The organism is Pseudomonas sp. F9001 (assembly GCF_013385435.1).
Taxonomy (GTDB): Bacteria; Pseudomonadota; Gammaproteobacteria; order Pseudomonadales; family Pseudomonadaceae; genus Aquipseudomonas.
Window position 1 is genome coordinate 1 of record NZ_JACAPX010000006.1, and the last position, 102,855, is coordinate 102,855.

A 102,855-nucleotide genomic window follows, 5' to 3' on the forward strand; every position below is an offset into this window, starting at 1 on the left:
AGTTGATCATGCGCTTTTCGTCAACGGCGACGCGGGCGGCGGAGCCTTCGAGTTCGGCGAGGCCTTCGGCGACGTCGAGTTTGTCGAGGGCGGCCTTGGCGCGCACGATGGCGGCGGAGTCATTGGCGGTGACGGCGCGGGCTTCGATGGCGGCAGCAGCGCCGGCACCGTCGAGGCGGTCCATGTTGGCTTCGGTGGCGTGGCCGGCGTTGGCGCCTTTGGCAACTACTTCGCCGTCTTCTTCTTTGTCGAACTCGTCCCAGCTCAGCATGACGTGTCGTCTCCTGCGTGAGGGCTCTAAGGTGCCCGTGTGAAACCGGATGGTGGGGTGTTCACACGGCCCAAAGGCCGCGGTGGATCTTAAGGAATCGTTTGTTGCAGCTAACGCACGCATTAAACGGAATCAGGGTTACGGGTGTTCTGCTTGAGGCTTGAGGGGCGGAGCAATGCTTACTGGCTCCAGCGGGGGCCTCAGGTCTGGCTCTTCGTCCCAGTGTAAAGGGATATTGCAGGCCCGATTTACCCGCGCATTATAGGGAAAAATTCGACTTTGTGTTGCGGCGGATGGTCTCGGTGAGCGGCCAAAATGGTGGTGTTTGCAGCCAAGGTCCGGGTTTACAAGGCTTTGCCTGGCTTGGATTTTTTTGACGGGCGGTCGGCGTTTGTTTCAGCGCGCCGAACTGGGGCAGATTCGGTCTGGAAGTTCTTGCGCCGTTTGGCGCAAGAACGGGTCGCGGGGGGTTACTGGGCTGCGGCTTTGATGCTGGCAAACATCTGCTTGCCAGCCTTGGCGGGGTCCGCGTCTTTATTGCTCATGAAGTTGCTGACCACATCAAACACCGCCCCTTGCACCGCCTGGGACGTGGACATGTTGAAGGCCATGCTCGGCTCCAGCGTGCCGGCGTTCTCGGCTTCGGCGAAGTCCTTGGCGGAAGCCTGGGCACAGCTGTCGAACTGGCTCATGTCCAGGCCCTTGATCACCGGGATGGAGCCTTTGTTCTGGTTGAACACGCTCTGGAATTGCGGCTCCAGGGCGATCTTGGCCAGGTCGTCGCGAGCCGCGTTGTTGCCCGGCGTATCATTTTTACTGGACGGTTTGAACATGGCCAGTGAGTCGATGGTGTAGCTATAAATGCCTTGTGAGCCGGGGAAGGGCACGCATTCATAATCGGCCCCGGCTTTTTTACCCGCCGCGGTCCACTCACTCTTGGCCCAGTCCCCCATGATTTGCATGCCGGCCTGGCCATTGATGACTTTGGCGGTTTCCATGTTCCAGTCCTGGCCTGCGCCGTTGGGGTCCATGTAGGTCTTCAGCTTGCGCAGCGCGACGAAGACTTCGGTCATTTTGGGGCCGGTGAAGGTGGCTTCGTCGTTGTCGATAAAGGCTTTCTGGAAGCCATCGGCGCCCAGGATGCTGAGCACCAGGCCTTCAAATACGGTGGTGTCCTGCCAGGGTTGGCCGCCGTGGGCGATGGCGATGAAGCCGGCGGCCTTGAGTTTGTCGCCGGCGGCGTAGAGTTCTTCCAGGGTGGCCGGGGCTTTGGACACGCCGGCTTTCTTGAGCACCTCGGGGTTGATCCATAACCAGTTGATGCGGTGGATGTTGAGCGGTACGGCGACGTAGTGGTCGTCGAACTTCATCAGTTGCGCAATGCTTTCGGGCAGCAGGCTGTCCCAGTGATTGGCCTTGGCGACGTTGTCGACGCTGGTCAGCAGGCCCAGCTTGCCCCACTCCTGAATGTCCGGAGCTTTGATCTGCGCGGCAGAGGGCGGGTTGCCGGAGACGGCGCGGCTCTTGAGGACGGTCATGGCAGCAGCGCCACCGCCGCCGGCCACGGCACTGTTTTGCCAGATGAAGCCGTCTTTCTCGATCAGTTGTTGCAGCACCTGTACAGACTTGGCTTCCCCGCCCGAGGTCCAGTAGTGGACGACTTCAACAGTGCCTTTGCTGTCGGCTGCGTGAGCGGCGAACGTGCAAAGGCTGGCGAGGGAGATGGCAACGGCAAGGCGATGGGGGATTTTCATGTGGGATAACCCTTTTTGTTGTTTTGGGGAGCGGTGCTTATTCCAGCCCCAGCCCTTTGCGGCCGAGGGTGTTCAGTTGCGGCGTCATGAAGCGGTCTTTCCACTCTTTCTCGTAGTCCTCCCGGGCGAAATCATCCGGTGAGGCCCCTTGCTCGAACGCCCTGAGCACATCCTTGGCGTACCGCAGGTTTTTCGGGCACATGGGCGCGGCGGGCACGTACATCACGTTGCCCCAGCCCTGTTGATTTTCGACGGGGGCGACGCTGTGGATCACGTCGCAGTGCCACCACACCGAATCGCCGGCCTGCACGTCCGGAATCGGGGTCATGCCCTGGACCAGCAGCGGGTGCCATTTCTCTGAAACTGGCAGCACCTTGCCCGGCGCAACGCCGCACAATTCATCTTCGGGGACGTCGTCCAGCAACGGGCGCAGCAGCATGTAGGCCATGGCCTTGGGGATCGGCAAGGTATGCAGCACGCCCTGGTCGGCCTGCATGTCGCACAGTGCGGTCCAGCCCTGGAAGGTGCGGAAGGCCGAACATTTCACTGTGTCCTTGTAGGCGTATTCATCGACTTCGGTACGATGGGCGGCGTCCCAGGGGTCGTAGGACTTGAAGTCGTTGCGGTAGATCTTGTCGAACACCTTGAGGTAGGCCGGGTGCAGCCAGCGTTCCAGGGCGCCCGAGTCGGTGTGCGGGCCAAGCCCTTTGGAGGTGGTGCCGGGTGGGCGGCGGCGGACGCGGTCGGGGTACAGCGCATTGATGTCTGGGTCGAACCATTGCCGGCCTTGGGAATTGTAGGTCCACAGGCGATTCAGGAACGACTGCGCGGCGCCCATGCGCTCGTGTTGGCGCAGTTGCATCTGGGCGTCGGACCAATAGATCGGGAATATCTCCGGGCGCGAGGCTTCGAGGTTGCCGAAGAAGTTGTCAGCCGGGCCGCGATACACCTCGTCGAACTGGTTGTGGTCGAGGTAGTCCAGCAGACTCTTGTCCCACCCAAGCACTTGTTCCCTGGGGAAGTGGTTGCGGATCACCAGGCAGCCCCGGCGCTTGATGAGTGCCCGTTGTGCTTCGGTGACCTGGCCGTTGGCGATGGTCTCAAAGTCGAGTTCGGGCCAGGCGGACTGCTGGGCCTTGATCGAGGCGATTTCAGCCCTGATGAACTCGCTGACCTCGGCAAACAGCCCAGGCACATCGCCGATCTGCGCGCGCAGGGCCTTTTTCATGGCGACGATGCTGCGCTTGTAGTCGTCCGGCAGCTCGGCACATTCGAAGGCGTAGTAGTTGCTCATGGGGTGACCTGTTTTGTTGTTGTGCATACAGGTATGGAATCACCCCGGCCCGCCGGGGCGGCAGCCTGATTTGGCGCGTTGAGCAGTACGATTGTGGCGTTTGTTGTAAGGCGTATAGAAGAATCGGCTTATTGGAAGTGATGCCCGTGTTGAAGCCGAAACTGTGACGGCGTCATGCCCTTGTGCGCCTTGAACTGCCGATTGAACAGCGCCTGGGAGGCGTAGCCGACCTGTTCGGAAATCGCGCTGACCGCCAGGTTGCCCTGCATCAATAAAGCGCAGGCATGTCCGATGCGTAGCCGGACGATGTAGTCCAGCGCCGTGCAGCGTGTGTGTTTGCGGAACATGCGATGGAAGGCTGAAACGCTGACGCAGGCCATTTGCGCCAGCTCGGGAATGCCGACAGGTTGCGCATAGTGGCCGTGCAGGTAGTCCAGGACGCGGCGGATGCGCGCGTCTTCAACGATGTGAGGGGCGGCGTTTTCCGTCGCGATGCGCTGCGCGGCGATATCCCGGGACAATGTGTTGAGCACGGTGAGCAACGAGATCAGTCGCTGGGAAGCGTCTTGCTCGACCATGGCTTCGATCACCGGGCGCAGCGCCCGGGACGTAGCATCACTGAAACTCAACGCCTGTCGCGCAGCAGCCAATAGCGCGCGCGTCGACCCCATCTCCGGAAACAGTTGCACCAGCGAGTCCGCCCAGGCCTCGGAAAACCAGATGACCAGGGCAATGTGCGGTTTGGCGGGGTCGATCAGCTCGGCGGAAGACCAGCTATGGGGCACGTTCGGGCCCACCAGCACCAGGTCGCCGTCATCGTACAGCGCCACATCGTTGCTGATATAGCGGTGCCCGCGGCTGTTGAGGGTCAGGGTCAGTTCGTATTCGGGATGGTGATGCCATTCAAACGGAATCGCTTCCGGTAGACGCCTGTTCAGCAGGGTCCAAGAGGTGTTCGCCTCGGTGGGGATTTTTTCGAAACTGGCTCGCATGAATGCATCCTGCCTTGCAGGTGAGGTGGCGGCGCCACAATCGTAGCATTCGATTCAAGCGGTAGGGGATAAGCCGGCTCTTTGCCGCAAGAACGATTTCTTGCGGCGAATAAGATCAGGTTCAGTTCAAACTAACGAAGTTATTATCCGTTAGAGCAACCGTTACCCATGACCTGATATTGAAGAATATGACGCTGACCTTGTGAGTCTTCATATTCCATCTTTACCGGTACTACTTGGCATACATCCGGGACTTCACTCATGGACACTACTTTGGCGACGTCCAGATGGGTGCTGTAAGTGTAATCCTCAACAATCGGGGTGCTCTGGCTGGCTACGTCAGTCGGGGCTTCGTCGGCCAGGGCGGCGGTGGCGCACAAGCTGCTAAGGGCCATAACTAATAACGCTTTCATTTGACTATTTACCTTTTGGCGGTCGAAAGGGGTCACGGGGCCCTTGTGAGGCCACGTGTGTAACTTGATTGGGAAGTTCGGATTAACGTTGCCTTCGTGGGGGCTGTTACGTTGTTAATCACAGTGCCTTGATGGCGAGGTTGATTTTAGGCGTCCGAGTTATATTCATATACCCGTGCTTTTGATAAACACTATTGGTGGTTTTTGTAACAATCGCGAAATGAAGGTTTTTTCAGAAACCTGCAAAACGCCACGGGCCGCGGGCCAGAGCGCTGCCAGGGGATAGGTGGGCAATTTGTAGGGGCTTGTTACTACCATCGTCGAATGGTTCTATAGGTCCGGCCCGGCTACAACAGGGCCATACAACAACAACTATGTCACCGAGGTAAGAAAGATGAGTGCGGCTTCTCTGTACCCCGTTCGCCCCGAAGTAGCAGCCAATACGCTGACCGATGAGGCGACCTACAAGGCCATGTACCAGCAGTCGGTGGTCAATCCCGACGGTTTCTGGCGCGAGCAAGCCAAGCGCCTTGACTGGATCAAGCCTTTCACCACGGTGAAGCAGACCTCCTTCGACGATCACCATGTCGACATCAAATGGTTTGCCGACGGCACCCTCAACGTTTCCTACAACTGCCTGGATCGCCACCTCGCCGAGCGTGGCGACCAGCCAGCAATCATCTGGGAGGGCGACGACCCTGCCGAAAGCCGCACCATCACCTACCGCGAGCTGCATGAAGAAGTCTGCAAGTTCGCCAACGCCCTGCGCGGCCAGGATGTGCACCGCGGCGACGTGGTGACTATCTATATGCCGATGATTCCCGAAGCCGCGGTCGCCATGCTGGCCTGTGCCCGGATCGGTGCGATTCACTCGGTGGTGTTTGGCGGGTTCTCGCCAGAGGCCCTGGCCGGTCGGATCATCGACTGCAAATCCAAGGTGGTGATCACCGCCGACGAAGGCATTCGTGCCGGCAAGAAAATTTCCCTGAAGGCCAACGTCGACGACGCTCTGACCAACCCGGAAACCAGCAGCATCCAGAAAGTCATCGTGTGCAAGCGCACCGGCGGCAACATCAAGTGGAACCAGCATCGCGACATCTGGTACGAAGACCTGATGAAAGTGGCGGGCACTGTGTGTGCGCCGAAAGAGATGGGCGCCGAAGAAGCGCTGTTCATCCTTTACACCTCCGGCTCCACCGGCAAGCCGAAGGGCGTGCAGCACACCACCGGCGGCTACCTGTTGTACGCAGCCCTGACCCACGAGCGCGTGTTCGACTACCGCCCGGGCGAAATCTACTGGTGCACCGCCGACGTCGGCTGGGTCACCGGCCACACCTATATCGTCTATGGCCCACTGGCCAACGGCGCGACCACGCTGATGTTCGAAGGCGTGCCGAACTATCCGGACATCACCCGGGTGGCGAAGATCGTCGACAAGCACAAAGTGAACATCCTCTACACCGCACCGACCGCGATCCGCGCCATGATGGCTTCCGGCACCGCCGCCTGCGAAGGCGCCGATGGCAGCAGCTTGCGCCTGCTGGGTTCGGTGGGTGAGCCAATTAACCCGGAAGCGTGGGACTGGTACTACAAGAACGTCGGCCAATCCCGTTGCCCGATCGTCGATACCTGGTGGCAGACCGAGACCGGCGGCAACATGATGAGCCCGCTGCCGGGCGCCCATGCACTCAAGCCGGGTTCGGCGGCACGTCCGTTCTTTGGCGTGGTACCGGCGCTGGTGGATAACCTCGGCAACCTGATTGAAGGCGTAGCCGAGGGTAACCTGGTGATCCTGGATTCGTGGCCGGGCCAGGCACGTACGCTGTATGGCGACCATGACCGGTTTGTGGACACCTACTTCAAGACCTTCCGTGGCATGTACTTCACCGGTGACGGTGCGCGCCGTGACGAGGATGGCTACTACTGGATCACCGGGCGGGTGGATGACGTGCTGAACGTGTCCGGCCACCGCATGGGCACCGCCGAGATTGAGAGCGCCATGGTTGCGCACCCGAAAGTCGCGGAAGCGGCGGTGGTGGGGGTGCCTCATGACATCAAGGGCCAGGGCATCTATGTGTATGTCACGCTGAAAAACGGCGAAGAGCCGAATGAAGCGTTGCGCCTGGAGTTGAAAAACTGGGTGCGTAAAGAGATCGGGCCGATTGCTTCACCGGATGTGATCCAGTGGGCACCGGGCTTGCCGAAGACCCGTTCGGGGAAAATCATGCGCCGGATCCTGCGCAAGATTGCCACCGCTGAATACGACGGGTTGGGCGATATCTCCACCCTGGCGGATCCGAGTGTGGTGGCGCATTTGATCGAGACGCACAAGACCATGAACGTCGCGTAAGGCGGGTTTGTGGGACGAAGCCCCATTCGGCGTAGGCCGGGTGGGGCTTTTTTGTGCGATCGGACAGGCGACCTATAACCCCTGTGGGAGCGGGCTTGCTCGCGAAGGCGGCGTGTCAGCCAGCACATCACCCACTGACACACCGCCTTCGCGAGCAAGCCCGCTCCCACATTTTGATTGCATTCCAAAATTGGTCATTACAGTGGGGCGACTTACACGAGGCCAATAAATATCGGTGTTGCTCGTAGGAAGTTTCTGAATGTTACCGAACCCAGCAAATGTGTAACCTCATGCCCAAACATGAGGCAAAGTGCTACGCCGTTGCCCCGAAAACCCGCGTCTTAGACGCCCTGAAAAATTAGATCCAACGCTACACTTGCCGTGCTAGAAGGGTTTGCGAATAATAGGCCCGCAACTTGCAGCGTTAACAGGTTTAATATCTTTTGCCTCTGCATAAAATCAAGAGGCTGTCAATGTGCTGGAACCGCTTTCTCGGTGCTTCTGTAAATTGTTGTCGCATTGAGGAAATATCGGCTTCCGGCCTGTCGTTAGAATGCCGATCACTCGCTCGTCGTCGCCGATGCTGAACTGGCGCAGGACGCAGCACCGCTATTCGGTTTCACTCATTCGCATCGTGGGCCCTGGCTCATACTGCTGTTTTGCCCTATACCGATGGAGTCCCAAGATGAAGAAACTCGTGCTGTTGGGCGCCCTGGCGCTGTCCGTGCTGTCCATGCAGGCTTTCGCCGAAGGCAAGCCACTGAAGATTGGTATTGAAGCGGCTTACCCTCCGTTTGCCTCCAAGGCACCGGACGGCAGCATCGTCGGTTTTGACTACGACATCGGCAACGCCCTGTGTGAGCAGATGCAGGTCAAGTGCACCTGGGTCGAGCAGGAATTCGACGGCCTGATCCCGGCGCTGAAAGTGCGCAAGATCGACGCCATCCTGTCCTCGATGTCCATCACTGACGATCGCAAGAAGTCCGTGGACTTCACCAACCGCTACTACCTGACCCCAGCTCGCCTGGTATTGAAGGAAGGCACTGCCGTCAGCGACAGCCTGGATGAATTGAAAGGCAAGAAAATCGGCGTGCAGCGCGGTTCGATCCACGACCGTTTCGCCAAGGAAGTGCTGGCTCCCAAAGGCGCCACCATTGTTCCTTACAGCTCGCAGAACGAAATCTACCTGGACGTAGAAGCCGGTCGCCTTGATGGCACCGTGGCCGACGCCACCCTGTTGCAGGAAGGCTTCCTCGACACGCCAGCCGGTAAAGGCTACGCGTTCACCGGCCCGGCCTTCACCGACGCCAAGTACTTCGGCGACGGTATCGGCATCGCGGTACGTAAAGGCGACAAGGAAAACCTGGACCGCATCAACGCTGCAATCGCTGCGATCCGTGCCAACGGCAAGTACAAGGCAATCCAGGACAAGTACTTCAACTTCGACATTTACGGCCCAGAAGCCAAGTAAACCGTCGCAGCTGTCTGTCCAGAATGGCGCAAGCACCAGGATCTCTGAAGTTTGCGCCATTTTTTCATCCCCCTTTTCGAGGACCTGAATCATGTTGAAAGGCTACGGGGCTGTCATCCTCGATGGCGCTTGGTTGACGCTTCAGCTCGCCTTGTCGTCCATGGCCCTGGCCATTGTTCTGGGTCTGATCGGGGTCGCGTTGCGCCTCTCGCCGGTGCGCTGGTTGGCCTGGCTGGGCGACCTGTACTCCACGGTGATCCGCGGGATCCCCGACCTGGTGCTGATCCTGCTGATTTTCTACGGTGGTCAGGACCTGCTTAATCGTGTTGCGCCGTTGCTCGGCTACAACGACTACATTGACTTGAACCCCTTGGCCGCCGGTATCGGCACCCTGGGTTTCATCTTTGGCGCCTACCTTTCGGAAACCTTCCGTGGCGCCTTCATGGCCATTCCCAAGGGCCAGGCCGAAGCCGGCCTGGCGTATGGCATGAGCCCGTTCCAGGTGTTTTTCCGGGTGATGGTGCCGCAGATGATTCGGCTGGCGATCCCCGGGTTTACCAACAACTGGCTGGTACTGACCAAGGCCACCGCATTGATTTCGGTGGTGGGCCTGCAAGACATGATGTTCAAGGCCAAGCAGGCGGCAGACGCCACCCGCGAACCTTTTACCTTCTTCCTCGCAGTGGCGGCGATGTACCTGGTGATCACCAGCGTGTCGTTGCTGGCCCTGCGTCATCTTGAGAAGCGCTACTCGGTAGGCGTAAAGGCGGCTGATCTATGATCTTCGACTACAACGTCATCTGGGAGGCCATGCCGCTGTACCTCGGCGGCTTGCTGACCACCCTGAAACTGCTGGCCATTTCGCTGTTCTTCGGTTTGCTCGCGGCCTTGCCCCTGGGCCTGATGCGCGTGTCCAAGCAGCCGATCGTCAACGGTGTTGCCTGGCTCTACACCTATGTGATTCGCGGCACGCCGATGCTGGTGCAGCTGTTCTTGATCTACTACGGCCTGGCCCAGTTCGAAGCGGTGCGCGAAAGCTTCATGTGGCCACTGCTGTCCAGCGCGACCTTCTGCGCGTGCCTGGCGTTTGCCGTGAACACCAGCGCCTATACCGCCGAGATCATCGCCGGCAGCCTCAAGGCCACGCCCCACGGCGAGATCGAGGCAGCCAAGGCCATGGGCATGTCGCGCTACAAGCTGTACCGCCGGATCCTGCTGCCATCGGCCCTGCGCCGGGCGCTGCCGCAATACAGCAACGAAGTGATCATGATGCTCCAGACCACCAGCCTTGCGTCCATCGTCACCCTGATCGACATTACCGGTGCCGCACGCACGGTGAACGCCCAGTACTACTTGCCGTTCGAAGCCTATATCACGGCGGGTGCGTTCTACCTGTGCCTGACCTTCATCCTGGTGCGCCTGTTCAAGTTGGCCGAAGGCCGCTGGCTGAGCTACCTGGCTCCACGGAAGCATTGATATGGAACGTATCGATCACCTGTTGCCCTGGGGTCACCTGGGCTGCGAACGCCAGCTGACGGTGTTTCGTTTCGGCAGCGGCGAGCGCAAGGCTTATATCCAGGCCAGCCTGCACGCGGATGAATTGCCCGGCATGCGCGCCGCCTGGGAGCTGAAAAAGCGCCTGACGGAACTGGAACAGCAAGGCGCCCTCAACGGCGTGATCGAGCTGGTTCCCGTCGCCAATCCGATGGGCCTGGGGCAACTGCTGCAAGGCAGTCACCAGGGCCGTTTCGAGATCGGCAGCGGCAAGAATTTCAACCGCGACTTCGTTGAGTTGAGCGAGCCGGTTACCGAGTTGCTCAACGGCAAGCTGGGGGATGATCCTCACGCCAATGTGCGCTTGATCCGCCAGGCCATGAGCGATGCGCTCAATGCGTTGCCGGCGCCGAGCAGCCAGTTGCAAGGCATGCAGCGAGTGTTGCTGAGCCATGCCTGCACCGCCGACGTGGTCCTCGACCTGCATTGCGACGCCGAAGCCGCGTTGCACATGTACGCGCTGCCGCAACACTGGCCGCAGTGGCGTTCGCTGTCGGCGCACCTGAATGTGAAGGTCGGCCTGCTGGCGGAAGATTCCGGCGGCAGTTCGTTTGACGAAGCCTGCTCGCTACCGTGGCTGCGCCTGGCCCGGGCGTTCCCCGAGGCGCAGATTCCCCTGGCGTGCCTGGCGACGACTCTGGAGCTGGGTGGCCAGGCCGATACTGGCCGTGACGAAGCGATTTTCCACGCTGAAGGCATCCTGGCGTTCCTCGCCGAGCAAGGCCTGATCCGTGGTGAATGGCCCGCGCCGCAGCACGAGCCCTGCGAAGGCCTGCCCTTCGAAGGCACCGAGTTGTTGTTCGCGCCCCACGCCGGCGTGATCAGCTACCTGCGTAAAGCCGGTGACGTAGTCGAAGCCGGCGACCCGATATTTGAAGTGATCGATCCCTTGTCCGACCGCGTGAGCATTGTTTGCGCGGGCACGCCTGGGGTGCTGTTTGCCGTTGAACGGCTACGTTATGCCCAAGCGGGTTTCTGGCTGGCCAAGGTGGCGGGGCGCGAAGCGCTGCGGCACGGGCGCTTGCTCAACGACTGACCAACTGTTTTTGTGAGAACCGACCGCATGTACAAACTTGAAGTCCAAGACCTGCATAAACGCTATGGCAGTCATGAAGTGCTCAAAGGTGTGTCCCTGGCCGCCGCGGCCGGTGATGTGATCAGCATCATCGGGTCCAGTGGCTCGGGCAAAAGTACCTTTTTGCGCTGCATCAACCTGCTGGAGCAGCCCCACGCCGGCAAGATTCTGCTCAATAACGAAGAGCTGAAACTGGTGGCCAACAAAGACGGCGCCATGAAGGCTGCAGACCCGAAACAGCTGCAACGCATGCGTTCGCGACTGTCGATGGTGTTCCAGCATTTCAACCTGTGGTCCCACATGACCGCGCTGGAAAACGTCATGGAAGCACCGGTGCACGTCTTGGGCATGTCGAAAAAAGACGCCCGGGAAAAGGCCGAGCACTACCTGGCTAAAGTCGGTGTGGGCCATCGTAAGGATGCGTTCCCTGGCCACATGTCCGGCGGCGAGCAGCAGCGCGTGGCGATTGCCCGTGCGCTGGCGATGGAGCCTGAGGTGATGCTGTTCGACGAACCCACTTCGGCGCTGGACCCGGAGCTGGTGGGCGAAGTGCTCAAGGTGATGCAGGACCTGGCCCAGGAAGGCCGGACCATGGTGGTGGTGACCCACGAAATGGGCTTTGCCCGTGAAGTCTCCAACCAACTGGTGTTCTTGCACAAAGGCATCGTCGAAGAGCGTGGCAACCCGCGCGAAGTGCTGGTCAACCCACAGTCCGAGCGTTTGCAGCAGTTTCTTTCCGGCAGCTTGAAGTAAACAGAACTGCTTTTATGCACTGAATTAGTGCAAGCTTCACAATCCTGAGGTTGCCCAATCCCCTGTGGGAGCGGGCTTGCTCGCGAATGCGGTGTATCAGTTGATACATCCGGTGACTGATCCACCGCATTCGCGAGCAAGCCCGCTCCCACATTTGGATCTTCACCCGCTTTAGAGATTTGTGTTGGTTTACGGGCTAGCATTGGCCTTTGTCTTCATTACTGTTACTCGCTTCGGATAGCACTCCATGACTGCCCATCGAATTGGTTTCCTGATTTGGCCCAGCACTAAAGCACTGACGCTTGCGCTGGCTGAGGAGGCCTTGCGCGTTGCTCAGCGGGTGCATCCGGACGTGGTGTACGAACTCTCGTTTTTGCAGGCCGAACCGCCAATCGACGGCGCCTGGCAACTGCCGGGTGAGCCCTGGGCTGGCAAGCTGGAAGGTTTCCAAAAGCTGTTCCTGCTGGCCGATGAGCCACCGACCGTCATCGCCTCCCAGCTCAGCACCGCCCTCAAGCAACTGGTGCGTGCCGGGTGTGTGATCGGCGGCCTGTCGGCCGGTGTGTATCCGCTGGCCCAGCTCGGTCTGCTCGACGGTTACCGCGCCGCTGTGCACTGGCGCTGGCAGGACGATTTCGCCGAGCGTTTCCCCAAGGTCATCGCCACCAGCCATCTGTTCGACTGGGACCGTGACCGCCTGACCGCCTGCGGTGGCATGTCGGTACTCGACCTGCTGCTGGCAGTGCTGGCCCGTGACCACGGCGCCGAACTGGCCGGGGCAGTCTCGGAAGAACTGGTGGTAGAGCGCATCCGTGAGGGCGGCGAGCGCCAGCGCATCCCACTGCAAAACCGCCTGGGTTCCAGCCATCCAAAGCTGACCCAGGCGGTTTTGCTGATGGAGGCCAACATCGAAGAGCCGCTGACCACCGACGAAATCGCCCAGCATGTGTGCGTGTCCCGACGACAGCTCGAGCGGATCTTCAAGCAATACCTCAATCGTGTCCCCAGCCAGTACTACCTGGAACTGCGCCTGAACAAGGCCCGCCAGATGCTCATGCAAACCAGCAAGTCGATCATCCAGATCGGCCTGTCCTGCGGCTTCTCCTCGGGGCCGCACTTCTCCAGCGCCTACCGCAACTTCTTCGGCGCCACCCCTCGTGAAGACCGCAACCAGCGCCGCAGCAGCAGCCCGTTCGAATTGTCGTCGGTGCCGTCCGAGCGCGGCTAGGCATCAGTGCTCGGCCGGCATCTCCAGGCATGACGCTGTTCCTGTGCGCGGATGAGATCAACAGCAGACCAAAACGGCCATCGGCGACGGCATTGGATAGTTGTGCCTCACCGACCGCCCAAAACCGGCCCGGGCGGTTTAAACTGCGCCATTGCGATGCTATTTGTCGCATTGGCGTAAACCCGCGAAAATCGCGGGTTGGCGCTATAAGAAGTTGTCGCTTGGCGGCAAGGCCGCGCTGAAAACTGTCCTTACAATCCCTGCATCGCCCGCCAGTTTCAGGCAGGCGTTCCTCTTCAGGAGACTCCGATGTCCGTTGAGCAAGCCCCGGTGCAACGTGCCGATTTCGACCAGGTCATGGTTCCCAACTACGCACCTGCCGCTTTCATCCCCGTGCGTGGCGCAGGTTCCCGCGTATGGGACCAGGCGGGCCGAGAGCTGATCGACTTTGCCGGCGGCATCGCGGTCAACGTATTGGGCCACGCCCACCCGGCGCTGGTCGGTGCACTGACCGAACAGGCCAACAAGCTGTGGCACGTGTCCAACGTCTTCACCAATGAGCCGGCCCTGCGCCTGGCCCATAAGCTGATCGACGCCACGTTTGCCGAGCGTGTGTTCTTCTGCAACTCCGGCGCCGAAGCCAACGAGGCCGCCTTCAAGTTGGCCCGTCGTGTCGCGTTCGACCGCTTCGGCACCGAGAAATACGAAATCATCGCCGCGCTGAACAGCTTCCACGGCCGTACCCTGTTCACCGTGAACGTGGGTGGCCAGTCGAAGTACTCCGACGGCTTCGGTCCGAAGATCGTCGGCATCACCCACGTGCCTTACAACGATCTGGAGGCGCTGAAAGCCGCCGTCTCGGACAAGACCTGCGCCGTGGTGCTGGAGCCGATCCAGGGCGAAGGCGGCGTGCTGCCGGCAGAACTGTCGTACCTGCAAGGTGCCCGCGACCTGTGCGACGCGAACAACGCGCTGCTGGTGTTCGACGAAGTGCAAACCGGCATGGGCCGCAGCGGCGAGTTGTTCGCCTACCAGCATTACGGCGTCGTGCCGGACATCCTCACCAGCGCCAAGAGCCTGGGCGGCGGTTTCCCGATCGCGGCCATGCTGACTCGCGAAGACCTGGCCAAGCACCTGGTGGTCGGCACCCACGGCACCACCTACGGCGGCAACCCGCTGGCGTGCGCGGTGGCGGAAGCGGTGATCGACGTGATCAACACGCCAGAAGTGCTGGCCGGCGTTAACGCCAAGCACGACCTGTTCGTCTCCCGTCTTGAGAAAATCGGCCAGCAATACGGCATCTTCACCGAAGTGCGTGGCCTGGGCCTGCTGCTCGGTTGTGTGCTGAGCGATGCCTGGAAAGGCAAGGCCAAGGACATCTTCAACGCCGCCGAGCGCGAAGGCTTGATGATCCTGCAAGCCGGCCCGGATGTGGTGCGCTTCGCCCCGAGCCTGGTGGTGGAAGATGCCGATATCCAGGAAGGTCTGGACCGCTTCGAACGTGCGGTGAAAAAACTGACGCAAGCCTGATGGACCGTTGGGTGCCCGGCGAGTCGGGCGCCCAACACAAATTTTGTATGCCGGACTCTTTAGTTGAAGCTGTGAAGATCAAATGTGGGAGCGGGCTTGCTCGCGAATGCAGTGGCTCAGTCACCTGAAATGTTGAATGACACACCGCTTTCGCGAGCAAGCCCGCTCCCACACTTGACCTCACTGATTTCAAGATCGTGTCCGGCATTTTTTCCTGTGAGTTTTCGAGTTAAGGAGTGACACCATGCTGGTGATGCGCCCCGCGCAAATGGCTGATCTGGGCGAGGTACAGCGTCTGGCTGCGGACAGCCCGATTGGTGTCACCTCCTTGCCGGATGATGTCGAACGCCTGAGCGACAAGATCGCTGCGAGCGAAGCGTCCTTCGCCGCCGAGGTCAGCTTCAACGGTGAAGAAAGCTATTTCTTCGTCCTGGAAGACACCGACGCCGGCAAGCTGGTGGGCTGTTCGGCCATCGTTGCCTCGGCCGGCTACTCGGAACCGTTCTACAGCTTCCGTAACGAGACCTTCGTGCACGCTTCCCGCGAGCTGAAGATCCACAACAAGATCCACGTGCTCTCGCAGTGCCATGACCTCACCGGCAACAGCCTGCTGACCAGCTTCTACGTGGTGCCGGAGCTGGTGGGTTCGCCGTGGTCGGAGCTCAACTCCCGTGGCCGCCTGCTGTTCGTGGCCGGCCACCCGGAGCGCTTCGCCGATTCGGTGGTGACCGAGATTGTGGGCTACAGCGACGAGAACGGTGATTCGCCGTTCTGGGACGCCATCGGCCGCAACTTCTTCGACCTCAACTACGCCGCTGCCGAGCGTCTGTGCGGGTTGAAGAGCCGGACCTTCCTGGCCGAACTGATGCCGCACTACCCGATCTACGTGCCGCTGTTGCCGGACGCCGCCCAGGAAGCCATGGGCCAGGTGCACCCACGGGCGCAGATCACCTTCGACATCCTGATGCGCGAAGGCTTCGAGACTGACCATTACATCGACATCTTCGACGGCGGCCCAACCTTGCATGCGCGCGTCTCGGGCATTCGCTCGATCGCCCAGAGCCGTGTGGTGCCGGTGAAGATCGGTGAGATGGTCAAGGGTGTCGGCCGCCAGTACCTGGTGAGCAACGGCCAGTTGCAGGATTACCGCGCGGTGATGCTGGAGCTGGACTACGCGCCGGGCAAGCCAGTGACCCTGGACCTGGAAACCGCCGAAGCCCTGGGCGTCGGCGAGGGTGCCAGCGTTCGACTGGTAGCGGTTTAAGAATGAGTTTCGCGGGTGGCTTGCAAGGCGGCCCGTTTGAGGAGATAGCATGATCGTTCGTCCCGTACGCAGCAGCGATTTACCGGCCCTGATTGATCTGGCGCGCAGCACCGGCACCGGCCTCACCACCTTGCCGGCCAACGAAGAGCGCCTGACCCATCGGGTCGGCTGGGCTGAAAAGACCTTTCGCGGCGAAGCCGGGCGCGGTGATGCGGACTACCTGTTCGTGCTGGAAAACGACGAAGGCCGCGTGGTGGGGATTTCCGCCATCGCCGGTGCCGTCGGCCTGCGCGAGCCCTGGTACAACTTCCGGGTCGGCCTGACGGTCAGCGCCTCCCAGGAGCTGAACATCTACCGTGAAATCCCGACGCTGTTTCTGGCCAACGACCTGACCGGCAACTCCGAGCTGTGCTCGTTGTTCCTGCACGCCGATTACCGCAATGGCCTTAACGGCCGCATGCTGGCCAAGGCGCGCATGCTGTTTATCGCGGAATTCCCGCAGCTGTTTGGCAACAAGATCATCGCCGAGATGCGCGGCATGTCCGACGAAGCCGGGCGCTCGCCGTTCTGGGAAAGCCTGGGCCGGCACTTCTTCAAGATGGAATTCAGCCAGGCCGACTACCTCACCGGCGTGGGCAACAAGGCGTTTATCGCCGAGCTGATGCCGAAGTTTCCGCTGTACACCTGCTTCCTGTCTGAAGACGCGCGCAACGTGATCGGCAAGGTCCACACCGACACCGAGCCGGCCCTGAGCATGCTCAAGAGCGAAGGTTTCAGCTACCAGGGCTACGTCGACATCTTCGACGCGGGCCCGGCGGTGGAGTGTGAAACCACCAAGATCCGCGCCGTGCGCGACAGCGAGGCGCTGGTGCTGGCGATTGGTACGCCGGGCGACGACGCCACGCCGTTCCTGATCCATAACCGCAAACGTGAAGATTGCCGCATCACCGCCGCGCCGGCGCGGTTGGCTGCGGGCACCCTGGTGGTCGATCAACAGACCGCCAAGCGCCTGCAACTGATCGCCGGTGATCAAGTGCGTGCCGTACCGTTGTCCGCTGCCCGGGAGTCGAAATAATGAATTCGCTATACATCGCAGGTGAATGGCTGGCTGGCCAGGGTGAAGTGTTTGAGTCGCTGAACCCGGTGACCCAGCAGGTGGTGTGGTCGGGTAATGGCGCCACCGCCGAGCAGGTCGAGTCCGCCGTCCAGGCTGCACGCCAGGCGTTTCCGGCCTGGGCCAAGCGTTCGTTGGAAGAGCGCCTGAGCGTGCTGGAAGCCTTCGCCGCCAACCTGAAGAGTCGTGCTGACGAACTCGCCCGCTGCATCGGTGAGGAAACCGGCAAGCCTTTGTGGGAATCGGCGACTGAAGTCACCAGCATGGTCAACAAGGTCGCGATCTCGGTGCAAAGCTACCGCGAGCGTACCGGCGAGAAGAGCGGCCCATTGGGCGACGCCACTGCCGTGTTGCGCCACAAGCCCCACGGGGTGGTGGCGGTGTTTGGCCCCTACAACTTCCCGGGTCACTTGCCTAACGGGCATATCGTGCCGGCCTTGCTGGCGGGTAACACCGTGCTGTTCAAGCCGAGCGAGCTGACCCCGAAAGTTGCCGAGCTGACCGTGCAATGCTGGATCGACGCCGGCCTGCCGGCGGGCGTGTTGAACCTGCTGCAAGGCGCACGGGAAACCGGGATCGCCCTGGCGGCGAATCCGGGCATCGACGGTCTGTTCTTCACCGGCTCCAGCCGCACCGGCAACCATCTGCACCAGCAATTCGCCGGGCGCCCGGACAAGATCCTCGCGCTGGAAATGGGCGGCAACAACCCGCTGGTGGTGGACGAAGTGGCCGATGTGGATGCGGCCGTGTACACCATTATCCAGTCGGCGTTTATCTCCGCTGGCCAGCGTTGCACCTGTGCCCGTCGCCTGCTGGTGCCGGAAGGCGCCTGGGGCGATGCGTTGCTCGCACGCCTGGTGGCGGTGAGCTCGACCATCGAAGTCGGCGCATTTGACCAAACGCCGGCGCCGTTCATGGGCTCGGTGATTTCCCTCGGTGCTGCCAAGGCGTTGATGGATGCCCAGGAATTGCTGTTGGCCAATGGCGCCGTGGCGCTGTTGGAAATGACTCAACCCCAGGCCCAGGCTGCGTTGCTGACGCCGGGGATTATCGATGTGACCGAGGTTACGGAACGTGCTGACGAAGAGCTGTTCGGCCCACTGCTGCAAGTGATCCGCTACGCTGATTTCGAGGCGGCGATTGCCGAGGCCAACAACACTCAATACGGCTTGGCGGCCGGGTTGCTGTCGGATTCCGAGGCGCGTTACCAGCAGTTCTGGCTGGAAAGCCGCGCCGGGATCGTCAACTGGAACAAACAGCTGACGGGTGCTGCGAGCAGCGCGCCATTTGGCGGGGTAGGGGCTTCGGGCAACCATCGCGCCAGCGCCTATTACGCGGCGGACTATTGCGCGTACCCGGTGGCCTCCCTTGAGACCCCGAGCCTGGTGCTACCGGCGACGTTAACCCCGGGTGTGACGCTGATCTAAATGTGGGAGCGGGCTTGCTCGCGAAGGCGGTGTGTCATTCAACATTTCAGGCGACTGAACCACCGCTTTCGCGAGCAAGCCCGCTCCCACACTTGATTTGTGGTGTGTTCAAGTAATTTGATGCCTATAAAAATACAGATGTTCGTGGAGCCTCGCCGATGAAATCCTGTGAAGTCAATTTTGACGGTCTAGTGGGGCCGACCCATAACTACGGCGGCTTGTCCTACGGCAACGTCGCGTCCCAAAGCAACAGCCAGCAGTCCTCCAACCCGAAGGAAGCTGCGCTGCAAGGCCTGGCGAAGATGAAGGCCCTGATGGAAATGGGCTTTGTGCAAGGTGTGCTGGCGCCCCAGGAACGTCCGGATGTGGCCGCCTTGCGCAACCTCGGTTTTGCCGGCACCGACGCTCAAGTCATCCAGCAGGCCGCCAAGCAAGCCATGCCGCTGCTGGTTGCCAGTTGCTCGGCGTCGAGCATGTGGGTGGCCAACGCCGCCACCGTCAGCCCGAGCGCCGACACCTTTGACGGCCGCGTGCATTTCACCGCCGCCAACCTCAACTGCAAATACCACCGCAGCATCGAACACCCGACCACCAGCCGCGTGCTGGGGGCGATGTTTGCCGATAGCAAACACTTCGCCCACCACGCCGCGCTGCCGGCGGTGGCGCAGTTCGGTGACGAAGGCGCGGCCAACCACACGCGTTTCTGCCGGGACTATGGTGAGGCGGGCGTAGAGTTTTTCGTGTTCGGCCGCAGCGCGTTCGACACCCGCTACCCGGCGCCGCAGAAGTACCCGGCGCGCCAGACCCTCGAAGCCTCCCAGGCGGTCGCGCGCCTGCATGGCCTGCGGGACGACGGCGTGGTCTACGCCCAGCAGAACCCGGCGGTGATCGATGCCGGTGTGTTCCACAACGATGTGATCGCGGTGGGCAATGGCGAGGTGCTGTTCTATCACGAGGATGCGTTCCTCAATACCGATCAGATGCTCGGCGAATTGCAGGGCAAGCTCGGCAAGCTCGGCGGCAATTTCCAGTCGATCTGCGTGCCACGGGCCCAGGTGGGGGTTGAAGACGCGGTGCGTTCCTACCTGTTCAACAGCCAGCTGCTGACCCGCGCCGACGGTTCGATGCTGCTGATCGTGCCGGAAGAATGCCGCGCCAACGAGCGTGTCTGGCAGTACCTGCAAGGCCTGACGTCCTCCGGCGGGCTGATCCGCGAAGTCAAAGTCTTCGACCTCAAGCAAAGCATGCAGAACGGCGGTGGCCCGGCGTGCCTGCGCTTGCGTGTAGCCTTGAATGAAACCGAACTGGCGGCGGTCAACCCAGGGGTTATCATGACGGCGCCGTTGTACGACACGCTGACCCAATGGGTCGACAAGCACTACCGCGACAGCCTGCGGGAAGCCGACCTGGCTGACCCGCAATTGCTGCTTGAGTGCCGGACGGCACTGGATGAACTGACGCAAATCCTTAAACTGGGCTCGGTTTATCCTTTCCAGATCAATTAACGCCGCACGGCTGAGAACTATTTATGACCACCGACACCCTGAAACTGATCCTTGAAGACACCGACGGCACCCAGCTGGAAACCTCCTGCACCCGCGTCGCCGTGGTGTGGCAGGGCAAGGAGATCTGGATCCAGCACGACGGCCGTGGCCAACTGCTGATCGGCGTGGACGTGGAAGAAGGCGACGCGGAATACGCCAACCTGCTGATGCGCCCATTGGCCACCAACCTGATGAGCCTGCAACTGGAAATGGAACCGGCCGACGTTGAAGGTGATGACGACGATCACGTCCACGGTCCTGGCTGCAACCACTAAGGAAGCTGCGTATGCTCGCCCTCGGCAAACTGCTTGAACTGACCCTCGCCGGTCGCGAACCGGCGCAAAAAATTCAACTGACTGTCGACGGCGTGCAACTGCGCTGGCTCAGTGAGGGCGCGCTGGAAGTGCGGCCTCCTGAGGCGCGGGACAACGGCAGCGACGTACTGCTGTCGTCCGGCATCCATGGCAACGAAACCGCGCCGATCGAATTGGCCGACCGCTTGCTGCAGGGCATCGCCCGTGGGGAGATCAAGCCCCGTACCCGTATTCTGTTCCTGTTCGGCAACCCCGAGGCCATGCGCCGCGGCGAGCGTTACCTCGAACTGGACGTCAACCGGCTGTTCAATGGCCGTCACGAACAAAACATCGGCCCCGAAGCCATGCGCGCCGCCGAGCTTGAGCAGTTGGCCCGCACCTTCTTCAGCGTGCCTGGGCGTAGCCGTTTGCACTACGACCTGCACACCGCCATCCGTGGCTCGAAGATCGAGCAGTTCGCACTGTACCCGTGGAAGGACGGTCGCCAGCATTCACGTCGTGAACTGGCGCGCCTGCGAGCCGCCGGCCTGGAGGCGGTGCTGTTGCAGAACAAGACGTCGATCACCTTCACGGCGTTTACCTACGAGCAGCTGGAGGCCGAGTCCTTCACCCTGGAGTTGGGCAAGGCCCGGCCGTTCGGGCAGAACCAGGGCGTGGACGTATCGCGCCTGGAAACCCGCCTCACGCAGATCATCGAAGGCAACGAGCCGGCCACCGAGAGCCTGGATGGCCTGCAGCTGTTCAGCGTCTCCCGGGAAGTGATCAAGCACAGCGATACCTTCGTCCTGCATTTGCCGGCGGACGTGGAAAACTTTTCGGAGTTGGAGAAGGGTTATCTGCTGGCCGAGGACATTGCCAAGACCCGTTGGGTGATCGAGGAGGAGGGCGCACGCATCATCTTCCCGAACCCGAAGGTCAAGAATGGCTTGCGAGCAGGGATATTGATTGTGCCGACCACGGATGCCGGCCTGGCCTGAATCCCGAGACTTACTCGGTCAAATGTGGGAGCGGGCTTGCTCGCGAAGGCGGTGTATCAGTCAGACATGTATTGACTGACACTCCGCTTTCGCGAGCAAGCCCGCTCCCACATTTGCTTTGCAGTGTTGCTTAAACCGCGAGAGCCCGTGGCTCATTGCGACGCAGTGCGCGAACCTTGTGCAGGGTGTCGGCGCAGGTGCGTGCCGCTTCCTGGCCCTTGTGCACGAAGTGCTCATAGAAGAACGTATGGTGCTCGCTGCCCGCGTGGAAGTGGTGCGGGGTCAGGGATACCGAGAACACCGGCACTTCGGTTTCCAGCTGGACCTGCATCAGGCCGCTGACCACGGACTGGGCCACGAACTCGTGACGGTAGATCCCGCCGTCCACCACCAGGGCGGCCGCGACGATACCGGCATAACGGCCGGACTTGGCCAGCAGCTTGGCGTGCAGGGGCATTTCAAAGGCGCCGCCGACTTCGAAGAAATCGATGTCCGATTCCTGGTAGCCCTGGGCGATCATTTCGGCGAGGAAACCTTTACGGGATTGGTCGACAATATCCTTGTGCCAGCAGGCCTGGATAAACGCGACGCGCTCGCCGTGATGGTTTTTGCTTTTGCTGTCGATTGCGGTGGGTTGCATGTTCTGACTCCTGTTTAAGAAAAAAACAGGGCGTTATGAATCGAATGGGATTTAAGGGTACGCACAGCGGGCTCATGTGAACATGACGTCAGCGCGGCCCTTAGGTGCCAATCCCGTTCTCTCTTCATCCGGACTATGACCGTCGGCCCCGGGATCACACCGGGTCTGCTGACCTTGTCGCCGTCCTGCCGAGGCAGTTCGAGGCACCAAGCGCTCGCGGGCTATGCACATTGCGTGCAATTACCGCCGGTGGGGAATTACACCCCGCCCTGAGAACGTTGCCGCCAGAACCCTGGCGGCGGAGAGTTTTTATCATGGTTTTTCAGAAACTGCACGGTTGGTTTATCGATAACCTATATCGGTTTGTTTGGTTGGTATTCGATTGTGCAAGCACGGGGCTTGATATTCCGCGGGTTTGCCCGCAGTAATCGTCAACACAAGAAACGCTCCAATCCGCTAGAGGCTAGTTTGATGAACGTGATTGACCTGCGCAGCGACACAGTGACCCAACCGACCCCTGGCATGCTCGAGGCGATGGCCACTGCCGCCAGCGGCGACGACGTCTACGGCGAGGACCCGAGCGTCAATCGCCTGGAAGCCGAACTGGCCAAGCGCCTGGGTTTTGCCGCCGCGTTGTTCGTGCCCACCGGCACCATGAGCAACCTGCTGGCGTTGATGGCGCACTGTGAGCGTGGCGAGGAATACATTGTCGGTCAGCAGGCCCACACCTACAAATACGAAGGCGGCGGCGCGGCGGTTCTCGGCTCGATCCAGCCACAACCCCTGGAAGTGCAGGCCGACGGTTCCCTGAACCTGGAGCACGTGCTGGCCGCGATCAAGCCGGACGACTTCCACTTCGCCCGTACCCGCTTGTTGGCGCTGGAAAACACCATGCAGGGCAAGGTCCTGCCGCTGGAATACCTGGCGGCCGCGCGAGCCTTTACCCGGGAACACGGCCTGGCCTTGCACCTGGACGGCGCGCGGCTCTACAACGCGGCGGTCAAGCTGGGTGTGGATGCGCGGGAAATTGCCCAGCACTTCGATTCGGTGTCGGTGTGCCTGTCCAAGGGCCTGGGCGCGCCGATCGGCTCGGTGCTGTGCGGCTCCACCGCGTTGATCGCCAAGGCCCGTCGTTTGCGCAAGATGGTCGGTGGCGGCATGCGCCAGGCCGGTTCGCTGGCGGCGGCGGGGCTGTACGCCCTGGATCACCAGGTGCAGCGCCTGGCCGACGACCACGCCAATGCCCAATGGCTGGGGGATGAACTGCGCAAGGCGGGTTATACGGTGGAGCCGGTGCAGACCAATATGGTCTACGTCGACATCGGTGATCGAGCCCAGGCCTTGAAGGCGTTTGCTGCCGAGCGCGGGATCAAGTTGAGCGCGGCGCCTCGCCTGCGCATGGTCACGCACCTGGACGTCAGCCGGGCGCAGATCGAGCAAGTGCTCGCGACATTTGTCGAGTTTTCCCGGAAATGACAGTGCAGACCGTCTAATTGACTGTTTCTATCACATAAACACGCTGTACCACGGGCAAAGGGCCGATATAATGCGGCCCTTTGCCGTCGCTCCGTCTGATGACGTTTAGCACTGGCCTTTGGCCGCAGCCTCCGTGGAAGAACCTAATGAAAAGCGCAGAAATCCGTGAAGCCTTCCTTCGCTTCTTCGAAGAGCAAGGTCACACCCGTGTCGCCTCCAGCTCCTTGATCCCAGGCAATGACCCAACCCTGCTGTTCACCAACGCGGGGATGAACCAGTTCAAGGACTGCTTCCTGGGCCAGGAAAAGCGCGCCTACACCCGCGCCACCAGCAGCCAGAAGTGCGTACGCGCCGGCGGCAAGAACAGCGACCTGGAAAACGTGGGCTACACCGCCCGCCACCACACATTCTTCGAGATGCTGGGTAACTTCAGCTTCGGCGACTATTTCAAGAAAGACGCGATCACCTTTGCCTGGACCTTCCTGACCGGCGTGCTGAAGCTGCCGAAGGAAAAACTCTGGGTGACCGTCTACGCCACCGATGACGAAGCCTACGACATCTGGACCCAGCAAATCGGGGTGCCAGTCGAGCGCATGATTCGCATCGGCGACAACAAGGGCGCGCCTTACGCGTCCGACAACTTCTGGACCATGGGCGATACCGGCCCGTGCGGCCCGTGCACCGAGATTTTCTACGATCACGGCGCCGACATCTGGGGCGGCCCACCGGGCTCGCCGGAAGAAGACGGCGACCGCTACATCGAGATCTGGAACAACGTGTTCATGCAGTTCAACCGCACCGCCGATGGCGTGTTGCATCCGTTGCCAGCGCCGTCGGTGGACACCGGCATGGGCCTGGAGCGGATCAGTGCGGTGATGCAGCACGTTCACTCCAACTACGAGATCGACCTGTTCACCAACCTGCTGAGCGCTTCGGCCGTGGCCATTGGCTGTGCCAACGACAACCAGTCGTCGCTCAAGGTGGTGTCGGATCATATCCGTTCCTGCGGCTTCCTGATCGCCGATGGCGTGCTGCCGTCGAACGAAGGCCGTGGCTATGTGCTGCGCCGCATCATCCGTCGGGCCTGCCGTCACGGTAACAAGCTGGGCGCCACCGGTAGCTTCTTCTACAAGATCGTTGCCGCGCTGGTGGCCGAGATGGGCGATGCCTTCCCGGAACTCAAGCAGCAGCAAGCCAACATCGAGCGCGTGCTCAAGGCTGAAGAAGAGCAGTTCTCCAAGACCCTGGAGCACGGCCTGAAGATCCTCGAGCAGGACCTGGTCGAGCTCAAGGGCACCGTGGTGCCGGGCGACGTCGTGTTCAAGCTGTACGACACCTACGGTTTCCCGATGGACCTGACCGCCGACATCGCCCGCGAACGCGAGCTGACCATCGACGAGGCCGGGTTTGAGCGTGAGATGGAAGCCCAGCGCGTCCGTGCCCGTTCCGCCAGCTCCTTTGGCCTGGACTACAACACCCTGGTAAAGGTTGATGTGGCGACTTCGTTCATTGGTTACGAAGCCACCGTTGGCTCGGCCAAGATCGTGGCTATCTATAAGGACGGCAAGTCGGTCGACGTGCTGAACGAAGGTGACGAGGGTGTTGTGGTCCTCGACCAGACCCCGTTCTACGCTGAATCCGGTGGCCAGGTTGGCGACTGTGGTTTCCTGAGCTCCACCTCCGGTCGTTTTGAAGTGCGCGACACCACCAAGACCGGCGGTGCGTTCCTGCATCACGGCGTGCTGGTGCTGGGCAACCTGACCGTCGGCGCGCCGGTGGACACTCAGGTAGATGCCGACGTACGGCATGCAACTGCCTTGAACCATTCTGCCACTCACTTGCTGCACGCTGCGTTGCGTCAGGTGCTGGGTGAGCATGTGCAACAGAAGGGTTCGTTGGTCGATAGCCAGCGCCTGCGTTTTGACTTCAGTCATTTCGAGGCGATCAAGCCTGAGCAGTTGAAGGCCCTGGAAGACATCGTCAACGCCGAGATTCGCAAGAACACCCCGGTGGAAACCGAAGAAACCGATATCGAGACCGCCAAGCAAAAAGGCGCCATGGCGCTGTTTGGCGAGAAGTACGGCGACGAAGTGCGCGTATTGAGCATGGGCGGCAGCTTCTCGGTGGAGCTGTGTGGTGGTATCCACGCCAGCCGTACCGGCGACATCGGCCTGCTGAAAATCATCAGCGAAGGCGGCGTGGCTTCCGGCGTACGTCGTATTGAAGCGATCACCGGTGCTGCGGCCCTGGCGTACCTCAATGCGGCAGAAGAACAACTCAAGGAAGCGGCCGGCCTGGTCAAGGGCAGCCGCGACAACCTGATCGACAAGCTCTCCGGCGTACTGGAGCGCAACCGTCAGCTGGAGAAACAGCTGGAGCAGTTGCAGGCCAAGGCGGCCAGCGCGGCGGGCGACGATCTGTCGGCTTCCGCCCTGGACGTCAAGGGTGTGAAAGTGCTGGCCGTACGCCTGGACGGTCAGGACGGCAAGGCGCTGTTGGCCTTGGTCGATCAGTTGAAGAACAAGCTCGGCCGCGCAGTGATCCTGCTCGGCAGTGTCCATGAGGAAAAGGTCGTTCTGGTTGCCGGTGTAACCAAAGACCTGACTGGCCAACTCAAGGCCGGTGATTTGATGAAGCAAGCCGCCGCGGCAGTGGGCGGGAAGGGCGGTGGTCGTCCGGACATGGCGCAAGGCGGTGGTGTTGACGCCGGCGCCCTGGACGCGGCCCTGGCCCTGACCGTGCCGTTTGTCGAGGCAGGTATTTAAGGCGCTGTTAATGAGCCCGTGGTCTAGTCGCGGGCTCAGTCAGTGCTGGTTGATTGAATAACAGGCGCCCCTTTACGGGCTGAGGCGGCTTAGAAATGGCTTTGATCGTACAGAAATTTGGAGGCACCTCGGTCGGTTCTGTCGAAAGAATCGAGCAGGTCGCCGACAAGGTTAAGAAATTCCGCGATGCCGGCGATGACCTGGTGGTGGTGCTGTCGGCCATGAGCGGCGAGACCAATCGCCTGATCGATCTGGCCAAGCAAATCAGTGGCGATCAGCAACCGGTTCCCCGTGAACTGGACGTGATCATTTCCACCGGTGAGCAGGTGACCATCGCATTGCTGGCCATGGCGCTGAACAAGCGTGGTGTGCCGGCGGTGTCCTACACTGGCAACCAGGTCCGCATTCTTACGGATAGCGCGCACACTAAAGCCCGCATCCTGCAGATTGATGACCAGAAGATTCGCGCTGACCTGAAAGCCGGTCGTGTGGTCGTTGTCGCCGGTTTCCAGGGCGTCGACGAGCACGGCAACATCACCACCCTCGGTCGTGGCGGTTCCGACACCACTGGCGTGGCTCTGGCGGCAGCCCTGAAGGCTGACGAATGCCAGATCTACACCGATGTGGATGGCGTCTACACCACTGACCCGCGGGTCGTGTCCGTGGCTCAGCGCCTGGACAAGATCACCTTCGAAGAGATGCTGGAAATGGCCAGCCTCGGTTCCAAGGTGTTGCAGATCCGTGCCGTTGAGTTCGCCGGCAAATACAACGTTCCGCTGCGCGTACTGCACAGCTTCAAGGAGGGTCCGGGCACCCTCATTACTATTGATGAAGAGGAATCCATGGAACAGCCGATCATTTCCGGTATCGCTTTCAACCGTGATGAAGCCAAGCTGACTATCCGTGGCGTGCCAGACACCCCGGGCGTGGCTTTCAAGATCCTGGGCCCTATCAGTGGCGCGAACATCGAAGTCGACATGATCGTGCAGAACGTCTCGCACGATAACACCACCGATTTCACCTTCACCGTGCACCGCAACGAGTACGATGCGGCGGAGCGGATCCTGCAGAACACTGCGAAGGAAATCGGCGCCCGTGAAGTGGTCGGCGATACGAAGATTGCCAAGGTGTCGATCGTGGGTGTGGGCATGCGTTCCCATGCGGGTGTTGCCAGCCGCATGTTCGAAGCCCTGGCCAAGGAAAGCATCAACATCCAGATGATCTCCACATCGGAAATCAAGGTGTCGGTGGTGATCGAAGAGAAGTACCTGGAACTGGCTGTACGCGCACTGCATACCGCTTTTGAACTGGACGCTCCGGCCCGACAGGGCGAGTGATGCGTTGCCAGGAAGGCGCGGTTATCCGCGCCTTTCATTTTTTTGTCGGGCGCGTGGTGAAGACCTGTTCTTTTACCTGCGCTCGACAATACTTAGGCGTGTAGGGCTATGGCCATTTGGTTGTAGGTCGAATGCCTTTTTTTTGCAGACTGTTGTTCCCGAAATGAAATGCGTGAGGAGAAAGGTATGCTGATTCTGACTCGTCGATGCGCAGAAAGCCTGATTATTGGTGATGGCGAAATCACCGTGACCGTGCTCGGCGTCAAAGGCAATCAAGTGCGTATCGGGGTTAACGCTCCGAAAGAGGTGGCTGTCCACCGCGAGGAAATCTACCTGCGGATCAAGAAAGAGAAGGACGAAGAACCAAGCCATTAATTTTTATCGTTTTTTATGTTTGCAAACGGGGATGAAGCTGGTTAATATACGCCCCGTGTTGCGGAGAGCTGGCCGAGTGGCCGAAGGCGCTCCCCTGCTAAGGGAGTACACCTCAAAAGGGTGTCGGGGGTTCGAATCCCCCGTTCTCCGCCATTATTTGCTTAGTACGTTGCAATCTGGTTTTTTCGCTAAGTTGTTGAAACTAAACGAAAAAATAGCTTTACATAGAGATTGAACGGCCTATAATGCGCGGCAACAAATGCACTCGTAGCTCAGCTGGATAGAGTACTCGGCTACGAACCGAGCGGTCACAGGTTCGAATCCTGTCGAGTGCACCATTTAAGAGTTAGTTGCAGCAATGCAGGTAACTTGGCTTCAACCAGTTGTGATCTGGTCTAAAAACACAATCTGCACTCGTAGCTCAGCTGGATAGAGTACTCGGCTACGAACCGAGCGGTCACAGGTTCGAATCCTGTCGAGTGCACCAAACAACAAAAAGCCCGCCTAGTGCGGGCTTTTTGCCGTCTGGGGTTTTTATTTCCCGGGGCGCCTTTTTCTCCCGCCCATGTGTTTTCCTTTCAAGCTGCGTCGTCGCAGTTCATATGTGTGGCCAATGCTCAGCTTTGTGTCGCAAGCGCTTGTTCTTTCCAGTTTTTTGACGTTAAACGCGGCCGCCCGGTGTATCATTGCGCCCGTCAGCCCCGCCGGGGCTTGTGGAACACCTCCATGGACTTACCCAGTAGTTACTCAGTACCCCGTTTTACCAATCATGAATTGACTGATTGATCCTTCCGGCGTGCCCCGCTGCTGGGAGTGGAGTTCGCCTATGACCGAAGTTGAAGTAAAGAAAACACAAGAAAGCCTGCAGGATCGCCTGGCTCAAGTCGTCGAGCTGCTGCAGCGCCAGCGCGTGGTCGAAGACCTGACCCATCGCCAGGAAGGCGCGAACAATGACCGGGTCGAGAACCTGGTCCACCGGCAAAACCTTGTCGAGCTGCAACGCAAGCTCGATGACCTGCACTCCGCCGACGTTGCCTACATCCTCGAAGCCTTGCCGCTGAATGACCGCCTGACCCTTTGGCAGTTGGTCAAGGCTGACCGCGACGGCGACATCCTCCTCGAAGTATCCGACTCGGTCCGTGAAACGCTGATCGCCGACATGGACGATCACGAGCTCCTGGCGGCCGCCAAGGACATGGATGCCGACGAACTCGCTGACCTGGCTTCCGAGCTGCCGCGTGACGTCGTCCATGAGCTGATGGAAACCCTCGATGGCCAGCAGCGCGAGCGTGTGCGCTCGGCGTTGTCCTACGACGAGGAGCAGGTCGGTGCGTTGATGGACTTCGAGATGGTCACCATCCGCGAAGACGTCAGCCTGGAAGTGGTTCTGCGCTACCTGCGCCGGTTGAAAGAGCTGCCAGGCCACACCGACAAGCTGTTCGTGGTCGACTACGAAGGGATCCTCAAGGGCGTACTGCCGATCAAGCGCCTGCTGGTCAATGATCCGGACAAAAAAGTCGCGGACGTCATGGCCAGTGACCCGGTGAGTTTCCATCCGGACGAAGACGCTTACGACGCGGCCCAGGCGTTTGAGCGTTATGACTTGATCTCGGCCCCGGTGGTCGACAAGAACGGCAAGCTGATCGGCCGTCTGACCATCGATGAAATGGTCGACCTGATTCGTGAGGAGAGCGAAAGCGAAGTCCTCAACATGGCCGGTCTGCGGGAAGAAGAGGATATTTTTGCGTCGGTCTGGAAGTCCCTGCGTAACCGCTGGGCCTGGCTGGCGGTGAATTTGATTACCGCGTTTATTGCTTCACGGGTGATCGGCCTGTTTGAAGGCTCCATCGAGAAGCTCGTGGCCCTGGCTGCACTGATGCCGATTGTGGCGGGTATTGGCGGTAACTCGGGTAACCAGACCATCACCATGATCGTCCGCGCCATGGCGCTGGATCAGGTGGGGACCGGGCATGGCAAGCGTTTGATGCGCAAGGAGCTTGCGGTCGCGCTGATCAACGGCCTGGTGTGGGGCGGTGTCATCGGTATCGTGGCGTACCTGCTGTATGGCAGCTGGTCGCTCGGCGTGGTCATGACGGCGGCCATGACGCTTAACCTGCTGCTGGCAGCGTTGATGGGGGTTCTGATTCCAATGACCCTGGTGCGCCTTGGACGAGACCCGGCGATGGGCGCCAGTGTGATGATCACGGCCATGACCGACAGTGGCGGCTTCTTCATCTTCCTGGGCCTGGCAACCATCTTCCTGCTTTGATCCCTTCCATGGATCGGGGGCATTTGCCCCTTGATCCTTTCCTGACCAAATCCCGGGCAAAAAAAAGCCAGCGCATGGCTGGCTTTCAGCTTTCAGTTGCCAATCAGTTGGCTTCTGCAGCTGCCTCAACGTCGTGGGCGATCAGCGAGACGAGAGCATTTTGCTGGCGGTGGGAGAGCTGACGAAAACGCTGCAGCAGTTCGCGTTCGTGCAGTGACAGCTCGGGGCTGTCCAGGCGCATGCTCAGCTCGTCGCCCAGCGCACCTTCCTGAATCAGGCTTTGTTCCAGGCGTGCGATGATTTCGGAGTTCATGCTGCGGTGATGATTGCGAGCCACCTCGGCAATGCGTTCCCGCATTCCGTCTGGCAGACGTACGACGAACTTGTCAGCCGTACGGCTGGAATAAATTGCCTGTTTCAATGGGCGCATATATTTAACCGGTTAGTTCAGGGGAGCGGTTTTTGGAATTGGCCGCAAGATGCATGTTAGGACAAGGTTTGCTGCCAAATGTTCAACCTGAATTGCAAAGAGGCCGCATCATGCCTCAGATTTGCCAGTTCCTTGGCGTCAATTCTGTGACAAATATTGAACCGGCTACCGGCTTTATGCCAGTACTCATTTCAAAATTTGCGGACTGGTTGGAAAACTTTCCGCGGACGCACCCAAATGAGTGTTGAGCCCGCAGACCCTGGGCGCAAAAGGCTTTTCGGGCGCACATCCTATAGCAATATGGCCTTTTGCCCTTAACTTTAAGATTAGTGGCAAATTGCCAATTTACGAATGCGGAGCGACATATGGTCGGCTGTCCGGACGGACGAGCCGAGGCGTGGCAGCGATTTTAGCGAGGGCGACGAGCGGGGGGATTCAGCGCAGTACGGGATCGAATTTGATGCGTCGACCAATGAAGACTGCCAATACCCACAGGCTGCCAAACACGCCGGCGGCGACGAAGGAGACTGTCTGCACGTCTTGCGACAATACGTTCAGGCCGAGGCCGGCGGCGGCGAGTGCCAGGGTCAGAAACAGCCAGGCGGACTTGTTCATGGGATGCTCCGGTAAGCGGTTCAGAAAACCCAGTGTTCAGTGGCAGGAGCAGCTTGAGTGCCCTGGGTCAGTTGCAGTGGGGATTGCATGTTCGGCTTCATGACAGCCAGTTGCGGGCGCTGCTGCAGGTGGTGGGGAATCGCCTGGCTGACCTGCGCGGCGTCGTCGGAAGTGGTGGACTGAAAATGGAACATCACCAGCGCAGCCAGTGCAACGGTATTGAGGGCTAGTAGAAGTGCGCTGTTCATGTGCATGTTCTCCGCAGATGGCTGGGCCGGACTGTATTTGTAGGATAAAGGATTGCAGGTGTCGTGCCAGTCTTTAATTGACAATAAATCCTTTAAAATCAAACATTTATATAGTGTCCAGATTGCCATGCTGTTGCAATTTGCAATGATGGCATTTTGGGGGAGTGCATTTTGCACGATGGTCCGAACCGTCCGTAATCGTTGAGCGGAATACCACCGGCTGTCACTGGCATGGGCCTACACTCAAAAAGCCAACGGACGACATGACAAAATTCACCTGCGCCGTTAACATGCACGCCGTCCGTCGCCGTGCCCATCGCCGGTTGGCTGTCATTAGTCCCAGTAGCTCAATTGGATAGAGCATCCCCCTCCTAAGGGGAAGGTTGGCCGTTCGAACCGGCCCTGGGACACCACTTCACCGTTGCTGCCCATGCGGCCTCGACGTCCGCAAGCCCCGATCAGATTTATCTGGCGGGGCTTTTTTGTGGCCGGGCGTTTGAGTGCGGCAGTCTTTTCAAACACCAACCGAACCTTGCCCGCGTTTGAGGTTCACACGGGAGGCAAGAGCGGGGCGGCGCAAGTATTCGTCTGCATCCTGTACCTCGCGGGTGACTGGCGAGCGTCTGACACGTAGCCAATTGGCATGAGCAAAATATTCCCCGGCAACCGCATGTTTTGGCTGTCCGGACCCGACGACCCGGGACTATCATTCCGGTAGTCCTGACACCCACAGCAAGGAGCCGCTCGGAACGCCGATGCGCCAGATCTGGAAACCTTTTCGAGCCCTTTATTTTGCTTCCCTGATGATGCTGATCGGCTCTGGCCTGCTCAGTACTTACCTGGCCTTGCGCCTGGCGGCAGATCATGTCGACAGCCTGTGGGTCGGTGCGTTGATGGCCGCCAACTATTTTGGCCTGGTGTTGGGGGGCAAGATAGGTCACCGCCTGATTGGCCGCGTCGGGCATATCCGGGCCTACGCCACCTGTGCCGGGATCGTCGGCGCGGCGGTGTTGGGCCACGGGCTGATCAACTGGCTGCCAGCCTGGATTGTGCTGCGGATGATTGTCGGCCTGGGCATGATGTGCCAGTACATGGTCATCGAGAGCTGGCTTAACGAACAGGCTGAAGCCAAGCAGCGCGGTGCGGTGTTCAGCGGCTATATGATTGCTTCGTACCTCGGCCTGGTGCTGGGCCAACTGATCCTTGTGATGCACCCTGAGTTGGGCCTTGAGTTGCTGATGCTGGTCGCGCTGTGTTTTGCGCTGTGCCTGGTGCCGGTGGCCATGACTCGCCGCATTCACCCGGCGCCGCTGCATCCGGCGCCGATGGAGCCGCGCTTCTTTATCAAGCGGGTGCCGCAGTCCCTCAGTACGGTGTTGGGGGCCGGGCTGATCGTCGGCTCGTTCTACGGTTTGGCACCGCTGTACGCGTCTCAGCAAGGGCTGACCACCGAGCAGGTCGGCCTGTTCATGGGTAGCTGCATTTTCGCCGGGCTGCTGGTGCAGTGGCCATTGGGCTGGCTGTCCGATCGATATGACCGCGCGCTGTTGATTCGCTGTTTCGCCTTGTGCCTGGCGGTGGCCGCGTTGCCGTTGGCGATCATGACCCAGGTACCACTGGAAGTGCTGTTCGTCGCGGGCTTTCTCTGTTCCCTGGTGCAGTTCTGCCTGTACCCGCTGGCTGTGGCGTTTTCCAACGACCACGTCGAGGGTGATCGCCGGGTGTCGCTCACTGCGATGTTGCTGGTGACCTACGGCATCGGCGCCAGTGTCGGCCCGCTGTTGGCCGGTGTGGTGATGAAGCTGTTCGGCAGCCATATGCTGTATGCGTTTTTCAGCGTGTGCGCATTGATCCTGGTGTGGCGCATCCGGCCCAAGGCGGTCACCAACCTGCATCAGGTGGACGACGCACCGCTGCATCACGTGGCGATGCCCGACAGCATGTCCAGCTCGCCCCTGGTAGCGTGCCTCGATCCGCGAGTGGACGAACAGGTGGTGCAGGACCAGATGCAGACCGCCGTTGTGGATCCCGAGCCAGTAGTCGATCCCGAGCTGGATCAGCCGGAGCCTGTCACCGAGCCACCAGAGCATCCGGACCCGGATGATCACCCCCACGACTTGAGCAGGGCGCGCCCCTGAAAGCAAAAACGGGCAGCCCCCTTGAGGGACTGCCCGTTTTTTTGTCGCGACCTTTATTGTTTAAAGGTCGTCGTCCTTGTCAAACCGGCGCGCTTCACGCTGCAGTTGATACACAAACCGCTCGACCTGGCGCTGCACCAGCCCGCTCATGTTATGAAAACGTAGGCCGGCGAAGGTGGTGTTGATCCTTTCTTCGAAGTGCAGGTAACGCAGTTCTACCGAGGTGGTCATGCTGCCAAAGGGTAGCGCGGCGATAAATCGGTCGTAGACCTGGCCCAGTTGCAGGCGCTCGGAAATATCCCCTTCGAAGCGCAATTTGCAGCCGGTGGCGGAAATATCCAGCAACTTGCCGCTGATGGGGGCCTTGAGTTTGTCGCCGCCCAGTTCGACGCTCACCAGTTGCGCCAGCTTCAGCGCCGCGCGGAAGGCGTTGCGACGCTGATGGTAAATCACCTCGCCAGGCATGCTGCCGCGGTAAATACGGTGGCCGCCGGCTTCATCGAGGGTCAGGGTGCCGTTGCTTTCCCAGGCTACCCGCACACCATCGTGAAAACCTTCGATCCGGAAAGCTTCGCCATTCTCGAGGTAGCGTTCGCCGTCGCGCGGGACCATTTCGTCCAAGGCCAGTGTCTTGCTGTCCCGGTCGATTTCCACCAGGTAGCTTTGAAACCGCTGGTTGCGTTCATGGAAGGTGATGATCAGCGGATCATGGCTTTCTTGCAGCATCCGCAAGGTGCCAGCGATTTCCAGCGGCGTGGTGAGTACCTTGGGTGGCTGCGGAGCATCTTCCGCGTTAAGGGCGTTGAACACGGTTCTTCCATCTCCAGACAAAATACGACTACACGCAAGTGCTGTCATTTTGCCAGTATGTGGCGCGACTTGGATAGGGCGCGCTCAAACTGGTTTCAGGCTTGGCTGCGGGTGCTTGGCTTGGCCAGGCGTGAGGTGGAGCCTTGAGCGTTGTAGAGAGCCGGAGGCTCGCCGCCGTGGAGGATACGCAACTGATTGGCGGTCGTGGCTTGCTGAAGCTGGATGGCCTGGCCGTTGAGGAGGTTGGTTTCCTGGCACAGGGTCAGCAACTGGTTGAGTTCTTTGCTCTGGGCCAGCAACTGGTCGCCCACCGTGGAGTGGCTGGCGAGTTGTTCCAGGCCCTTGTGGTCGGCCGTGAGGCCCAGGCTGATCAGAATCTGGCTGCGCTTCTTGCCGTGCTGTTCCAGCAGGACGATCAGCGATTGCTTGCGCGCCAGGATTTCTTCCAGCATGCGCATGTCCCGGCCGTACAGGGCCAGTGATTCTTCTCGAAGGAGCTCCAGCAGTTGCTGTGCGGGAGGCAGGTCTTCAATGATCAGTTGTAGCAAGTTTTCGTCGTGCATGGCTGGCCTTGGGGTTTAAGCGTCCAAAAGCCTGGCGCAGGCCTTTGCCTAGCGCTCGGCTTCGAAGTTAAGCAGTTTGCTGGCTACACGGTTGCTGTCGACCTTATAGCTGCCATCGGCAATCGCCTGTTTCAATTCGGCCACACGGGCTTTATTGACAACTGGCTGATCGCTCAGCGAGTCAGTGACCTTCTGCAACTGTTGAGCCTCATTGCTCAGGTGTACCGATTCCCCGCTTTGGCTCGCACCGACCTGTTCTGTCTTGGCAGGCAGAGGCTGGGACTTGGCTTCAACGCTGTCTTTGGCACCGTTGGTGCGCGAAGAACCGGGCGTTGGCAGGGCGTTATTCAAACGACTGAAATCGATGACCATGTTAAAAAAACCTCTGGGTATTTGGACGCTTGCCATGTTTTCGGCCATACCCGGACAAACTTTAGGCTCGATTGACAATAAACCTATGCGCGATGCCGCTTTGCGCACAGTGTAGGAAAAGCTGGCGTCCGATGCCAGTGATCTATAAAGCCACCTCAACCTGCCCCGGCGCAGTCACCCGGGCCTTGATCACGCGGTTGGAATTCAGGTTCTTGACGCGAATCTGTTCACTCATGCCGCCGTTGGACAGGGCTTCCCCCGGCATTTTTACATTCAGGCCACCGCTGCTGGCGGAAATCACCACCTGGTCACCTTTGCGCACGACTTCGGCCTGCTCGAGATGGACCAGGGTAATCACCTGGTCGGCGACCATTGGTCGGGTAAGTTTCTGCCCGAGTGCCTGGTCAAGGGACGTGAGGTAGCTCTGGGTGATCATGCTGATGTCGCGCTCGCGCATCGCGACGTCATCATAACCAATGATTCCGGTACGTTTCAGCGGGCGCGTCACCACCACCACTTCGCGAAACAGTTTGACTTGGGCGGGCACGAACACCGTCCAGGGCGAGGCGCCTTCGCAGCGCACTTTCACGGTCACGCGCCCGATGGGCTGGGCGGGGCTTTCCAGGGAAGCTGTCAATTCTCTGTCGCACATGGGCATGCGCAGGCGCGGATCCAGCTGGTTGACCTGGATTTCGTAGCGGCCCGGTGTCTGCGTCGTGGCCAGATAATCTTCTACAGTGAACTCAAGAAAGCCTTGAGTGACGCCGATAAGCAGATCAGGCAAGGTGACGTTATCGGCGCGGGCCGGCTGGCCCGTAGCCAAGGCAAGCAACGCCATCGAGACGCAGAGCAATCTGCGGTACTGTGGGGATCGGAGGCGTCGGGAAACTGTCGTTTTGATGTCCATGGCCAATAAAAAAGCAAAGCTCGTGCCGTTTAGTGTTGGGTACGCGTCGTACCCCTAAGTTTTAGCGTAGGAGTCTGGGCATGGCCGGTGTAATGGATTCAGTGAACCAGCGCACACAGCTGGTGGGGCAGAATCGCCTGGAGTTGCTGTTGTTCCGTCTGGACGGCAAGCAGCTGTACGGGATTAATGTCTTCAAGGTTCGCGAAGTGCTGCAGTGTCCCAAGCTGACAATAATGCCCAAGTCCAGCCCGGTGGTTTGCGGTGTGGCCAACATTCGTGGCGCGACCATCCCGATTCTTGACCTGGCAATGGCCACCGGTTCGGCGGGGTTGCAGGACCGCGAGAGCCCGTTCGTGATCATTACCGAGTACAACACCAAGACCCAGGGTTTCCTGGTGCGCTCGGTGGAGCGCATCGTCAACATGAACTGGGAAGAGATCCATCCGCCGCCCAAGGGCACCGGTCGCGATCACTACCTCACGGCGGTGACGCGGGTCGACAACCAGTTGGTGGAAATCATCGACGTGGAGAAAATCCTCGCCGAAGTGGCCCCGACCTCCGAGGCGATATCGGTGGGTGTGGTAGACGCCGAAACCGCGCACAAGGCGATCTCGCTGCGGGTGCTGACGGTGGACGACTCTTCGGTTGCGCGCAAGCAGGTGTCCCGTTGCCTGCAGACCGTTGGGGTCGAAGTGGTCGCGCTCAATGACGGTCGCCAGGCCCTGGATTACCTGCGCAAGCTGGTGGATGAGGGCAAGAAGCCGGAAGAAGAATTCCTGATGATGATCTCCGACATCGAGATGCCGGAAATGGACGGCTACACCCTCACGGCCGAGATACGCAACGACCCACGCATGCAAAAACTACATATCATCCTGCATACTTCGTTGTCGGGTGTATTCAATCAGGCGATGGTCAAGAAGGTCGGTGCCGATGACTTCCTGGCCAAATTCCGCCCTGATGACCTGGCATCCCGGGTAGTCGACCGGATCAAGGCAGCAGATCACGGCTAGGGGCCTTTTCCCTGGCGGTCACACGATTTAAGAGGCGGTATCATTGTCTACGGGTAATTTGGATTTCGAACAGTTCCGGGTCTTCCTGGAAAAGGCCTGTGGCATATTGCTCGGTGAAAACAAGCAGTACCTGGTATCCAGCCGTCTCAACAAACTGATGGAGCAGCAAGGCATCAAGTCCCTCGGGGAGTTGGTGCAACGGATCCAGGGCCAGCCACGCAGCGGGCTCAAGGAGATGGTGGTCGACGCCATGACCACCAACGAAACCTTGTGGTTTCGCGATACCTATCCGTTTGAAGTGCTCAAGAACAAGGTGCTGCCCGAGGCGATCAAGGCCGCTCCCGGCCAGCGCCTGCGCATCTGGTCGGCCGCCTGTTCGTCGGGACAGGAACCGTATTCGATTTCGATGGCCATCGATGAGTTCGAGCGGACCAACATGGGCCAGTTGAAGGCCGGGGCGCAAATCGTGGCCACGGATTTGTCCGGCACCATGCTCACCAACTGCAAGACCGGCGAGTACGACAGCCTGGCACTGGGGCGCGGGTTGTCCCAGGAGCGCTTGCAGCGTTTCTTCGACCCCAAGGGGGCAGGGCGTTGGGCGGTCAAGGCGCCGATCAAGAGCCGGGTGGAGTTTCGTTCGTTCAACCTGCTGGACAGTTATGCCAGCCTGGGCAAGTTCGACATGGTGTTTTGCCGCAACGTGCTGATCTACTTCTCGGCCGAGGTGAAGAAAGACATTCTGTTGCGCATCCACGGCACCCTCAAGCGTGGCGGTTATCTGTTCCTGGGGGCTTCCGAGGCGCTGAACGGTTTGCCGGATCATTACCAGATGGTGCAGTGCAGTCCTGGAATCATTTACCAGGCCAAGTGACGAGTGCTTGGACAAAAAGGGAGGCCTGCACAGGCCTCCCTTTTTTTATGGCCGCAAAGCGGCAAGCCCTCATTGCCGCTTTACTGGCGTTTCGCGGAAACCCTTTGCCGCTTTTCTGGCATTGCCGCCGGCAATTCCCTCGCAAACCCTTGATTTACGGGGCTCAAGCAACTTGGCATGGCCCTTGCTAAATCCTTGTTACGAAAAGCAGGTCAGCCCCTAAAGGTTTCCGCCATGAGCATCAGCTTCGATAAAGCGCTCGGTATCCACGAACAAGCACTGGGCTTTCGCGCCCAGCGTGCCGAAGTCCTGGCCAACAACATCGCCAACGCCGACACCCCGAACTACAAGGCTCGGGACCTGGACTTCTCTGCCGTGCTCGCCGCCCAGCAAGACAAGACCAAGAACGGCACCTTCGCCCTGAACATGACCAACAGCCGTCATATCGAGGCGCAAGGCCTGGGCAATGGTGACGAGTCGCTGCTGTATCGCACGCCGATGCAACCGTCGATCGACCAGAACACCGTGGACGCCCAGTTGGAGCAATCGGCCTACGCCGAGAACTCAGTGAACTTCCAGGCCAGCTTCACCCTGCTCAACAGCAAATTCAAAGGGCTGATGTCAGCCCTGCGTGGAGAATAAGCCATGTCCCTCGCCAGTGTTTTCAATATTGCCGGTAGTGGCATGAGTGCGCAGACCACGCGCCTCAACACCGTCGCCAGTAACATCGCCAACGCCGAGACCGTGTCTTCGAGCATTGACCAGACCTACCGCGCCCGGCACCCGGTGTTCGCCACCATGTTCCAGGGCGGCCAGAGTGGCAGCGGCGATTCGCTGTTCCAGAACCAGGATGCCGCAGGCCAGGGCGTGCAGGTGCTCGGTGTGGTCGAAGACCAGAGCAACCTCGAAGCCCGCTACGAGCCGAACCACCCTGCCGCGAACGAAAAAGGGTACGTGTACTACCCCAACGTCAACGTGGTCGAGGAAATGGCCGACATGATTTCCGCCAGCCGCTCGTTCCAGACCAACGCGGAAATGATGAACACCGCCAAAACCATGATGCAGAAGGTCCTGACCCTGGGTCAGTGATAAGGGGCGCCAAATAATGGCCATTGTTGATAACAGTTCGACGAACACGGCAGTCCAGGACCTTTTTAACTCCAAGGTCAAGACGGCGACAGATAACACCAGCGTCGGTGACGCCGCCAAGTCGGCGACGGGCAACCAGGCGATGGGCAAGGACGCGTTCCTGCAATTGCTGGTGACCCAGCTGAAAAACCAGGACCCGCTGTCGCCCCAGGACAATGGCGCGTTCGTCGCACAGTTGGCGCAGTTCAGCAGTCTGGAAGGCATCAACAACCTGAATGACTCGGTGAATGCGATTTCCAGCAACTTCAGCTCCTCCCAGGCGCTGCAGGCTTCGTCGCTGGTGGGGCGTTCGGTCATCACCCAGACCGACAAGGCGATGGTGGATACCAGCAAGAGCATGACCGGTTCCGTGGCGGTGACGGCGGCGACGGGCAACGTCTCCGTCAAGATCACCGACAAGGATGGCAACGTCGTTCGCACCATCGACATGGGCGCCCAGAGCGCCGGCAACTCCAGCTTCGTCTGGGACGGCAAGACCGATGCGGGTGAGACGGCGCCACCCGGCACCTACACCTTCAATGCCACCACCAAGAATGACAAGGGTGACTCGGTGGCCCTCGCCACCTCGCTGCCGGCAACGGTGACCAGCGTAACCCTGGGCACGAACGGCGCTGAAATGGTGCTGAACCTGGCGGGCGGCCTGGGCAGTATCAAGCTGTCGCAAATTCAGACTATCGGTACATAGAGCCGGCTAAATACGGCAAAAGGAGAGAACAATGTCTTTTAACATCGGCCTTAGCGGCCTCTATGCGGCCAACAAACAACTGGACGTGACGGGCAACAACATCGCCAACGTCGCGACCACCGGCTTCAAGTCGTCCCGTGCGGAATTCGCGGATATCTACGCGGCTTCCAAGCTGGGTACCGGCCAGAACAGCGTCGGCAACGGCGTGAACCTGGCGGCCGTGTCCCAGCAGTTCACCCAGGGTGACGTCAACAACAGCGGCGGCACGCTCGACATGGCGATCCAGGGCGGCGGCTTCTTCGTGCAGAAGGGCAGCGACGGTTCGCTGGAATACACCCGCAACGGTGCGTTCCGGGCCGACAAGGACGGCTACATCACCAACAACACCGGCACCTCGCGCCTGCAAGGCTACGCAGCGGATGCCGATGGCAACATCCAGAAGGGCGGCTTGACCGACCTGCAGCTCAACCTGTCGTACCTGCCGCCGAAGGCTTCGAGCAAGGTGGATTCCACCAGTAACCTGAACTCCTCCGAGACGGCGATCGACCAGACGGCGCACCCGTTTGATCCGACCAAATCGGACAGCTTCACCACTCAATATTCCACCACGCTGTACGATACGCAGGGCAACGCGCATCCGATGGTGCAGTACCTGGTGAAGACCGACTCCAACACCTGGAAGTCCTACACCCTGATCGATGGGCGCAACCCTGACGGCTCGCCGATCAGCGGCACCGGTACTGACGTGAAGGCGCCAGTCGCCTCGACGCTGTCGTTTGACACCTCCGGCAAGCTGACCGGGATCGTTACCCCGCCAGCCACCGCTTCCAATACCACCCTGACCATTTCCGACTGGAAGCCGGGCGGCCTGGTCAATGGTGTCTGGACGCCTAACGGTGCGGCCGCCAACGCAGACGGCGTGGCCGTCAACATGGGGAACATCACCCAGTACAACTCCGCCACCTACCGCAACCCGCCGACCACCGATGGCTACGCCACCGGGCAAATCACCGGGCTGAAAATCGACGGCAGCGGCGTACTGTTCGCCACGTTCAGCAACCAGCAGAGCAAGGCCATCGGCCAGATCTCCCTGGCCAGCTTCAACAACGAGCAGGGCCTGCAGCCAGCCGGCGGCACCACCTGGAAAGAAACCTTCGCGTCGGGCCAGCCGGGTTTTGATACCCCGCAAGTCGGCACCCTGGGTTCGATCGTGGCCAACTCCCTGGAGAACTCCAACGTCAACCTGACCAACGAGCTGGTGGACCTGATCAAGGCCCAGAGCAACTATCAGGCGAACGCCAAGACCATCTCCACCCAAAGCACCATCATGCAGACCATCATTCAGATGACCTGATGTTGTCGCTTTAACTCGCTTTACCGAAAAGCCCCTCGCGTGAGGGGCTTTTTTTTGGATGTTCAGATAACGCCTATAGGTGGGGGCGTTACAGGCGGATACACGGCTGTCGGAACGGTACAAGGCCAGCCGGGCGATATCTGGAGCGGATTCAGTCAGGGCTCCGGCGGCAACTGCATCACTGTTTCAGCGATAAAAGCCGCCATGATGCACGTCGGCCAGAAGCCCACCGATGTTTTCAAGGAGGTGAAATACCTGCGCGAATCGCGACGGTGTTGTTCCAGGCAAAAGAAAACCCCCGATACGCCGTAGGCCTATCGGGGGTTTTTCAACCTTGGGTGGTTAGACCCAGGGTGTGCTCAGCTTATTGGCAAGCTTCGCAATCCGGCTCGTCGATCGCGCAGGCTTTAGGCACTGGCGCCGGGCCGGCAGGTGCGGCGAGAACCGAATCATCACCGTGGTTGCCGCCGCTGGAAACAGCGTTCAGCTTGCCGGTGTTGATGGTCGACTTCTCGGTGCTGGTGGCAGCCAGGGCACGGAGGTAGTAAGTGGTTTTCAGGCCACGGTACCAGGCCATGCGGTAGGTCACGTCGAGCTTCTTGCCCGATGCGCCGGCGATGTACAGGTTCAGCGACTGAGCCTGGTCGATCCACTTCTGGCGACGGCTGGCGGCGTCGACGATCCACTTGGTGTCCACTTCGAAGGCAGTCGCGTAGAGCTCTTTGAGTTCTTGCGGGATGCGCTCGATCTGCTGCACCGAACCGTCGTAGTACTTCAGGTCGTTGATCATGACCGAGTCCCACAGGCCGCGGGCTTTCAGGTCGCGAACCAGGTACGGGTTGATCACGGTGAATTCGCCCGACAGGTTCGATTTCACATACAGGTTCTGGTAGGTCGGTTCGATCGACTGCGACACGCCAGTGATGTTGGCGATGGTGGCGGTCGGTGCGATGGCCATGATGTTGGAGTTACGAATGCCTTTTTGCACACGGGCACGTACCGGCGCCCAGTCCAGGGATTCGTTCAGGTCAACGTCGATGTACTTCTGGCCACGTTGCTCGATCAGGATCTGTTGCGAATCCAGCGGCAGGATGCCTTTGGACCACAGCGAACCCTGGAACGTCTCGTAGGCGCCACGCTCGTCGGCCAGGTCGCAGGAAGCCTGGATCGCGTAGTAGCTGACCGCTTCCATGGACTTGTCGGCGAACTCGACTGCAGCGTCCGAACCGTAGGGAATGTGCTGCAGGTACAGCGCGTCCTGGAAGCCCATGATGCCCAGGCCGACCGGACGGTGCTTGAAGTTGGAGTTCTGCGCCTGGGGTACCGAGTAGTAGTTGATGTCGATAACGTTATCGAGCATGCGAACGGCGGTGTTCACGGTGCGTTCCAGCTTGGCGGTGTCCAGCTTGCCGTTGACGATGTGGTTCGGCAGGTTGATCGAGCCCAGGTTGCAAACGGCGATCTCGTCCTTGTTGGTGTTCAAGGTGATCTCGGTGCACAGGTTCGAGCTGTGGACCACGCCCACGTGCTGCTGCGGGCTGCGCAGGTTGCACGGGTCTTTGAAGGTCAGCCATGGGTGGCCGGTTTCAAACAGCATGGAGAGCATTTTGCGCCACAGGTCTTTGGCCTGGATGGTCTTGAACAGCTTGACCTTGCCCGGGTATTCGGTGAGGGCTTCGTAGTACTCGTAGCGCTCTTCGAAAGCCTTGCCGGTCAGGTCGTGCAGGTCCGGTACTTCGGATGGCGAGAACAGGGTCCACTTGCCGTCATCGAAGACGCGCTTCATGAACAGGTCAGGGATCCAGTTGGCGGTGTTCATGTCGTGGGTACGACGACGGTCATCACCGGTGTTCTTGCGCAGCTCGATGAACTCTTCGATGTCCATGTGCCAGGTTTCCAGGTAGGCACATACAGCGCCCTTGCGCTTGCCACCCTGGTTCACGGCTACGGCGGTGTCGTTCACTACTTTGAGGAACGGTACAACGCCCTGGGACTTGCCGTTGGTGCCCTTGATGTACGAACCCAGTGCACGCACCGGGGTCCAGTCGTTACCCAGGCCGCCAGCGAATTTGGACAGCATGGCGTTGTCGTGGATCGCGTGGTAGATGCCCGACAGGTCATCCGGCACGGTGGTCAGGTAGCAGCTGGACAGTTGTGGACGCAGGGTACCGGCGTTGAACAGGGTCGGGGTCGACGACATGTAGTCGAAGGACGACAACAGGTTGTAGAACTCGATGGCACGGTCTTCTTTCTGCTTCTCTTCGATCGCCAGGCCCATGGCCACGCGCATGAAGAACACTTGCGGCAGTTCGAAGCGGATCCCGTCCTTGTGGATGAAGTAACGGTCGTACAGGGTTTGCAGGCCCAGGTAAGTGAACTGCTGGTCGCGCTCGTGGTTGATCGCCTTGCCGAGTTTTTCCAGGTCGAAGGTGGCCAGGATCGGGTTCAGCAATTCGAATTCGATACCCTTGGCGATGTAGGCCGGCAGGGCCTTGGCGTACAGGTCGGCCATCTCGTGGTGGGTGGCGCTGTCGGCGACTTTCAGGAAGCCCAGGCCTTCGGCACGCAGGGTGTCCATCAGCAGGCGCGCGGTGACGAACGAGTAGTTCGGCTCACGCTCGACCAGGGTACGGGCGGTCATCACCAGGGCGGTGTTGACGTCGGTCAGGGCCACGCCGTCGTACAGGTTTTTCAGGGTTTCGCGCTGGATCAGGTCGCCATCGACTTCTTCCAGGCCTTCGCAGGCCTCGGTGATGATGGTGTTCAGGCGGCCCAGGTCCAGCGGTGCAAACGTACCGTCGGCCAGGGTGATGCGGATCGACGGGTGAGCTTGTACGGCAGCTTCTTCGGCCGGGGAACGTACGGCACGTTCCTTGGCGCGCGAGTCACGGTAGATCACGTAGTCGCGGGCGACTTTCTGCTCGCCGGCACGCATCAGGGCCAGTTCGACCTGGTCCTGGATTTCTTCGATGTGAATGGTGCCGCCCGATGGCATGCGACGCTTGAAGGTTGCGGTGACCTGTTCGGTCAGGCGGGCAACGGTGTCGTGGATGCGCGACGAGGCAGCAGCGGTGCCGCCTTCAACTGCAAGAAACGCTTTGGTGATCGCGACGGTGATTTTGTCATCGGTGTAAGGAACGACAGTGCCGTTACGCTTGATCACGCGCAATTGGCCGGGCGCGGTGGCGGACAGATCCAGGTTCGAATCAGCGGCCTGCGGCACGGAGCCCTGCGGGTTCTCGCGAGTTGTGTCGGTTTGCATGGGGGGTTGTCTCCACATTCTATATTTATTTGGGCACCATCACGGTGCCCACCGTTCCGTCCTGAAGCACTTACAACAGGCCAGGGGGCCTGGCATAACAACTTCGGGACAGGAGGAAGGGAGCTGTTCGCGCCGCTTCCATGCCGAAGTCTTCGGTTACAAGCCTTGGGGCTCTTTACCGTATTCCTGGTGGGTGACAGTTTCGTACTGCAACACCCGTACCGTTTTCGCCTGATCGGGGCAGAAAACGGCTGCCATCCGCGTGCGCGGTTTGGTCTTCTGAAAAAGGCTTAAGTTCACCAAACAGGAGCAAGAAAGAGCTTGAGTTTCTTGTCTGATTTGTGTTTGGTCTTTTCGCTGAAAACCCTACATGTAGGGTTTTTTTGGCGACGACCTACAAGATAATGCGTTTTGGGGGGCTTAGCAACGGACTACCTGTGGATAACGCTGTGGGTAAAATGTGTATGAAACGTGGAATGGCCGTGTAGGCCGCAGTACTGCTGCATTGCGCCGTTTGTCACCGAATATTCCGAGGTAAAAACCACCGGTTGGATTTTTGCGGGCGCGAACCCTATCACAAAAAAACACGATGTCCGAACGCATTTGCGCGCTTGTGGCAGAGGGCCGGCCCGTTGCTACAATCGGCGGTTATCCATACAGTTTATGCCTCGCCTACATGACAACTGTAGGAGCGGGCTTGCCCGCGAAGGACGTCAACGATGACGCTGGAAACCTGAATAAACGCGGCGCCCTCGAGTTTTCTCGGGCAAACCCGCCCCTACAATAATTAGAACCGAGGTAACGCATGGAGCAAGAAGCCTGGCAGGTATTGATTGTCGAGGACGACGAGCGACTGGCCGAGTTGACCCGTGACTACCTGGAGAGCAACGGCTTGCGGGTGTCGGTGGAAGGCAATGGCGCCCTCGCGGCGGCGCGGATCATCGCCGAGCAGCCGGACCTGGTGATCCTCGACCTGATGTTGCCCGGTGAAGACGGCCTGAGCATTTGCCGCAAGGTGCGCGAGCGCTACGACGGGGTGATCCTGATGCTCACCGCGCGCACCGACGACATGGACCAGGTGCTGGGCCTGGACATGGGCGCCGACGATTACGTGTGCAAGCCCGTGCGTCCACGCCTGTTGCTGGCACGCATCCAGGCCCTGCTGCGGCGCAGCGAAAGCGTCGAGCCGGCACTCCCCGAAAAACAGCGGCGCCTGCAATTCGGCCCGCTGGTGGTGGACAACGCCCTGCGTGAAGCCTGGCTGCATGAGGGCGGCATCGAACTGACCAGCGCCGAATTCGATCTGCTGTGGCTGCTGGTGGCGAATGCCGGGCGGATCCTGTCCCGGGAAGAAATCTTCACTGCCTTGCGCGGCATTGGCTATGACGGCCAGGACCGCTCCATCGACGTGCGCATCTCGCGCATCCGCCCGAAAATCGGCGACGACCCGATCCACCCACGCCTGATCAAGACCATTCGCAGCAAAGGCTACCTGTTCGTCCCCGAAGCTGCGGCTGACCTGACGCCGTGAACTCAATCTTCCTGCGCATCTACGGCGGCATGTGCGCGGCGCTGATTCTGGTGGCGTTGCTCGGCGTACTGGCCTTGCACCTGCTCAATGAAGTGCGCAGCGGCCAGTACCGCGAGCGCCTGGCCCACGGCACCTTCGCGCTGATGGGCGACAACCTGCAACCCATGAGTGCCATCGAGCGCCGCCGTGCCCTGGCAGTGTGGGAGCGCTTGCTGGGTATCCCGCTGCAATTGCAGACCGTGGCCGAGGCGCACCTGGACCTGACCCAGCGTAGCCGTCTGCAACGCGGCCAGGTGTTGGTGGAGCAAACCGGGCCTCACGCGGCCAGGGTGCTGCGCTTGGTCAGTGACCAGGAGCAACTGTTGCTGACCGGTGAAGTGCAGCAAATCAGCGAACAACTGGCCCGCGCGACGATTTACCTGCTGGCCGATGAGCTGGTGCGTTTCCCGGTGGCGGAGCAACCGCAGAAACTCGCAGACCTGAAGGAAGCCAAGGGCTTTGGTTTCGAGATGCACCTGGTGATGCTCAATCAGGCTGATATGGACGAAGACCAGCGCCGCCGCGTGTCCGAAGGCGATACCGTGATGGCCCTGGGCAAGGGCGGGGATTCGATCCGGGTATTTGCCGGCATGGTCGGCACGCCGTGGGTCCTGGAAATCGGCCCGCTGTATCAGATGAATCCGTACCCGGCGCAATGGCTGATCCTGATTGCGCTGATCAGCCTGACCTTGATCGGCTTGATCGTCTATTTATTGGTGCGCCAGCTGGAGCGGCGCTTGAGTGGCCTGGAAGCCGCCGCCACGCGCATCGCCAAAGGCAGCCTGGAAGTGCGAGTGCCGGCCCGCGGCGCGGATTCGGTGGGGCGCCTGGCGGCAGCGTTCAATGGCATGGCCGAGCACCTGCAACGCCTGTTGGCGATCCAGCGCGAACTGGTGCGGGCGGTGTCCCACGAACTGCGCACCCCGGTGGCGCGCCTGCGGTTCGGCCTGGAGATGATCGGCGACGCGGCCACGCCTGAAGCGCGGCGCAAGTATATGGAGGGCATGGACAGCGACATCCAGGACCTCGATGGCCTGGTGGACGAAATGCTCACCTACGCGCGGCTGGAACAGGGGGCGCCGGCACTGAATTTCCAGCGGGTCGACCTCAATGCGTTGCTGGATCAGGTGATTGATGAACTGTCACCGCTGCGCCCGGAAATCAACGTGGCGCGGGGCATCTGCCTGTCCTCGGCACATTGGGACGATGCATGGGTGGAGGCCGAGCCGCGCTACCTGCACCGTGCGCTGCAAAACCTGGTGAGCAACGCCATGCGCCACGCCCAGGGGCAGGTGCTGATCAGTTACCAGGTGGGCCAGGTGCGTTGCCGCATCGACGTGGAAGACGACGGGCCGGGCGTACCGGAAAGTGCCTGGGAGCGGATTTTCACGCCGTTCCTTCGCCTGGATGACAGCCGGACCCGCGCGTCGGGTGGGCACGGCCTGGGGTTATCCATTGTGCGGCGGATCATCTATTGGCACGGCGGCCGGGCGTTGATCAGCAAGAGCAACAATCTGGGTGGCGCGTGTTTCAGCCTGAGTTGGCCACGGGATCAGGAGAAAGTCTAGGCCTGGACGGCCACCAGGCTCAACAACTGCCCGCCATCCACCGCAAACTGCGCCTCCAGTTCCTTGCCATGGCACCATTCTGCGGACAAGTCCGTCAGCAACCGCAGCCGCGCATGGCCGGTATCCGACCACTCCAGCAACTCGGCATGCTCAAAATAAAAGCGCTTCTGCACGATCGGATAGAGCGCCTTGAACAGGCTCTCTTTCGCCGAAAACGTCAGCGTCACCAGTTGCGCAACCTGCTCCCGCGGCCCGGCGGCCATGCGCAGCAATTCATCCGGTGTGAGGATCTCCCCGGCCAGGCGTTCCGCCCGCTCCAGGGTCAGCAGGTTCTCCAGGTCCATGCCCAGCCCGCGCCACTGTGTCTTGTGGGCGACTATGGCCGCTGCATGGCCGGTGCTGTGGGTGATCGAACCGCTGATGTGCGCGGGCCAGACCGGCGCGCGGTCCTCGCCGATCGCCGGCACGCAATCCAGCCCGTCCAGCTGTTGCAGGGCCGCGCGGGCGCACAGGCGACCGGCCAGGAACTCCGCCTGCCGCTTGGCCACCGAACGCTGGATGCTCGCGGGTGGCGGCACGGCGCTGCGCTGGAAATCGCCGATGGCCAGCAGGGCCGGGTCAAAACGGGTGCTCAGCAAGACCGTGCCGGGCAAGGCATCGGGCAACGGCCAATGGGCATCAAGTGGGGTGCAGCAGGCGGGTAGGGAATTCATGCCGGGTATTTTGCCGAGTTGCAGGGCCGCTGGATAGCCTGCGGCCGGGGATACGTAAATAACTCTTTACACAGTAGCCGGCCTCGGTTCAGCCCAGGTTCAGAGAGTGTTCAGGGGGAGTTCAGGGGCGTCTGCGTAGTCTGGCCCCGTACCCAAAGCCCAAGCGTATGAGGTAGCACCATGACTGCGATCAAGAAGCTGATGTTGGCCTTAACCATGCTCAGCGCCACCGCTGGCGTCCAGGCCTCTGATTCGAGTTTCGCGGGTTTCTCCAAGGAGAAGAGCAAAAAGCCCTACAGCCTTCTCCAGCGGGTGAGCTTCGAGGATGCCGGTGAACAGGCGGCTCCATGGGGCCAGTCCCTGGGCCAGCACACCCCGCAGTCAGACTATCGCGTGGGCAACGAAAACCTGTCAGGTCACTTCAACGGCAGTAAATTGCGCCAGCAAGACCTGCAGGGCCGCTATGATATACCCCAGTTGGAAAGTTGATTTGCCTTGGAGAGCTTTATGAAATTGCTGGTTGTCGAAGATGAGGCGTTGCTGCGCCATCACCTGTTGACCCGCCTTACCGACAGCGGTCACGTGGTCGAGGCCGTCGCCAACGCCGAAGAGGCGCTGTACCAGACCGGGCAATTCAACCACGACCTGGCGATCATCGATTTGGGCCTGCCCGGCATGGGCGGCCTGGACCTGATCCGCCAATTGCGCGCCCAGGCCAAGACCTTCCCGATCCTGATCCTGACCGCCCGTGGCAACTGGCAGGACAAGGTTGAAGGCCTGGCAGCGGGTGCCGACGACTACGTGGTCAAGCCGTTCCAGTTCGAAGAGCTGGAAGCGCGGATGAACGCACTGTTGCGCCGCTCCAGCGGTTTCACCCAATCCACCATCGTCGCCGGGCCGTTGCTGCTGGACCTCAATCGCAAGCAGGCGTCCCTCGACGAACAGCCACTGGCGCTGACCGCCTACGAATACCGCATCCTCGAATACCTGATGCGGCATCACCAGCAAGTGGTCGCCAAGGACCGCCTGATGGAACAGCTCTACCCCGATGACGACGAGCGTGATCCGAACGTAATCGAAGTGCTGGTGGGCCGCCTGCGCCGCAAGCTGGAAGGCCCGGCGGGTTTCAAGCCGATCGACACCGTGCGTGGCCTGGGCTACCTGTTCAATGAGCGCTGCCGTTGATTCGCTCGCTACGTGTACGTTTGATGCTCGCGGCCACCATCCTGGCCGTGCTGTTTATGCTGGCCTTGTTGCCGGCCATGCAGGGCGCCTTCAGCCTGGCCCTGCAGGACTCCATCGAGCAGCGCCTGGCGTCGGATGTCACCACGCTGATTTCGGCTGCCCGGGTTGAAAACAATCGCCTGCTGATGCCCGCGCAGCTGCCGGACGAGCGTTTCAACCTCACCGACAGCCGCCTGCTGGGCTACATCTATGACCGCGAAGGCCATCTGGTCTGGCGGTCGCGCGCCACACAGGAAGAAAACATCAACTACAAGCCGCGCTATGACGGGCGCGGCAACGAGTTTGCGCGGATCCGCGAGGCCAACGGCCAGGAATTTTTTGTCTATGACGTCGAGGTCAAGCTGCTGGGCGGCAAGAGCGCGGCGTTCAGTATCGTCGCCCTGCAACCGGTGCGTGAATACCAACTGACCCTCGAAGGCCTGCGGGAAAACCTCTACCTGGGCTTCGGCGCCGCCTTGCTGGTGCTGCTGACCCTGTTGTGGCTGGGCCTGACCTGGGGCCTGCAGGCGCTGCGCCGGCTGAGCCAGGAACTGGATGAAATCGAAGGCGGCACCCGGGAAAGCCTCAGCGAGCAACACCCGCGCGAGTTGCTGCGCCTGACCGGCTCCCTGAACCGGTTGCTCCACAGCGAGCGGGAGCAACGCACCCGTTACCGCGATTCCCTGGATGACCTGGCCCACAGCCTGAAAACCCCGTTGGCGGTGTTGCAAGGCGTGAGTGAAGACATGGCCCAGCGCCCCGAAGATCGGGACCAGGCCTGGGTACTGCAATCGCAGATCGAACGCATGAGCCAGCAGATCAGCTACCAATTGCAGCGCGCCAGCCTGCGTAAAAGCGGCCTGGTGCGCCACCAGGTGCGGCTGGAGCCGGTGCTGCAAAGCCTGTGTGACACGCTGGACAAGGTTTATCGCGATAAGGGCGTGAAGGTCGCCTTTGAATTGCCGGACGAATGCGACGTGCCGATCGAGAAGGGCGCCTTGCTGGAACTGCTCGGCAACCTGCTGGAGAACGCCTATCGCCTGTGCCTGAGCGAAGTGCGCATCACCTTGCAGGAAAGCCTGGAGGGCACCGAGTTGTGCATCGAAGACGATGGCCCCGGCGTGCCGCCGGACCAGCGTGCGCGCATCCTGCAGCGGGGCGAGCGGCTCGACCGCCAGCATCCGGGGCAGGGGATTGGCCTGGCGGTGGTCAAGGACATCATTGAAAGCTATGGCGCCCGGCTGACCCTTGGGGATTCACCGCTGGGTGGGGCTGCGTTCAAGATTCACTTCCCGGCTGTTTGATCTTTATTGGCTGTGCCGGCCTCTTCGCGAGCAAGCCCGCTCCCACATTCGATGGCATTCCCAACGTGGAACTCGGTCGAATGTGGGAGCGGGCTTGCTCGCGAAGAGGCCAGTCGCATCAATACACACCTAGGTTTCTTGTGCTCTATAGGCCCCCGGCGTCAACCCGGTCCACTTCTTGAACGCCCGATGAAACGCCGACGGTTCGGAAAACCCCAGCTGCTCGGCGATCTCCTGCAACGACAAATCCGCCCGCCCCAAATGATAGATCGCAATGTCCCGGCGCAACTCATCCTTGAGCGCCTGAAAGCTGGTGCCTTCCTCCCGCAAATGCCGACGCAGGGTCTGCGGGCTGATATGCAGGTGCTGGGCGACGGCTTCGAGGTCGGGCCAGGGCGTGCGGTCGCGGCTCAATAGGCGGCGCAACTGGCTGCTCAGGCTGTCGCCTTCATCCGGCCGCGACAGCAGGTCGGCCGGGGAGCGTTCGAGGAAATGCTTGAGGGTGCGCTCATCCTGCAACAACGGCAGGCTCAAGTAGCGGCTGGGAAACACCAGGCTGCTGGTGGGCGCCGCGAATACCTGCGGGCAGGGGAACAGCAAGTCGTACTCACCGGCGTGGGGCGGCGTCGGGTAGCTGAAGGTGGCCTGGTGCAGGCGGATGCGCTGGCCAATCAGCCAACTGCCGAGACGGTGCCAGATCACCAGCAGGCATTCGCTGAGGAAGTGATCCGGGTCCCAGAGCTGCGAATCGTCCAGGCTCAGGCGGGCCATTTCTCCTTCACGTGTCAGACGCCAACGCGGACCCTGCGGGAATAGGCTATAAAATAATAAGCCGCGTTCCAGAGCCTTCTCCAGGGTGCGGCAGTGAATCAGCGCGTGGCACATCATGGCGAAAGTGCCGCGCTTGCTCGGGCCTTCGGCGAAGCCCAGGTATTCGTCATCCAGCGCCAGCCACAGCATTTGCAACAACTGGGTGAATTGCTCGGGGGCGATGCGGGCGCGGGGCTCGCTCAGCAGTTCCGCAGTGATGCCGACCTGCTGCAGCAGGCCTGAATAATCGTAGCCGGCCCGGCGAGCACCGCCGAGGGCGGCCCGGGCGTAGTGACTGGCGATGGTTCGTTCACGCATGAGGGGCCTCGTCCATTGAGTGGCGGATGTTAGCCACCCCGGGCGGGTGCAACAAGGCGGATATCCGCCAAATTGTAGGACGAGATCAGGCGAGCAGGCGGAAATCCGCCACTGTCTGTAGGCATAACCTTAAGCTGGAAATCGCCCGAGCGCTGATGTCTAAAGGCCTTCAGGGGGTTTCAGCAGAAGTGGCACGACGCTTGCGATACAGAGCGCAGGGAGACCGCCTCGAGCAGGCTCTCAAACAACAAATCCCTCCAGTGCAGGAGGGTTCGCAATTCAAGTGTCGTGGGCAATGGCGGATATTTGCCACACGGGACGATTGAGGAACTTTGCAATGACGACTCGTCAGCCACTGTACAAATCCCTGTATTTCCAGGTGATCGTTGCAATCGTTATCGGTATTTTGCTCGGTCACTTCTACCCGCAGACCGGCGTGGCCCTCAAGCCACTGGGTGACGGCTTCATCAAGCTGATCAAAATGGTCATCGCCCCGATCATCTTCTGCACCGTTGTCAGCGGCATCGCTGGCATGCAAAGCATGAAATCGGTCGGCAAGACCGGCGGCTACGCGCTGCTGTACTTCGAAATCGTCTCCACCATCGCCCTGCTGATCGGCCTGGTCGTGGTCAACGTCGTGCAACCGGGCGCCGGCATGCATATCGACGTGGCTACCCTGGACGCCTCCAAAGTCGCGGCCTACGTGACTGCCGGTGCCGACCAGAGCATCGTTGGCTTCCTGCTGAACGTGATCCCGAACACTATCGTTGGCGCGTTCGCTACCGGTGACATCCTGCAAGTGCTGATGTTCTCGGTGATCTTCGGTTTCGCCCTGCACCGCCTGGGTGCCTACGGCAAGCCGGTGCTGGACTTCATCGATCGTTTCGCCCACGTGATGTTCAACATCATCAACATGATCATGAAGCTCGCGCCACTCGGTGCCCTGGGCGCCATGGCGTTCACCATCGGTGCCTACGGCGTAGGTTCGCTGGTGCAGCTCGGTCAGCTGATGATCTGCTTCTACATCACCTGCATCCTGTTCGTGGTGCTGGTACTGGGCGCCATCTGCCGCGCACATGGCTTCAGCGTCCTGAAACTGATCCGCTACATCCGTGAAGAACTGCTGATCGTACTGGGTACTTCCTCGTCCGAATCCGCACTGCCACGCATGCTGATCAAGATGGAACGCCTGGGCGCCAAGAAGTCGGTAGTCGGCCTGGTTATCCCGACTGGCTACTCCTTCAACCTGGACGGTACTTCGATCTACCTGACCATGGCTGCCGTGTTCATCGCCCAGGCGACTGACACCCACATGGACATCACCCACCAGATCACCCTGTTGCTGGTACTGCTGCTGTCGTCCAAGGGCGCTGCTGGCGTGACGGGTAGTGGTTTCATCGTACTGGCCGCTACCCTGTCGGCTGTTGGCCACCTGCCGGTTGCCGGCCTGGCGCTGATCCTGGGTATCGACCGCTTCATGTCCGAAGCCCGCGCACTGACCAACCTGGTTGGCAATGCTGTTGCAACCCTGGTTGTGGCCAAGTGGGTCAAGGAACTGGACGAAGACAAGCTGAAAGTCGAACTGGCTTCCGGTGGTCGCGGTATCTCCGACACCCGTGAAGAAGACGACCTGGGCGTGGCCGAAGGCCCGGCTCCAACCGCCGTCAAGTAAGGCTGCAGCGTTTGTGAAAAACCCATCTTCGGATGGGTTTTTTTATGCCTTCGGGAAGCATCAGTCACTTCGGATGATGGTTTATGTGATTGCCGCCGACCGCCGGGTTTGCCTACTCTGTGGCCAATCGAATCGGAATCGGAGTCCGCATGTCAGGTCCCTTGGCGTCCCTCAAAGTACTGGATTTCTCCACCTTGCTGCCGGGGCCGTTCGCCTCGTTGCTGCTGGCCGACATGGGCGCCGAGGTGTTGCGCATCGAATCCCCCACACGCATGGACCTGCTGCGAGTACTGCCGCCCCATGACCAGGGCGTGTCGGCCAGCCATGCCTATCTGAACCGCAACAAACGCAGCCTGGCCCTGGACCTCAAGCAGGCCGAGGCGGTGGCGATCGTGCGGCAACTGGTGGCGGACTACGACATCGTCCTCGAGCAGTTCCGCCCCGGGGTCATGGAGCGCCTGGGCCTGGGTTACGAGGCGTTGAAGGCGATCAACCCAAAGCTGATCTACGTCTCCATCACCGGCTACGGCCAGACCGGCCCCTACAAGGATCGCGCCGGCCATGACATCAATTATCTGGCCCTGGCAGGCATTGCCAGCTACACCGGGCGCCAGGACAGCGGGCCGTTGCCCTTGGGTGTGCAGTTGGCGGATGTGGGGGGCGGCTCGTTGCATGCGGTGATCGGTTTGCTGGCGGCGGTGATTGCCCGGCAGCACAGTGGGGTGGGGCAATACCTGGACGTGAGCATGACCGACTGCGCCTTCAGCCTGAATGCCATGGCCGGCGCCGGTTACCTGGCGTGCGGCGTGGAGCCGGCGTGGGAGAACCAGGTGCTCAATGGCGGCAGTTTCTATGACTATTACCGATCGCGGGAGGGACGCTGGTTGTCGGTGGGCAGTCTGGAGCCGGCGTTTATGCAGCAGTTGTGTACGGCCCTTGGCCGCCCTGAATTGGCGGCAATGGGCCTATCGCCCAAACCCGAGCAGCAGAAAGCCCTCAAGCTGGCGCTGCAGGTCGAGTTCGAGAAACGCAGCTTTGATGAGCTGTGTGAGCTGTTTGCCGGGATTGATGCGTGTGTCGAGCCGGTGCTGAATCTGAGCGAGGCCGTTGAACACCCGCAGTTGAAAGCCCGGGAGCTGGTCAGCCAGGTGCCGCGGGGCGATGGTTCCAGCCAGGCGCAAATGGCCTGCCCGCTGAAGTTTTCCGAGGGCTTGCCGGCGGCCAGGCACATAGGCGCGGCGGTGGGCGCTCACAGCGATGAGGTGTTGGCGGAGTTGGGCTTCAGTGCTCAGCAGATAGATGATTTGCGGCGTGCCAAGGTGATTCAGTAGCGCCTGGGCCGGCCCCTTCGCGAGCAAGCCCGCTCCCACATTCAACCGAGTTCCATCGTTGGAATGCGATCAAATGTGGGAGCGGGCTTGCTCGCGAAGAGGGCCATACAAGCACCACAAACCTCACTCGACGCGGGTTTCCCCGGTAAACACCAAAGTCTGCCGGCACCTGCGGCACAAATACCGCCGCCCCTGGCCCACCAACCCGTGGCGCTGGGGCGAAAACGGGAAGTCACTGTCGGCACACGGACAGCGGTAGATATACCGCGTGACGCGTCGCCGCTGGATTTCATAGGTGTGGCAGCGGTCCGGCGGCAGTTCGTAAACCCCACGCATGATCAACTGCCATTCCTCGCCATGGGGCTGGATGCGCTCGCCGAACAATTGGTGGGCAATCAGGTGGGCCACTTCATGGGCGACTGTCTGTTTAAGGAAGTGTTGGCTGTTTTCACGGTACAGCTGCGGGTTGAAGCGCAGCAGGTTCTCGTGCAAATGCGCGACACCGGCCTTCTGGCCCCGCAGCTTGAGGCTGACCTGGGGGCGTTTGAAGCTTCGTTTGAAAAAGGATTCGGCTTGCAGGAAACAATCTTCGACGCGGGTATTGAGTTGCTCGGGCATGCTGTACATATCTCCAGAGACGTCCAGTATGCCGCAAACAAGGGTGTATCCGAATCTGTCAGGCGCCGAATGGTCATGCATAACGCACAAAGCCACCTTGCGGTGGCTTTTCCTGCGGGTAAACCGCGTCAGTTGGTGTAGATCGGGCCTACGCCCAGCCCCCAGACGATCACGGTAAAGGCCATGATCGCCACCAGCACCACCAGGCCTACCGCCAGTACCGAGCTGGAAAACAGGAAGCCCTCGTCCGGGTGGATGTTCATGAAGGTCGGCAGCCCCACGTACAGCAGATACACCGTGTAGCAAATGGCCGCCGTGCCCACCACCATGCCCAGCCACATATGCGGGTACAGCGCCGCCAGCCCGCCGATAAACAGCGGTGTCGCGGTGTAGGTGGCAAACGCCACGCAGCGCGCCATGCTGGGGTTGGCGTCATAGGTGCGGGCCATCCAGTGAATGAACGCGCCCATCACCGCCACGCCGCCGAGCATCGCCGCGTAGGACATGAGGGTCATCCACAACGCGCTTTCCACCGTCAGCATCACCGGGGCGCGGCTGCCGATAACCCAACCCACCTGAGTGGTACCGATAAAGGCTGAGACAGCGGGGATGGCCGCGAGAATCAGCGTGTGGGTGAGGTACATGTGGCCGATGCTTTCTTCTTTATCGCCACGAATTTCCCGCCATTCCTGATCGGGGTGGGTGAAAAGTCCCACGACGTGATGGATCATGCCAGTCACTCCTGTCGTTATTACCATCGCCCCCCAGCGGAGCGCCCACGGGCCAATTGGCCTGAAAGGTCTGGATATATGTGCGACCTTATGTCGCAGTATAGGAAGTGATGACCGGAAAAAGTGTGGGGCTTTAGAGCAAATTGCGCTGTAAACATTGGGCTTAATCGCGGCGGGGTCTGTTGATTGGAATGCGGTCAACTGTGGGAGCGGGCTTGCTCGCGAATGCGGTGGGTCAGCTAAACACCTGGCGAATGACACTTCGCGTTCGCGAGCAAGCCCTCTCCCACATTGGAACTCGGTCGTCCATCCCGGTAAAATACCCGGCTTTTCGTCACACACCTTTCGCGGATCCAAGCGCCATGGGCACTCTTACGGTCAACCAGAACAAACTGCAAAAACGCCTGCGTCGCCTGGCCGGCGAGGCAGTCGCCGATTTCAATATGATCGAAGAGGGCGACAAGGTCATGGTCTGCCTGTCCGGCGGCAAGGACAGCTACACCATGCTCGACGTGCTGATGCACCTGCAAAAGGTCGCGCCGATCAAGTTCGACATCGTTGCCGTGAACATGGACCAGAAGCAGCCGGGTTTTCCCGAGCATGTGCTGCCGGCCTACCTCAAGGCATTGGGGGTCGAGTACCACATCGTCGAGAAAGACACCTATTCGGTGGTCAAGGAGCTGGTCCCGGAAGGCAAGACCACCTGCTCGCTGTGCTCGCGCCTGCGCCGTGGCACGCTCTATACGTTTGCCGACGAAATCGGCGCGACCAAGATGGCCCTGGGTCATCACCGCGATGACATCGTCGAAACCTTCTTCCTCAACATGTTCTTCAACGGCAGCCTCAAGGCCATGCCGCCCAAGCTGCGGGCCGATGACGGGCGCAACGTGGTGATCCGCCCACTGGCGTACTGCCATGAGAAGGACATCCAGGCCTACTCCGACCTCAAGCAATTCCCGATCATCCCGTGCAACCTCTGCGGCTCCCAGGAAAACCTGCAGCGCCAGGTGGTCAAGGACATGCTCCAGGATTGGGACCGCAAGACCCCGGGCCGCGTCGACAGCATCTTCCGCAGCTTGCAGAACGTGCAGCCGTCGCAGTTGGCTGACCGTAACCTGTTCGACTTCACCAGCCTGCGTATCGACGAAAGTGCGGCGTCGCGCTTCGTCAACGTAGTGAACCTCTGAGTGTTTTCACCGCTCTGACAGACGGCGCTCCTGGGCGCCGTTTTCATTTCAATCCTTAGGAGAGGGCATGCGCGATTACAAGTGGCTGCACGAATATTGTCTGAACCGGTTTGGTTCGGCGGCCGAGCTGGAAGCCCACCTGCCTGTGCCCCTGACCCCGGCGAAACTGCGCAAGATCAGCGATGACCGCTACCTGTCGACCCTGTCGCTGCGGGTGTTTCGTGCCGGCCTGAAGCACAGCGTGGTGGACGCCAAGTGGCCGGCCTTCGAGCAGGTGTTCTTTGGGTTTGACCCGGAAAAAGTCGTACTCATGGGCGCCGAGCACCTGGAGCGGCTGATGCAGGACACGCGCATCATCCGTCACCTGGGCAAGCTCAAGAGCGTGCCGCGCAATGCGCAGATGATTCTGGATATCGAGAAGGAAAAAGGCAGCTTCGGCGGGTTTATTGCCGACTGGCCGGTGACCGATATCGTCGGCCTGTGGAAGTACCTGAGCAAGCACGGCCACCAGTTGGGCGGGCTGTCGGCGCCACGCTTTTTACGGATGGTGGGCAAGGACACGTTCGTGCCGAGCTATGACGTGGTGGCGGCGCTGAATGCGCAGAAAATCGTCGACAAGGTGCCCACCAGCCTGCGGGACCTGGCCACGGTGCAGGGCGCATTCAACCAGTGGCATGCCGAGAGCGGGCGGCCGATGTGCCAGTTGTCGATGATGCTGGCTTACACCGTGAATCATTGATACCGGGTTGATGCCATCGCAGGCAAGCCAGCTCCCACACTTGGAATGCATTCCTCTGTGGGAGCTGGCTTGCCTGCGATAGCGGCAGGTCAGGCACTACAAAAGCATCAGGCAGGCAATCCTTCCCCCGCCAACCGCCGATTCAGCTGATGCCGGTACCGCACATACATCAACGCCGTGCAGAACACCGCCAGGCTCGCCAGCATCTCGAGCACACCAAACCACTGCCGGTTCGGGTCATAGGCCGCCAGCGCGCCCTTGATGAAATACAGGTTCACCACAAAGCACATCCATGAATGCCCGCGCGCGCTGCCCAGGATCATCCCCGGCGCCAGCAACAGCAGCGGCACCAACTCGATCAGCAGAATCACCCACGGCCGCGCGCCATGCAGATCGGCGAACGCCAGGTAGTAGGCACACAGCAGCCCCACCAATCCCAGGAACGCCAGCAGGCTCAACGCCCGCATCGCCTTGACCCGTGGCTCCAGCCAGGCCTGGGGCGGCAGTAGCTTAGGCTTCCTGGCCACGGCCGTTCTCCAGTAGCGCAGCGGTCTTCGCCAGGCGCAGGCCGAGGGCGCGGCACAGGGCGATCTCGTGTTGATCCAGCGCACGCTTGCCGTCGGCACCGGAATGGTGGCTGGCGCCATAAGGCGTACCGCCGCCCTTGGTGTCGAGCAGCGCCTGTTCACTGTAGGGCAGTCCGGTGATCAGCATGCCGTGGTGCAGCAGCGGCAGCAGCATCGACATCAGCGTGGTCTCCTGGCCGCCGTGCAGGCTGGCGGTGGAGGTGAACACACCCGCCGGCTTGCCGACCAGGGCGCCGGTCAGCCACAGGTTGCTGGTGCCGTCGAGAAAGTACTTGAGCGGCGCGGCCATGTTGCCGAAACGGGTCGGGCTGCCCAGCGCCAGGCCTGCGCAGTTCTTCAGGTCGTCGAGGCTGCAGTACAGCGGGCCGTCGACCGGAATGTCCGGCGCCACGGCCTCGCATTCACTGGAGATGGCCGGCACGGTGCGCAGCCGCGCCTCAAGCCCGGCTTGCTCGATGCCCCGGGCAATCTGCCGGGCCATTTCGCTGACTGAACCGTTGCGGCTGTAATACAACACCAGCACATACGGCGCACTCACGAAACCAGCTCCAGGATGTTCTCCGGTGGGCGGCCGATCACGGCCTTGTCGGCGGTGGCGAGGATCGGGCGCTCCATCAGTTTCGGATGAGCGGCGATGGCAGCGATCAACTGTGCTTCGCTGAGGCTGGTGTCACCCAGGTTGAGGGTTTTATATTCGTCCTCGCCGGTACGCAGCAGTTGCCGCGCGCTGATGTTCAGCTTGCCCAGCAAGGCCTGCAATTGCGCGGCGTCGAGCGGGGTTTCCAGGTAGCGCACCACCGTCGGTGTGAGGCCACGGGCTTCCAGCAGTTCGAGCGCACCGCGGGATTTCGAGCAGCGCGGGTTGTGATAAAGCGTCAGATCGGTCATGTGCGGGTCGCATCTTGCGTAAGGTGGCGGGTATTCTACCCGCGCTGCGCCGCGTCCTTAAACCATGAGAGGCGATAGGCCGCAGCCAACGTTCATTTTTACGAAGGATTACCCCATGACGAGGCGACTGTTAGGCGCATTGGCAATCATCGGCACACTGCTGCTCAGCGGCTGTGGCAATGATTATGGCGTTGACCAATATGGTCAGAAAGTGGCCGCCGAGCGCCTGGACAAGCAATGGCTGGTGGTTAACTACTGGGCCGAATGGTGTGGCCCGTGCCGTACCGAAATCCCGGAACTCAACGCCTTGGCCGAACAGCTCAAGGGCCAGTCGGTGGGGGTGTTCGGGGTGAATTTCGACAACGTCCAGGGTGACGAGCTCAAGAGCGCCAGCGAGAAGCTGGGCATCAAGTTCACCGTACTGGCGCAGAACCCGGACGGGATCTTCGACATTCCCCGCAGTGAAGCCTTGCCGGTGACCTACATCATCGATGACAAGGGCAAGGTGCGTGAGCAACTGATGGGTGAGCAGACGGCGGAAGGGGTGTTGGCCAAGCTCAAGGCGTTGCGCGGATAAAAAATGTGGGAGCGGGCTTGCTCGCGAATGCGGTGTGACAGTCACCGGATACATCGACTGATCCACCGCTTTCGCGAGCAAGCCCGCTCCCACATTTAGACCTGCTGCGCCTTACAGATCAGCCTTCTTCCAGCCACAACCGCAACGGCTTGCCATCCGCCGGCCAGAAGCGGGTTTGTTCGATCGGCGAAATGTCCCAGCGCTGCACGCCCTGCAGGGCCTGGAAGAAGCGGTGCTCCTGCTCCATCAGCGCTTCGGCGCAGAGTTTGCGGGTGCTGCCGACCTTGCCGAAGCTCAGCTTGTCGCCGTCCAGGGTGTAGGGCGCAAACCAATGGTTGCAGCCACCATTGCCATAGGCCCGGCCATCGGCGCCGAGGGTCACGGTCAGGTGGGCGTAATCCATCAGCGGCCGCTCACCGATCCATTCCACCACGTAGCTGTGATCCTGCTTGAGCTTGACCTCGTCGCTGGCGCAGCCCGCCAGGCCTGCACCCAGCACGGCCAGCATCAGCAGGGCTTTCATTGCGCGGCCTGCTGGCATTTCGGGCAGCGGTGCTTGTCACCCAGGGTGGCCCAGCCCAACTCGGTAACCCGTGCAGTGGCGGCCGGTTGCAGCGGTTCCTTGGTCAGCTTGGTTTCCACCGCGAATTCAAACTCCAGCACGTTGTCGCAGCTGTCGCAGTTGACCTTCCAGGTGTGAATCTCCAGTTCGCCGAATTTCGGCCCCTGGGCCATGGCGACCCACTGGCCCGCCGGGCGGATGGAGTAGCGCGCATCGCCTTCGACGGTCAGGCGCATCGACAGGGTTTTGCTGCCGCGCAGGGTGACGATCAGAACGTCGCCGTTCTTGATCGAGCCACCGTTGCCGGTGACTTGATAACGGCCCGGCACCAGGGCCCGGCATTCGATCAGGGTGTGTTGCGGGCTCAGCAAGCTGAAGCGGAAATCGTGTTCGGCCATGGATCCTCCAAATAGGCGCGGCATCCTATCATGCGCCGCTACCCATCATGGCGCGGCTATGTGACCGCTGATCATCCTTCGACGAGGTTTTGCGCCTGTCCGCCGGCCCACGCCGCGATGTTGGCCAGGGTGGTGCCGGCAATCGCCCCCAGCGCCTCGTGGGTCAGGAAGGCCTGATGCGCGGTGATGATCACATTGGGGAAGGTCAGCAGGCGCGCCAATACGTCGTCTTGCAGGGGCAGGTCCGAGCGGTCTTCGAAAAACAGCTGGGCCTCTTCTTCATACACATCCAGCCCCAGATAGCCGAGCTGGCCGTCCTTGAGTGCGTCGATCAGCGCCGGGGTGTCCACCAGGCCGCCGCGCCCGGTGTTGATGAGCATCGCGCCGGGCTGCATATGGGCGAGGCTTTGGGCGTTGATCAGGTGTTTGCTGTCCGCCGTCAGCGGGCAATGCAGGCTGATGACCTGTGACTCGCCCAGCAACTGCGGCAGGCTCACATACCGGGCGCCAAGGGCCTCGACCTGCGGATTGGGGTAGGGGTCGTAGGCCAGCAGCTGGCAGCCGAACCCGGCCATGATCTTGGCGAATGTGGCGCCGATCTGCCCGGTGCCGACCACACCGACGGTCTTGCCCACCAGGTCGAACCCGGTCAGGCCGTGCAGGCTGAAGTCACCGTCGCGGGTGCGGTTGTAGGCGCGGTGCAGGCGGCGATTGAGGGCCAGGATCAACGCGACCGCATGTTCGGCCACCGCATGGGGCGAGTAGGCCGGCACCCGTACGATGGTCAGGCCCAGGCGCTTGGCGGCGGACAGGTCGACATGGTTGTAACCGGCGGAACGCAGGGCGATCAGGCGGGTGCCGCCGCTGGCCAACTGCTCCAGCACCGGAGCGCTGAGGTCATCGTTGATAAAGGCGCAGACCACTTCGTGGTGTTCGGCCAGGGCCACGGTGTCGAGGTTCAGCCGGGCCGGCTGGAATTGCAACTGCATGCCTTCGGGCAGCGGTTGGGCGAGAAAGCTGTCGCGGTCGTAGGTCTGGCTGCTGAAGAGGATGATGCGCATCAAATATTCCTTCTTGATGATGGAAAGCTGATTTTGTGGCGAGGGGGCTTGCTGTGGTGAGTGAGCCTGCTGTGGTGAGGAGCTTGTTGTGGCGAGGGAGCTTGCTCCCGCTGGAGTGCGAAGCGCTCCCAGGATTTTGGGGCCGCTGCGCAGCCCAGCGGGAGCAAGCTCCCTCGCCACAGCAAGCTCCTCACCCCAGCAAGCTCCTTCGCCACATTGCCCCGAAAGTTTACGCGCTGACCCGCGCCTCGCTGGCCAGCCGGGCAATCGCCATGTCCAGTTCATCCAGGGCCGGCATGGCCTTGGCGTCGTCCTGCTTGAGCAGGGTCTCGGCCCGTTGGCAGGCCGCACGCAATTGCGGCACGCCGCAATACCGGGTGGCGCCGTGCAGGCGGTGCACCCGTTCGATCAGGGCGTTGCGGTCATTGGCGTCACGGGCGACGCGAATCGCTTCACGGTCCGCTTCCAGCGAGGCCAGCAGCATCGCGAGCATGTCTGCCGCCAGATCCGCCTTGCCGGCCGCCAGGCGCAAACCTTCTTCATGGTCCAGCACCGGCAATTGCGTGGCATGCCCAAAACTTTCGGTGCCACGGTCCGGGCCCTGGTTGCGCAGGGCCAGCCCGGTCCATTTCAACACCACCTGGGCCAGTTGCCGTTCGCTGATGGGTTTGGTCAGGTAATCATCCATGCCGCTTTGCAGCAGGGCGCGTTTTTCGTTGGCCATCGCATGGGCCGTCAGCGCGACGATGGGCAGCGGTGTGCCATGGCGTTCGCTTTCCCACGTGCGGATTGCCTCGGTGCTCTGGCGACCGTCCATCCCCGGCATCTGCACGTCCATCAGCACCAGGTCGAAGGCTTCCTGCTTCACTGCCTCGATGGCCGAGTAACCGCTTTCCACCGCCTGGACCTTGGCGCCCATGTCTTCCAGCAGGGTTTGCACCAGCAGCAGGTTGGCCGGGTTGTCGTCGACACACAGCACCCGCGGCGCGCGGCTGGACAGGGGCTCGCCGGGTTCGCTGCGCAGCGGGAGCGGGCTGATCAGGTCGGCCAGGGCGCGACGCAGTTTGCGGGTGCACGCGGGCTTGGCCTGCAACTGGCTGTTGGGGTTGGGCACCGAGGGGTTGAACAGCAGCTGTTCGGTGGTCGGGCACAACACCAGTACCTTGCAGCCCAGGTGTTCGAGGTCCCACAGGTGCTGGTTCAAACGCTCCGGCGGAATGTCGTTGGCGGTGATGCCCAGCACGGCCAGGTCAATCGCCTGTTCGGTCTGGTGGGCGCTGGTGATGCCGTTGGTCAGGCTTTCCAGGCTGTTGAACGGGGTGACTTCCAGGCCGCAGTCTTCCAGCTGATGTTGCAGGGCCTGGCGCGCCAGCTCGTGGTTTTCCAGCACCGCCACGCGCCGGCCCAGCAGCGGCGCGGAGGGCAGGTCTTCGATATCGTCACGGGTTTTCGGCAGGTTCAGGCTGATCCAGAATTCCGAGCCTTCTCCCGGCGTGCTGTCGACGCCGATCTCACCGCCCATCTGTTCGATCAGGCGCTTGGAAATCACCAGGCCAAGGCCGGTCCCGCCGGGTTGGCGTGACAGCGAATTGTCCGCCTGGCTGAACGCCTGGAACAGCGCCCGCACATCCTGGTTCGACAGGCCGATGCCGGTGTCCTGCACGCTGATGCGCAGTTGTACGCTGTCTTCCTGTTCGTCTTCAATCATGGCGCGGGCAACGATGGTGCCTTCGCGGGTGAACTTGATCGCGTTGCTCACCAGGTTCGTGAGGATCTGCTTGAGCCGCAGCGGGTCACCCACCAAGGCGAGCGGCGTGTCGCGGTAGACCAGGCTCACCAGCTCCAGCTGTTTGGCGTGGGCGGCCGGGGCGAGGATGGTCAGGGTGTCTTGCAGCAAGTCCCGCAGGTTGAACGGGATGCTGTCGAGCACCAGCTTGCCGGCCTCGATTTTCGAGAAGTCGAGGATTTCGTTGATGATGCCCAGCAGGTTGTCGGCGGATTTTTCGATGGTGCCCAGGTAATCCAGCTGGCGCGGTGACAGTTCGCTTTTCTGCAACAAATGGGTGAAACCAAGGATGCCGTTCAACGGCGTGCGGATTTCATGGCTCATGTTGGCCAGAAACTCCGACTTGATGCGGCTGGCTTCCAGGGCTTCCTTGCGGGCCAGGTCCAACTCGATGTTCTGGATCTCGATGGTTTCGAGGTTTTGCCGCACGTCTTCGGTGGCCTGGTCGATGCTGTGTTGCAATTCTTCCTGGGCGTTTTGCAGGGTCTCGGCCATGCGGTTGATGCCCGAGGCCAGGTGATCCAGCTCCTGGCTGCCCAGCGGTGGCAAGCGGGTTTCCAGATTGCCGTCCTTGAGCTGTGCGACGGCCTGTTTGATCAGGCCGATCGGTGAGTTGATCGTACGGCTGATGCGCAAGGCGAGGGCCGCCGTGCAGATCAGGCCGATGGCGATCAGCAGCAGGCTCGCGAACAGGCTGCGGTAGCCACGCAGCAACATGCCGTTGTGGGACAGTTCCAGCTCGACCCAGCCCAGCAGGCGGTCGGATTCATCCGGGATCAGTTCACCGGCGAGGTTGCGATGGCGGCCGAACACCGGCAGCAGATAACGGGTGGCGTCATTGCCGGTGCGCTGCAGCAGGTGCGAACTGTTGCCGATGGGCGGCTGGTTGAGCATGGTCGGCCCGGCGTGGGCCAGGGGCGTGCGGTCGGGCCCGAGGAACGATACGGCGCGCACATCGGTTTGTTCCAGGGACTGGGTGGCGATGCGTTCCAGCAGGTCGGTGTTCCTGGTGCCGAGGGCCGGGGCCACCAGCGGCGCCAGTTGCTCGGCGATCATCTCGCCGCGTTGCAGCAACTGCGACTGCAACTCCGAAAGCTGCATCCAGGTGAAGTACCCGCCCAGCAGCAACGCCATCAGGCTGGTAGGCAATAAGGTCAGCAACAGTACGCGGCCTTTTATCCCCATTCTTTTAAGCACGCCACTCTCCTGCTACCACACTGTTGTCGAATTCCACGCAGGCATCCGGCCCGCGCCACCTGCGCAGTGTAGCCATTTGCGCGGCGGGGAATCTTGCAAAATTAATGACCTGAGGCAAACCTTGGGCCGCCGGACGCCCGGCGGCGGTTGCTCATGGGGGGGCAATCTTGAATAATCAGTCATTGAGAATGACTTGCAGACGCTAATGAATCCCGCAGCACTTGGCTTACCCAGTATCCTGGCGATTGAAGACGATCCTGTGCTTGGCGCCTATGTCCATGAGCAATTGGGCCTGTGTGGCTTCCAGGTGACCTGGTGCCAGAATGGCCAGCAGGGCCTGCAAATGGCCCGCGATCAGCGCTTCGACGTGGTGTTGATGGACATCCTGCTGCCGGGCATGGACGGGTTGTCGGTGCTCACGCATTTGCGCCAGAGCCATTCGATGCCGGTGATCCTGATGTCGGCCCTGGGGGCCGAAGCCGATCGCATCAGCGGTTTTCGCCTGGGGGCCGACGATTACCTGCCCAAGCCGTTCAGCATGGCCGAGTTGCGGGTGCGCATCGAAGCGATCCTGCGCCGGGTCGCCCTGGACCGGCGGCCGTTGCCGGCCCTGGCGGCGGTGCGCGGCAATGCCCGCAGCCTGCGTTTCGATGACGAGCTGTGTGATGTGTTTCACCGGGAGCAGTGGGCCGGCCTGACCCGCAGCGAATATCGCCTGTTGGAAACCCTGCACCGCAACGCCGAAGAAGTCCTCAGCAAAGCCTTCCTCTACCAGCATGTGTTCCAGCGCGGCTATGCGCCCCATGACCGCAGCCTGGACATGCACATCAGCCAGATTCGTCGCAAGCTCAAGGCTGTCGGCTACAGCGAGCGGGAAGTGCGCACGGTGTGGGGCAAGGGCTATGTGTTGAGCGGTCACGATGACAGGCTTTAAGGCCTCCCTCACACGGCTGCCGGGCAAGCATTCGTTATTCTGGAAACTGGCCTGCCTGCTGATCGCGTTTTGCTTGCTGATGATCTGGCTCAGTTGGTCATGGGGCCGGTATATGGAAGAGCAGAATGCCTTTCTGTCCAGCGAGGCCCGCGCCACCCTGAGCGGTTATGCCGCTGGCGCGGAACTGGCCTGGAACAAGGGCGGCAACGCCGGTGTGGACGAATGGTTGCACACCCTGGGCCAGCGCGAGCGCACCTGGGTGGGGGTCATCGGCAACGACCTGCAATCCCTGAGCAGCTACCCACTGACGGACAAGGAGAGCCAGCGCCTGACCTTCCTGCGCGGCCTGGACTGGCCCGTCAGCCGGCATGCCAAGGGCCTGCCGTGGTTGAAAATTCCGTTCCCGCTCGACCCGGGTGCGGGCTCCCTGGTGATCGAGTTGCCGCGGCGTTTCATGCCCGGGCAAAACCAGCTGTTCTGGCGGATCGTCACCAATGGCGTGATTCCCGGCCTGTTCACCCTGCTGCTGTGCATCGGCCTCTACCGGCTGTTGATCATGCCTCTCAACCACCTGCGAGAGCAGGCCAACGCCTGGCGTGCCGATCAACTGGGCACCCGGCTTTCCCGCGACACCACCAGCCGCCAGGATGAACTGGGGGAATTGGGCCGCGCGTTTGACCAGATGTCTGAACGCCTGCAAGGCACCGTGGCCCTGCAACAGCAACTGCTGCGGGATTTGTCCCATGAGTTGCGCACACCGTTGAGCCGCCTGCGTGTGGCCAGTGACAGCGAGCAGGACCTGACCCAGCTGCGCGAGCGCCTGGGGAGGGAAATCGACGGCATGCAGCGCCTGGTGGACGACACCCTGCAACTGGCCTGGCTCGACACCGAACGCGCGCCGTTGCCCAAGGAAGACATCCAGGTGCAGGCGCTGTGGGACATGCTCCGGGAAAACGCCTGTTTTGAAAGTGGCTGGCCGGCTTCACGCTTGCAGTGCGAGCTGGGGGCCGACTGCTGGGTGCGCGGTCATCTGAACCTGCTGGCCCAGGCATTGGAGAACATCCTGCGCAATGCCATCCGGCACTCTGCGCAAGACGGAACGGTGCAATTGGGCGGGCAGCGTGAGGGGGATCACTGGCACTTGTGGCTGGAAGACCAGGGCGGCGGGATCGATGAGGTGGAGTTGGAGCGAATCTTTGCGCCATTCACCCGACTGGACGGCTCAAGGCCCGGCGACGGCGGCTTTGGCCTGGGCTTGAGCATTGCGCGCAACGCTGTGCAGCGTCAGGACGGCAGCCTGTGGGCGGAAAATACCGGCCAGGGTTTGCGTGTGCACATGCGCTTGCTGGCGCGCTAACGGTTACAACCTGCGCTGTTTGCGTTTTTTCCACTGTCGGGCCACCCACCAGCGCCAATAGCCCATGGTCAGGCAATAACCCAGCACCGCCATCACCAGCCCCAGTACTACCGAGCCCAGCAGGAACGGTTGCCACAGCGTCGACAACTGCCCGCTGATCCATTCCCAGGTCAGCTCGTCGGGCATGCTGCGGGGTGGCACATTCATCAGCCAGGCCCCGGTCATGTAGGTGCAGAAAAACACCGGCGGCATGGTAATCGGGTTGGTCAGCCAGACCAGGCTCACGGCAATCGGCATGTTGCCGCGCACGCTGATGGCGAGGACCGCTGCCAGCAGCATCTGCAAGGGAATGGGGATGAATGCCGCGAACAGGCCAACGGCCATGGCCCGCGCGACCGAGTGCCGATTGAGGTGCCAGAGATTCGGGTCATGCAGCAACTTGCCGAGAAAGCGTAAGGACTTGTGTTCCCGAATGCTGGTCGGATCGGGCATGTACCGTTTGAATAAGCGCCGTGGCATAAGGGGTCCAGGTCAGTTCGAGGGGCAAGTATGCCCGCATTCCACGAACGTGAAATTCAGACTTTGTGACAAATAATAATAGGCCACACCGCTAGCCCGGCTAAGACTCAATGGGTCGCTTTCAAGGAAAGATCCATGAGAACAGGGATGTTCGCACTCGCGCTGGGGCTGCTCGCCTTGCGTTTTTTACCCGCGTTGCCGTCCGGCGGCTGGCTGTTGCTGATGCCGGTGCTGGCCCTGATGCTGTTGCCTTTTCGTACCTATCCGCTGGGGTTTTTCCTGCTTGGCCTGGGCTGGGCATGCCTCAGCGCGCAGTGGGCGCTGGATGACCGGTTGGCCCCGCATCTGGATGGCCAGACCCGCTGGGTGGAAGGGCGTGTCAGCGGGTTACCGCAGCAGATGGGCGACGGTGTGCGCTTCGAACTGACCGACAGCCGGTCACGCAAGGACCTGCTTCCCAAGCGCATTCGCGTGTCCTGGCGCGGCGGCCCACCGGTTAAGAGCGGTGAGCGCTGGCGACTGGCGGTGACTCTCAAGCGTCCTTCCGGATTGCTCAATGCCGATGGCTTTGACTATGAAGCCTGGCTGCTGGCCCAGCGGATTGGCGCCACCGGCTCGGTCAAGGACGGCCAACTGCTGGCACCGCCACGACATGCCTGGCGCGACGGGATTCGCCAGCGGCTGCTGGCAGTGGATGCCCAGGGGCGAGAGGCGGGCCTGGCGGCGCTGGTGCTCGGCGATGGTTCCGGGTTGGCCGCCGAGGATTGGCGGGTCCTGCAAGCCACTGGCACCGTGCATTTACTGGTGATATCCGGGCAGCACATCGGCCTGCTGGCGGGGTTGATCTATGGCCTGGTCGCCGGTCTTGCGCGCTACGGGGGTTGGCCGAAACCTTTGCCGTGGCTGCCCTGGGCCTGCGGCCTGGCGTTTGCTGCAGCGCTGGGCTACGGCCTGCTGGCAGGTTTCGAGGTGCCGGTGCAACGGGCCTGTGTGATGGTGGGCCTGGTATTGCTGTGGCGTCTGCGGTTTCGTCACCTGGGAATCTGGTGGCCGCTGTTGCTGGCGCTGGACGCGGTGCTGATCCTCGAACCGTTGGCCAGCCTGCAGCCGGGGTTCTGGCTGTCTTTTGCGGCTGTTGCGGTGCTGATTTTGGCGTTCAGTGGCCGATTGGGCCCCTGGCCCTTGTGGCAAGCCTGGACCCGCGCCCAATGGTTGATTGCCATCGGCCTGTTTCCGCTGCTGCTGGTGCTCGGCCTGCCTATCAGCCTGAGCGGGCCGCTGGCCAACCTGGTTGCGGTGCCGTGGATCAGCCTGGTGGTGCTGCCCCTGGCCTTGCTGGGTACGGTGTTATTGCCGCTGCCTTATATAGGAGAGGGGTTGTTATGGCTGGCGGGCGGCACACTGGACGGGCTGTTCAAGGCACTGGCGCTGCTGGCGCAGTACTTGCCGGCCTGGATACCGGCGCAAGTGCCCATTGGCTATTGGCTGGTGAGCCTGCTGGGGGCGGTGCTGTTATTGCTGCCCAAGGGCGTCCCGTTTCGGCTGCTGGGCTGGCCGATGTTGCTGCTGGCGGTGTTTCCGCCGCGGGAGTCGATACCTCATGGGCTGGTCGAGGTGGTGCAACTGGATGTCGGCCAGGGGTTGGCGATCATCCTGCGTACCCGCAACCATGTACTGCTGTATGACGCCGGGCCGCGCTCCGGTGAGTTCGATCTTGGCGCGCGTGTCGTATTGCCTGCGTTGCGCAAGCTGGGTGTCGCAGAGCTGGACGTGATGCTGCTCAGTCATGCCGATGCCGATCATGCCGGCGGCGCGCTGGCCGTCGCCCAAGGGTTGCCGGTCAAGCGTGCGGTGGGCGGTGAGACGGCAAGGCTGCCGGCCTCGCTCGGTACCCAAGCGTGTGTCAGCGGCGAGCAGTGGGAGTGGGATGGCGTGAGGTTCGAGCTATGGCAATGGCCTGATGCGACGGACGGTAACCAGATGTCCTGCGTGTTACGGGTACAGGCCAATGGCGAGCACTTGTTGCTGACCGGGGATATTGACCATGACGCCGAGCGGGCATTGCTGGCCACTCCCATGGGCGCTCCTGTCGATTGGCTGCAAGCGCCGCACCACGGCAGCCGCAGCTCGTCGTCATGGGCCTTTCTACAGCGCCTGGCACCCAAGGCCGTGTTGATTTCCCGGGGGCGCAGCAATGGGTTTGGCCACCCGCATCCACAGGTGCTGGCGCGTTACCAGGCCATGGGCAGCGCGATTTATGACAGTGCCGAGCAAGGCGCACTCCGCCTGCAACTGGGCACGTTCCAGCCGCCGCTGGCCGCGCGCAGCCAGCGGCGTTTCTGGCGCGAGCTCCCGTCGCAAAACAGCGTTACCAAAGACCGGCCCCTGCGTCAGGATGCTCTGGGGCAGGCCAGCCCTTCCACCGGACCCTTATGGTAAAGTGGCGCACTTTTTCGAGGGGACATTCACTGTGTGGGAATTGGTCAAATCCGGCGGCTGGATGATGTTGCCGATCATTTTGAGTTCCATCGCCGCACTCGGCATCATCGCCGAACGCCTATGGACCCTGCGTGCCAGCCGTGTAACGCCTGACCACCTGCTGGGCCAGGTCTGGGGCTGGATCAAGAACAAGCAGCTCGACAAGACAAAGCTCAAGGAACTGCGCGCCAACTCGCCCCTGGGTGAAATCCTCGCCGCCGGCCTCGCCAACTCCAAGCACGGTCGCGAGATCATGAAGGAGTGCATCGAAGAGGCCGCCGCCCGGGTCATCCATGAGCTGGAGCGCTACATCAATGCCCTGGGCACCATCGCCGCCATGGCACCGTTGCTCGGCCTGCTCGGTACGGTGCTGGGCATGATCGATATTTTCAGCTCATTCATGGGGTCGGGCATGACCACCAACGCCGCAGTGCTGGCCGGTGGTATTTCCAAGGCCTTGATCACCACGGCGGCGGGCCTGATGGTCGGTATTCCTTCGGTGTTCTTCCACCGTTTCCTGCAACGGCGCATCGACGAACTGGTGGTGGGCATGGAGCAGGAAGCCATCAAGCTGGTGGAAGTGGTACAGGGCGACCGTGACGTGGACCTGGTTGAGGGCAACGCGTGAAATTTCGTCGCAAGCAACGGGAAAACGTCGATATCAACCTGGCGTCGTTGATCGACGTGGTGTTTATCCTGCTGCTGTTTTTTGTCGTCACCACCACCTTTACCCGGGAAACCCAGCTGCGCGTCGACCTGCCGGAAGCCGTCAGCGGTTCGCCGGCGGAAGACCAGCAGGCCAAGCAACTGGACATCGCCATCAGCGCCGATGGCGTGTTCTCGGTGAATAACCAGTTGCTGGAGAAAAACGACCTGGCCAGCCTGATGGAAGCACTGCAGAAGGAGTCCGGTGGCGACACTAACTTGCCACTGTCCATCAGCGCCGATGGCAACACCAAGCACCAGGCCGTGATCACGGCGATGGACGCTGCCGGCAAGCTCGGCTTCAGCCATTTGCGCATGACCACCGTCGAGGCGGCGAGCCAACCCTGATGGCCATGACTGATCGTTTGCTCAAGGCCTGGTACGAAGGCCATCCTGCACTTGCGTTATTGCAGCCGCTGGAATCCCTCTATCGTCGGGTGGTGCAGCGCAAGCGCGCACGGTTCCTGGCGGGCGAGGGCGAGATCTATCAGTCGCCGGTGCCGGTCGTGGTGGTAGGCAATATCACGGTGGGTGGCACCGGCAAGACGCCCATGATTCTCTGGCTGATCGACCATTGCCAGCGCAGTGGTTTGCGCGTCGGTGTGGTCAGCCGCGGTTATGGCGCCAAGCCGCCACAGTTTCCATGGCGCGTAGAGGCCGATCAAACCGCTGCGGTGGCGGGGGACGAACCCTTGCTGATCGTGCAGCGCAGCGGCGTGCCGCTGATGATCGACCCCGACCGCAGCCGCGCCGTGAAGGCGCTGTTGGCCAGCGAAACCCTCGACCTGATCCTCTCCGACGACGGCCTGCAACATTACCGCCTGGCCCGTGATCTGGAACTGGTGCTGATTGACGCCGCCCGCGGGCTGGGTAACCGTCGCTGCCTGCCGGCGGGGCCGTTGCGTGAGCCGGTCGAGCGTTTGCAGAGCGTCGATGCGCTGCTTTACAACGGCGCAGGTTCTGACCGTGACGACGGCTTTGCCTTCCGTCTGTTGCCTGCCGCGCTGGTCAACCTGCATACCGGCGAGCGTAAACCCGTCGAACACTTCCCGGTGGGGCAGCAGGTACATGCGGTGGCCGGCATCGGCAACCCGCAACGTTTCTTCAATACCCTTGAAACGCTACACTGGCGCCCAATACCCCATGCTTTTGCCGACCACGCGCCGTACAGCGCCGAGGTCTTGAATTTCACACCGGCACTGCCGTTGGTCATGACTGAAAAGGACGCGGTGAAGTGCCGCGCCTTTGCCAGGCCCGACTGGTGGTACCTTGCGGTGGACGCGGCACCGTCACCGGCGTTTATCGCCTGGTTCGACACGCAGTTGATGCGCTTGCTGCCCGCTCGCCTTTTGCCTTAAAACGCTGCTCTCCAGGACATACTCATGGACACCAAACTGCTCGATATCCTCGCTTGCCCGATCTGCAAGGGGCCGCTCAAGCTCAGCGCCGACAAAACCGAGCTGATCAGCAAGGGCGCCGGCCTGGCGTACCCGATTCGTGATGGCATTCCGGTAATGCTCGAAAGCGAAGCCCGCACCCTGACCACCGACGAGCGCCTGGATAAATGACCACCGCCTTCACCGTTGTCATCCCGTCCCGCTACGCCTCCACCCGCCTGCCCGGCAAGCCGCTGCAACTGATCGGCAACAAGCCGATGATCCAGCTGGTGTGGGAACAGGCCTGCAAAAGCAGCGCCGAAAGGGTAGTGGTGGCCACCGACGATCCGCGCATCATCGAGGCCTGCAAAGGCTTTGGTGCCGAAGCGGTGCTGACCCGTGAAGACCACAACTCCGGTACCGACCGCCTGGCCGAAGTGGCCACCAAGCTGGGCCTGGCGGCGGACGCCATCGTGGTCAACGTGCAAGGCGACGAGCCGTTGATTCCGCCCAGCGTGATCGATCAGGTGGCGGCCAACCTGGCAGCCCATGGCGAAGCGCGCATGGCGACCCTGGCCGAGCCGATTGAAGACATCGAGACCCTGTTCAACCCCAACGTGGTGAAAGTGGTCAGCGACATCAATGGCCTGGCGCTGACCTTCAGCCGCTCCACCTTGCCGTGGGCGCGGGATGCTTTCGCCAAACAGCCTGACGTGCTGCCGGCTGGCGTGCCGTACCGTCGCCACATCGGCATCTACGCCTACCGCGCCGGTTTCCTGCACGACTTCGTGAGCTGGGGCCCGTGCTGGCTGGAAAATACCGAATCCCTGGAACAACTGCGTGCCCTGTGGCACGGCGTGCGCATTCATGTGGGCGATGCCCTGGAAGCGCCGCCGGCGGGCGTCGACACCCCTGAAGACCTCGAGCGCGTCCGTCGCCTTCTGGGGGCCTGATGCAGGTTCTGTTCGTCTGCCTGGGCAACATCTGCCGTTCGCCCACGGCAGAAGGCGTTCTGCGCCACAAATTGCGCGAAGCCGGCCTGGCCGATCAGGTTGAAGTGGCCTCTGCCGGTACCGGTGATTGGCACGTCGGCAACCCACCGGACAAGCGCAGCCAGCGTGCAGCGCTGCAACGCGGCTACGACCTGTCGGCCCAGCGTGCACAACAGGTGTCGCGTGCCGACTTTTCCCGCTACGACCTGATCCTCGCCATGGACCAGAGCAACCTGCGCAACCTCAAGGCCATGCAGCCGGCTCAGGGCAAGGCGGACCTGGACCTGTTCCTGCGCCGCTACGACTCGGTGGTGGATGAAGTGCCGGACCCGTACTACGAAGGTGACCAGGGCTTTGAAACTGTCCTCGACCTGATCGAGCGCGCCTGTGACCTGTTGGTGATTGAATTGAAGGGCCGGTTATGACTTTGCAGGTACGGGCACAGGTTTCGCTCAAGCCGTTCAACAGCTTTGGTATCGACGTGCGTGCCCGGCTGTTTGCCGAGGCCCACAATGACGCCGACGTGCGTGAGGCCCTGGCCTGTGCCGCCGAGCAACAACTGCCGTTGCTGGTGATTGGCGGCGGCAGCAACTTGCTGTTGACCCAGGATATTGACGCACTGGTGCTGCGCATGGCCAGCCAGGGCATCCGGGTGTTGCACGACGATGGCGTGCAGGTCGTGGTTGAGGCCGAAGCGGGCGAAGCGTGGCATCCGTTTGTGCTGTGGACCCTGGCCCAGGGCTTTTCCGGCCTGGAAAACCTCAGCCTGATTCCCGGCACGGTCGGCGCCGCACCGATGCAGAACATCGGCGCCTACGGTGTAGAGATCAAGGATGTATTCAGCGGCCTGACCGCCCTTGATCGCCAGACCGGCGAACTGCGGGATTTCAGCCTGGCCGAGTGCAACTTTGCCTACCGCGACAGCCTGTTCAAGCACGAAGTGGGGCGCTGGCTGATCCTGCGGGTGCGTTTTGCCCTGAGCCGCGCCGTGCATCTGAAACTTGAATACGGGCCGGTGCGACAGCGCCTGACCGAGCAAGGCATCGCGCAGGCCACGCCCAGCGATGTCAGCCGCGCGATTTGCAGCATTCGTAGCGAGAAACTGCCCGACCCGGCGGTGCTCGGCAATGCGGGGAGTTTCTTCAAGAACCCTCTGGTGTCCCAGGCACTGGCTGCCGAGTTGCAGCGTCAATACCCGGACCTGGTGGCTTACCCCCAGGCCGACGGGCAGATGAAACTGGCCGCCGGCTGGCTGATCGACAAGGCCGGCTGGAAAGGCTTTCGCGATGGCGATGCCGGCGTGCATCGATTGCAGGCGCTGGTATTGGTGAACTACGGCGCGGCCAGCGGCCAGGACATTGCCGGGCTCGCGCTGCGTATCCAGCAGGACATCGAAAAGCGCTTCAAGGTGGTGCTGGAAATGGAGCCGAATCGCTATTGAACTAAGCTTGTTTTTTGACGCACCAAGCCCTGCATTGCAGGGCTTTTTTATTGCCGGTGAGTTAACTTAGCTGACTACCGATATTTTTGATCAACCCATAGATGCTGTTTATCAAAATCAGTTGCAAGGTTGGCGGGAGGCGAAAGCCTGATGGACAGTGTTGATCTGAATGTATTACGCAGCGTGCTGGAATGGCGCCTCGCCGGGCAGCGAGTGGTGCTGTACAGCGTGGTCCAGACCTGGGGCAGCGCCCCGCGTCCGCCGGGGGCGATGCTGGCCTTGCGCGGCGACGGAGTGGTGATTGGCTCGGTGTCCGGCGGCTGTATCGAGGACGACTTGATCGCCCGGTTGCAGGACGGTCGGCTGCCTGACGACGGGCCGCCGGTGCAGCTGGTCACCTACGGTGTCACCCGGGACGAAGCGGCGCGTTTTGGTCTGCCGTGTGGCGGCACCTTGCGTCTCACCGAAGAGCGGGTGAGTGATCCGGGTTGGGTAGCTGAACTGCTGGCGCGCTGTGAGGCCCACGAGATTGTCGCCCGTGAGTTGGACCTGGCCACCGGCGAGGTGGTGTTGAGCGGTGCGAGCAAGACCGATGTGGTCAGCTTTAACGGCGAGCGTTTGCGCGCGATTTACGGTCCGCGCTGGCGCCTTCTGCTGATCGGCGCGGGCCAGCTGTCACGTTATGTGGCGGAAATGGCTCGGTTGCTGGATTTCGAAGTGCTGATCTGCGACCCGCGCCAGGAGTTTGTTTATGGCTGGGAGGAGCAGCACGGGCGCTTTGTGCCGGGTATGCCGGATGAAGCGGTGTTGAATATCCAGACCGATGAACGCACCGCCATTGTCGCGCTCACCCATGACCCGCGCCTGGATGACATGGCGTTGCTGACGGCCCTCAATTCCCGGGCGTTCTACATAGGCGCCCTGGGATCGCGGGTCAACAGCCAGAAGCGCCGGGAAAACCTCGCGGCGCTGGGGTTGAGTGCGGAGGCCATTGCGCGGCTGCATGGGCCGATTGGCCTGCATATCGGCAGCCATACGCCGGCGGAAATCGCCTTGTCGTTGATGGCTGAAATCGTCGCCATCAAGAACGGGATCGATCTGCTGCAGAAAAAGCCGTTGCAGGCAGCGGTCAGTTGACGGGCATCGCCGTAATCATCCTGGCGGCGGGGCAGGGCAGTCGTTTTCGGGCCGAGGCGGGTGCCGATCAGGACAAGTTGCTGGCGCCCTGCGTGGGCCGGGATGGCATCACGCGGTCGGTGATCGAGCAGGTATTGGTGAATTTGCCGCCTGTGGCTACGAGACGTTGGCTGGTGACGTCACCGGATCGCACCGAAGTGATTCGGTTGGCTAAGGTGCACGGTTGCGAAGTATTGCTTTTGCGCTCGCCGGGCATGGGTGACAGCATCGCCGCAGCGGTGGCGGCCAGTGGGCCGTCGGCTGGTTGGCTGGTGGTGTTGGGGGATATGCCGTTTATCCTGCCGGTAAGTATCGAGCAAGTGATGGCAGGCCTGGAGGAAGACGGTATCAGCGCCCCGGTGCATGCAGGTCAGTACGGGCACCCCGTGGGGTTTGGCCGTTCATTCGGTCCGGCCTTGATCGCGCTGACCGGAGACCGTGGAGCAAAACCGTTATTTGCCAAGGCTTCGGTGCAGGAAGTCGTAGTCGATGATCCCGGTGTGTTGTGGGACGTCGATGTGCCAGGGTTGTTGGACTACCGCTAACTGATGTAACGGGCATAAAAAAGCCCCGCCTGATCACTCAGGCGGGGCTTTTTAGTGGCCGATGGAATCAGACGAGGGGTTTAGGCTCGTGCTCTTCTTCCAGGGCCTTAGGGTGGTGCTCTACCACTTCCTCGACGGAACGTACGTTCTCGTCGATGGCAGGGGCAGTGTGCTCAACCACGGCTTCGGTGACCGGAGCAGGGGTTGCTTGGGCAACTTCAGCGACGGCAGGAGCAGCTTCGGCAGCGGCCTTGGCAGCAGCGGCGGCCGCTTCAGCTTCCTTGCGACGACGACGCACTTCACGCGGGTCGTTCGGCGCACGGCCGTTTTCGGTCAGGGCGCTGGCCGGAGCGGCTTCAACCACCGGGGCTGCCACTTCGGCAACCACTGGCGCTTCAACCACTGGCGCAGGCTCGGCAACAACGGCAACAGGTTCAGCAGCGACCACCACTTCAGCGACTGGCGCTGGAGCTTCTTCGACCACTGGCGCAGGCGCTGGAGCTTCGACCGCTTCAACCACCGGGGCAGGTTCGGCAGCCCACTGGAAGGCGGTCTGTTCTTCGCGAACTTCACGCACTTCAGGGGTTGGCTCGGCTACCGGTGCTTCAACGGCAGCTTCAACCACGGGCGGTTGTTCAACAACCACGGCAGGCTCGGCAACCACGTCGACTTCAGGCTGAGGCTCGCGAACTTCGCGAACTTCACGAACGTGACGAGCCGGCGCTACTTCCACTTCCGGAACAACCGGGGCTTCGACCGGGGTCGTTGCTTCAACCACTGGCGCTTCGACGGCTGGCGTCTCTACAACAGTGTTTTCCTGGATGGCAGCGGTGGCTGCTTCAGCTTGCTCGTTGGCCTGGGCTTCAGCAGGTGCGCTGATGACCGAGCTGGCAACAGCAGCGGTAACGGCCAGGCCGGCAGCCAGTTCGGCGCCAGTCGGTTCGCCGGTAGCGGCTGCGTTGGCTTCGCCGGTCTCTTCCGAGCCTTCGATTTCGTTGCCGTTGGCATCACGTTGACGCTCACGACGGTTGCTGCGACGACGCTGGCCACGGGAGCGGCGGCGTGGACGATCGCCTTCGGCGTTGTCCTGGCCGTCTTCCTGTTGCTGGTCTTCGTTGGACAGCAGCTCTTCTTCTTCACCGGCGGGAGCCGCTTGCTCGGCACGTGGTTGACGCTCTTCACGAGGAGGGCGTGGCGCACGTTCTTCACGCGGCTGACGAGCTGGACGCTCTTCAGCAGTGGCAGCGGTGGCAGCAGCAGCGGCTACGGCTGGAGCGGCATCCAACGGCTCGCGCAGTTCACGCACGCGTTCTTCACGCTCGCCACGTGGCTTGCGGTCTTCACGTGGAGCGCGTGGAGCACGCGGTGCACGTTCTTCGCGTGGTGCACGCTCTTCACGGGCTACGGTTGGTGTTTCTTCACGGGCTTCGCGCGGTTGGCGCTCTTCACGTGGGGCGCGTTCTTCGCGGGGTGCACGTTCTTCACGAGGCTTGCGCTCTTCGTCACGGCGACCGTTGCGATTGCGGCTCTGCTGGCGACCGTTGCGACGCTCTTCATTGCGTGCAGGGCGTTCAGTCACAGGCTTCTCGACCACAACTGGAGCCACCGGCTCTTCCTTGGTGGCGAACAGGCTGACCAGCGACTTCACCAGGCCCTTGAACAGGCTTGGCTCAGGCAGGGCAGCTGGTGCGGCAACCGGCGCGGCAGCTTCGACCGGAACCGGTGCGTTGGCACGGGCTGGCGCGGTCTTGACGGCGGCTTCCTGGCGAACCAGGGTGCGGGTCGCAGCGGCTGGCTGGACTTCTTCCACTTCGGCAGCGGCAGCAGCGATTTCGTAGCTGGACTGGTTGACGTGGGCTTCCGGGCTGTCATCACGCAGGCGCTGCACTTCGAAGTGGGGCGTCTCGAGGTGATCGTTCGGCAGGATGACGATGCGGGCACGGGTGCGCAGTTCGATCTTGGTGATCGAGTTGCGTTTTTCGTTGAGCAGGAACGCAGCGACCGGGATCGGCACCTGGGCGCGCACTTCGGCAGTGCGGTCTTTCAGGGCTTCTTCTTCGATCAGGCGCAGGATCGCCAGCGACAGCGATTCAACGTCACGGATGATGCCGGTGCCGTTGCAACGCGGGCAGACGATGCCGCTGCTTTCACCCAGGGATGGACGCAGGCGCTGACGGGACATTTCCAGCAGGCCGAAGCGCGAGATGCGGCCGACCTGTACACGGGCACGGTCAGCTTCCAGGCATTCGCGGACTTTCTCTTCCACGGCGCGCTGGTTCTTGGCTGGGGTCATGTCGATGAAGTCGATCACGATCAGGCCGCCGATGTCACGCAGGCGCAGCTGGCGGGCGATTTCTTCAGCCGCTTCCAGGTTGGTCTGCAGGGCGGTTTCTTCGATGTCGCTACCCTTGGTGGCACGCGCCGAGTTGATGTCGATGGACACCAGGGCTTCGGTCGGGTCGATCACGATGGAGCCGCCGGAAGGCAGTTCGACGACGCGCTGGAAAGCGGTTTCGATCTGGCTTTCGATCTGGAAACGGTTGAACAGCGGAACGCTGTCTTCGTACAGCTTGATCTTGCTGGCGTACTGCGGCATCACCTGGCGGATGAAGGTCAGGGCTTCGTCCTGGGCTTCGACGCTGTCGATCAGCACTTCGCCGATGTCCTGGCGCAGGTAATCGCGGATGGCGCGGATGATCACGTTGCTTTCCTGGTAGATCAGGAATGGCGCGGAACGATCCAGGGACGCTTCCTTGATAGCGGTCCACAGCTGCAGCAGGTAGTCGAGGTCCCACTGCATTTCTTCGCTGCTGCGGCCCAGGCCGGCAGTGCGCACGATCAGGCCCATGTCGGCCGGAGCGATCAAGCCGTTCAGCGCTTCACGCAGTTCGTTGCGCTCTTCGCCTTCGATGCGACGGGAGATACCGCCGGCACGCGGGTTGTTCGGCATCAGGACCAGATAGCGGCCAGCCAGGCTGATGAAGGTGGTCAGGGCGGCGCCCTTGTTGCCACGTTCTTCTTTTTCTACCTGAACGATGACTTCCTGGCCTTCGCTCAGGACGTCCTTGATGTTTACGCGGCCTTCAGGGGATTTCTTGAAGTATTCGCGGGAGATTTCTTTGAGGGGCAGGAAGCCATGGCGCTCGGAGCCGAAATCGACAAAGGCAGCCTCAAGGCTTGGTTCGATGCGAGTAATCCGGCCTTTATAGATGTTGGCCTTCTTTTGCTCGCGTGCACCGGACTCGATGTCCAGGTCGTAGAGGCGTTGGCCGTCTACCAGTGCAACACGCAACTCTTCGGGTTGAGTTGCGTTAATCAGCATTCTTTTCATGTTGTACCGTCGGTTTCCGGGCTGCCGGAAACGGCGTTCGGCACACACGACTTCTCACGGTCGGTGTCAGGTGCGTCAAGAGTGGTTGGCCACTCCAGTGTCCAGCAATACCCGCCAAAATGGGCGGTATCGCGACGTACGCTTCCTGCTTGCTGTGGTGACTTAAGCACTCAGTCAGGAGGAGGAATCAACCGGCGACTGTGGACGAGATGAAGCGTCTAAATATAAGCCTAGTGCTACACAGTCCGACGGTTGTGCATCTCCACCCTACACGTATCCCTGATAATTCGGGTGCTGCCGCGCGCAGAATCCGCAGCGGGTTGGCATTTACCGTGTTCTCCAATGGGGAGTCCACGCTCATGGCTAAACAAGACCGGGTGTGGGCGATTGTGCTCTCACTCAGCTCGTAACAGGCGTTGTTTCCGAAGCATTCGCCGTGGTCTGGCTCCAGACTGACTGCACTTTGTGAACTGGCCGTAAATATCGGCGCAAAAGGCGAGTAATCACTCTGCTTTTTGCACTCGCTTCAGGCCTCATGTCACCTGCGCTTGTTACAATCTCGAGCCTTCCAGGGTGGCGAAAGCCCCGTAGGACGGCCTCGCGTCCTGATGAATTGCGATGGTCAGGGCCGGCAGTTTGCCGCTAGTCCTCTGTCCAGGCCGCTTTTGGCGGCGTTCGCGACTATAGCAGCAATGATTAAGTGCTTCAATTCCATAAAAAATTGTTATCATCGCCGCCATGACGACTACCGCCCCCCAGACCCCCAGCGTCCAGCTGCTCGAGGTCTCGCCGGAATATGCCGGCCAACGCATCGACAACTTTCTTCTTGCCAGGCTCAAAGGCGTGCCCAAGACCTTGATTTACCGCATTTTGCGTAAAGGCGAAGTGCGCGTGAACAAGGGCCGGATCAAGCCCGAGTACAAGCTGCAGGCGGGCGACATCGTCCGCGTGCCGCCGGTGCGGGTGCCTGAGCGTGACGAACCGGTCCCACTGGCCCAGGGCCTGTTGCAGCGCCTTGAAGCGTCGATTGTCTTCGAAGACAAGGCACTGATCGTGATCAATAAACCGTGTGGCATCGCGGTTCACGGTGGCAGCGGCCTCAACTACGGGGTGATCGAAGCCTTTCGTCAGTTGCGCCCGGATGCCAAGGAGCTGGAGCTGGTCCACCGTCTGGACCGTGACACCTCCGGCCTGTTGATGATCGCCAAGAAACGCAGCATGTTGCGCCACCTGCATGCCGCCCTGCGCGGTGATGGCGTGGACAAGCGCTACATGGCGCTGGTGCGTGGCAACTGGGCCACCTCGATCAAGAGCGTGCGCGCGCCGTTGCAGAAGAGCAACCTGCGTTCCGGCGAGCGCATGGTCGAGGTGGACGAGGAGGGCAAGGAGGCGCTGACCCTGTTCAAGGTGCTGCGCCGCTTTGGTGACTTTGCCACCATGGTCGAGGCCAAGCCGGTCACTGGCCGTACCCACCAGATTCGTGTGCACACCCTGCATGCGGGGCACTGCATTGCCGGCGATACCAAATACGGCGATGAAGATTTCTCCAAGGAAATCCGCGACCTGGGTGGCAAACGCCTGTTCCTGCACGCCTACATGCTGACCGTGCCGCTGCCCGATGGTGGCGAATTGAAGCTGCAAGCGCCTGTCGATGAAATGTGGGCCAAGACCGTGGAGCGCCTGAGTGTCGCACCCTGACTACAAGCTGTTGATCTTTGACTGGGATGGCACGTTGTGTAATTCCATTGGTCGGATTGTCGAGTCGATGCACGCTGCGTCGACCCGTTCCGGTTATGTGCTGTGCGACGACCTGGCGGTCAAGGGCATTATTGGCCTGGGCCTGCCGGAAGCGATCCGCACCCTTTACCCGGAGATTGGTGATGACGATCTGATAGCGTTTCGTCAGCACTACGCCGATCACTACATGGCGCTCGACGCCCAGCCTTCGCCGCTATTTGAAGGCGTGGCACAGGCCATGGAAGCATTTCGCGCCGACGGTTATCACCTTGCGGTCGCGACCGGCAAGGCCCGTCGCGGCCTGGACCGGGTGCTCAAGGCTCATGGCTGGGAAGATTATTTCGACGCCACCCGTGCGGCGGACGAAACCGCCAGCAAGCCCCACCCTCTGATGCTCGAGCAGATCCTCGCTCAATGTGGCGTGTCGCCTCGGCAGGCGTTGATGGTGGGTGATGCGTCGTTCGACCTGATGATGGCGCGTAATGCTGGCATGGACTCCGTGGCGGTCAGCTACGGCGCCCAATCTGCCCAGGCGTTGCAGGCCTACGAGCCGCGCCTGACAATTGACCGTTTTTCTGAATTGCAGGCCTGGCTCAGCCGGGCCCATTAAGTCTTTGCTGGGGTAGATGGCATGACCGATGAGTGGAAAGCGCCTGAGAAGGCCAATGCCGATAACAATGGCGATGACAGAAGCTGGAAGTTGCTGGAGAAGACCTTGCTGGCCAGTGTTCAGGAGCAGCGCCGCTCCCGGCGTTGGGGGATCTTTTTCAAGCTTCTGACCTTTATTTATCTGTTAGGCATGCTGGTGCTGTTCAGTCCGCTGATGGACATGGAGAAGAGCGCCACCCGAAGCGGTCATTACACGGCGTTGATCGAAGTGCGCGGAGTGATTGCCGACAAGGAGTCTGCCAGTGCAGACAACATCGTCAGCAGTCTGCGGGCGGCCTTCGAGGACTCCAAGGTCAAGGCTGTGATCCTGCGCATCAACAGCCCGGGCGGCAGTCCGGTGCAGTCGGGTTATGTGTATGACGAGATTCGTCGCCTGCGCGCCTTGCACCCGGACATCAAGCTGTATGCAGTGATTTCCGACCTGGGTGCCTCGGGTGCCTATTACATCGCCAGTGCCGCCGACCAGATCTACGCCGACAAGGCCAGTCTGGTGGGTTCGATTGGTGTGACGGCGGCCGGTTATGGCTTTGTCGGCACCATGGAGAAGCTCGGGGTTGAGCGTCGTACCTACACGTCAGGTGAGCACAAGTCGTTCCTGGACCCGTTCCAGCCGCAAAAGGCGGATGAAACCCAGTTCTGGCAGGGTGTGCTGGATACCACTCATCGGCAGTTCATTGCCAGTGTGAAGCAGGGGCGCGGTGACCGGCTCAAGGATAAGGAGCATCCGGAGCTGTTCTCCGGTCTGGTCTGGTCTGGCGAGCAAGCGCTGCCATTGGGCTTGATCGATGGCCTGGGCAGTGCCAGTTCGGTGGCGCGGGACGTGATTGGCGAGAAAGAACTGGTGGACTTCACTGTTCAGGAATCGCCGTTTGACCGGTTCTCCAAGAAGCTGGGTGCCAGCGTGGCTGAGAAGCTGGCGCTATACATGGGCTTCCAGGGTCCGACCCTGCGCTGAGAGCTTGAGCGCGACATGGCTCAAAATGTGGGAGCTGGCTTGCCTGCGATAGCATCACCTCGGTGCAACTGATGTACCGAGGTGTCTGCATCGCAGGCAAGCCAGCTCCCACATTTGTTTGTGGTGTTCTCAGGGAATCTGTACGCCTTCGGCCAGTAGCATGTCCACCAGTCGGATCAGCGGCAGTCCGACCAGGCTGGTGGCGTCTGGCCCTTCGGTGCTTTGAAACAGGCTCACCCCCAGGCCTTCGGCCTTGAAGCTGCCAGCGCAGTCGTAGGGCTGCTCGATGCGCAGGTAGCGTTCGATGCGTGCGGCGTCCAGCGTGCGCATGTGTACGGTGAAGGGGATGCAGTCGACCTGGCAATGGCCGGTGGCGCTGTTCAGTACAGCCAGGCCGGTGAGGAAGCTGACTCGCTTGCCGCTGGCCGCCAGCAGTTGCTCACGGGCTTTCTCGAAGGTGTGGGGCTTGCCGATGATCTGGCCGTCGAGCGCGGCGACCTGGTCCGAGCCGATGATCAGGTGGCCCGGATGGCTGTCAGCCAGGGCGCGGGCCTTTTCCTCGGCCAGGCGCTTGACCAGCTCCACGGCGGACTCGTCCCGGCGGTGGCTTTCGTCGATATCCGGCGAGCTGCAGATGAACGGCAGGTGCAGGCGGTTCAACAATTCCCGGCGATAAACCGAGCTGGAAGCGAGTAATAAAGGCAGCATGGGCGTCTCCTCAAGGCAGTCGCGGATTCTAGCGGGGAGGCCCGGTGACGGACAGGGCTGAATTTCCTTTGACATGGCCGGGTGCATCCCTATAATGCTGCGCCTATGTTGAATGACCCGATTCCACCTCACGTTGACCCGCGCAAATTGGCTGATCGTGGCACCACCCTTCAAGGTGAGCTGCTCCTGGCCGATTTGGAGAGACTCTGCGACCCGCTTTCCGACACTGTCGGTACGGTGCAGGCTAAATTCGTTTTTGAACGAGATGAACGTAAGTCTGTGGTAATCCACAGCTTTATCGACACCGAAGTCAAAATGGTTTGCCAGCGTTGTCTTGAGCTGGTCACCCTGCCGATCCACAGCGAATGCAGTTATGCTGTGGTGAAAGAGGGTGCGAATACCCAGTCGTTGCCGAAAGGTTATGACGTGCTGGAACTGGGCGAAGATCCTTTGGATCTGCAGTCACTGATCGAGGAGGAGCTTTTGCTCGCCTTGCCCATTGTGCCTGCTCATCATCCGGAAGAATGCCAGCAGCCGGCGGGTCTCGATGAGCCCGAACCGAGCGAGGACGAGGTAACGCGGTCCAACCCGTTCAGTGTATTGGCGCAGTTAAAGCGTGACCCAAACGTTTAGGAGTTAATCAATTATGGCTGTTCAGCAGAACAAAAAATCCCGCTCTGCCCGTGACATGCGTCGTTCGCACGACGCCCTGACGGCAAGCACTCTGTCTGTAGAAAAAACCACCGGTGAAGTTCACCTGCGTCACCACGTATCGCCAGAAGGCGTATACCGTGGCCGTAAAGTGATCGACAAGGGCGCTGACGAGTAATCACTTGTCTGCTCAAGTCATCGCGATTGACGCAATGGGCGGGGACTTCGGTCCCCGCAGCATTGTTCAGGCCTGCATTGCTTGCCTGTCTGCCACGCCCTCGCTGCACCTGACCCTCGTCGGTCAACCCTCCTTACTTGAAGAACTGATTGCCAGCCATCCGGCGGTGGATCGCGCGCGCCTGACTATTACACCGGCCAGCGAAACCATCACCATGGATGAAAAGCCTGCGCAGGCCTTGCGCGGCAAGCCTGATTCTTCGATGCGGGTGGCGCTTGAGCTGGTACGCGACGGCAAGGCCCAGGCCTGTGTCAGTGCCGGCAATACCGGGGCGTTGATGGCGTTGTCCCGGCATGTGCTGAAAACCCTGCCGGGCATTGACCGGCCGGCGATGGTTGCGGCTATTCCGACCCAGCAGGGCTATTGCCAGTTGCTGGACCTGGGGGCGAACGTCGATTGCAGTGCCGAGCATCTGCTGCACTTTGCCCTGATGGGCTCGGTGGCGGCCGAAGCGCTGGGCGTGGCCCGGCCTCGGGTGGCGCTGCTGAATATCGGCACCGAAGACATCAAGGGCAACCAGCAGGTCAAGCTGGCGGCGACGCTGTTGCAAAGCGCGCGAGGCCTGAACTACATCGGCTTTGTCGAGGGTGACGGTCTGTACCGCGGCGAAGCCGACGTGGTGGTATGCGACGGTTTTGTCGGCAATATCCTGCTCAAGTCCAGCGAGGGCCTGGCGACGATGATTGCTGCGCGCATCGAGGCCTTGTTCAAGCGCAACCTGGCGTCACGCCTGGTGGGCGCCCTGGCGCTGCCCTTGATGCGGCGCTTGCAGGCTGACCTGGCTCCGGCGCGGCACAATGGTGCGAGTTTCCTCGGGTTGCAGGGCATCGTGGTGAAAAGTCATGGTTCGGCGGGGGTGCAGGGTTTTCAAAGTGCCATCCAGCGCGCCTTGATCGAGATCCAGGAAAACTTGCCGCAACGCTTGCACGGCCGCCTTGAGGATCTGTTGCCTTAGGCGAATCGGGCCGGAAATGCTTAAATGTGACCGGCCAGTTCAATTGACCATCCAATCTGTCAGTTTCTTGCGCTCCCACGTGTGGGGCGCCAATTTCCGACGACCAGATCATTAGGGGCTTGTTACATGTCTACATCCCTCGCATTCGTCTTTCCAGGGCAGGGTTCGCAGTCCCTCGGCATGTTGGCCGAGCTGGGCGCGGAACATCAGTTGGTCCTGGACACTTTCAAGGAAGCCTCCGATGCCTTGGGTTACGACCTGTGGGCACTGACCCAGCAAGGGCCGGAAGAGCTGCTCAATCAAACCGACAAGACCCAACCCGCCATCCTCACCGCCTCCATCGCCCTGTGGCGCCTGTGGTTGGCTGAAGGTGGTGCACGTCCGGCCTACGTTGCCGGTCATAGCCTGGGCGAATACAGCGCCCTGGTGGCCGCTGGCAGCCTGACCCTCGGTGAAGCAGTCAAGCTGGTGGAGCGTCGTGGCCAGTTGATGCAGGAAGCGGTTCCTGCCGGGCAGGGCGGCATGGCTGCCATTCTCGGCCTGGAAGATGCTGACGTGATTGCCGCCTGCGCCGAAGCGGCCCAGGGCGAAGTGGTCAGCGCCGTGAACTTCAACTCCCCTGGCCAGGTGGTGATCGCCGGCGCCAAGGCGGCGGTAGAGCGCGCCATCGAAGGCTGCAAGGCCCGTGGCGCCAAGCGTGCGTTGCCGTTGCCGGTCAGCGTGCCGTCCCATTGCGAACTGATGCGCCCGGCTGCCGAGCGTTTCGCCGAGTCGATCGCTGCGATCAACTGGCAGGCGCCGCAGATTCCGTTGGTGCAGAACGTCAGTGCCGCCGTGGCCTCTGACCTGGAAACCCTCAAGCGCGATCTGCTGGAACAGCTGTACAAGCCGGTTCGCTGGGTTGAGTCGGTGCAGACCCTGGCCGCCAACGGCGCCACCCAATTGGTAGAGTGCGGCCCGGGCAAAGTCCTCGCCGGCCTGAACAAGCGTTGCGCCGAAGGCGTGTCGACTTCCAACCTCAATACCCCGGATGCCTTCGCTGCCGCTCGCGCAGCCCTGGCCTGACGTTAATTTCCGAACCTAGGAGAAGCCTGCATGAGTCTGCAAGGTAAAGTTGCACTGGTCACCGGCGCAAGCCGTGGCATTGGCCAGGCGATCGCCCTGGAGCTGGGCCGTCTGGGCGCTGTGGTCATCGGTACCGCAACCTCCGCCGCCGGCGCTGAACGTATTGCCGCGACGCTGAAGGAAAACGGCGTCCATGGCACCGGTCTTGAGCTTAACGTGACCAGCGATGAGTCCGTGGCGGCCGTATTGGCTGAAATCACGGCGCAATTCGGTGCACCGGCTATTCTGGTGAACAATGCCGGTATTACTCGCGATAACCTGATGATGCGTATGAAAGACGACGAGTGGCATGACGTCGTTGATACCAACCTGAACAGTCTGTTTCGCCTGTCCAAGGGTGTTTTGCGCGGCATGACCAAGGCTCGTTGGGGTCGAATTATCAATATTGGCTCTGTTGTGGGTGCCATGGGCAACGCAGGCCAAGTAAACTACGCAGCCGCCAAGGCCGGTCTGGAAGGTTTCAGTCGTGCATTGGCGCGTGAAGTAGGCTCGCGGTCGATTACGGTCAACTCGGTGGCCCCAGGGTTCATCGACACCGATATGACCCGCGAATTGCCTGAAGCGCAGCGTGAAGCGTTGCTGACGCAGATTCCGCTGGGCCGTCTGGGCCAGGCCCAAGAGATCGCGAATGTGGTCGCTTTCCTGGCATCCGACGGTGCGGCATACGTGACTGGGGCTACAATCCCGGTGAACGGCGGGATGTACATGAGTTAAATTGTGACGGATCGCTTCAAAAAAATGTCATACGAGCTGTCTAAAATCCGTTATAAAGCTGCAATCTATTTATAGGCAGATGGCCAATAGGGTACGAGGGTGAAGCTTTCAGTTGAAAAGCTGAAAAGTCTTTCTATACACTTACCCACTGGCCAGCTGCCTGAATTTGTCCATTAGGAGTGAAAACAAGGTATGAGCACCATCGAAGAGCGCGTCAAGAAAATCGTTGCCGAGCAACTGGGCGTTAAAGAAGAAGAAGTGACCAACAGCGCTTCCTTCGTTGAAGACCTGGGTGCCGACTCCCTTGACACCGTTGAGCTGGTGATGGCTCTGGAAGAGGAATTCGAGACCGAAATCCCGGACGAAGAAGCTGAAAAAATCACTACCGTTCAAGCTGCTATCGACTACGTTACTAGCCACCAGGCGTAATAGTTTGTAATCGTCGCTTGCTGTGATGGAAAAACCGCACTGCCCTATGGCGTGCGGTTTTTTCCTTTAAGCCTGATGCAAAGTGTCGTCATTAGAAAAAGGAGAGTGCTGTGTCGCGTAGACGCGTCGTAGTCACCGGTATGGGTATGTTGTCGCCACTGGGTACGGATGTGCCGAGCAGTTGGCAGGGCATTCTGGCTGGCCGCAGTGGTATTGGTCTGATCGAACACACGGACCTTTCTGCCTATTCCACCCGTTTTGGCGGCTCGGTAAAGGACTTCAATGTCGAGGAATATCTCTCGGTCAAAGAGTCCCGCAAACTCGACCTGTTCATTCAATACGGCCTGGCAGCCGGTTTTCAGGCGGTGCGTAATGCCGGCCTGGAAGTCACCGACGCCAACCGTGAGCGCATCGGCGTGGCCATGGGTTCGGGTATTGGCGGTCTGACCAATATCGAAGAAACCAGCCGCACCCTGCATGAGTCCGGCCCTCGCAGAATTTCACCGTTCTTCGTGCCTGGCTCGATCATCAACATGATTTCCGGTTTCCTGTCCATCCACTTGGGTGCCCAGGGGCCTAACTACGCCATTTCCACGGCGTGCACCACGGGCACTCACTGCATCGGCATGGCGGCGCGCAATATCGCCTATGACGAGGCCGACGTGATGATCGCCGGCGGTGCCGAGATGGCCGCCTGCGGTTTGGGCATGGGCGGCTTCGGCGCGTCCCGTGCGTTGTCGACCCGCAATGACGAGCCGACCCGTGCCAGCCGTCCGTGGGACAAGGGCCGCGACGGTTTTGTTCTGGCCGACGGTGCCGGTGCGCTGGTACTCGAAGAGCTGGAGCACGCGAAGGCCCGTGGCGCCACCATCTACGCCGAGCTGATTGGTTTCGGCATGAGCGGTGATGCGTACCACATGACCTCGCCTCCGTCGGACGGCGCGGGCGCTGCACGCTGCATCACCAATGCGTTGCGTGATGCCAAGGTCAACGTTGACCAGGTGCAGTACATCAATGCCCATGGCACTTCGACCCCGACCGGCGACCTGGCGGAAGCCGAGGCCATCAAGTCGGTGTTCGGCGAGCATGCCTACAAGCTGGCGGTCAGTTCCACCAAGTCCATGACCGGGCACCTGTTGGGTGCGGCGGGCGCGGTCGAGGCAATCTTCAGCGTGCTGGCCATCAAGGATCAGGTCGCTCCGCCGACCATCAACCTCGATGAACCGGATGAGGGCTGCGACCTGAACTTCGTGCCTCACGAGCCGCAGAAGATGCCGATCGACGTGGTGCTGTCCAACTCGTTCGGTTTTGGTGGTACCAACGGTTCCCTGGTGTTCCGCCGGTTCGCCGAGTGATGGAGAGCTGGGTCGACGGTCAGCCGGCGGGCGCAGTGCCCCTGAAAGACCGTGGCCTGGCATACGGTGATGGGCTGTTCGAGACCATTGCCGTCAAGGCCGGGCAGCCCGTGCTGCTTGACCGCCACCTGCAGCGCCTTGAAGAAGGTTGCAGGCGGCTGGCGATTGTTGCGGATCAACCCCTGATCCGCAGCGAATTGCTGGCCTACGCCGCTGCCCTCGGTGACGGTGTACTCAAGTTGATCCTGACCCGTGGCGATAGCCAGCGCGGTTATGGCATCAGTGCTGGCGCTCCGGCGCGGCGCATTCTGCAAGGCAGTCCACCTGCCACTTATCCCCCGGAACATGCAGCGTCAGGCATTCGCCTGTTTGCGTGTACCACGCGTTTGTCCGAGCAACCGTTGCTCGCCGGCCTCAAGCACCTCAATCGCCTGGAACAGGTGTTCGCCCGCGCCGAATGGCAGGATGCCGAACACGCCGAAGGTTTGATGCTGGATATGTCCGGTCGAGTCATCGAAGGCGTCTTCAGCAACCTGTTTCTGGTGCGTAACGGCGTGTTGCTGACCGCTGATCTGAATCGCTGTGGCGTCGCCGGCGTCATGCGGGCCGAGCTGTTGGCCCAGGCGCAGGCGTTGGGCATCCCGACGAGCGTGGCCGATATCAGCCTTGAGCAGCTGCAACAGGCCGATGAAGTCTTGGTGTGCAACAGCGTATATGGCATTTGGCCGGTGCGCGGATGTGCTGCGATGAGCTGGTCGGTTGGGCCGCTCACCCGTAAACTGCAGGGCATTGTTCGCGCACTATTGGATATTTGATTTGAGACGTAAATTTGTATTGTTGCTGGAGATCGGTCTGGTCCTGGCGGGTTTGCTGCTGGGCGCTTCGGCCTGGAAGCTGAACTCGGCCCTTGAACAGCCCTTGAATCTGACCCAGGAGCAATTGCTGGACGTACCGGCCGGCGCGACGCCCACCGGCACCTTCAATCGCCTGGAAAACGACGGCGTGCTCAAGGATGCGTTCTGGTTGCGTCTCTACTGGCGCTTCAACCTCGACGGCCAGCCGCTGCACAGCGGCGAATACCGCATGACCCCGGGCCTCACCGCCGAGGGCCTGATCGGCCTGTGGCAGCGTGGCGAAGTGGTGCAGTACAGCATTACGCTGGTGGAAGGCTGGAACTTCCGCCAAGTGCGCGCGGCCCTGGCCAAGCATGAAAAGATCGAGCAGACCCTGTCCGGCCTGAGTGACAGCGAGGTGATGGAAAAACTCGGTCACCCGGGCGTATTTCCTGAAGGGCGCTTCTTCCCGGACACCTACCGCTTCGTGCGTGGCATGAGCGACGTTGAACTACTGAAAAAATCCTACAACCGTCTGGACGATGTCCTCGCCCAGGAGTGGAGCAAGCGCGCGGCCGATGCGCCGTACACCGACCCCTATCAAGCGCTGATCATGGCCTCGCTGGTGGAGAAAGAAACCGGCGTGCCGGAAGAGCGCGGCCAGATCGCCGGGGTATTCGTGCGGCGCATGCAGATCGGCATGCTGCTGCAAACCGACCCGACGGTGATCTACGGCCTCGGCGAGCGCTACACCGGCAAGCTGACCCGTGCGCACCTCAAGGAAGCCACGCCCTACAACACCTACGTGATCGCCGGCCTGCCGCCGACGCCGATCGCCATGGTCGGGCGGGAGGCGATTCATGCTGCGCTGAACCCGGTGGCGGGCAGCAGCCTGTATTTCGTTGCCCGAGGCGATGGCAGCCATATTTTCTCGGATAACCTGGATGCGCATAACGCAGCAGTGCGTGAGTTCCAGATGAAGCGTCGCGCCGATTACCGTTCCAGCCCGGCGCCGGCGGCAAAGCCTGCGGACGCGCCGCTGGATACGCCCGCCGAGCCGGCTCCGGCACCCGATGACGCCGCACCGCAAAGCCCGCAATGACTCTGACTAAGGACTGCCTGTGACTGGCTTGTTTATTACCCTGGAAGGCCCGGAAGGCGCCGGCAAGAGCACCAACCGTGAATACCTGGCCGAGCGCCTGCGCGCCGAAGGTATCGAGGTGCTGCTGACCCGTGAGCCTGGCGGCACGCCACTGGCCGAGCGTATCCGTGAAGTGCTGCTGACCCCGGGCGACGAACAGATGAACCCCGACACCGAGCTGTTGCTGGTGTTCGCCGCCCGCGCCCAGCACCTGGCCGAAGTCATTCGCCCGGCACTGGCCCGGGGCGCCGTGGTGATTTGTGACCGGTTTACCGATTCCACCTATGCCTATCAGGGCGGCGGCCGTGGCTTGTCCCTGGAGCGCATTGCGGCCTTGGAAACCTTCGTCCAGGGCGATTTGCGGCCCGACCTGACCCTGGTGTTCGATCTCCCGGTGGAAGTCGGCATGGCCCGTGCCTCCGCCCGGGGTCGCCTCGATCGTTTCGAACTGGAAACCCGAGTCTTTTTTGAAGCTGTGCGCGGCGCGTTTCTCAAGCGCGCCGAAGCCGACCCCGCCCGTTACTACCTGTTGGACGCCGCACAACCGTTGACTCAGGTTCAGCAGTGCATTGACGCCCTGTTGCCGAAGCTTGTGGAGCGTGTCCGTGGCTGAAGCCTACCCGTGGCAGGACAGCCTCTGGCAGCAACTGGCGGGCCGTGCCCAGCACGCCCACGCCTACCTGCTCCACGGCCCGGTGGGCATCGGCAAGCGCGCCCTGGCCGAGCGGCTGATGGCCAGCTTGTTGTGCCAGCGGCCCAACGGCCTGGAAGCCTGCGGCGAATGTAAATCCTGCATGCTGCTCAAGGCCGGCAGCCACCCGGACAACTATCTGCTGGAACCGGAAGAGGCCGACAAGGCGATCAAGGTCGACCAGGTGCGTGATCTGGTCAGCTTCGTGGTGCAGACCGCGCAGATGGGCGGGCGCAAGGTGGTGCTGATCGAACCGGTGGAGTCGATGAACATCAACGCCGCCAACGCCTTGCTCAAGAGCCTGGAAGAACCGTCCGGCGATACCGTGCTGCTGCTGGTCAGCCACCAGTCCAGCCGCCTGCTGCCGACCATTCGCAGCCGCTGCGTGCAGCAGGCCTGCCCGTTGCCGAGCGAAGCCATGAGCCTGCAGTGGCTGGCCCAGGCGTTGCCGGACTGTGGCGAGGCGGAGCGCGTCGAGTTGCTGACCCTGGCGGCCGGTTCGCCCCTGGCGGCGGTCAAGCTCCAGGCCCAGGGCGTGCGTGAACAGCGTGCGCTGGTGGTGGACGGGGTGAAGAAACTGCTCAAGCAGGAAGTGTCGGCCACGCAACTGGCCGAAAGCGCCTGGAAAGACATTCCCTTGCTGCTGCTGTTCGACTGGTTTTGCGACTGGTCGAGCCTGATCCTGCGCTACAAGCTGACCCAGGACGAAAACGGCCTTGGGCTGCCGGACATGCGCAAAGTCGTGCAATACCTGGCGCAGAAGAGCGCCCAGGACAAGGTGCTGAACATCCAGGACTGGATCCTCGCCCAACGCCAGAAGGTCCTCGGCAAGGCCAACCTCAATCGCGTGCTGTTGCTTGAGGCCTTGCTGGTGCAGTGGGTCGGTTTGCTCGGCCGCCGTTAATTTCAGTGGCCGACGGGTGTATCGTTGGCCAGACACTTTCCGTGACTCAAGTTGTAGATCCCTATGCTCGTAGATTCCCATTGCCACCTTGATCGCCTCGACCTGGCCCAGCACGGCGGCTCCCTCGACGCCGCCCTTGAAGCTGCGCGCCAGCGCGGGGTAGGGCACTTCCTGTGCATCGGCGTCAGCGCGGAAAACGCCGCCGACGTCAAAGCCCTGGCCGATCGTTATGCCGATGTCGACTGCTCGGTGGGCATTCACCCGCTGGACCTCAAGCCCGGCGAAGCCCCGGCCCTCGACTGGCTGCTCGGTGAACTCAATCACCCGCGCGTGGTGGCCATCGGTGAGACCGGCCTGGATTACCACTACGAACCGGAAGCCGCCGAGTTGCAGCAGGCGTCGTTCCGTCTGCACCTGCAAGCCGCCCAGCAGACTGGCAAGCCGGTGATCGTCCACACCCGTGGCGCCCGTGCCGACACCCTGACCCTGCTGCGCGAAGCCGCGCTGCCCCAGGCTGGTGTGCTGCATTGCTTCACTGAAGACTGGGACATGGCCAAGGCCGCGCTGGACCTTGGTTTCTACATTTCCTTGTCGGGCATCGTGACCTTCCGCAACGCCGATGCCCTGCGCGATGTCGCGCGCCAGGTCCCGGCAGACCGCCTGCTGGTGGAAACCGATTCGCCGTACCTGGCGCCAATTCCCCATCGCGGCAAACCCAACCTGCCGGAATACGTACGGGATGTGGCGGATTACCTGGCGATGCTGCGGGGCGAGTCCTACGAGCGCTTTGCCGAACAGACCACCGAAAACTTCAAGCGCCTGTTCCCGCTGACCCACGTCGGCCACTGAATCGCAGGCAAAAAAAACCCGGGTTCTGGGGGGTGAATCCGGGCTAAGACCATTAGGAGTAAAACAAGGGTACGCAGTCCGTCGGTACCCAGGTCGACGCGTCACTTGGGGGAGATGCCACGCCGACATTTCAAGTATTGATCAGTATCCGATTCAGTCCAGCCACATCTGATCGTTTTTTAAACAGATTTGGAATACGCCCGCTTCGGTTGAGTTCTCATTGGATGCGATGCACACGCGCCAATCACCTGTTTTATTTCTGACTCGAATCGGCACATTCGTTGGCGTGTTGTAAGTTAAGTGCAAAGGTTGTTCATATAGGCGTTGCCCAACGACCGTTCAGTCGGGATAATCCCGCGCACCGGGTAAAACGTTCCGACAAGCACGGCTTGGGGAGCGAACGCCCTTCCAATATCCATCTCTGCAGACCTTTTTCTTATGCACAAAGAACCCCGCAAGGTCCGTGAGTTTCGCCGCCGCGAGCAGGAAATTCTCGACACCGCACTCAAGCTGTTCCTCGACCAGGGTGAAGACAGCGTCACCGTCGAGATGATTGCGGATGCCGTGGGTATCGGCAAAGGCACCATCTACAAGCACTTCAAGTCCAAGGCCGAGATCTACCTGCGCCTGATGCTCGACTACGAGCGCGACCTGAACGAGCTGCTGCACTCGGCCGATGTCGACAAGGACAAGGAAGCGCTGTCCCGCGCCTACTTCGAGTTCCGCATGCGTGACCCGCAGCGCTATCGCTTGTTTGATCGCCTGGAAGAAAAAGTGGTGAAGGGCCATCAGGTGCCGGAAATGGTCGAGGAGCTGCACAAGATCCGTGCCTCGAACTTCGAACGCCTGACCCTGCTGATCAAGGGCCGTATCAGCGAAGGCAAGCTCGAAGACGTGCCACCGTATTTCCACTACTGCGCCGCCTGGGCGTTGGTGCACGGCGCCGTGGCGTTGTACCACTCGCCGTTCTGGAGCAATGTGCTGGAAGATCAGGAAGGTTTCTTCCAGTTCCTGATGGACATCGGCGTGCGCATGGGCAACAAGCGCAAGCACAGCACTGATTTGCCGAACGCCGAAACGCCGGCCACTTGAATCATTCGCCAGCGTGATGGCGATATGATTTCCTGCCCAGCGCAGTAACCCAGGAATATACTCAGGCAAGGATCTTGCTAAAACTTGATTTTTCAGTCAGGTTTTAGTGCGCCCGAATTATCCTCTGCCGGAGTGATCCATGATCGTTGATCGTCAAGGCAGGCGATTCCGCAATTTGCGGATCAGCCTGACCTCAGCCTGCAATTACGCCTGTACCTACTGCGTGCCCAACGGCAAGCGGCTGGTGGCTGCGCAGGACGAACTGTCGGCCGAGGCGATGGCGCGGGGTGTCGAGTACCTGATCGAGGCCGCCGGCATCGAGCGCCTGCGGATTACCGGCGGTGAACCGTTGGTCAGCCCCAAGCTGGAAGCCTTCATGGGCGCGGTGGGGCAGATGGGGCTCAGTGATATCAGCCTGACCACCAACGGCCAACTGCTGGCGCGCAAACTGCCGCTGCTGGTGGACGCCGGGATTCGCCGGATCAACGTGTCCCTCGACACCCTGGACGCCGACGCCTTCCGCAGCATCGCTCGCGGTGGCGACCTGGCCACCGTGCTCGATGGCATGGACCAGGCGAGCGCCGCCGGAATCAAGATCAAGGTCAACATGGTGCCGCTGCGCGGCCAGAACCTCGACCAGGTGATGCCGCTGCTTGACTACTGCCTGGAGCGTGGCTACGAGTTGCGCTTTATCGAATTGATGCGCATGGGCCATCTGGCCACCGATTCCAACGCATTCCTCCAGCAGTTCGTCAGCCTCCAGCAATTGCTCAGCCTGATCGGCGAACAGTACGAATACCTGCAAGCCAACGCCCCGGTGGACGCCACTGCCGTGCGCTACGAAGTGCCCGGCAAAGGTTTCTTCGGTGTCATCGCCAACGAAAGCGTGCCGTTCTGCCGGACCTGTTCGCGTTTGCGCCTGTCGTCCACCGGCTGGCTGCATGGCTGCCTGTCGTCGAGCAACCGCCACTACGTCGGCGACCTGCTGGACAAACCCCGCCACCAGGCCCTGCCGGCCTTGCAGCGCTTGTTGGTCAAGGCCTTGGGTGACAAGCAGGAAGTGGCCTTCTCCGGCGGCGCCACCATCATGAAGATCATCGGCGGCTAGTCTCGCAAGCTGGCGCAAAATCTGCATCTCGTGCCCATTCGCCGGTTTTCCGTCACCGGCCTTTGGAGAATTAGGATGCGTAGTCTGGTTTTGGTGCTGGCGTCACTCGCGCTGGGTGGCTGCATGACCGTCAGTGATATGGCCGAAGGCACGCGCTATCAGATGAGCGATGCCGGGCTGCTGGACCACAGCGATACTCGCCGCGTCAATTCGGTCCGCATACAGCCGGACTCCTTCGTCTTCATCGCCCAGGGCGCCTTCACCCCGCCGGGCAGTGCTTATCCACGGCCTAACGTGGTGGCCGAGGAAGCCTTCAACGGCTTTGTCGAATATTTTCCGATGGTCCGCCGCGCCCGCAAGCCGGAAGGCCTCGAGCAGGCGATGTCGGAAGCCCGCGCGGCGGGTGCGCATTACCTGCTGTACTGCCGCTTCGCCCAGGCGGATGACCGTATCGGCAACGCCGATGAATGGTCTGACCAGGAGGCGGTGGATCGCCTGGGTATCGACACCGGCACCATTCAGGTCATGTTGATTGAGACCAGCACCCAGTATTTGATTGATACTGTGCGGATTCACAGCCGTGGCGGTTTACTGACGTTCCACGACAACAAGCCTGATGACCTGATCGGCAAGCCCCTGGCGCACTACGCGCGCAGCCTGTTGGGCATGAGCGATCAGTAAGACACAAGGAGAGCAGCATGACCGATTCGGCCAAGGCCAATGAGTTGTTGGCGCAATTGCCCAAGGGCAAGGGGCCCGCGCCGGTGCATCTGTGGAACCCGGCGTTTTGCGGCGATATCGACATGCGCATCGCCCGCGACGGCACCTGGTTCTACATGGGCACGCCGATTGGCCGCAAGCCGATGGTCAAGCTGTTCTCCAATATCATTCGCCGCGATGGCGATGATTATTTCCTGATCACCCCGGTGGAAAAGGTCGGGATCAAGGTCGATGACGCGCCCTTTGTCGCCGTGACCCTGGAAGTCGAAGGGCAGGGCGAGAGCCAAGTCCTGCGCTTTACCACCAATGTCGATGAACAGGTCGAAGCCGGTATCGAACATCCGCTGCGGGTGATGATTGACCCGGAAACCCAGGAACCCTCGCCATACCTGCGGGTGCGCACCAACCTCGAAGCCCTGGTTCACCGCAATGCGTTCTACCAGCTGGTGGAGCTGGCGGTGACCCGTCCGATCAACGGTAAGAACTGGCTTGGCGTCTGGAGCGGCGGGGTATTTTTCCCCATCGGCCTGGAGCCCTGAGGCTGATTTCTCGCTCTCCCTGAAATAATTCGCTTGCTGTAGCCGGGCGCTTTCGGTTATCAATTTGTACATGATTAGACATGTCCGATTTGATAAGAAAAAACGCGTCGTCGACGAGCTGATCCGCCGTATCGAGGGTGGAGTGATGGCTGACGGTGTCCTGCTGCCGGGCGAGCACCAACTGGCCGAAGAGTTTTCTGTCAGCCGCGGCACCCTGCGTGAAGCCCTGGCCGAACTCAAGCGCCGCAGCTACATCGCCACCCAAAGCGGTGTCGGCTCCATCGTCACCTTCGACGGCATGGTGCTCGACCAGCGCAGCGGCTGGGCCCAAGCCCTGGCCGACACCGGCGCGGTGGTGACCTCCGAAATCCTGCGCCTGGAAGCGGTCACCCGCCCGGACCTGCTCAGCCGTCACGGCAGCGACCAATTCATCGCCCTCGACCGCCGCCGTCGCGCTGCCGACGGCACGTTCGTGTCCTTGGAGCGCTCGCTGATGCCGGCCTCGGGTGGCCTGGAAAGCCTGCCGCAAGTCGGCCTGATCGATAATTCCCTGACCATCACCCTGGCGGCCTATGGCTATGTCGGCGCCACCGGCAACCAATGGATCGGTGCCGAGCCTCTGAACGAAGAAGACGCCCAACTCCTGGGGCGCCCGGTGGGCACAGTGTTCCTCAAGGCCCTGCGCACCACCTACGACCGCCAGGACCGCTTCATGGAATCCGTCGAAAGCCTGCTCGACCCTCTGCATTTCCGCTTGCACCTTCAATTTGGAACACCGACATGACCGCCACCACCCGCGCCCTCGGCGCCTTCTACGGCCTGGCCTTGGGCGATGCGTTGGGCATGCCCACCCAGTCCCTGAGCCGCGAGCAGGTCAAGGCGCGTTTCGGCGCGATCACCGGCCTGGAAGATGCCGACGCCGATCAGCCGATCGCGCCGAACATGCCCAAGGGCTCGATCACCGATGACACCGAACAGGCGATCCTCGTCGGCCAGTTGCTGGTGGACGGGCAGGGCAGGATTGAACCCACCGAACTCGCCCAACGTTTGATCGACTGGGAAGCGGTGATGCGCGCCAAGGGCTCCCAGGATTTGCTGGGCCCGTCAACCAAACGGGCGATCGACATGATCCTGGCGGGCCATACCCCGGAAGAGTCCGGGCGCTACGGCACCACCAACGGCGCCGCCATGCGTATCACCCCGGTGGGCATCGCGGCGGACGTCAACGACCCGGCGCAGTTTATCCAGGCGGTGATCCAGGCGTGCCAGGTCACCCATAACACCAACCTGGGCATCTCCAGCGCGGCGGCGGTGGCGGCGGTGGTTTCCGCCGGGATCAACGGCGTCGATCTGGGCGAAGCGCTGAACATCGGCACGCAGATCGCCCAGCAGGCGGAAAACCACGGCCACTGGATTGCCGGCGGGCGCATCGCCACCCGCATCAGTTGGGCGCGCACCTTGAGTGTCGACAGCGGCGACAAGGCGCTGTTTACCGACCTGCTTTACGAATTGATCGGCACCTCCGTGGCGTCCCAGGAATCGGTGGTCGTGTCGTTTGCCCTCGCGCAGCAAGTCGCGGTGGGTGAAATGAACGCCATCGAAGCCCTGTGCATGGCCGCCAGCCTCGGCGGCGACACCGACACCATCGCCGCGATTCTCGGCGCGATGCTCGGTGCGTGCCTGGGGATGCAGTGCTGGCCTGAGGCGATGATCGAACAGGTCAAGCAGGTTAACCGCCTGGACCTGGAACCCTTGGTCCAAGGCCTGCTCGAGCTGCGCTGAGCACCGCAGATCGAAAAATGTGGGAGCTGGCTTGCCTGCGATAGCGGTCGATCAGTTGATGAATCATCGACTGACACCACGCTATCGCAGGCAAGCCAGCTCCCACATTGATCCAGTCGAGTCAGGAAGACCGGAACACAGATTCAACTTGCCAACCTGCCACAACCACAAAAAAACAGGCATCAGGAGCACCCACCATGAGTACGTCCTCTTCCGGCCAAAGCGCCGGGCAATTGGAAACACGCGGCATCGAGCCGGTCCCGGAAGGCGAGTGCAACGGCCATCCGCTGCAACTGTTCTGGGTCTGGTTTGCGGCCAACATCAGCATCCTCGGCTTGCCCCTGGGCGCGACCCTCGTAGCGTTTCGCGGCCTGGCGATCTGGCAGGCAATCATCGTGGCGATCCTCGGCGCCGCCGGCTCGTTTGCGGTGGTGGGCATCATCTCCATCGCCGGCCGTCGTGGCCGTGCACCGAGCCTGACCCTGTCCCGGGCGATCTTTGGCGTACGCGGCAATATCGGCCCGACGCTGGTGTCGCTGATGTCGCGCCTCGGCTGGGAAACCGTCAACACCACTACGGCTGCGTTCGTGCTGTTGTCGTTGTGCTCGATCCTGTTCAATTCGCCGGTTGCCGCCAAAAGCGCGCCGGTACTGACCCTGCTGTTCATCGGCATCTTCGTGCTGCTGACCCTCGCCGTGTCGGGCCTGGGCCATGCCACCTTGCTGGTGATCCAGAAGTGGGCCACCTACGTGTTCGGCGCACTGAATATCCTGGTGGGCGGTTTCCTCTGCGCCACCATCGACTGGAGCGCGGTATTCAACGCCACGCCTGCGCCGTTGAGCGCGATGATCATCGGCGTCGGTACCATGGCCGCCGGTACCGGTATCGGCTGGGCCAACGCCGGTGCCGACATGTCGCGCTACCAGCACCGCAGCGTCAAGGCCGTGCGCCTGGTGGCCTCCGCGGCATTCGGTGCGGGGATTCCGCTGGTGCTGTTGATCACCCTCGGCGGTTTGCTGTCGGTGGGCAACAACGACCTGGCGTCGGCCACTGACCCGATCATCGCGATTCGCGACATGCTGCCGACCTGGATGGCGGTGCCGTACCTGATCACCGCGTTTGGCGGGCTGTTGCTGTCGAATAACCTGTCGGTGTACTCGGCGGGCCTCACCACCTTGACTCTCGGTTTGAAGGTCAAGCGCGTGCACGCAGTGATCGTCGACATCGTCGCGATCTTCGCCGGTTCGATCTACTTCATGCTGATCGCCGACAGCTTCTACGGCCCGTTCATCACCTTCATCTCGTTGCTGGCGGTACCGATCACCGCCTGGGTCGGGATCTTTGTCGTCGACCTGATTCATCGCCACTACTACAGCCCCAAAGACCTGCTGGACGTAACGCCAAGCAGCGCCTACTGGTACCGTGGCGGAGTTGAATGGCGTGCGTTCGGCGCCTGGGCGATTGCGATCGTGCTGGGCTTCAGCTTCACCACCATCGGCACCACGGCCGAGAACATCTGGTTCGCCGGGCCGCTGTCCGATTCGTGGCTGGGCCATAACGGCCTGGGCTGGATCGTCACCTTCCTGGTGGCCGGCGGGATTTATGCGGTACTGGGTGGCGCGGCTGATCGTCGTCCGGCTTTGGTAGAGAGCGCTAATGTCTAGATTGCTGCACAGCGGCCAGGTCATCGTCGACCTGGTCATGTCCCTCGACACATTGCCCGCCACCGGCGGCGATGTATTGGCCAACTCCGCCAGCTTCGAAGCCGGCGGTGGCTTCAACGTGATGGCCGCGGCCCGACGCAATGGCTTGCCGGTGGTCTACCTGGGCCGCCATGGCACCGGCCGCTTCGGCGACCTGGCGCGCGCGGCGATGCAGGCCGAGGGCATTGAAATGGCCTTGGCCGCCAGCGACGACAAGGACACCGGCCTGTGTGTGTCCCTGACCGAAGCCACCACCGAGCGTACCTTCATTTCCCATATCGGCGCTGAGGGTGACTTGCTGGCGCAAGACCTGGCCAATGCGGTACCACGCGACGACGACTACGTGTACGTCAGCGGCTACAGCCTGCTGCTGGAAGGCAAGGCCCAGGCGTTGCTCGATTGGCTACTGGCATTGCCGCGCCAGATCACGGTGGTGTTCGATCCGGGCCCGCTGGTGAAGGCTCCGGACTCGGCCTTGATGGTCGCCCTGTTGCCGCGTATCGACATCTGGACCAGCAACGGTCCGGAAGCGCTGGCCTTTACCGGCGCGAGCGATCTGGCGGGGGCATTGCTCAAGCTCAACGAGCACTTGCCCGCCGAGACCTTGCTGGTGGTGCGCGATGGACCGAATGGCTGCTGGATCAGCCGTAATGGCCAGGCCGAGCATGTGCCGGGATTCAAGGTCAAGGCGGTGGACAGCAACGGTGCCGGCGATGCTCACGCCGGGGTGTTTATCGCCGGCCTGGCCAATGGTTTGGCGCCAGCTGTCGCGGCACGTCGCGCGAACGCGGCGGCGGCCTTGGCGGTCACGCGCTGGGGGCCGGCCACCTCACCGGGCACGGCTGAAGTGGATGCGTTGTTGAGCGAGGGCTGATTCGGCAGAATAGTCGCCATTCAGCACGGAGCAGCGTCATGACTCAGAACATCTACGACACCGAGGTTTTCTTCGAGGGCTACAGCAAAATGGGCCGCTCGGTAGAAGGCCTCGCCGGCGCGCCGGAGTGGCCGGCGTTGCAATCCATGCTGCCGCCCATGTCGGGATTGAAAGTGGTAGACCTGGGTTGCGGCTACGGCTGGTTCAGTCGCTGGGCCCGGGAGCAGGGCGCCGAGCAGGTGCTGGGGCTGGATGTCTCGCAAAAAATGCTGGCGCGGGCAAAGGAGATGACTTCGTCGTCGGCCATCACCTATGGCATCGCCGACCTGGAAAAACTCGACCTTCCGGATGCCGCTTTCGACTTGGCCTACAGCTCATTGGCGTTTCATTACATCGTCGATCTGAAAGGCCTGTTCGCGCGTATCCATCAAGCGTTGGTGCCGGGCGGGCGGTTGGTATTTTCCATCGAGCATCCGATCTTCATGGCGCCCCGGCAGCCGGGCTGGCTGATTGATGAGCAAGGGCGCAAGAGCTGGCCGGTGGACAGCTACCAGTTGCAAGGACCACGGGTGACAAACTGGCTGGCGGAGGGTGTGATCAAGCAACATCGCACCGTGGGCACGTTGCTGACGCTGTTGATCCAGGCGGGGTTTACCCTGACTCATGTCGACGAGTGGGGCCCGAGCGAAGCGGACCTGAAGGCCCGTCCGGCACTGGCAGAAGAGCTTGAGCGCCCAATGATGCTACTGGTGGCCGCCCACCGCTGATTCCGTGGCTGCAAGCC

The 102,855-nt window shown here is 61.2% G+C and carries 99 protein-coding genes, 4 tRNA genes, 1 pseudogene and 1 riboswitch; of the genes and pseudogenes, 76 read left to right on the plus strand and 28 right to left on the minus strand.

Annotated elements, in window-relative coordinates; genetic code table 11:
• From HX818_RS04170 to HX818_RS04190, 5 genes and pseudogenes are all read right to left on the minus strand, one after another.
• A pseudogene (locus HX818_RS04170) lies at positions 1 to 271 on the minus strand (ribonucleotide-diphosphate reductase subunit beta); the annotation flags it as partial.
• Between the two features lie 470 nt (positions 272 to 741).
• Positions 742 to 2,025 carry an ABC transporter substrate-binding protein gene (locus tag HX818_RS04175; protein WP_003214355.1) on the minus strand — a complete coding sequence of 428 codons (1,284 nt, stop codon included), beginning with the start codon at positions 2,023 to 2,025 and terminating at the stop codon, positions 742 to 744.
• A gap of 37 nt (positions 2,026 to 2,062) precedes the next feature.
• Positions 2,063 to 3,319 (minus strand): DUF1479 domain-containing protein, encoded by a 1,257-nt coding sequence (locus HX818_RS04180; RefSeq protein ID WP_177019545.1) that lies wholly within the window; start codon positions 3,317 to 3,319, stop codon positions 2,063 to 2,065.
• A gap of 128 nt (positions 3,320 to 3,447) precedes the next feature.
• On the minus strand, positions 3,448 to 4,311 hold the full coding sequence (locus tag HX818_RS04185) for an AraC family transcriptional regulator (RefSeq protein ID WP_003214350.1): 864 nt from the start codon (positions 4,309 to 4,311) through the stop codon (positions 3,448 to 3,450).
• Positions 4,312 to 4,454: 143 nt separating this feature from the next.
• On the minus strand, positions 4,455 to 4,724 hold the full coding sequence (locus HX818_RS04190; protein ID WP_003214348.1) for a DUF2790 domain-containing protein: 270 nt from the start codon (positions 4,722 to 4,724) through the stop codon (positions 4,455 to 4,457).
• A 394-nt stretch (positions 4,725 to 5,118) separates the two neighbouring features.
• Here HX818_RS04190 and acs point away from each other — a divergent pair, with 394 nt between their 5' ends.
• From acs to astE, 14 genes are all read left to right on the plus strand, one after another.
• Positions 5,119 to 7,074 carry an acetate--CoA ligase gene (gene acs, locus HX818_RS04195; RefSeq protein ID WP_003214346.1) on the plus strand — a complete coding sequence of 652 codons (1,956 nt, stop codon included), beginning with the start codon at positions 5,119 to 5,121 and terminating at the stop codon, positions 7,072 to 7,074.
• 685 nt (positions 7,075 to 7,759) lie between these two features.
• Positions 7,760 to 8,545 carry an ABC transporter substrate-binding protein gene (locus HX818_RS04200; RefSeq protein ID WP_003214343.1) on the plus strand — a complete coding sequence of 262 codons (786 nt, stop codon included), beginning with the start codon at positions 7,760 to 7,762 and terminating at the stop codon, positions 8,543 to 8,545.
• A gap of 91 nt (positions 8,546 to 8,636) precedes the next feature.
• Positions 8,637 to 9,326, plus strand: coding sequence for an ABC transporter permease (locus HX818_RS04205; RefSeq protein WP_003214341.1), 690 nt, complete (start codon positions 8,637 to 8,639; stop codon positions 9,324 to 9,326).
• Positions 9,323 to 10,021 (plus strand): ABC transporter permease, encoded by a 699-nt coding sequence (locus tag HX818_RS04210; RefSeq protein ID WP_008435252.1) that lies wholly within the window; start codon positions 9,323 to 9,325, stop codon positions 10,019 to 10,021. Before HX818_RS04205 ends, HX818_RS04210 begins: the two co-directional genes overlap by 4 nt.
• 1 nt (position 10,022) lies before the next feature.
• Positions 10,023 to 11,135 carry a succinylglutamate desuccinylase/aspartoacylase family protein gene (locus HX818_RS04215; RefSeq protein ID WP_177019546.1) on the plus strand — a complete coding sequence of 371 codons (1,113 nt, stop codon included), beginning with the start codon at positions 10,023 to 10,025 and terminating at the stop codon, positions 11,133 to 11,135.
• A gap of 27 nt (positions 11,136 to 11,162) precedes the next feature.
• Complete coding sequence (locus HX818_RS04220; protein WP_003214336.1) at positions 11,163 to 11,927, plus strand: ABC transporter ATP-binding protein; 765 nt, start codon at positions 11,163 to 11,165, stop codon at positions 11,925 to 11,927.
• Positions 11,928 to 12,174: 247 nt separating this feature from the next.
• The gene (locus HX818_RS04225) at positions 12,175 to 13,155 is read left to right on the plus strand and encodes a GlxA family transcriptional regulator (protein WP_003214334.1); all 981 of its coding nucleotides are present in this window, start codon (positions 12,175 to 12,177) and stop codon (positions 13,153 to 13,155) included.
• Between the two features lie 309 nt (positions 13,156 to 13,464).
• The gene (locus HX818_RS04230) at positions 13,465 to 14,685 is read left to right on the plus strand and encodes an aspartate aminotransferase family protein (RefSeq protein WP_003214332.1); all 1,221 of its coding nucleotides are present in this window, start codon (positions 13,465 to 13,467) and stop codon (positions 14,683 to 14,685) included.
• A gap of 244 nt (positions 14,686 to 14,929) precedes the next feature.
• Positions 14,930 to 15,949 carry an arginine/ornithine succinyltransferase subunit alpha gene (aruF, locus tag HX818_RS04235; RefSeq protein WP_063027854.1) on the plus strand — a complete coding sequence of 340 codons (1,020 nt, stop codon included), beginning with the start codon at positions 14,930 to 14,932 and terminating at the stop codon, positions 15,947 to 15,949.
• 49 nt (positions 15,950 to 15,998) lie between these two features.
• Complete coding sequence (astA, locus tag HX818_RS04240; protein ID WP_003214325.1) at positions 15,999 to 17,024, plus strand: arginine N-succinyltransferase; 1,026 nt, start codon at positions 15,999 to 16,001, stop codon at positions 17,022 to 17,024.
• Complete coding sequence (astD, locus tag HX818_RS04245) at positions 17,021 to 18,490, plus strand: succinylglutamate-semialdehyde dehydrogenase (RefSeq protein ID WP_168197533.1); 1,470 nt, start codon at positions 17,021 to 17,023, stop codon at positions 18,488 to 18,490. The genes astA and astD overlap by 4 nt, the downstream gene beginning before the upstream one ends.
• Positions 18,491 to 18,648: 158 nt before the next feature.
• Entirely contained in the window at positions 18,649 to 19,995 is a 1,347-nt protein-coding gene (astB, locus tag HX818_RS04250) for an N-succinylarginine dihydrolase (protein WP_177019547.1), read from the plus strand.
• Positions 19,996 to 20,018: 23 nt separating this feature from the next.
• The gene (locus tag HX818_RS04255) at positions 20,019 to 20,309 is read left to right on the plus strand and encodes a hypothetical protein (protein ID WP_003214319.1); all 291 of its coding nucleotides are present in this window, start codon (positions 20,019 to 20,021) and stop codon (positions 20,307 to 20,309) included.
• Positions 20,310 to 20,320: 11 nt separating this feature from the next.
• A complete protein-coding gene (gene astE / locus HX818_RS04260; protein ID WP_003214315.1) occupies positions 20,321 to 21,325 on the plus strand; it encodes a succinylglutamate desuccinylase in 1,005 nt (334 codons plus the stop codon).
• Positions 21,326 to 21,455: 130 nt separating this feature from the next.
• On the opposite strand, the gene HX818_RS04265 is transcribed toward astE, so the two are convergent.
• Positions 21,456 to 21,965, minus strand: a complete 510-nt coding sequence (locus tag HX818_RS04265; RefSeq protein WP_003214313.1) for a 6,7-dimethyl-8-ribityllumazine synthase — start codon at positions 21,963 to 21,965, stop codon at positions 21,456 to 21,458.
• A 111-nt stretch (positions 21,966 to 22,076) separates the two neighbouring features.
• A riboswitch (FMN riboswitch) is annotated at positions 22,077 to 22,246 on the minus strand.
• A gap of 190 nt (positions 22,247 to 22,436) precedes the next feature.
• Between HX818_RS04265 and ltaE the strand changes: the two genes are divergently transcribed.
• The 8 genes from ltaE (at position 22,437) to mgtE (ending at position 30,187) form a co-directional block, all read left to right on the plus strand.
• On the plus strand, positions 22,437 to 23,441 hold the full coding sequence (ltaE, locus tag HX818_RS04270; RefSeq protein ID WP_177019548.1) for a low-specificity L-threonine aldolase: 1,005 nt from the start codon (positions 22,437 to 22,439) through the stop codon (positions 23,439 to 23,441).
• A 146-nt stretch (positions 23,442 to 23,587) separates the two neighbouring features.
• Entirely contained in the window at positions 23,588 to 26,206 is a 2,619-nt protein-coding gene (gene alaS, locus HX818_RS04275) for an alanine--tRNA ligase (protein ID WP_177019549.1), read from the plus strand.
• A gap of 95 nt (positions 26,207 to 26,301) precedes the next feature.
• Positions 26,302 to 27,543, plus strand: a complete 1,242-nt coding sequence (locus HX818_RS04280) for an aspartate kinase (RefSeq protein ID WP_003214308.1) — start codon at positions 26,302 to 26,304, stop codon at positions 27,541 to 27,543.
• 186 nt (positions 27,544 to 27,729) lie between these two features.
• Positions 27,730 to 27,918: a carbon storage regulator CsrA gene (gene csrA / locus HX818_RS04285; RefSeq protein ID WP_002554426.1), complete on the plus strand. Its 189-nt coding sequence runs from the start codon at positions 27,730 to 27,732 to the stop codon at positions 27,916 to 27,918.
• Positions 27,919 to 27,980: 62 nt separating this feature from the next.
• Positions 27,981 to 28,071, plus strand: a tRNA-Ser gene (locus HX818_RS04290).
• A gap of 108 nt (positions 28,072 to 28,179) precedes the next feature.
• Positions 28,180 to 28,256: transfer RNA gene (locus HX818_RS04295), tRNA-Arg, on the plus strand.
• A gap of 72 nt (positions 28,257 to 28,328) precedes the next feature.
• A tRNA-Arg gene (locus HX818_RS04300) sits at positions 28,329 to 28,405 on the plus strand.
• A 339-nt stretch (positions 28,406 to 28,744) separates the two neighbouring features.
• Positions 28,745 to 30,187: a magnesium transporter gene (gene mgtE / locus HX818_RS04305; RefSeq protein WP_003214265.1), complete on the plus strand. Its 1,443-nt coding sequence runs from the start codon at positions 28,745 to 28,747 to the stop codon at positions 30,185 to 30,187.
• A gap of 103 nt (positions 30,188 to 30,290) precedes the next feature.
• Here mgtE and HX818_RS04310 read toward each other — a convergent pair whose 3' ends face one another.
• The 3 genes from HX818_RS04310 to HX818_RS04320 all read right to left on the minus strand — a co-directional run bounded on the left by HX818_RS04310 (position 30,291) and on the right by HX818_RS04320 (position 31,480).
• Positions 30,291 to 30,617: an Arc family DNA-binding protein gene (locus tag HX818_RS04310; RefSeq protein WP_003175643.1), complete on the minus strand. Its 327-nt coding sequence runs from the start codon at positions 30,615 to 30,617 to the stop codon at positions 30,291 to 30,293.
• A 435-nt stretch (positions 30,618 to 31,052) separates the two neighbouring features.
• Entirely contained in the window at positions 31,053 to 31,232 is a 180-nt protein-coding gene (locus tag HX818_RS04315; RefSeq protein WP_003214263.1) for a PA3371 family protein, read from the minus strand.
• Positions 31,233 to 31,252: 20 nt separating this feature from the next.
• Positions 31,253 to 31,480, minus strand: coding sequence for a hypothetical protein (locus tag HX818_RS04320; RefSeq protein WP_003214261.1), 228 nt, complete (start codon positions 31,478 to 31,480; stop codon positions 31,253 to 31,255).
• A gap of 336 nt (positions 31,481 to 31,816) precedes the next feature.
• Between HX818_RS04320 and HX818_RS04325 the strand changes: the two genes are divergently transcribed.
• Both HX818_RS04325 and HX818_RS04330 read left to right on the plus strand, forming a co-directional pair.
• Positions 31,817 to 31,893, plus strand: a tRNA-Arg gene (locus tag HX818_RS04325).
• 342 nt (positions 31,894 to 32,235) lie between these two features.
• Entirely contained in the window at positions 32,236 to 33,618 is a 1,383-nt protein-coding gene (locus tag HX818_RS04330) for an MFS transporter (RefSeq protein WP_177019550.1), read from the plus strand.
• Between the two features lie 60 nt (positions 33,619 to 33,678).
• Here HX818_RS04330 and HX818_RS04335 read toward each other — a convergent pair whose 3' ends face one another.
• From HX818_RS04335 to flgA, 4 genes are all read right to left on the minus strand, one after another.
• The gene (locus HX818_RS04335; RefSeq protein WP_177019551.1) at positions 33,679 to 34,428 is read right to left on the minus strand and encodes a flagellar brake protein; all 750 of its coding nucleotides are present in this window, start codon (positions 34,426 to 34,428) and stop codon (positions 33,679 to 33,681) included.
• A 95-nt stretch (positions 34,429 to 34,523) separates the two neighbouring features.
• The gene (gene flgN / locus HX818_RS04340) at positions 34,524 to 34,991 is read right to left on the minus strand and encodes a flagellar protein FlgN (RefSeq protein WP_003214256.1); all 468 of its coding nucleotides are present in this window, start codon (positions 34,989 to 34,991) and stop codon (positions 34,524 to 34,526) included.
• A gap of 48 nt (positions 34,992 to 35,039) precedes the next feature.
• Entirely contained in the window at positions 35,040 to 35,363 is a 324-nt protein-coding gene (gene flgM / locus HX818_RS04345) for a flagellar biosynthesis anti-sigma factor FlgM (RefSeq protein ID WP_177019552.1), read from the minus strand.
• Positions 35,364 to 35,505: 142 nt separating this feature from the next.
• Positions 35,506 to 36,270, minus strand: coding sequence for a flagellar basal body P-ring formation chaperone FlgA (gene flgA, locus HX818_RS04350; protein WP_032899382.1), 765 nt, complete (start codon positions 36,268 to 36,270; stop codon positions 35,506 to 35,508).
• 80 nt (positions 36,271 to 36,350) lie between these two features.
• Between flgA and HX818_RS04355 the strand changes: the two genes are divergently transcribed.
• From HX818_RS04355 to flgE, 6 genes are all read left to right on the plus strand, one after another.
• On the plus strand, positions 36,351 to 37,283 hold the full coding sequence (locus HX818_RS04355; RefSeq protein WP_003214250.1) for a chemotaxis protein CheV: 933 nt from the start codon (positions 36,351 to 36,353) through the stop codon (positions 37,281 to 37,283).
• 43 nt (positions 37,284 to 37,326) lie between these two features.
• Positions 37,327 to 38,154, plus strand: a complete 828-nt coding sequence (gene cheR / locus HX818_RS04360; protein ID WP_003214248.1) for a protein-glutamate O-methyltransferase CheR — start codon at positions 37,327 to 37,329, stop codon at positions 38,152 to 38,154.
• A 234-nt stretch (positions 38,155 to 38,388) separates the two neighbouring features.
• Entirely contained in the window at positions 38,389 to 38,796 is a 408-nt protein-coding gene (flgB, locus tag HX818_RS04365; protein ID WP_003214246.1) for a flagellar basal body rod protein FlgB, read from the plus strand.
• Positions 38,797 to 38,799: 3 nt separating this feature from the next.
• On the plus strand, positions 38,800 to 39,243 hold the full coding sequence (gene flgC / locus HX818_RS04370; protein ID WP_177019553.1) for a flagellar basal body rod protein FlgC: 444 nt from the start codon (positions 38,800 to 38,802) through the stop codon (positions 39,241 to 39,243).
• A 16-nt stretch (positions 39,244 to 39,259) separates the two neighbouring features.
• Positions 39,260 to 39,988: a flagellar hook assembly protein FlgD gene (flgD, locus tag HX818_RS04375; RefSeq protein WP_003214242.1), complete on the plus strand. Its 729-nt coding sequence runs from the start codon at positions 39,260 to 39,262 to the stop codon at positions 39,986 to 39,988.
• A 31-nt stretch (positions 39,989 to 40,019) separates the two neighbouring features.
• The gene (gene flgE / locus HX818_RS04380; protein ID WP_087694478.1) at positions 40,020 to 41,342 is read left to right on the plus strand and encodes a flagellar hook protein FlgE; all 1,323 of its coding nucleotides are present in this window, start codon (positions 40,020 to 40,022) and stop codon (positions 41,340 to 41,342) included.
• A gap of 364 nt (positions 41,343 to 41,706) precedes the next feature.
• On the opposite strand, the gene HX818_RS04385 is transcribed toward flgE, so the two are convergent.
• Positions 41,707 to 44,604 carry a ribonucleoside-diphosphate reductase subunit alpha gene (locus HX818_RS04385; RefSeq protein WP_008435294.1) on the minus strand — a complete coding sequence of 966 codons (2,898 nt, stop codon included), beginning with the start codon at positions 44,602 to 44,604 and terminating at the stop codon, positions 41,707 to 41,709.
• Between the two features lie 805 nt (positions 44,605 to 45,409).
• On the opposite strand from HX818_RS04385, the gene HX818_RS04390 reads away from it, so the two are divergent.
• The gene (locus HX818_RS04390; protein ID WP_008435295.1) at positions 45,410 to 46,135 is read left to right on the plus strand and encodes a response regulator; all 726 of its coding nucleotides are present in this window, start codon (positions 45,410 to 45,412) and stop codon (positions 46,133 to 46,135) included.
• The gene (locus HX818_RS04395; protein WP_003214234.1) at positions 46,132 to 47,742 is read left to right on the plus strand and encodes an ATP-binding protein; all 1,611 of its coding nucleotides are present in this window, start codon (positions 46,132 to 46,134) and stop codon (positions 47,740 to 47,742) included. Before HX818_RS04390 ends, HX818_RS04395 begins: the two co-directional genes overlap by 4 nt.
• Here HX818_RS04395 and HX818_RS04400 read toward each other — a convergent pair.
• Positions 47,739 to 48,455 carry a 4'-phosphopantetheinyl transferase gene (locus HX818_RS04400; protein WP_177019554.1) on the minus strand — a complete coding sequence of 239 codons (717 nt, stop codon included), beginning with the start codon at positions 48,453 to 48,455 and terminating at the stop codon, positions 47,739 to 47,741. The two genes, HX818_RS04395 and HX818_RS04400, sit on opposite strands and share 4 nt — an antisense overlap.
• Positions 48,456 to 48,635: 180 nt before the next feature.
• Between HX818_RS04400 and HX818_RS04405 the strand changes: the two genes are divergently transcribed.
• From HX818_RS04405 to HX818_RS04415, 3 genes are read left to right on the plus strand one after another with little or no spacing between them, the layout of a single operon-like run.
• Positions 48,636 to 48,944, plus strand: coding sequence for a hypothetical protein (locus HX818_RS04405; protein WP_003214230.1), 309 nt, complete (start codon positions 48,636 to 48,638; stop codon positions 48,942 to 48,944).
• 18 nt (positions 48,945 to 48,962) lie between these two features.
• Entirely contained in the window at positions 48,963 to 49,640 is a 678-nt protein-coding gene (locus tag HX818_RS04410) for a response regulator transcription factor (protein WP_003214228.1), read from the plus strand.
• Entirely contained in the window at positions 49,637 to 50,983 is a 1,347-nt protein-coding gene (locus tag HX818_RS04415; protein ID WP_023659245.1) for an ATP-binding protein, read from the plus strand. The genes HX818_RS04410 and HX818_RS04415 overlap by 4 nt, the downstream gene beginning before the upstream one ends.
• A gap of 129 nt (positions 50,984 to 51,112) precedes the next feature.
• Here the strand turns inward: HX818_RS04415 and HX818_RS04420 are convergent, their stop codons facing one another.
• Entirely contained in the window at positions 51,113 to 52,111 is a 999-nt protein-coding gene (locus HX818_RS04420; protein WP_003214223.1) for an AraC family transcriptional regulator, read from the minus strand.
• 337 nt (positions 52,112 to 52,448) lie between these two features.
• On the opposite strand from HX818_RS04420, the gene HX818_RS04425 reads away from it, so the two are divergent.
• Both HX818_RS04425 and HX818_RS04430 read left to right on the plus strand, forming a co-directional pair.
• Positions 52,449 to 53,783, plus strand: a complete 1,335-nt coding sequence (locus HX818_RS04425) for a dicarboxylate/amino acid:cation symporter (protein WP_008435307.1) — start codon at positions 52,449 to 52,451, stop codon at positions 53,781 to 53,783.
• 149 nt (positions 53,784 to 53,932) lie between these two features.
• Positions 53,933 to 55,114, plus strand: coding sequence for a CaiB/BaiF CoA-transferase family protein (locus tag HX818_RS04430; RefSeq protein WP_177019555.1), 1,182 nt, complete (start codon positions 53,933 to 53,935; stop codon positions 55,112 to 55,114).
• 123 nt (positions 55,115 to 55,237) lie between these two features.
• Here HX818_RS04430 and HX818_RS04435 read toward each other — a convergent pair whose 3' ends face one another.
• Positions 55,238 to 55,732 carry a SprT family zinc-dependent metalloprotease gene (locus HX818_RS04435; protein ID WP_004371405.1) on the minus strand — a complete coding sequence of 165 codons (495 nt, stop codon included), beginning with the start codon at positions 55,730 to 55,732 and terminating at the stop codon, positions 55,238 to 55,240.
• Between the two features lie 128 nt (positions 55,733 to 55,860).
• Positions 55,861 to 56,463: a Yip1 family protein gene (locus HX818_RS04440; protein WP_004371402.1), complete on the minus strand. Its 603-nt coding sequence runs from the start codon at positions 56,461 to 56,463 to the stop codon at positions 55,861 to 55,863.
• 362 nt (positions 56,464 to 56,825) lie between these two features.
• On the opposite strand from HX818_RS04440, the gene ttcA reads away from it, so the two are divergent.
• Positions 56,826 to 57,650: a tRNA 2-thiocytidine(32) synthetase TtcA gene (gene ttcA / locus HX818_RS04445; RefSeq protein WP_102604979.1), complete on the plus strand. Its 825-nt coding sequence runs from the start codon at positions 56,826 to 56,828 to the stop codon at positions 57,648 to 57,650.
• Positions 57,651 to 57,717: 67 nt separating this feature from the next.
• Positions 57,718 to 58,389 carry a DNA-3-methyladenine glycosylase I gene (locus tag HX818_RS04450; protein WP_004371396.1) on the plus strand — a complete coding sequence of 224 codons (672 nt, stop codon included), beginning with the start codon at positions 57,718 to 57,720 and terminating at the stop codon, positions 58,387 to 58,389.
• A 107-nt stretch (positions 58,390 to 58,496) separates the two neighbouring features.
• Here the strand turns inward: HX818_RS04450 and HX818_RS04455 are convergent, their stop codons facing one another.
• The 3 genes from HX818_RS04455 to arsC are packed head-to-tail and all read right to left on the minus strand — an operon-like array spanning position 58,497 to position 59,864.
• Complete coding sequence (locus tag HX818_RS04455; RefSeq protein WP_177019556.1) at positions 58,497 to 58,916, minus strand: DUF2069 domain-containing protein; 420 nt, start codon at positions 58,914 to 58,916, stop codon at positions 58,497 to 58,499.
• Positions 58,900 to 59,514, minus strand: a complete 615-nt coding sequence (gene wrbA / locus HX818_RS04460) for an NAD(P)H:quinone oxidoreductase (protein ID WP_004371390.1) — start codon at positions 59,512 to 59,514, stop codon at positions 58,900 to 58,902. Before wrbA ends, HX818_RS04455 begins: the two co-directional genes overlap by 17 nt.
• On the minus strand, positions 59,511 to 59,864 hold the full coding sequence (gene arsC, locus HX818_RS04465; protein ID WP_008435325.1) for an arsenate reductase (glutaredoxin): 354 nt from the start codon (positions 59,862 to 59,864) through the stop codon (positions 59,511 to 59,513). Before arsC ends, wrbA begins: the two co-directional genes overlap by 4 nt.
• Before the next feature lie 115 nt (positions 59,865 to 59,979).
• Between arsC and HX818_RS04470 the strand changes: the two genes are divergently transcribed.
• Positions 59,980 to 60,441, plus strand: a complete 462-nt coding sequence (locus HX818_RS04470) for a TlpA disulfide reductase family protein (protein ID WP_177019557.1) — start codon at positions 59,980 to 59,982, stop codon at positions 60,439 to 60,441.
• Positions 60,442 to 60,559: 118 nt separating this feature from the next.
• On the opposite strand, the gene HX818_RS04475 is transcribed toward HX818_RS04470, so the two are convergent.
• The 4 genes from HX818_RS04475 to HX818_RS04490 form a co-directional block, all read right to left on the minus strand.
• Positions 60,560 to 60,964 (minus strand): META domain-containing protein, encoded by a 405-nt coding sequence (locus HX818_RS04475; RefSeq protein WP_004371380.1) that lies wholly within the window; start codon positions 60,962 to 60,964, stop codon positions 60,560 to 60,562.
• Positions 60,961 to 61,401 carry a hypothetical protein gene (locus tag HX818_RS04480; RefSeq protein WP_004371378.1) on the minus strand — a complete coding sequence of 147 codons (441 nt, stop codon included), beginning with the start codon at positions 61,399 to 61,401 and terminating at the stop codon, positions 60,961 to 60,963. Before HX818_RS04480 ends, HX818_RS04475 begins: the two co-directional genes overlap by 4 nt.
• A gap of 71 nt (positions 61,402 to 61,472) precedes the next feature.
• On the minus strand, positions 61,473 to 62,462 hold the full coding sequence (locus HX818_RS04485) for a 2-hydroxyacid dehydrogenase (protein ID WP_177019558.1): 990 nt from the start codon (positions 62,460 to 62,462) through the stop codon (positions 61,473 to 61,475).
• Between the two features lie 229 nt (positions 62,463 to 62,691).
• Positions 62,692 to 65,445, minus strand: coding sequence for a response regulator (locus HX818_RS04490; RefSeq protein ID WP_177019559.1), 2,754 nt, complete (start codon positions 65,443 to 65,445; stop codon positions 62,692 to 62,694).
• A gap of 205 nt (positions 65,446 to 65,650) precedes the next feature.
• Between HX818_RS04490 and HX818_RS04495 the strand changes: the two genes are divergently transcribed.
• Complete coding sequence (locus tag HX818_RS04495; protein ID WP_177019560.1) at positions 65,651 to 66,379, plus strand: response regulator transcription factor; 729 nt, start codon at positions 65,651 to 65,653, stop codon at positions 66,377 to 66,379.
• Positions 66,366 to 67,736, plus strand: a complete 1,371-nt coding sequence (locus HX818_RS04500) for a sensor histidine kinase (protein WP_177019561.1) — start codon at positions 66,366 to 66,368, stop codon at positions 67,734 to 67,736. Before HX818_RS04495 ends, HX818_RS04500 begins: the two co-directional genes overlap by 14 nt.
• Positions 67,737 to 67,739: 3 nt before the next feature.
• On the opposite strand, the gene HX818_RS04505 is transcribed toward HX818_RS04500, so the two are convergent.
• On the minus strand, positions 67,740 to 68,255 hold the full coding sequence (locus tag HX818_RS04505; RefSeq protein ID WP_004371367.1) for a DUF2062 domain-containing protein: 516 nt from the start codon (positions 68,253 to 68,255) through the stop codon (positions 67,740 to 67,742).
• Positions 68,256 to 68,402: 147 nt separating this feature from the next.
• On the opposite strand from HX818_RS04505, the gene HX818_RS04510 reads away from it, so the two are divergent.
• From HX818_RS04510 to HX818_RS04555, 10 genes are all read left to right on the plus strand, one after another.
• A complete protein-coding gene (locus HX818_RS04510) occupies positions 68,403 to 70,694 on the plus strand; it encodes a DNA internalization-related competence protein ComEC/Rec2 (protein ID WP_177019617.1) in 2,292 nt (763 codons plus the stop codon).
• A gap of 31 nt (positions 70,695 to 70,725) precedes the next feature.
• Positions 70,726 to 71,361, plus strand: a complete 636-nt coding sequence (locus HX818_RS04515) for a MotA/TolQ/ExbB proton channel family protein (RefSeq protein ID WP_004371363.1) — start codon at positions 70,726 to 70,728, stop codon at positions 71,359 to 71,361.
• A complete protein-coding gene (locus HX818_RS04520; protein WP_004371361.1) occupies positions 71,358 to 71,786 on the plus strand; it encodes a biopolymer transporter ExbD in 429 nt (142 codons plus the stop codon). Before HX818_RS04515 ends, HX818_RS04520 begins: the two co-directional genes overlap by 4 nt.
• Complete coding sequence (lpxK, locus tag HX818_RS04525) at positions 71,786 to 72,796, plus strand: tetraacyldisaccharide 4'-kinase (protein ID WP_177008421.1); 1,011 nt, start codon at positions 71,786 to 71,788, stop codon at positions 72,794 to 72,796. Before HX818_RS04520 ends, lpxK begins: the two co-directional genes overlap by 1 nt.
• A gap of 24 nt (positions 72,797 to 72,820) precedes the next feature.
• The gene (locus tag HX818_RS04530) at positions 72,821 to 73,006 is read left to right on the plus strand and encodes a Trm112 family protein (protein WP_003174668.1); all 186 of its coding nucleotides are present in this window, start codon (positions 72,821 to 72,823) and stop codon (positions 73,004 to 73,006) included.
• Positions 73,003 to 73,767: a 3-deoxy-manno-octulosonate cytidylyltransferase gene (gene kdsB / locus HX818_RS04535; RefSeq protein ID WP_008434982.1), complete on the plus strand. Its 765-nt coding sequence runs from the start codon at positions 73,003 to 73,005 to the stop codon at positions 73,765 to 73,767. The genes HX818_RS04530 and kdsB overlap by 4 nt, the downstream gene beginning before the upstream one ends.
• Entirely contained in the window at positions 73,767 to 74,231 is a 465-nt protein-coding gene (locus HX818_RS04540) for a low molecular weight protein-tyrosine-phosphatase (protein WP_004371338.1), read from the plus strand. Before kdsB ends, HX818_RS04540 begins: the two co-directional genes overlap by 1 nt.
• Positions 74,228 to 75,247, plus strand: a complete 1,020-nt coding sequence (gene murB / locus HX818_RS04545; protein WP_004371335.1) for a UDP-N-acetylmuramate dehydrogenase — start codon at positions 74,228 to 74,230, stop codon at positions 75,245 to 75,247. Before HX818_RS04540 ends, murB begins: the two co-directional genes overlap by 4 nt.
• A gap of 150 nt (positions 75,248 to 75,397) precedes the next feature.
• Positions 75,398 to 76,384 carry an XdhC family protein gene (locus HX818_RS04550; RefSeq protein ID WP_004371334.1) on the plus strand — a complete coding sequence of 329 codons (987 nt, stop codon included), beginning with the start codon at positions 75,398 to 75,400 and terminating at the stop codon, positions 76,382 to 76,384.
• Positions 76,381 to 76,968, plus strand: a complete 588-nt coding sequence (locus HX818_RS04555) for an NTP transferase domain-containing protein (RefSeq protein WP_177019562.1) — start codon at positions 76,381 to 76,383, stop codon at positions 76,966 to 76,968. The genes HX818_RS04550 and HX818_RS04555 overlap by 4 nt, the downstream gene beginning before the upstream one ends.
• A gap of 67 nt (positions 76,969 to 77,035) precedes the next feature.
• Here HX818_RS04555 and rne read toward each other — a convergent pair whose 3' ends face one another.
• On the minus strand, positions 77,036 to 80,290 hold the full coding sequence (gene rne, locus HX818_RS04560) for a ribonuclease E (RefSeq protein ID WP_177019563.1): 3,255 nt from the start codon (positions 80,288 to 80,290) through the stop codon (positions 77,036 to 77,038).
• 747 nt (positions 80,291 to 81,037) lie between these two features.
• Between rne and rluC the strand changes: the two genes are divergently transcribed.
• The 3 genes from rluC to HX818_RS04575 are packed head-to-tail and all read left to right on the plus strand — an operon-like array spanning position 81,038 to position 83,660.
• The gene (gene rluC, locus HX818_RS04565) at positions 81,038 to 81,997 is read left to right on the plus strand and encodes a 23S rRNA pseudouridine(955/2504/2580) synthase RluC (RefSeq protein ID WP_004371325.1); all 960 of its coding nucleotides are present in this window, start codon (positions 81,038 to 81,040) and stop codon (positions 81,995 to 81,997) included.
• Entirely contained in the window at positions 81,984 to 82,646 is a 663-nt protein-coding gene (locus HX818_RS04570; RefSeq protein ID WP_177019564.1) for an HAD-IA family hydrolase, read from the plus strand. Before rluC ends, HX818_RS04570 begins: the two co-directional genes overlap by 14 nt.
• 21 nt (positions 82,647 to 82,667) lie before the next feature.
• On the plus strand, positions 82,668 to 83,660 hold the full coding sequence (locus HX818_RS04575) for a S49 family peptidase (RefSeq protein ID WP_004371321.1): 993 nt from the start codon (positions 82,668 to 82,670) through the stop codon (positions 83,658 to 83,660).
• Positions 83,661 to 83,789: 129 nt separating this feature from the next.
• Here HX818_RS04575 and HX818_RS04580 read toward each other — a convergent pair whose 3' ends face one another.
• Positions 83,790 to 84,368, minus strand: a complete 579-nt coding sequence (locus tag HX818_RS04580) for a nucleoside triphosphate pyrophosphatase (protein ID WP_008434969.1) — start codon at positions 84,366 to 84,368, stop codon at positions 83,790 to 83,792.
• 105 nt (positions 84,369 to 84,473) lie between these two features.
• Between HX818_RS04580 and HX818_RS04585 the strand changes: the two genes are divergently transcribed.
• The 21 genes from HX818_RS04585 to HX818_RS04685 all read left to right on the plus strand — a co-directional run bounded on the left by HX818_RS04585 (position 84,474) and on the right by HX818_RS04685 (position 102,838).
• On the plus strand, positions 84,474 to 85,001 hold the full coding sequence (locus HX818_RS04585) for a YceD family protein (RefSeq protein WP_004371317.1): 528 nt from the start codon (positions 84,474 to 84,476) through the stop codon (positions 84,999 to 85,001).
• Between the two features lie 13 nt (positions 85,002 to 85,014).
• Entirely contained in the window at positions 85,015 to 85,197 is a 183-nt protein-coding gene (rpmF, locus tag HX818_RS04590; RefSeq protein ID WP_004371305.1) for a 50S ribosomal protein L32, read from the plus strand.
• Positions 85,198 to 85,201: 4 nt separating this feature from the next.
• On the plus strand, positions 85,202 to 86,212 hold the full coding sequence (plsX, locus tag HX818_RS04595) for a phosphate acyltransferase PlsX (RefSeq protein ID WP_080673274.1): 1,011 nt from the start codon (positions 85,202 to 85,204) through the stop codon (positions 86,210 to 86,212).
• 126 nt (positions 86,213 to 86,338) lie between these two features.
• A complete protein-coding gene (gene fabD, locus HX818_RS04600) occupies positions 86,339 to 87,277 on the plus strand; it encodes an ACP S-malonyltransferase (RefSeq protein ID WP_023659248.1) in 939 nt (312 codons plus the stop codon).
• 30 nt (positions 87,278 to 87,307) lie between these two features.
• Positions 87,308 to 88,051, plus strand: coding sequence for a 3-oxoacyl-ACP reductase FabG (gene fabG / locus HX818_RS04605; protein ID WP_177019565.1), 744 nt, complete (start codon positions 87,308 to 87,310; stop codon positions 88,049 to 88,051).
• A 192-nt stretch (positions 88,052 to 88,243) separates the two neighbouring features.
• Entirely contained in the window at positions 88,244 to 88,480 is a 237-nt protein-coding gene (gene acpP, locus HX818_RS04610) for an acyl carrier protein (protein ID WP_004371293.1), read from the plus strand.
• 110 nt (positions 88,481 to 88,590) lie between these two features.
• The gene (fabF, locus tag HX818_RS04615; RefSeq protein ID WP_004371291.1) at positions 88,591 to 89,835 is read left to right on the plus strand and encodes a beta-ketoacyl-ACP synthase II; all 1,245 of its coding nucleotides are present in this window, start codon (positions 88,591 to 88,593) and stop codon (positions 89,833 to 89,835) included.
• The gene (gene pabC, locus HX818_RS04620) at positions 89,835 to 90,650 is read left to right on the plus strand and encodes an aminodeoxychorismate lyase (RefSeq protein WP_177019618.1); all 816 of its coding nucleotides are present in this window, start codon (positions 89,835 to 89,837) and stop codon (positions 90,648 to 90,650) included. Before fabF ends, pabC begins: the two co-directional genes overlap by 1 nt.
• A 1-nt stretch (position 90,651) precedes the next feature.
• On the plus strand, positions 90,652 to 91,770 hold the full coding sequence (gene mltG / locus HX818_RS04625; RefSeq protein WP_023659249.1) for an endolytic transglycosylase MltG: 1,119 nt from the start codon (positions 90,652 to 90,654) through the stop codon (positions 91,768 to 91,770).
• Positions 91,771 to 91,789: 19 nt separating this feature from the next.
• Positions 91,790 to 92,422 (plus strand): dTMP kinase, encoded by a 633-nt coding sequence (gene tmk, locus HX818_RS04630; RefSeq protein ID WP_004371284.1) that lies wholly within the window; start codon positions 91,790 to 91,792, stop codon positions 92,420 to 92,422.
• Complete coding sequence (locus tag HX818_RS04635; protein ID WP_177019566.1) at positions 92,415 to 93,404, plus strand: DNA polymerase III subunit delta'; 990 nt, start codon at positions 92,415 to 92,417, stop codon at positions 93,402 to 93,404. The genes tmk and HX818_RS04635 overlap by 8 nt, the downstream gene beginning before the upstream one ends.
• 63 nt (positions 93,405 to 93,467) lie before the next feature.
• Complete coding sequence (locus HX818_RS04640) at positions 93,468 to 94,253, plus strand: TatD family hydrolase (protein ID WP_177019567.1); 786 nt, start codon at positions 93,468 to 93,470, stop codon at positions 94,251 to 94,253.
• A gap of 438 nt (positions 94,254 to 94,691) precedes the next feature.
• Entirely contained in the window at positions 94,692 to 95,345 is a 654-nt protein-coding gene (locus HX818_RS04645) for a TetR/AcrR family transcriptional regulator (protein WP_004371278.1), read from the plus strand.
• A 139-nt stretch (positions 95,346 to 95,484) separates the two neighbouring features.
• Positions 95,485 to 96,453: a GTP 3',8-cyclase MoaA gene (locus HX818_RS04650; protein WP_102369698.1), complete on the plus strand. Its 969-nt coding sequence runs from the start codon at positions 95,485 to 95,487 to the stop codon at positions 96,451 to 96,453.
• 75 nt (positions 96,454 to 96,528) lie between these two features.
• Entirely contained in the window at positions 96,529 to 97,134 is a 606-nt protein-coding gene (locus HX818_RS04655; RefSeq protein ID WP_063027950.1) for a DUF4823 domain-containing protein, read from the plus strand.
• 17 nt (positions 97,135 to 97,151) lie between these two features.
• Entirely contained in the window at positions 97,152 to 97,712 is a 561-nt protein-coding gene (locus HX818_RS04660; protein WP_102604967.1) for a DUF1285 domain-containing protein, read from the plus strand.
• 70 nt (positions 97,713 to 97,782) lie between these two features.
• Positions 97,783 to 98,496 (plus strand): GntR family transcriptional regulator, encoded by a 714-nt coding sequence (locus tag HX818_RS04665; protein WP_080673275.1) that lies wholly within the window; start codon positions 97,783 to 97,785, stop codon positions 98,494 to 98,496.
• A complete protein-coding gene (locus HX818_RS04670; RefSeq protein ID WP_004371263.1) occupies positions 98,493 to 99,494 on the plus strand; it encodes an ADP-ribosylglycohydrolase family protein in 1,002 nt (333 codons plus the stop codon). Before HX818_RS04665 ends, HX818_RS04670 begins: the two co-directional genes overlap by 4 nt.
• 197 nt (positions 99,495 to 99,691) lie before the next feature.
• Positions 99,692 to 101,158, plus strand: a complete 1,467-nt coding sequence (locus HX818_RS04675; protein ID WP_008434943.1) for a cytosine permease — start codon at positions 99,692 to 99,694, stop codon at positions 101,156 to 101,158.
• Complete coding sequence (locus HX818_RS04680) at positions 101,151 to 102,071, plus strand: PfkB family carbohydrate kinase (protein WP_177019568.1); 921 nt, start codon at positions 101,151 to 101,153, stop codon at positions 102,069 to 102,071. Before HX818_RS04675 ends, HX818_RS04680 begins: the two co-directional genes overlap by 8 nt.
• A gap of 38 nt (positions 102,072 to 102,109) precedes the next feature.
• Positions 102,110 to 102,838, plus strand: coding sequence for a bifunctional 2-polyprenyl-6-hydroxyphenol methylase/3-demethylubiquinol 3-O-methyltransferase UbiG (locus HX818_RS04685; RefSeq protein ID WP_177019569.1), 729 nt, complete (start codon positions 102,110 to 102,112; stop codon positions 102,836 to 102,838).
• Positions 102,839 to 102,855: the final 17 nt, after the last annotated feature.

What these genes read in the sequence shown, in the direction of transcription:
- HX818_RS04175 (WP_003214355.1), bottom strand. Translation starts at nt 2,025, where the DNA reads ATGAAAATCCCCCATCGCCTTGCCGTTGCCATCTCCCTCGCCAGCCTT.
- HX818_RS04180 (WP_177019545.1), bottom strand. Translation starts at nt 3,319, where the DNA reads ATGAGCAACTACTACGCCTTCGAATGTGCCGAGCTGCCGGACGACTAC.
- HX818_RS04185 (WP_003214350.1), bottom strand. Translation starts at nt 4,311, where the DNA reads ATGCGAGCCAGTTTCGAAAAAATCCCCACCGAGGCGAACACCTCTTGG.
- HX818_RS04190 (WP_003214348.1), bottom strand. Translation starts at nt 4,724, where the DNA reads ATGAAAGCGTTATTAGTTATGGCCCTTAGCAGCTTGTGCGCCACCGCC.
- acs (WP_003214346.1), top strand. Translation starts at nt 5,119, where the DNA reads ATGAGTGCGGCTTCTCTGTACCCCGTTCGCCCCGAAGTAGCAGCCAAT.
- HX818_RS04200 (WP_003214343.1), top strand. Translation starts at nt 7,760, where the DNA reads ATGAAGAAACTCGTGCTGTTGGGCGCCCTGGCGCTGTCCGTGCTGTCC.
- HX818_RS04205 (WP_003214341.1), top strand. Translation starts at nt 8,637, where the DNA reads ATGTTGAAAGGCTACGGGGCTGTCATCCTCGATGGCGCTTGGTTGACG.
- HX818_RS04210 (WP_008435252.1), top strand. Translation starts at nt 9,323, where the DNA reads ATGATCTTCGACTACAACGTCATCTGGGAGGCCATGCCGCTGTACCTC.
- HX818_RS04215 (WP_177019546.1), top strand. Translation starts at nt 10,023, where the DNA reads ATGGAACGTATCGATCACCTGTTGCCCTGGGGTCACCTGGGCTGCGAA.
- HX818_RS04220 (WP_003214336.1), top strand. Translation starts at nt 11,163, where the DNA reads ATGTACAAACTTGAAGTCCAAGACCTGCATAAACGCTATGGCAGTCAT.
- HX818_RS04225 (WP_003214334.1), top strand. Translation starts at nt 12,175, where the DNA reads ATGACTGCCCATCGAATTGGTTTCCTGATTTGGCCCAGCACTAAAGCA.
- HX818_RS04230 (WP_003214332.1), top strand. Translation starts at nt 13,465, where the DNA reads ATGTCCGTTGAGCAAGCCCCGGTGCAACGTGCCGATTTCGACCAGGTC.
- aruF (WP_063027854.1), top strand. Translation starts at nt 14,930, where the DNA reads ATGCTGGTGATGCGCCCCGCGCAAATGGCTGATCTGGGCGAGGTACAG.
- astA (WP_003214325.1), top strand. Translation starts at nt 15,999, where the DNA reads ATGATCGTTCGTCCCGTACGCAGCAGCGATTTACCGGCCCTGATTGAT.
- astB (WP_177019547.1), top strand. Translation starts at nt 18,649, where the DNA reads ATGAAATCCTGTGAAGTCAATTTTGACGGTCTAGTGGGGCCGACCCAT.
- HX818_RS04255 (WP_003214319.1), top strand. Translation starts at nt 20,019, where the DNA reads ATGACCACCGACACCCTGAAACTGATCCTTGAAGACACCGACGGCACC.
- astE (WP_003214315.1), top strand. Translation starts at nt 20,321, where the DNA reads ATGCTCGCCCTCGGCAAACTGCTTGAACTGACCCTCGCCGGTCGCGAA.
- HX818_RS04265 (WP_003214313.1), bottom strand. Translation starts at nt 21,965, where the DNA reads ATGCAACCCACCGCAATCGACAGCAAAAGCAAAAACCATCACGGCGAG.
- ltaE (WP_177019548.1), top strand. Translation starts at nt 22,437, where the DNA reads ATGAACGTGATTGACCTGCGCAGCGACACAGTGACCCAACCGACCCCT.
- alaS (WP_177019549.1), top strand. Translation starts at nt 23,588, where the DNA reads ATGAAAAGCGCAGAAATCCGTGAAGCCTTCCTTCGCTTCTTCGAAGAG.
- HX818_RS04280 (WP_003214308.1), top strand. Translation starts at nt 26,302, where the DNA reads ATGGCTTTGATCGTACAGAAATTTGGAGGCACCTCGGTCGGTTCTGTC.
- csrA (WP_002554426.1), top strand. Translation starts at nt 27,730, where the DNA reads ATGCTGATTCTGACTCGTCGATGCGCAGAAAGCCTGATTATTGGTGAT.
- mgtE (WP_003214265.1), top strand. Translation starts at nt 28,745, where the DNA reads ATGACCGAAGTTGAAGTAAAGAAAACACAAGAAAGCCTGCAGGATCGC.
- HX818_RS04310 (WP_003175643.1), bottom strand. Translation starts at nt 30,617, where the DNA reads ATGCGCCCATTGAAACAGGCAATTTATTCCAGCCGTACGGCTGACAAG.
- HX818_RS04315 (WP_003214263.1), bottom strand. Translation starts at nt 31,232, where the DNA reads ATGAACAAGTCCGCCTGGCTGTTTCTGACCCTGGCACTCGCCGCCGCC.
- HX818_RS04320 (WP_003214261.1), bottom strand. Translation starts at nt 31,480, where the DNA reads ATGAACAGCGCACTTCTACTAGCCCTCAATACCGTTGCACTGGCTGCG.
- HX818_RS04330 (WP_177019550.1), top strand. Translation starts at nt 32,236, where the DNA reads ATGCGCCAGATCTGGAAACCTTTTCGAGCCCTTTATTTTGCTTCCCTG.
- flgN (WP_003214256.1), bottom strand. Translation starts at nt 34,991, where the DNA reads ATGCACGACGAAAACTTGCTACAACTGATCATTGAAGACCTGCCTCCC.
- flgM (WP_177019552.1), bottom strand. Translation starts at nt 35,363, where the DNA reads ATGGTCATCGATTTCAGTCGTTTGAATAACGCCCTGCCAACGCCCGGT.
- flgA (WP_032899382.1), bottom strand. Translation starts at nt 36,270, where the DNA reads ATGGACATCAAAACGACAGTTTCCCGACGCCTCCGATCCCCACAGTAC.
- HX818_RS04355 (WP_003214250.1), top strand. Translation starts at nt 36,351, where the DNA reads ATGGCCGGTGTAATGGATTCAGTGAACCAGCGCACACAGCTGGTGGGG.
- flgB (WP_003214246.1), top strand. Translation starts at nt 38,389, where the DNA reads ATGAGCATCAGCTTCGATAAAGCGCTCGGTATCCACGAACAAGCACTG.
- flgC (WP_177019553.1), top strand. Translation starts at nt 38,800, where the DNA reads ATGTCCCTCGCCAGTGTTTTCAATATTGCCGGTAGTGGCATGAGTGCG.
- flgD (WP_003214242.1), top strand. Translation starts at nt 39,260, where the DNA reads ATGGCCATTGTTGATAACAGTTCGACGAACACGGCAGTCCAGGACCTT.
- flgE (WP_087694478.1), top strand. Translation starts at nt 40,020, where the DNA reads ATGTCTTTTAACATCGGCCTTAGCGGCCTCTATGCGGCCAACAAACAA.
- HX818_RS04385 (WP_008435294.1), bottom strand. Translation starts at nt 44,604, where the DNA reads ATGCAAACCGACACAACTCGCGAGAACCCGCAGGGCTCCGTGCCGCAG.
- HX818_RS04390 (WP_008435295.1), top strand. Translation starts at nt 45,410, where the DNA reads ATGGAGCAAGAAGCCTGGCAGGTATTGATTGTCGAGGACGACGAGCGA.
- HX818_RS04400 (WP_177019554.1), bottom strand. Translation starts at nt 48,455, where the DNA reads ATGAATTCCCTACCCGCCTGCTGCACCCCACTTGATGCCCATTGGCCG.
- HX818_RS04405 (WP_003214230.1), top strand. Translation starts at nt 48,636, where the DNA reads ATGACTGCGATCAAGAAGCTGATGTTGGCCTTAACCATGCTCAGCGCC.
- HX818_RS04410 (WP_003214228.1), top strand. Translation starts at nt 48,963, where the DNA reads ATGAAATTGCTGGTTGTCGAAGATGAGGCGTTGCTGCGCCATCACCTG.
- HX818_RS04420 (WP_003214223.1), bottom strand. Translation starts at nt 52,111, where the DNA reads ATGCGTGAACGAACCATCGCCAGTCACTACGCCCGGGCCGCCCTCGGC.
- HX818_RS04425 (WP_008435307.1), top strand. Translation starts at nt 52,449, where the DNA reads ATGACGACTCGTCAGCCACTGTACAAATCCCTGTATTTCCAGGTGATC.
- HX818_RS04430 (WP_177019555.1), top strand. Translation starts at nt 53,933, where the DNA reads ATGTCAGGTCCCTTGGCGTCCCTCAAAGTACTGGATTTCTCCACCTTG.
- HX818_RS04435 (WP_004371405.1), bottom strand. Translation starts at nt 55,732, where the DNA reads ATGCCCGAGCAACTCAATACCCGCGTCGAAGATTGTTTCCTGCAAGCC.
- HX818_RS04440 (WP_004371402.1), bottom strand. Translation starts at nt 56,463, where the DNA reads ATGATCCATCACGTCGTGGGACTTTTCACCCACCCCGATCAGGAATGG.
- ttcA (WP_102604979.1), top strand. Translation starts at nt 56,826, where the DNA reads ATGGGCACTCTTACGGTCAACCAGAACAAACTGCAAAAACGCCTGCGT.
- HX818_RS04450 (WP_004371396.1), top strand. Translation starts at nt 57,718, where the DNA reads ATGCGCGATTACAAGTGGCTGCACGAATATTGTCTGAACCGGTTTGGT.
- arsC (WP_008435325.1), bottom strand. Translation starts at nt 59,864, where the DNA reads ATGACCGATCTGACGCTTTATCACAACCCGCGCTGCTCGAAATCCCGC.
- HX818_RS04470 (WP_177019557.1), top strand. Translation starts at nt 59,980, where the DNA reads ATGACGAGGCGACTGTTAGGCGCATTGGCAATCATCGGCACACTGCTG.
- HX818_RS04475 (WP_004371380.1), bottom strand. Translation starts at nt 60,964, where the DNA reads ATGAAAGCCCTGCTGATGCTGGCCGTGCTGGGTGCAGGCCTGGCGGGC.
- HX818_RS04480 (WP_004371378.1), bottom strand. Translation starts at nt 61,401, where the DNA reads ATGGCCGAACACGATTTCCGCTTCAGCTTGCTGAGCCCGCAACACACC.
- HX818_RS04485 (WP_177019558.1), bottom strand. Translation starts at nt 62,462, where the DNA reads ATGCGCATCATCCTCTTCAGCAGCCAGACCTACGACCGCGACAGCTTT.
- HX818_RS04495 (WP_177019560.1), top strand. Translation starts at nt 65,651, where the DNA reads ATGAATCCCGCAGCACTTGGCTTACCCAGTATCCTGGCGATTGAAGAC.
- HX818_RS04500 (WP_177019561.1), top strand. Translation starts at nt 66,366, where the DNA reads ATGACAGGCTTTAAGGCCTCCCTCACACGGCTGCCGGGCAAGCATTCG.
- HX818_RS04505 (WP_004371367.1), bottom strand. Translation starts at nt 68,255, where the DNA reads ATGCCACGGCGCTTATTCAAACGGTACATGCCCGATCCGACCAGCATT.
- HX818_RS04510 (WP_177019617.1), top strand. Translation starts at nt 68,403, where the DNA reads ATGTTCGCACTCGCGCTGGGGCTGCTCGCCTTGCGTTTTTTACCCGCG.
- lpxK (WP_177008421.1), top strand. Translation starts at nt 71,786, where the DNA reads ATGGCCATGACTGATCGTTTGCTCAAGGCCTGGTACGAAGGCCATCCT.
- HX818_RS04530 (WP_003174668.1), top strand. Translation starts at nt 72,821, where the DNA reads ATGGACACCAAACTGCTCGATATCCTCGCTTGCCCGATCTGCAAGGGG.
- kdsB (WP_008434982.1), top strand. Translation starts at nt 73,003, where the DNA reads ATGACCACCGCCTTCACCGTTGTCATCCCGTCCCGCTACGCCTCCACC.
- HX818_RS04540 (WP_004371338.1), top strand. Translation starts at nt 73,767, where the DNA reads ATGCAGGTTCTGTTCGTCTGCCTGGGCAACATCTGCCGTTCGCCCACG.
- murB (WP_004371335.1), top strand. Translation starts at nt 74,228, where the DNA reads ATGACTTTGCAGGTACGGGCACAGGTTTCGCTCAAGCCGTTCAACAGC.
- HX818_RS04550 (WP_004371334.1), top strand. Translation starts at nt 75,398, where the DNA reads ATGGACAGTGTTGATCTGAATGTATTACGCAGCGTGCTGGAATGGCGC.
- rne (WP_177019563.1), bottom strand. Translation starts at nt 80,290, where the DNA reads ATGCTGATTAACGCAACTCAACCCGAAGAGTTGCGTGTTGCACTGGTA.
- rluC (WP_004371325.1), top strand. Translation starts at nt 81,038, where the DNA reads ATGACGACTACCGCCCCCCAGACCCCCAGCGTCCAGCTGCTCGAGGTC.
- HX818_RS04575 (WP_004371321.1), top strand. Translation starts at nt 82,668, where the DNA reads ATGACCGATGAGTGGAAAGCGCCTGAGAAGGCCAATGCCGATAACAAT.
- HX818_RS04580 (WP_008434969.1), bottom strand. Translation starts at nt 84,368, where the DNA reads ATGCTGCCTTTATTACTCGCTTCCAGCTCGGTTTATCGCCGGGAATTG.
- HX818_RS04585 (WP_004371317.1), top strand. Translation starts at nt 84,474, where the DNA reads ATGTTGAATGACCCGATTCCACCTCACGTTGACCCGCGCAAATTGGCT.
- rpmF (WP_004371305.1), top strand. Translation starts at nt 85,015, where the DNA reads ATGGCTGTTCAGCAGAACAAAAAATCCCGCTCTGCCCGTGACATGCGT.
- fabD (WP_023659248.1), top strand. Translation starts at nt 86,339, where the DNA reads ATGTCTACATCCCTCGCATTCGTCTTTCCAGGGCAGGGTTCGCAGTCC.
- fabG (WP_177019565.1), top strand. Translation starts at nt 87,308, where the DNA reads ATGAGTCTGCAAGGTAAAGTTGCACTGGTCACCGGCGCAAGCCGTGGC.
- acpP (WP_004371293.1), top strand. Translation starts at nt 88,244, where the DNA reads ATGAGCACCATCGAAGAGCGCGTCAAGAAAATCGTTGCCGAGCAACTG.
- pabC (WP_177019618.1), top strand. Translation starts at nt 89,835, where the DNA reads ATGGAGAGCTGGGTCGACGGTCAGCCGGCGGGCGCAGTGCCCCTGAAA.
- HX818_RS04640 (WP_177019567.1), top strand. Translation starts at nt 93,468, where the DNA reads ATGCTCGTAGATTCCCATTGCCACCTTGATCGCCTCGACCTGGCCCAG.
- HX818_RS04645 (WP_004371278.1), top strand. Translation starts at nt 94,692, where the DNA reads ATGCACAAAGAACCCCGCAAGGTCCGTGAGTTTCGCCGCCGCGAGCAG.
- HX818_RS04650 (WP_102369698.1), top strand. Translation starts at nt 95,485, where the DNA reads ATGATCGTTGATCGTCAAGGCAGGCGATTCCGCAATTTGCGGATCAGC.
- HX818_RS04655 (WP_063027950.1), top strand. Translation starts at nt 96,529, where the DNA reads ATGCGTAGTCTGGTTTTGGTGCTGGCGTCACTCGCGCTGGGTGGCTGC.
- HX818_RS04660 (WP_102604967.1), top strand. Translation starts at nt 97,152, where the DNA reads ATGACCGATTCGGCCAAGGCCAATGAGTTGTTGGCGCAATTGCCCAAG.
- HX818_RS04665 (WP_080673275.1), top strand. Translation starts at nt 97,783, where the DNA reads ATGATTAGACATGTCCGATTTGATAAGAAAAAACGCGTCGTCGACGAG.
- HX818_RS04670 (WP_004371263.1), top strand. Translation starts at nt 98,493, where the DNA reads ATGACCGCCACCACCCGCGCCCTCGGCGCCTTCTACGGCCTGGCCTTG.
- HX818_RS04675 (WP_008434943.1), top strand. Translation starts at nt 99,692, where the DNA reads ATGAGTACGTCCTCTTCCGGCCAAAGCGCCGGGCAATTGGAAACACGC.
- HX818_RS04680 (WP_177019568.1), top strand. Translation starts at nt 101,151, where the DNA reads ATGTCTAGATTGCTGCACAGCGGCCAGGTCATCGTCGACCTGGTCATG.
- HX818_RS04685 (WP_177019569.1), top strand. Translation starts at nt 102,110, where the DNA reads ATGACTCAGAACATCTACGACACCGAGGTTTTCTTCGAGGGCTACAGC.